Origin of the sequence: Gordonia sp. GONU, assembly GCF_024733855.1 — a bacterium.
Lineage (GTDB): Bacteria > Actinomycetota > Actinomycetes > Mycobacteriales > Mycobacteriaceae > Gordonia > Gordonia amicalis.
Genome location: NZ_JANRHB010000018.1, coordinates 1 through 84859, shown reverse-complemented (window position 1 = coordinate 84859; position 84859 = coordinate 1). Strand labels below are relative to the sequence as shown.

Annotated in this window: 71 protein-coding genes, 1 tRNA gene and 1 pseudogene; 49 read left to right on the top strand and 24 right to left on the bottom strand. The window is 68.1% G+C overall.

The features are described 5' to 3' along the window. The 4 genes from sigE to tatB all read left to right on the top strand — a co-directional run. Positions 1 to 615: RNA polymerase sigma factor SigE (gene sigE / locus NWF34_RS16450; RefSeq protein ID WP_375295679.1), on the top strand; the 615-nt coding region annotated here is incomplete at its 5' end. Between the two features lie 203 nt (positions 616 to 818). Beyond that, positions 819 to 1340 carry a hypothetical protein gene (locus NWF34_RS16445; protein ID WP_024497295.1) on the top strand — a complete coding sequence of 174 codons (522 nt, stop codon included), beginning with the start codon at positions 819 to 821 and terminating at the stop codon, positions 1338 to 1340. Then, a complete protein-coding gene (locus tag NWF34_RS16440) occupies positions 1337 to 2875 on the top strand; it encodes a trypsin-like peptidase domain-containing protein (RefSeq protein ID WP_035760072.1) in 1539 nt (512 codons plus the stop codon). Before NWF34_RS16445 ends, NWF34_RS16440 begins: the two co-directional genes overlap by 4 nt. A 16-nt stretch (positions 2876 to 2891) precedes the next feature. Beyond that, a complete protein-coding gene (tatB, locus tag NWF34_RS16435; RefSeq protein ID WP_006437243.1) occupies positions 2892 to 3356 on the top strand; it encodes a Sec-independent protein translocase protein TatB in 465 nt (154 codons plus the stop codon). Between the two features lie 10 nt (positions 3357 to 3366). Here the strand turns inward: tatB and NWF34_RS16430 are convergent, their stop codons facing one another. From NWF34_RS16430 to NWF34_RS16415, 4 genes are all read right to left on the bottom strand, one after another. After that, on the bottom strand, positions 3367 to 4512 hold the full coding sequence (locus tag NWF34_RS16430; RefSeq protein ID WP_024497298.1) for an Mrp/NBP35 family ATP-binding protein: 1146 nt from the start codon (positions 4510 to 4512) through the stop codon (positions 3367 to 3369). A 70-nt stretch (positions 4513 to 4582) separates the two neighbouring features. Continuing rightward, positions 4583 to 5692: a lytic transglycosylase domain-containing protein gene (locus NWF34_RS16425; protein ID WP_006437245.1), complete on the bottom strand. Its 1110-nt coding sequence runs from the start codon at positions 5690 to 5692 to the stop codon at positions 4583 to 4585. A gap of 368 nt (positions 5693 to 6060) precedes the next feature. Beyond that, entirely contained in the window at positions 6061 to 6582 is a 522-nt protein-coding gene (locus NWF34_RS16420; RefSeq protein ID WP_024497299.1) for a DUF1003 domain-containing protein, read from the bottom strand. Continuing rightward, the gene (locus NWF34_RS16415) at positions 6579 to 7892 is read right to left on the bottom strand and encodes a magnesium transporter MgtE N-terminal domain-containing protein (RefSeq protein WP_024497300.1); all 1314 of its coding nucleotides are present in this window, start codon (positions 7890 to 7892) and stop codon (positions 6579 to 6581) included. Before NWF34_RS16415 ends, NWF34_RS16420 begins: the two co-directional genes overlap by 4 nt. Positions 7893 to 7976: 84 nt before the next feature. On the opposite strand from NWF34_RS16415, the gene NWF34_RS16410 reads away from it, so the two are divergent. From NWF34_RS16410 to NWF34_RS16390, 5 genes are all read left to right on the top strand, one after another. Then, the gene (locus NWF34_RS16410) at positions 7977 to 8465 is read left to right on the top strand and encodes a general stress protein (RefSeq protein ID WP_024497301.1); all 489 of its coding nucleotides are present in this window, start codon (positions 7977 to 7979) and stop codon (positions 8463 to 8465) included. Between the two features lie 165 nt (positions 8466 to 8630). Continuing rightward, the gene (locus NWF34_RS16405) at positions 8631 to 10082 is read left to right on the top strand and encodes an extracellular solute-binding protein (protein ID WP_258325519.1); all 1452 of its coding nucleotides are present in this window, start codon (positions 8631 to 8633) and stop codon (positions 10080 to 10082) included. Next, positions 10079 to 11317, top strand: a complete 1239-nt coding sequence (locus NWF34_RS16400) for a sugar ABC transporter permease (RefSeq protein WP_081712364.1) — start codon at positions 10079 to 10081, stop codon at positions 11315 to 11317. The genes NWF34_RS16405 and NWF34_RS16400 overlap by 4 nt, the downstream gene beginning before the upstream one ends. A gap of 4 nt (positions 11318 to 11321) precedes the next feature. Then, positions 11322 to 12152 carry a carbohydrate ABC transporter permease gene (locus NWF34_RS16395; RefSeq protein ID WP_006437251.1) on the top strand — a complete coding sequence of 277 codons (831 nt, stop codon included), beginning with the start codon at positions 11322 to 11324 and terminating at the stop codon, positions 12150 to 12152. A 3-nt stretch (positions 12153 to 12155) separates the two neighbouring features. Further along, positions 12156 to 13337: an ABC transporter ATP-binding protein gene (locus tag NWF34_RS16390; protein WP_024497304.1), complete on the top strand. Its 1182-nt coding sequence runs from the start codon at positions 12156 to 12158 to the stop codon at positions 13335 to 13337. Positions 13338 to 13365: 28 nt separating this feature from the next. On the opposite strand, the gene NWF34_RS16385 is transcribed toward NWF34_RS16390, so the two are convergent. Both NWF34_RS16385 and NWF34_RS16380 read right to left on the bottom strand, forming a co-directional pair. Continuing rightward, entirely contained in the window at positions 13366 to 14223 is an 858-nt protein-coding gene (locus NWF34_RS16385) for a chromosome partitioning protein ParB (RefSeq protein WP_024497305.1), read from the bottom strand. Next, entirely contained in the window at positions 14213 to 14917 is a 705-nt protein-coding gene (locus NWF34_RS16380) for a metallophosphoesterase (protein WP_024497306.1), read from the bottom strand. Before NWF34_RS16380 ends, NWF34_RS16385 begins: the two co-directional genes overlap by 11 nt. A gap of 58 nt (positions 14918 to 14975) precedes the next feature. On the opposite strand from NWF34_RS16380, the gene NWF34_RS16375 reads away from it, so the two are divergent. From NWF34_RS16375 to NWF34_RS16365, 3 genes are read left to right on the top strand one after another with little or no spacing between them, the layout of a single operon-like run. After that, on the top strand, positions 14976 to 15566 hold the full coding sequence (locus NWF34_RS16375) for a suppressor of fused domain protein (RefSeq protein ID WP_024497307.1): 591 nt from the start codon (positions 14976 to 14978) through the stop codon (positions 15564 to 15566). 36 nt (positions 15567 to 15602) lie between these two features. Further along, entirely contained in the window at positions 15603 to 16361 is a 759-nt protein-coding gene (locus NWF34_RS16370; protein ID WP_024497308.1) for a HemK2/MTQ2 family protein methyltransferase, read from the top strand. Further along, the gene (locus NWF34_RS16365) at positions 16358 to 16600 is read left to right on the top strand and encodes a CDGSH iron-sulfur domain-containing protein (RefSeq protein WP_024497309.1); all 243 of its coding nucleotides are present in this window, start codon (positions 16358 to 16360) and stop codon (positions 16598 to 16600) included. The genes NWF34_RS16370 and NWF34_RS16365 overlap by 4 nt, the downstream gene beginning before the upstream one ends. 9 nt (positions 16601 to 16609) lie before the next feature. On the opposite strand, the gene NWF34_RS16360 is transcribed toward NWF34_RS16365, so the two are convergent. The 3 genes from NWF34_RS16360 to NWF34_RS16350 form a co-directional block, all read right to left on the bottom strand. Continuing rightward, positions 16610 to 17656 carry an iron-containing redox enzyme family protein gene (locus NWF34_RS16360; protein WP_258325518.1) on the bottom strand — a complete coding sequence of 349 codons (1047 nt, stop codon included), beginning with the start codon at positions 17654 to 17656 and terminating at the stop codon, positions 16610 to 16612. A gap of 117 nt (positions 17657 to 17773) precedes the next feature. Next, positions 17774 to 18418 (bottom strand): endonuclease, encoded by a 645-nt coding sequence (locus NWF34_RS16355; RefSeq protein WP_258325517.1) that lies wholly within the window; start codon positions 18416 to 18418, stop codon positions 17774 to 17776. A gap of 38 nt (positions 18419 to 18456) precedes the next feature. Further along, positions 18457 to 19545 (bottom strand): magnesium and cobalt transport protein CorA, encoded by a 1089-nt coding sequence (locus tag NWF34_RS16350; RefSeq protein ID WP_006437260.1) that lies wholly within the window; start codon positions 19543 to 19545, stop codon positions 18457 to 18459. Positions 19546 to 19652: 107 nt separating this feature from the next. Here NWF34_RS16350 and NWF34_RS16345 point away from each other — a divergent pair, with 107 nt between their 5' ends. Then, positions 19653 to 20627, top strand: a complete 975-nt coding sequence (locus NWF34_RS16345; RefSeq protein WP_258325516.1) for a glycine betaine ABC transporter substrate-binding protein — start codon at positions 19653 to 19655, stop codon at positions 20625 to 20627. A gap of 4 nt (positions 20628 to 20631) precedes the next feature. Here NWF34_RS16345 and NWF34_RS16340 read toward each other — a convergent pair whose 3' ends face one another. Then, positions 20632 to 21462 (bottom strand): SDR family oxidoreductase, encoded by an 831-nt coding sequence (locus tag NWF34_RS16340; protein ID WP_258325515.1) that lies wholly within the window; start codon positions 21460 to 21462, stop codon positions 20632 to 20634. Positions 21463 to 21508: 46 nt separating this feature from the next. After that, a complete protein-coding gene (locus NWF34_RS16335) occupies positions 21509 to 23065 on the bottom strand; it encodes an NAD(P)/FAD-dependent oxidoreductase (protein WP_006437263.1) in 1557 nt (518 codons plus the stop codon). Between the two features lie 75 nt (positions 23066 to 23140). Here NWF34_RS16335 and NWF34_RS16330 point away from each other — a divergent pair, with 75 nt between their 5' ends. Further along, the gene (locus NWF34_RS16330) at positions 23141 to 23797 is read left to right on the top strand and encodes a TetR/AcrR family transcriptional regulator (protein WP_040004858.1); all 657 of its coding nucleotides are present in this window, start codon (positions 23141 to 23143) and stop codon (positions 23795 to 23797) included. Positions 23798 to 23804: 7 nt separating this feature from the next. Here NWF34_RS16330 and NWF34_RS16325 read toward each other — a convergent pair whose 3' ends face one another. Next, positions 23805 to 24284 carry a DUF4383 domain-containing protein gene (locus tag NWF34_RS16325; RefSeq protein WP_006437265.1) on the bottom strand — a complete coding sequence of 160 codons (480 nt, stop codon included), beginning with the start codon at positions 24282 to 24284 and terminating at the stop codon, positions 23805 to 23807. A 308-nt stretch (positions 24285 to 24592) separates the two neighbouring features. Here NWF34_RS16325 and NWF34_RS16320 point away from each other — a divergent pair, with 308 nt between their 5' ends. Then, a complete protein-coding gene (locus NWF34_RS16320) occupies positions 24593 to 27328 on the top strand; it encodes a glycosyltransferase (RefSeq protein WP_258325514.1) in 2736 nt (911 codons plus the stop codon). Between the two features lie 76 nt (positions 27329 to 27404). On the opposite strand, the gene NWF34_RS16315 is transcribed toward NWF34_RS16320, so the two are convergent. From NWF34_RS16315 to NWF34_RS16300, 4 genes are all read right to left on the bottom strand, one after another. Continuing rightward, positions 27405 to 31169, bottom strand: coding sequence for a multifunctional oxoglutarate decarboxylase/oxoglutarate dehydrogenase thiamine pyrophosphate-binding subunit/dihydrolipoyllysine-residue succinyltransferase subunit (locus NWF34_RS16315; RefSeq protein ID WP_375295680.1), 3765 nt, complete (start codon positions 31167 to 31169; stop codon positions 27405 to 27407). 192 nt (positions 31170 to 31361) lie between these two features. Continuing rightward, positions 31362 to 35318: an ABC transporter ATP-binding protein gene (locus NWF34_RS16310; protein ID WP_024497319.1), complete on the bottom strand. Its 3957-nt coding sequence runs from the start codon at positions 35316 to 35318 to the stop codon at positions 31362 to 31364. Beyond that, on the bottom strand, positions 35315 to 36040 hold the full coding sequence (locus tag NWF34_RS16305) for a hypothetical protein (RefSeq protein WP_024497320.1): 726 nt from the start codon (positions 36038 to 36040) through the stop codon (positions 35315 to 35317). The genes NWF34_RS16310 and NWF34_RS16305 overlap by 4 nt, the downstream gene beginning before the upstream one ends. Then, positions 36037 to 37113: a glutathione S-transferase family protein gene (locus tag NWF34_RS16300; protein ID WP_024497321.1), complete on the bottom strand. Its 1077-nt coding sequence runs from the start codon at positions 37111 to 37113 to the stop codon at positions 36037 to 36039. Before NWF34_RS16300 ends, NWF34_RS16305 begins: the two co-directional genes overlap by 4 nt. A 121-nt stretch (positions 37114 to 37234) precedes the next feature. On the opposite strand from NWF34_RS16300, the gene NWF34_RS16295 reads away from it, so the two are divergent. The 5 genes from NWF34_RS16295 (at position 37235) to NWF34_RS16275 (ending at position 43818) form a co-directional block, all read left to right on the top strand. Further along, positions 37235 to 37900, top strand: a complete 666-nt coding sequence (locus NWF34_RS16295) for a PadR family transcriptional regulator (protein ID WP_159405461.1) — start codon at positions 37235 to 37237, stop codon at positions 37898 to 37900. Positions 37901 to 37902: 2 nt separating this feature from the next. Further along, complete coding sequence (locus tag NWF34_RS16290) at positions 37903 to 39450, top strand: DHA2 family efflux MFS transporter permease subunit (RefSeq protein ID WP_159405460.1); 1548 nt, start codon at positions 37903 to 37905, stop codon at positions 39448 to 39450. Positions 39451 to 39497: 47 nt separating this feature from the next. Further along, complete coding sequence (locus tag NWF34_RS16285) at positions 39498 to 40697, top strand: exonuclease SbcCD subunit D (RefSeq protein WP_159405459.1); 1200 nt, start codon at positions 39498 to 39500, stop codon at positions 40695 to 40697. A gap of 13 nt (positions 40698 to 40710) precedes the next feature. Next, the gene (locus tag NWF34_RS16280) at positions 40711 to 43686 is read left to right on the top strand and encodes an AAA family ATPase (protein ID WP_159405458.1); all 2976 of its coding nucleotides are present in this window, start codon (positions 40711 to 40713) and stop codon (positions 43684 to 43686) included. A 56-nt stretch (positions 43687 to 43742) separates the two neighbouring features. After that, positions 43743 to 43818, top strand: a tRNA-Arg gene (locus tag NWF34_RS16275). A gap of 95 nt (positions 43819 to 43913) precedes the next feature. On the opposite strand, the gene NWF34_RS16270 is transcribed toward NWF34_RS16275, so the two are convergent. The 3 genes from NWF34_RS16270 to NWF34_RS16260 form a co-directional block, all read right to left on the bottom strand. After that, on the bottom strand, positions 43914 to 44282 hold the full coding sequence (locus NWF34_RS16270) for a VOC family protein (RefSeq protein ID WP_024497326.1): 369 nt from the start codon (positions 44280 to 44282) through the stop codon (positions 43914 to 43916). A 169-nt stretch (positions 44283 to 44451) separates the two neighbouring features. Beyond that, on the bottom strand, positions 44452 to 45207 hold the full coding sequence (locus NWF34_RS16265) for a DUF305 domain-containing protein (RefSeq protein WP_024497327.1): 756 nt from the start codon (positions 45205 to 45207) through the stop codon (positions 44452 to 44454). A 17-nt stretch (positions 45208 to 45224) separates the two neighbouring features. Continuing rightward, positions 45225 to 46049 carry a DUF3105 domain-containing protein gene (locus NWF34_RS16260; RefSeq protein ID WP_024497328.1) on the bottom strand — a complete coding sequence of 275 codons (825 nt, stop codon included), beginning with the start codon at positions 46047 to 46049 and terminating at the stop codon, positions 45225 to 45227. A 155-nt stretch (positions 46050 to 46204) separates the two neighbouring features. Between NWF34_RS16260 and argS the strand changes: the two genes are divergently transcribed. From argS to rho, 6 genes are all read left to right on the top strand, one after another. Then, a complete protein-coding gene (gene argS / locus NWF34_RS16255) occupies positions 46205 to 47857 on the top strand; it encodes an arginine--tRNA ligase (protein WP_024497329.1) in 1653 nt (550 codons plus the stop codon). Further along, a complete protein-coding gene (gene lysA / locus NWF34_RS16250) occupies positions 47854 to 49275 on the top strand; it encodes a diaminopimelate decarboxylase (protein ID WP_024497330.1) in 1422 nt (473 codons plus the stop codon). Before argS ends, lysA begins: the two co-directional genes overlap by 4 nt. Beyond that, positions 49272 to 50615 (top strand): homoserine dehydrogenase, encoded by a 1344-nt coding sequence (locus NWF34_RS16245; protein WP_024497331.1) that lies wholly within the window; start codon positions 49272 to 49274, stop codon positions 50613 to 50615. The genes lysA and NWF34_RS16245 overlap by 4 nt, the downstream gene beginning before the upstream one ends. Further along, positions 50608 to 51693 carry a threonine synthase gene (gene thrC, locus NWF34_RS16240; protein WP_024497332.1) on the top strand — a complete coding sequence of 362 codons (1086 nt, stop codon included), beginning with the start codon at positions 50608 to 50610 and terminating at the stop codon, positions 51691 to 51693. Before NWF34_RS16245 ends, thrC begins: the two co-directional genes overlap by 8 nt. Then, on the top strand, positions 51674 to 52678 hold the full coding sequence (thrB, locus tag NWF34_RS16235; protein ID WP_024497333.1) for a homoserine kinase: 1005 nt from the start codon (positions 51674 to 51676) through the stop codon (positions 52676 to 52678). The genes thrC and thrB overlap by 20 nt, the downstream gene beginning before the upstream one ends. 446 nt (positions 52679 to 53124) lie before the next feature. Continuing rightward, on the top strand, positions 53125 to 55110 hold the full coding sequence (rho, locus tag NWF34_RS16230) for a transcription termination factor Rho (RefSeq protein ID WP_258325512.1): 1986 nt from the start codon (positions 53125 to 53127) through the stop codon (positions 55108 to 55110). A 242-nt stretch (positions 55111 to 55352) separates the two neighbouring features. Here the strand turns inward: rho and NWF34_RS16225 are convergent, their stop codons facing one another. The 3 genes from NWF34_RS16225 to NWF34_RS16215 all read right to left on the bottom strand — a co-directional run bounded on the left by NWF34_RS16225 (position 55353) and on the right by NWF34_RS16215 (position 59198). Then, entirely contained in the window at positions 55353 to 56741 is a 1389-nt protein-coding gene (locus tag NWF34_RS16225; RefSeq protein ID WP_159405352.1) for an IS1380 family transposase, read from the bottom strand. Between the two features lie 269 nt (positions 56742 to 57010). Next, positions 57011 to 57952 carry a heme transporter gene (locus NWF34_RS16220; RefSeq protein WP_258325511.1) on the bottom strand — a complete coding sequence of 314 codons (942 nt, stop codon included), beginning with the start codon at positions 57950 to 57952 and terminating at the stop codon, positions 57011 to 57013. A 22-nt stretch (positions 57953 to 57974) separates the two neighbouring features. Beyond that, positions 57975 to 59198, bottom strand: a complete 1224-nt coding sequence (locus NWF34_RS16215; protein WP_258325510.1) for a sulfite reductase flavoprotein subunit alpha — start codon at positions 59196 to 59198, stop codon at positions 57975 to 57977. 287 nt (positions 59199 to 59485) lie between these two features. Here NWF34_RS16215 and rpmE point away from each other — a divergent pair, with 287 nt between their 5' ends. The 16 genes from rpmE (at position 59486) to NWF34_RS16135 (ending at position 73952) form a co-directional block, all read left to right on the top strand. Then, on the top strand, positions 59486 to 59698 hold the full coding sequence (gene rpmE / locus NWF34_RS16210; RefSeq protein ID WP_006360515.1) for a 50S ribosomal protein L31: 213 nt from the start codon (positions 59486 to 59488) through the stop codon (positions 59696 to 59698). A 134-nt stretch (positions 59699 to 59832) separates the two neighbouring features. Then, positions 59833 to 60909, top strand: coding sequence for a peptide chain release factor 1 (gene prfA, locus NWF34_RS16205; RefSeq protein WP_024497337.1), 1077 nt, complete (start codon positions 59833 to 59835; stop codon positions 60907 to 60909). 5 nt (positions 60910 to 60914) lie between these two features. Further along, on the top strand, positions 60915 to 61829 hold the full coding sequence (prmC, locus tag NWF34_RS16200) for a peptide chain release factor N(5)-glutamine methyltransferase (RefSeq protein ID WP_258325509.1): 915 nt from the start codon (positions 60915 to 60917) through the stop codon (positions 61827 to 61829). Positions 61830 to 61841: 12 nt separating this feature from the next. Then, entirely contained in the window at positions 61842 to 62495 is a 654-nt protein-coding gene (locus tag NWF34_RS16195; protein WP_006437288.1) for an L-threonylcarbamoyladenylate synthase, read from the top strand. A 1-nt stretch (position 62496) separates the two neighbouring features. Next, positions 62497 to 63720: a serine hydroxymethyltransferase gene (glyA, locus tag NWF34_RS16190; RefSeq protein WP_024497339.1), complete on the top strand. Its 1224-nt coding sequence runs from the start codon at positions 62497 to 62499 to the stop codon at positions 63718 to 63720. A gap of 57 nt (positions 63721 to 63777) precedes the next feature. Beyond that, positions 63778 to 64977, top strand: coding sequence for an MraY family glycosyltransferase (locus NWF34_RS16185; RefSeq protein WP_006437290.1), 1200 nt, complete (start codon positions 63778 to 63780; stop codon positions 64975 to 64977). A gap of 319 nt (positions 64978 to 65296) precedes the next feature. Then, entirely contained in the window at positions 65297 to 65710 is a 414-nt protein-coding gene (locus tag NWF34_RS16180) for a hypothetical protein (protein WP_024497340.1), read from the top strand. Further along, positions 65707 to 66480 (top strand): F0F1 ATP synthase subunit A, encoded by a 774-nt coding sequence (gene atpB / locus NWF34_RS16175; protein WP_024497341.1) that lies wholly within the window; start codon positions 65707 to 65709, stop codon positions 66478 to 66480. The genes NWF34_RS16180 and atpB overlap by 4 nt, the downstream gene beginning before the upstream one ends. Before the next feature lie 83 nt (positions 66481 to 66563). Then, positions 66564 to 66821, top strand: coding sequence for a F0F1 ATP synthase subunit C (locus NWF34_RS16170; protein WP_006437293.1), 258 nt, complete (start codon positions 66564 to 66566; stop codon positions 66819 to 66821). 46 nt (positions 66822 to 66867) lie between these two features. Continuing rightward, positions 66868 to 67362 (top strand): F0F1 ATP synthase subunit B, encoded by a 495-nt coding sequence (locus tag NWF34_RS16165; protein WP_024497342.1) that lies wholly within the window; start codon positions 66868 to 66870, stop codon positions 67360 to 67362. Then, entirely contained in the window at positions 67363 to 68712 is a 1350-nt protein-coding gene (locus tag NWF34_RS16160) for a F0F1 ATP synthase subunit B/delta (RefSeq protein WP_024497343.1), read from the top strand. Between the two features lie 70 nt (positions 68713 to 68782). After that, positions 68783 to 70411, top strand: a complete 1629-nt coding sequence (atpA, locus tag NWF34_RS16155; RefSeq protein ID WP_006437296.1) for a F0F1 ATP synthase subunit alpha — start codon at positions 68783 to 68785, stop codon at positions 70409 to 70411. 45 nt (positions 70412 to 70456) lie between these two features. Beyond that, positions 70457 to 71380, top strand: coding sequence for a F0F1 ATP synthase subunit gamma (locus tag NWF34_RS16150; protein WP_006437297.1), 924 nt, complete (start codon positions 70457 to 70459; stop codon positions 71378 to 71380). A 68-nt stretch (positions 71381 to 71448) separates the two neighbouring features. Beyond that, positions 71449 to 72897: a F0F1 ATP synthase subunit beta gene (atpD, locus tag NWF34_RS16145; RefSeq protein ID WP_006437298.1), complete on the top strand. Its 1449-nt coding sequence runs from the start codon at positions 71449 to 71451 to the stop codon at positions 72895 to 72897. Between the two features lie 9 nt (positions 72898 to 72906). After that, a complete protein-coding gene (locus NWF34_RS16140) occupies positions 72907 to 73287 on the top strand; it encodes a F0F1 ATP synthase subunit epsilon (RefSeq protein WP_024497344.1) in 381 nt (126 codons plus the stop codon). A 206-nt stretch (positions 73288 to 73493) separates the two neighbouring features. After that, the gene (locus tag NWF34_RS16135; RefSeq protein ID WP_024497345.1) at positions 73494 to 73952 is read left to right on the top strand and encodes a DUF2550 domain-containing protein; all 459 of its coding nucleotides are present in this window, start codon (positions 73494 to 73496) and stop codon (positions 73950 to 73952) included. A gap of 37 nt (positions 73953 to 73989) precedes the next feature. Here NWF34_RS16135 and NWF34_RS16130 read toward each other — a convergent pair whose 3' ends face one another. Then, positions 73990 to 74604: a cob(I)yrinic acid a,c-diamide adenosyltransferase gene (locus NWF34_RS16130; RefSeq protein ID WP_024497346.1), complete on the bottom strand. Its 615-nt coding sequence runs from the start codon at positions 74602 to 74604 to the stop codon at positions 73990 to 73992. A 56-nt stretch (positions 74605 to 74660) separates the two neighbouring features. Here NWF34_RS16130 and murA point away from each other — a divergent pair, with 56 nt between their 5' ends. The 7 genes and pseudogenes from murA to NWF34_RS16095 all read left to right on the top strand — a co-directional run bounded on the left by murA (position 74661) and on the right by NWF34_RS16095 (position 83367). Next, the gene (murA, locus tag NWF34_RS16125) at positions 74661 to 75917 is read left to right on the top strand and encodes a UDP-N-acetylglucosamine 1-carboxyvinyltransferase (protein ID WP_006437302.1); all 1257 of its coding nucleotides are present in this window, start codon (positions 74661 to 74663) and stop codon (positions 75915 to 75917) included. 150 nt (positions 75918 to 76067) lie between these two features. Beyond that, a complete protein-coding gene (gene mdo / locus NWF34_RS16120; RefSeq protein WP_024497347.1) occupies positions 76068 to 77339 on the top strand; it encodes an NDMA-dependent methanol dehydrogenase in 1272 nt (423 codons plus the stop codon). Positions 77340 to 77438: 99 nt separating this feature from the next. Further along, on the top strand, positions 77439 to 78530 hold the full coding sequence (locus NWF34_RS16115; RefSeq protein ID WP_024497348.1) for a MoxR family ATPase: 1092 nt from the start codon (positions 77439 to 77441) through the stop codon (positions 78528 to 78530). Further along, on the top strand, positions 78527 to 80068 hold the full coding sequence (locus NWF34_RS16110) for a VWA domain-containing protein (RefSeq protein ID WP_024497349.1): 1542 nt from the start codon (positions 78527 to 78529) through the stop codon (positions 80066 to 80068). The genes NWF34_RS16115 and NWF34_RS16110 overlap by 4 nt, the downstream gene beginning before the upstream one ends. 166 nt (positions 80069 to 80234) lie before the next feature. Beyond that, a pseudogene (locus NWF34_RS16105) lies at positions 80235 to 81314 on the top strand (iron-containing alcohol dehydrogenase); the annotation flags it as partial. Further along, positions 81314 to 82699, top strand: coding sequence for a GAF domain-containing sensor histidine kinase (locus NWF34_RS16100; protein WP_024497351.1), 1386 nt, complete (start codon positions 81314 to 81316; stop codon positions 82697 to 82699). The pseudogene NWF34_RS16105 and the gene NWF34_RS16100, both read left to right, overlap by 1 nt. Then, entirely contained in the window at positions 82696 to 83367 is a 672-nt protein-coding gene (locus NWF34_RS16095; RefSeq protein ID WP_024497352.1) for a response regulator transcription factor, read from the top strand. The genes NWF34_RS16100 and NWF34_RS16095 overlap by 4 nt, the downstream gene beginning before the upstream one ends. Here NWF34_RS16095 and mftM read toward each other — a convergent pair. Further along, entirely contained in the window at positions 83360 to 84235 is an 876-nt protein-coding gene (gene mftM / locus NWF34_RS16090; protein WP_024497353.1) for a mycofactocin oligosaccharide methyltransferase MftM, read from the bottom strand. The genes NWF34_RS16095 and mftM overlap by 8 nt on opposite strands. Positions 84236 to 84859: the final 624 nt, after the last annotated feature.

Genomic DNA, 84859 nt, shown 5'->3' with positions numbered 1-84859 from the left:
GATTCCCGGGTTTCCACCGCCGAAGTGCCCGCCGTTCCGGCGGGCACCGCAGGTTTCGACGCCACCGGCGACGAACTGCTGATGCCGTCATGGGATGAACTGGTGCGCGAGCACGCCGACCGCGTCTACCGCCTGGCCTACCGCCTCTCGGGGAATCAGCACGACGCCGAGGATCTCACGCAGGAGACCTTCATCCGGGTGTTCCGATCGCTGTCGAACTACCGCCCCGGCACCTTCGAGGGCTGGTTGCACCGCATCACCACCAACCTGTTCCTCGACATGGTCCGCCGCCGCAGCAAGATCCGCATGGAGGCATTGCCCGAGGAGTACGACCGCGTGCCGGCCGACACCCCCGACCCTCAGCAGATCTTCGACGCCACCAACCTCGACCCGGATCTGCAGCGCGCCCTCGACTCGCTGGCGCCCGACTTCCGCGCCGCCGTCGTCCTGTGTGACATCGAGGGGCTGTCCTACGAGGAGATCGCCGCGACCCTGGGTGTCAAGCTCGGCACCGTCCGCAGTCGCATCCACCGTGGCCGCCAGAGCATCCGCGACGCGCTGGCCGCCCAGGGGCACACCAGCAGCCGTTCGGTCGCCATCGGCGCGCACAGCTGACGATCCCCGGCTCGTCGGGCTCGGGAACCACGAGTCGACGAGCGTCGTTGTCTGACTCGGATAAGCTGAGACGTTGCGTGCGGCCCCGGTCACACCCCGTGCGGCGGCACAGCCCGCCGACGGTGAGTACCGTGGCGAGCAGACTCGGCAGAGGCGATGACAACGGAGTACGGCGGACACGTCGTGGAGAGGGGTGACCGACGATGATGGACGGCGATCGCGGGCGTCCGACCCGGGGCGGCGGTGTCGAGCCCCCGACCCCCAATCTTCGTCGCCGGCGATCCTCCTGGGGGGCCGACTCGTGGACTCCGGCCCCGTCGTCCTTCCTGCCCAACCGCGGCTATCGCGCGCCGGGCACCGCCGGTGGACGCCGCTTCGCCCCGACCGAACATCTCGCCCCCGAGGCGGTGGCCGCTTTCGTCGACGGTGAGCTCGGTATGTCGGCGCATGCTCGCGCCACCCACCATCTGGCGCTCTGCCCGGAGTGTGTGGCGGCGGTCGAAGCCCAGTCCCTGGCTCGTACCCGCCTGCGCGAGTCCGGCCAGGTGTCGGTGCCCGCCTCGCTGCTCGGAGCGCTCTCCCAGATCCCGACCCGCGAGATCGACCTCGGCTCGGACACCCCGACCGACGGCATCCCAGGCGCCCGCGAGGCGATGCGCCCGCCCGTGAACCCGCTCATGCGCGACACCGGCCGCGGCCGTAACTTCCGCCGTCGGGGTAGGTGAACGTGACCGACGGAACCGGACCCCAGGGCGAGGACACCTCGACTCCCGGCGGTGACGCGGAGTTCGCGCGTCGCGAAGAACCCCCACACTCGCAACGTCTGACGCCCGGGCGGCCGCGGCACGCCCCCGTATCGCCGGCAACGGCGCAGGTCTTCGGCCGGCCCTCGGGAGTGCGCGGTTCGTTCGCCGCCGATGCCGGCAGCCATCCCGCGCCGCAACCGCACGTCGCCGACCCGGACCCCGTCCTCGCCGAGGCATTCGGGCGTCCGCCCGGCTCTGACGAGACCCTCCAGCGCGATCCGCTCGCCACCTACGGCCAGACCGAGGACGAGCCGCCGCGCAACGACCCCTGGCGTGATCCGGAGAGCCCCGCGCGGCTCGTCGATCCCGCCCTGACGGCCGGCGCCTCGACGCCGGCCACCGACCCGGGCCCCAAACTCGGCGTCCGGGATGTGTTGCTGGGCAACCGCATCAGCTGGAGCGCGCTCGCGGCGCTCGCGATCATCGCGCTGCTCATCGCCGTCGTCGGCGGTCTGATGGGGCGGTGGACCGCCGAGGTGGCGGCGCCGCTGACCACCGATTCCGTGGAGCTGTCCACCGACGACCCCGGAAACGGTTCGGAGCCGCGTTCGCCGATCGCCGAGGTGGCGCGGTCCGTCGAGAAATCCGTGGTCGCCATCGACGTCCGGGCGTCGGGGGCCTATTCGACCGGTTCGGGCTTCGTCATCGACAAGGCGGGGTACATCCTCACCAACAACCACGTGATCTCGATGGCCGCGAACGACAAGAGCGCCAAGCTCGAGGTCGTCTTCTTCGACCGTCAGCGTGTCCCGGCACGCATCGTCGGACGTGACCCCAAGACCGACCTCGCGGTGCTCAAGGTCGAGAACGTGAGGAATCCCACCGTGTCGGTCCTCGGTAGTTCCGCGGACCTGCAGATCGGCGAGGAGGTCGTCGCCTTCGGATCGCCGCTCGGGCTCAACCGGACGGTGACGAGCGGCATCGTCAGTGCCACGAACCGCGCGGTGGCGCTCACGCCCGACGCCGAATCCGACACCGACGCGGTCATCGACGCGATCCAGACGGACGCAGCGATCAACCCCGGCAACTCCGGCGGTCCGCTGGTGAACGGCGACGCCAAGGTCGTCGGCATCAACACCGCGGGTCGGCTCGGTGCCGGCGGCGGCTCGATCGGGCTCGGATTCGCCATCCCGATCGACGAGGCCAAGCCCATCGCCGAAGCCCTCATCCGCGACGGCAAGGTCAACCACCCCCAGATCGGCATCAACGCGAGCTCGGTCCGCAACGAGCGTGTCCTGGGCGCCCAGGTGCGCAATGTGGTGTCCGGCGGACCGGCCGAACGCGCCGGAGTTCGCGAGAACGACGTCATCACCTCGTTGAACAACCGGCCCATCGAGAGCGCCGACGAGTTGAATGTCGCGGTCCGGACCGCGAAGATCGGTGAAGAGATCCCGTTCCAGTACTGGCGGGACGGGCGTACGTTCAACGGCACCATCACGCCGGCGAGCGACTGACACCGGGACGAGGCAGATGTTCAGCAGTATCGGATGGGGCGAGATCGCGATCCTGGTCGTGGCCGCCCTGGTCATCCTCGGGCCCGAACGACTCCCGGGCGCGGTGTCCTGGTCGATGCAATCGCTCCGCAAGGTCCGCGACTATGCGACCGGTGCGACCAACCAGCTCAAGGACGAACTCGGTCCGGAGTTCGAGGATCTGCGCAAACCTCTCGCGGACCTGAACGAGCTGCGGGGGATGACGCCGCGTTCGATCGTCACCAAGCACCTTCTCGACGGCGACGACTCGCTGTTCCGCCTGGGCGAGGACGCCACCACCGTCGATCGCAGCACCACCCCGGCGCCACCGATCAAGCCGGTGTCGGCGCCGATGTCGCTCGACAAGAACACCGACACCCCGGCACAGCCGTCGCCCGACAGTGCACCAGCAGAGCGTCGTACAGGTGGCCGTCCCGCCGTCACCGACTGGGACGCGACCTGACCGGAACTCCTCAGGAGTGCCGGACGGTGTCGAGCCCGAGGCTCATCCCGGCCAGTCCGCGCTTGCGGACGGCGAGTTTCGCGGCGATCGACCGCAGCGCTGAGCCGGCGGGGGAGTCGGGTGCCGACAAGACCACCGGAACACCCGCGTCGCCGCCCTCGCGCAGTGCGGTCTCCAACGGGACCTGACCCAAGAGCTCCACGGGTGCGCCCACCGCACGGGTGAGGCGTTCGGCGACCTGCTCGCCACCACCCGAGCCGAACGGCTCCATGCGGGTGCCGTCGGGGAGCTCGAGCCAGGACATGTTCTCCACGACGCCCAGGATCTTCTGGCGGGTCTGGAGCGCGATCGCACCGGCGCGCTCGGCGACCTCGGCGGCGGCCTGCTGCGGTGTGGTGACCACGAGGATCTCCGCACCCGGGATCAGCTGCGCGATGGAGATCGCGACATCGCCGGTGCCCGGGGGCAGGTCGAGGAGCAGGACGTCGAGGTCGCCCCAGTAGACGTCGGCGAGGAACTGCTGCAGCGCGCGGTGCAGCATGGGTCCGCGCCAGGTGACCGGGGTGTTGCCTTCGGTGAACTGGCCGATGGAGATGAATCGCACGTTGTGGCTGATGGGCGGCATGATCATCCGCTCCACCTGGGTGGGCTTGGCGTCACTGCCCAGCATCCGGGGGACGGAATGGCCGTAGATGTCGGCGTCGAGGACACCCACGCTGAGTCCGCGCTCGGCCAGTGCGGCCGCGAGATTGACCGTGACGCTGGACTTTCCGACGCCACCCTTACCGGATGCGACGGCGTAGACGCGGGTCAGGGACCCGGGCTGGGCGAAAGGGATGACCGGTTCGGCCTTGTCCCCGCGCAGCTTCTTGCGCAACTCGGTGCGCTGCTCGTCGTCCATCACGTCGAGTTCGACGCGCACCGCACCGACACCGGCGACATCGGCGACGGCGGTCTCCACCCGCTGGACGATCTCGGTGCGCAGGGGACACCCCGACGTCGTCAGATACACCCCGACGTCGACGCTCGCATCGTCGTTGACGGTGACCGACTTGACCATCCCGATGTCGGTGATGGGCTTGCCGATCTCCGGATCCTTGACCTTGCCCAGGGCGGCGCGAACTGCCGATTCCGTGGGCGCGACTCCTGTTGTCATCTGGTCCAGCCTACCGGCGCCGCCGACGGACCACGGTGGTGGTCCCGGCAGGCGGTCGTGCGGTGCCGGATCAGCGAACGGGCACCGGTGTCGTCGCCGGTCCCGACCGGTTCTCCGGCGGGGCCTTCTTGGTCACCGGAGCCTGCTTCTTGGGCGGCGGCGGGGGCACCTGTCCGGGCAGGGTGATCGTCGGCAGGCACACGATGAAACAGTTCTGCGGCGGCGGTGCGGGCCTGCGTACCGACGGCGACGAGGACGACGGACCCGACGGCGGCGTGGAGGACGAGGAGGAACTCGACTTGCTCTTGCTCGACGAACTCGACGCCTTGCGTTTCGCCTCCGGGATCGGGTTGGTCGGCATGACGCCGGTGGCGTAGGCGCCGGCCCAGCCGAGTACGTTCGCGACGTACTCCATCGAGCGGTTGTACCGGAGCACCGCCGCGACGCGGGTGCCCTCGCTCATGATGTCGCTGACCCCGGCGCACAGGTAGCGTCCCGCAGAGTAGGTGGCGTCGAAGATGTTGTTGGGGTCGGACTTGCCGTCGCCGTTTGCATCGGAGCCCCAGGACGCCCAGGTACTGGGGATGAACTGCATCGGTCCCATGGCCCGGTCGTGCCCGGGGTCGCCGTCGATGCGTCCACCGTCGGTGTCCTTGATGACCGCGTTGCCGGCCAGGGAACCGTCGAGCACGGGCCCGGCGATCGGGTTGATGGTGGTGCCGTACTGGTCGACCGAACCGTTGCTCGCATGATTGGACTCGATGCGGCCGATGCCGGCGAGCAGGAACCAGGGCAGCTTGCACTGGGGACTCTCGGCGCCGACCCGGTTCGCGGCGAGCTTGTAGGCCTGCAGGACCACGCCGGGGATGCCGAGAGGACCGGAGGGGAGATCGTTCGCGAGTCGGAACTGCGGCGCGGGAAGCGCGGCGGCAGGCTTCTCCGGCGGCGGCGCGAAACCCAGGAGCGTCACGGGCGAACCCGGCACGACATCTGCGACGACGACCGGGGCCTCGGGTTCGGGGGTCGCTGCGGCGAGCACGCCGTGCGCACTCGATGACGCCGTGCCCAGCACCATCGTGCCGACGAGTGCGCCACCGACGACGATCGTCGCGGCTCGCCGCGGGAAGTGCAGGGGACGCTGCGGCCCACGACGGCGGCGCACCAGGTTCAGCGGGCTCATCGGCCACCGCCCCTGCGGTTCGCCAGCACCGATTTCTCGATCACATGTACTCCGTTGTCACAACACCACACGTCTGCCCCCCGAGGACGCAGTGATTGCCCGCTCCGGCCGCACGGCCTGGAGCCGAGAGCGGATGTGTCCGAACCGGGTCTGGCGTCGTGACCGACACCGGGATCCGGCCGAACTGTGACCCACCATACATATTGGGTCTGATGACCCAATGGCGAACTCCGCATTTACTCGTCGTCACTCACTTCGTCGCTGCGCCGCGAGAAGTTACGGCGGCAAACCCATGGGAGAGAAGTTACTGGAGTGACGTCACGGAGTGGTATCGGGCGGTGCCGGGACCTCCTGGAGACGTGGTCCGCTCAACGGGACTTCTCGACGCCGTCCGCGTCGTCCGAGGCTTCGTTGCGTGCACCGAACCGTTCGGTCAGCTCATCGAGTAGCTCGTCGAGTTCTTTGCGCAGGTAGTCGCGCGTCACCGTGTCGCCGACGGCCAGGCGGACGGCGGCCAGCTCACGCGCGAGGAACTCGGTGTCGGCCTTGGTCTGCGCCGACCGCATCCGATCCTCCTCGAGCGCCACGCGGTCCCGGTTCTCCTGACGATTCTGGGCCAGCAGGATCAGCGGCGCGGCGTAGGCCGCCTGCGTGGAGAACGCGAGGTTGAGCAGGATGAACGGATACGGGTCCCACCGGATCGTCACCGCGACCAGGTTCAGCGCGATCCACACCACGACGATGACGGTCTGGATCAGCAGGTACCGGCCCGTGCCCAGGAACCGGGCGACACGTTCGCTGTACATCCCGACGACGTCGGAATCGAGGTTGAACGAGATGGTGCGCCTGGTGCTGGGGATGTCGAGTTTGCGACCGCCCTGCTCGCTCATCGGATCCTCACCTGCGCGCCGGCGCCGGTCCGCTTGTCGACGTCCTCGGGTTCGGTCTCACGCCAGTCGCGCGGCAGGATCTCGTCGAGGAGGTCGTCGACGCTGACGGCGCCGAGCAGGTGGCCGGCCTCGTCGACCACCGGGCCGCAGACGAGGTTGTAGGTCGCGAAATAGCGCGTCATCGTCTCCAGCGAGTCTTCCGGGTGTAATTGCGCGAGGTCGGTGTCGAGGATTCCGCCGACCAGGTGGGCCGGCGGCTCGCGCAGCAGGGCCTGCAGGTGCACACAGCCGAGATACTTGCCCGTCGGCGTCGCGGTCGGGGGACGCACGACGAACACGATGCTCGCCGAAGCGGGGGTGAGGTCGGGGTTGCGGACGCGTGCGAGTGCCTCGGCGATCGTCGTCGACGCGGTGACGATGATCGGTTCGGAGGTCATCACACCACCGGCGGTGTCAGGGGAGTGCAGCAGCAGTCGACGGACCGGTTCGGATTCCTCCGGGTCCATCTCCTCGAGCAGCGCCTCGGCCTCGGTGTCGGGGAGCTCGCCGAGGAGGTCGGCCGCGTCGTCGGGGTCCATCTCCTCGAGAATGGTGACGGCCCGATCGCGACCCAGGGCGGTGAGCATCGCCGTCTGATCGTCGGGTGGCAGTTCCTGGAGCACGTCGGCGAGCCGCTCGTCCTCGAGCGCCGAGGCGATCTCACCACGTCGTTTGGCCGGCAGCTCCCGGAGCGCGTTGGCCACGTCGGCCGGGCGCATCCCCTCGAACTGCATCAGCGCCTGGGCGACGCCCTGGCCGGGCAGGTCGAGGGCGGACTGGGTGATGCCCTGGACGCTGGACCATTCCACGACGTGGGTCTCGTGACGCCGGCGCAGACCGCGTCGGCCCGCGCGGATGGCGACCCGCGACACGACCCAGTCCCGGGTGCGGGTGCGTTCGATGCCGAGATCGACCACCGTCACGTCGGCGTCGGCGAGTTCGGGCAGGTCCGGGTCGGTGACCCGGACCCGGGTGTCGAGGATCTGGCCGATCGCCAGGGCCTCGCCGGGGCGAAGATGCAGTTTCCGCAGGCTCACCGTGCCGGTGTTGAGGGTCACCGCCTGCGGTTCGATCCCGGTGACGCGCAGCATGGGAACGAAAATCCTTCGGCGGGTGGTCAATTCGACCGCGAGGCCGAGTGCGCGTGGTTGTTGACCCGACAATCGGATCGAGATCACCACGTCGCGGACCCGCCCGATGGATTCACCATCGGGACCAAGGACGGCCAACCCGACTAATCTGGCCACGAACACCTTGCTCACCGACGACATGGGAGTAAGGGTAGTGCCATCGGTTCGGCCAACGCCGTCGGCGAGCGCGGAACAGCAGACTCGACTTCACAGGGAGGTCCCGAAATGACGAATCCCATGCGCCCGGGTCGGGAGACGCCGGGACTGCCGACGCCGCCCAAGGGGTGGCCGATCGGCTCCTACAGCACCTACGCCGAGGCGCAGCGGGCGGTGGACTATCTGTCCGACGAGAACTTCTCCGTCGAGGACGTCACGATCGTGGGCGTCGACCTCATGCAGGTCGAGCGTGTCATCGGACGCCTGACGTGGGGCAAGGTGATCGGCGGAGGTCTGGTCTCGGGGGCCTGGCTCGGCCTCTTCTTCGGCATCCTGGTCTCACTCGTCTTCGCCGGTTCGCCCCTGGGGCCGATCCTGGTCGGTCTCGTCGGCGGCATGGTCTTCGGTGTGATCTCGGCGACGATTCCGTATGCTGCGACACGCGGCCAGCGCGACTTCGCGTCGACCATGCAGCTCGTCGCCGGCCGTTACGACGTCCTCTGCGATCCCAAAAGTGCAGAGAAAGCCCGCGACATGCTCGCGCGCCTGACGATGTGAGGTCTCGACCGTCGGCGGACACGGGGCGATCACAATCGGCGACGGAGTGGCACGCCCATGCCGAATGTGTTGCATGTCACGAATCGTGACGTATAGCGTTGCACCTCGGACGCTCACGGCGGAGCACCTCGGGTACTCCGCCGCGTACGACATCGAGGAGGCTGCGTGCGGAGCAGGGTCAGCAGGTATCGAACCACAAGTCGCGTAAGGCGAAAGGTCCTCGCGGCGGCGGTCGCCGCGGCCGCGGCGCTCCCCGTGCTGTCGGCGTGCGGCTCGGGATATGAAGCGGGCGTACTGAATTTCTATCCACCCGCCGACGGTGCCGACACCTTCGCCGCGATCGGCGACAAGTGTTCCGCCGAATCCAACGGTGAGTACAAGATCGTCACGACGCCCCTGCCGAAGGGTGCCGACGATCAGCGGCTGCAGTTGGCCCGCCGCCTCGCCGGCAACGATTCCGGGCTCGACCTCATGGGCATGGACGTGGTGTGGACCGCTGAGTTCGCCGACGCGGGCTGGATGGTCCCGGTGCCCGACGCGATGGCCGCGGAGGTGTCCGCGCGGACCCTCGGCGGTCCGCTCGACACCGCGGTGTGGAAGACGGATGAGGATGAGCGCGAACGCCTCTACGCCATCCCGTTCTCCACCAACACCCAGTTGCTCTGGTACCGCAAGGATGTGCTGCAGGACAAGGTCGACCGCCGTCGTCCCGCCTCGACATGGGACGGGATGCTCAAGGATGCACTGGTCAGCGGCCGCAACGGCGGACCGACCTACATCATGGTGCAGGGCAGGCAATATGAGGGCCTGATGGTCTGGTTCAACTCGGTACTCGTCAGTGCCGGCGGCCAGGTCGTCGACCCCGAGAACCCCGACAAGGTCACGCTCAACGACACTCCGGAGCATCGCGCGGCCACGGTCCGCGCCCTCCGGACACTCAAGGCGGTGGCCACCGCACCGGGCGCCGACCCGTCGCTGACCAACTCCGACGAGGGTGCCGCCCGCCTGGGCATGGAGAGCGGTGAGGCGCTCTATGAGGTCAACTGGCCCTTCGTGTTCCCCGGCATGCGCGAGAACGCCGTCGCGGGATCCGTCCCGTTCCTGGACCTTACGAAGTACGCCGACCTGTACGCCGACAGCGAGAATCCGCCGTCCGACCGGGATGTGCTCCCGCTCAACCGGGAGATGCAGAAGGTCTTCGACTTCGCCCCGTACCCGGGCTTCGAGGGCCTGCCCACCAAGACGACCCTCGGTGGGATCAACATCGCCGTCGCCAGCACCTCCGAGCAGCCGGACCTGGCCTTCCGTGCGGCCGAGTGCATCACGAGCGAGGCGTCGCAGAAGAACTTCTCGCTCAACGCGGGTCCGCCCCCGGTGATCGAATCCATCTACGACGACGCAGATTTCCGCCTCGCCTATCCGATGGCGCAGGAAATCAAGCGTCAGCTCGAACCCGACCATGCTGCGATTCGTCCGAAGTCTCCTGACTACCAGGCGATCTCGACGCTGCTGCAAGCAAAGCTGAGTCCGGTCGGGGCGTGGGATCCGGAAACACTGGTGGACGAACTCGCCGAGGCCGTCCAGAAGGCAATCGACGGGGAAGGGTTGGTTCCGTGACCGATCACAACACACCCGGCGGGAACACTCCGGGCGGGCGCGCACCGAACGAGGACGACTCCGCCGACGAGTCCGCGTTCCGCCCCGGCCGTCATGCGCTGCCCGACGATGCGCCCGCCCAGACCGGCCCGATCCCCATCGTGGGGGACAGCCCGCCCGTGCACTCCGACGAGTTGTGGAAGGCGCCACCGGGAGGACGCCACGAGGTTCCACCCGGTTCGGCCCGGGTCGGTTCGGCGCCCGCGAACCCGGTCGGGTCGAATCCCGGATCCGTCGGCGTGGCACGGTCATCGGCAGCCGCCACCGCGGTGGCCGAACGACGCCGCGATGAAGCGGCACCGAAGCCCCGCAAGCGCAGTGAGGGCAAGACGGCCGAGCGGCGGCTGGCCTTCTGGCTCGTCGCGCCCGCCGCGCTGATGATGCTGCTGGTGACCGGATATCCGATCATCTACGCGGTCTGGCTCTCGCTGAACAAGATGAGCCTGTCCGCGCCCGGAGAGCGGGAGTTCGTGTGGTTCTCGAACTACGCGACGGTGCTGACCGACAACTACTGGTGGACGGCCTTCGGCGTCACGGTGGGTATCACGGTCGTGTCGGTGCTCATCGAGCTCGTCCTCGGCATGGCCATCGCACTGGTGATGCACCGCACCATCTTCGGACGCGGCACGATCCGCACCGTCGTCCTGATCCCGTACGGCATCGTGACCGTGGCCGCGGCGTTCTCGTGGTACTACGCGTGGACGCCCGGCACCGGCTATCTGGCGAACCTGCTGCCCGACGGCAGTGCGCCGCTCACCGAACAGTGGCCGTCGCTGGCGATCATCGTCCTCGCCGAGGTCTGGAAGACCACCCCGTTCATGGCGCTGCTGTTGCTGGCGGGCCTGGCGCTGGTGCCCGACGACCTGCTGAAGGCCGCCCAGGTCGACGGTGCCGGTGCGTGGACGCGCCTGTGGCGCATCATCCTTCCGCTGATGAAGCCGGCCATCCTCGTCGCGCTGCTGTTCCGCACCCTCGACGCGTTCCGCGTGTTCGACAACATCTACGTTCTCACCAGCGGGTCCAACAACACCTACTCGGTGTCGATGCTGGGCTATGACAACCTGTTCGGCGCGTTCAACCTGGGCGTCGGATCGGCGATCTCGATCCTGATCTTCATCTGCGTGGCGATCATCGCGTTCGTGTTCATCAAGGGGTTCGGCACCGCCGCACCGGGTTCCGACGACGAGGGGAGGTAATCCGGTGAATTCGAGCGGAAAGTCCAAGGCGTGGTGGACGATCGCCAACATCCTGGTGATCCTGTACGCACTCATCCCGCTGCTGTGGATCATCAGCCTGTCGTTCAAGCCGGCGTCGAGCGTGACCGACGGGAAGTTCATCCCGGCCGAGTTCACCCTCGACAACTACAAGTCGATCTTCGAGACCAGTGCCTTCACCTCGGCGCTGATCAACTCGATCGGCGTCGGTCTGATCACCACCCTGATCGCGGTGATCCTGGGCACGATGGCCGCCTACGCCGTGGCGCGACTGGAGTTCCCCGGCAAGAAGGTCCTCATCGGGGCCGCGCTGCTGATCGCGATGTTCCCGCAGATCTCGCTGGTGACACCGCTGTTCAACATCGAGCGGCGTCTGGGTCTCTTCGACACCTGGCCGGGCCTGATCCTGCCGTACATCACCTTCGCGTTGCCGCTGGCGATCTACACACTGTCGGCCTTCTTCCGCGAGATCCCCTGGGAACTCGAGAAGGCGGCCAAGATGGACGGCGCCACCCCGTGGCAGGCCTTCCGCAAGGTGATCGCGCCGCTGGCCGCGCCGGGTGTGGTGACCGCGGCGATCCTGGTGTTCATCTTCGCCTGGAACGACCTGCTTCTCGCCCTGTCGCTGACCTCGACCGAACGGGCGATCACCGCACCGGTGGCCATCGCGAACTTCACCGGCAGCTCTCAGTTCGAGGAGCCGACCGGTTCGATCTCGGCCGCCGCGGTCGTCATCACCATCCCCATCATCATCTTCGTGCTGTTCTTCCAACGTCGAATCGTGGCCGGTCTGACTTCCGGCGCCGTGAAGGGATAACCCATGGCAGACATCGTTCTGGACAAGGTCACCAAGAAGTACCCGGACGGCTCCACCGCGGTCGACGGGGTCGACATCGAGATCGCCGACGGCGAGTTCGTGATCCTCGTCGGCCCGTCGGGCTGCGGAAAGTCGACGACGCTGAACATGATCGCGGGCCTCGAGGACATCACCTCGGGCGAGCTGCGGATCGGCGGGGAGCGCGTCAACGAGCGCGCCCCCAAGGACCGTGACATCGCGATGGTGTTCCAGAGCTACGCGCTCTACCCGCACATGTCGGTGCGCGACAACATCGCCTTCCCGCTGACCCTGCAGAAACTGCCGAAGGATCAGATCGCCGCCAAGGTCGACGAGGCCGCGCGCATCCTCGATCTCGGTCAGTACCTCGACCGCAAGCCGGCCAACCTGTCCGGTGGCCAGCGCCAGCGCGTCGCGATGGGCCGCGCGATCGTGCGCTCGCCCAAGGCATTCCTCATGGACGAGCCGCTGTCGAACCTCGACGCCAAGCTGCGCGTGCAGATGCGGACCGAGATCGCCCAGCTGCAGCAGCGCCTGGGGACCACCACCGTCTACGTGACGCACGACCAGACCGAGGCCATGACCCTCGGCGATCGTGTGGTCGTCCTGCGCGGCGGGCACGTCCAGCAGATCGGTACGCCCCAGGAGCTCTACAACAACCCGACCAACGTGTTCGTCGCCGGGTTCATCGGTTCGCCGGCCATGAACTTCCTGTCCGGCCGCCTCGGCACGGACGGCATCGAGACCGCGATCGGCACGATCGCCCTCGACGATCACCGCGCCGTGGTGTCGCGTGCAGGCGACGTCGGAAGCAGCGGTGAGGTTCTCATCGGCATCCGCCCCGAGCACCTCGAGGACGCGTCACTGGTCGACGACACCACGCGTCGGCAGGGTGCGACGTTCACCGCGAACATCGAAGTCCTGGAATCGATGGGCTCGGACATCTACGCCTACTTCGGCATCGGCGACGGATCGAGCCGGGCGTCGAGCGACGCGCTCGCCGAGCTGTCCGCCGACTCCGGCGCCGACCTCGGGGGCAGTCAGCTCATCGCCCGCCTGTCGCCGGATTCGATGGTCCGCCGTGGTTCGACCGCCGAGCTGTTCTACGACGCCTCGAAGGTGGCGGTGTTCGATCAGAGCTCGGGAGAGTCGCTGCGCCGCCGTTGAACCCGGTTATCGACTCGCTGCGCGACCACTACCGCCGTCTCTGGTGGGAGTGGTCGCGCAGTTCGTCGAACACCTTCTCGTCCCAGATGTGCCTGCGTACCAGCCGATAACGTTCGCAGGCCACCCACATGTACAGTTCGGCGTCGCTGGTCAGATCGTCGCGGATGCCGGCCCGGCGGGCCATGCGGACGACGGGCAGGAACTCCTCGCCGAACCAGCGCCGGGCGACCTCGGTGCGACTCAGGAACTCAGCGATCTCCTGAGACAGCCGAAAACCCCACGCCTCCACGTTCTCCGCGAGTTCGGCGTAGTCGAACGGGTCGGTCAGGGTGATGGCCTCGGCCTGCGCACCCTCGAGCGGCACCCGCGACAGGAACAGCCGGCGGTGATCCTTGAGGATCAGGTCCGACGGTGCGTTGATGCCCTCCGGTGAGATTCGTGTGTGGATCTCGGTCACATAGGCGTCGATGGTGGTCAGGTTGCGGGCGATGGCGATCGACACACGGTGATGGCCGTCGATGACGAAGTGCATCGAGCCGACCCGGTAGAGCTGAACCGGCGGCACCGACTCACCGCGGCGTTGCGCGGCGGCGATCCGCTGCCACCGTTCCCGCAGCCGCGACGAGGTGGGGCGGAAGTAGCGGTCGAAATCCTTGGTGCGGTCGACGCTTCCGACGATCGAGGACACCTCGACGACCTGGAGTCCGAGTACGGTCTTGCCCGTCGCCCCGAGCGCCGCGACGACCTCGTCGAACGGCAGGATGGTGTTGACGTCCGCCGGCTGACGCATGAACCACTGTGCGAGACGGGCACGTTCGGCCTGGCGGCGCAGCCGGGCGAAGTCGTTGCCGGCGTCGGCGTCGGGGAATCCGGTGTCACGCGCCATGTCTGCGTCTCACGATCTCGACGTTCCGGCTCGCCGGATCGATGTCGAACTGGCAGAAGCCCACGACGTTCATCGACGTCGTCGTCTCGCCGATCGGCAGATCGCGCGACTTGCTGCCGTAGGGATGGACGTGCCCGTGCACCAGTAGCGTCGGGCGCAACGCATGCACGAGCGGGTGGAAACAGTCGAAACCCTGATGCGGGGTGTCGTCGCCATCGCCGACCCCGCGCGCCGGGCTGTGGGTGAGCAGGATGTCGGTGCCGCCCCGACCCGGACCGACGGGCCTCGACAGAACGTTTCCGCAGCGCAGACGCATCGACCGGAGTCGTTGCTGGGTGTCGGTGTACTGGTTTGTGCCGCCGTTGTATCGCCGGCTTCCGCCGAGACCGCTGATCCGCAGTCCGGCGACCGTCACCGTCCGACCGTCGGCGTTGATCCCGCCGCGCGGACCGGGATCCACGGTGGGTAGGCCCGCACGGGTCCACCCGGTGCGTCCGCGGTGGTAGCCGCGGAGTTCACGGTCGTGGTTGCCGGGGACGTAGACACAGGGTGCGTCGCACAGCGAGGCGAGGATCTCGAGATAGTCGAACGGGAGGTCGCCCGCGCCGAGGATGAGGTCGGGACGCCCCTCGATCCCGATGCCGAAGGTGAGAGAGTCCACCACCTCGTCGGCGACCGCCAGAACCCGGACCATTGCTCCAGGCTAGACGAGGGCTCAAATCGGTCACAGTCTTCTCGGTAGCCTGACGGACGTGACTGAAGCGGTGACCGAACTCGTCGGGCGACATGTCAGGGAACGGCTGGGCGCCGAACCACAACGAGCGTCGGTGACGTTCCTCGGTGTGGAGCCGATCGACGTCCTGCGGTTCGTGCTCGGCGACTCCGCCCCCGGTGAGCTGGTGTACGTCACGTCGGGGTGTGCACGCCACCCGATGACCGATCCGACCGACCTCCACGCCGACCCGGTGCGGGGGCCGCGGGCCGAACTGGTGGTACGCATGCGGGCGGGTTCGCCGCTCCCCGGTCTGCACAGGCGCTTGGCGACGCTGGCGGCCGCACCCGCCGTCGAGGGGCTGATCCTCGACGCCGACGCCCTCGTCGACCTGGGCGAACCGCTCTGGGACGGCGCCACCTGCACCGCGGTGTTGCTGTCCGACGACGAACTCGGCGAGGTCGAGTTGCCCGACCCCATGGATTCCGTCCGTCTGTTGCGGGCGGTGCCGATCACGGCGAACGAGGCGGCCTGGGTACGACTGAAGGGGGCTGAGGCGTTGCGCGACGCCTGGCAGGAGGCCGGCATCGATGTCGCCGAACCAAATCGCGCCTCGGCCACACCCGGCTGAGGTTTCGTGCGGCTCCCCGGCGGGAACGATGCACTGGTGACGCTGACATCCGCATCGCCCGCATCGCCGCGAGCCACGGTCGCCGCCTCCGCGGTCGGCGAGGTCTATCTGCCCCAGCAGGACACCGAGCTGCTCATCGACCTGGTGCACTCCCTGGGAGTGGACGGCAAACGCGTCCTCGACCTGTGTACCGGCAGCGGTGCGATCGCCATCGCAGCCGCTGGTCGGGGCGCCGCCGAGGTCACCGCCGTCGACGCCTCCGCCGACGCGGTCGCGTATGCGCGCCGGTCCGCGAGATCGGCGGGGGTGTCCATCACCGTCGAACACGGAGATCTGACCCGTCACGTCGGGCAGTACGACGTCGTGACCTGCAACCCTCCCTACGTACCGACCCCCCCGGTCGACGATCCCCGTTATCACCCGGCGGGACCGTCGCATGCCTGGGATGCGGGCCTCGACGGTCGGGCGGTGTTGGACCTCCTGTGTGCACACGTCCCGACGCTGCTGCGTCCCGGCGGAGCGTTCCTGCTGGTGCATTCCGAGTTCGCCGACGAGGAGGCGTCGCTGCGGGCTCTTCATGCCGCCGGTCTGCACGCCGAGGTCGTCTCGGAGCGGTTCATCCCGTTCGGTCCCGTCATGACCGCCCGGGCCGAGTGGCTCGAGGAACGCGGACTGCTCGAGCGCGGATGCCGCGTCGAGCGACTGGTCGGCATCGCAGCCGTCGCACCGGGCGACCGGAAGGTCGACGGGGAGCCGGCAGAGGGTCACACTACTGACACGGAGCATTCGGCATGACCCTGGAGGACGTCACCGTGGCGCGAACCGAGAACGGCGCGGGCACCGAGCGCACCGCGGTGCGGGTCGTCCGCGGAGGACCGGTGCTCGTCGAAGGGCCGGTCGACATCGAACTACCGGATGGCTGCCGTGTGCAGTCCGACCGCTTCATGGTCGCCATCTGCGCGTGCGGTCGCAGCAAGAACTATCCGCTGTGCGACACGAGTCATCGCAAGCGACGTCGGCGCTCGGCTGACTAGTTCGTTCTTCTAGATCCCGGGGAAAGCGCTCTCGCCGCGTTCCCAAGCACCCATCACGTGTGCTTCGAGTGCGTCCTCCACGAACAAGAAGGCGCGGATCCCGAAGATGACGTCGGCCTCGGCGCTCGGATCCGTTCGGACGAGGTCGCCGACCACGTCGGTGCGCAGAATCTGCTCGTGGACCGCGTCGGCCTCGACGTGTTCGCGGTAGAAGTGCCGGCAGGCCTCGGGTGCGTCGAGCCGTTCGAGTCCGGCGAGGAGTCGCTGGGACCCGGGCGGTGAGGTGATCTCGGTGGCCGCGAGGTGTCCGACGGCCGCACCGCGGTAGCGGCGGTGAAGACCGAAGAGCGACATCAGGTTCACCGGCGTCAGGGCGGCGGCGGGGACGGAGTCGAGGTAGCCGAGATAGTCGGCGGACAGCTCCGACGCGCGGAGCAGGTCGGCGAAGAGCTCCTGGTGCACGGCACGACCGCGACCCCCGCCGAACTCATCGAATTCGACTGCGACGAAAGACGCCTTGGCCTGCCCGCGTAGTCGCGGGATCGCCCAGGCGTGCGGATCGGCCTCCTTGAGGTGATACAGCGACCGCAGTGCGAACATCTGGCGGTATTGCTCCCAGGTCCCGTTGTCGCGGAGGAAGTACGACGCGCCGTCGCCGTCGAGGTTCTCGATGCAGAGTTCGTCCATCTCGACCTGCACGGACTCGTCCTCGGCGGCCGCGGGTACGTCGCGGTGGAGGGCCTCCAGGAACCGCCGCTCGAGTTCGGCGCGCAGCGACAGCAGCGCCGGCTGCCACTCCCACGTGACATCGGCGTCGGCGAATCCGACGTAGTGCATCTCGTAGCAGAGGTAGAGCGCGAGCTGCAGGTCGTCGCCGTAGGGGTCCGGGTCGTGCAGTGCTGCGGTGACGTCGACGGTCGGTGTCGTATCGGGATCGCTGCGCAGCAGGTCGATCACCGCCTGGGACAGGGGACCGCGTGCCTGTGGCAGCGTCGGGATGCGAAAGACCCCGACCGTGGTCGGATCCGCAGCGATCGCCTGAGCTGACACCAGCACTCCTCACTCCTCTGGTCCGCGACGCCGGGCGCGGACGCGGATCGTTCCCCGGGTATCCGGGGGCGGCCTGGCCCAAACCTGCCATGCCGGTGACCGTCATCCCAGAATAGGCCGCCGCTACCCGGATCTGACCGCGCTGAGCAGGGCGTCGTCGAGTGAAGCGCGCACCAGGGCGGCGGCGAGGACCTCGGGCCTGCCGCCGGCGAGGTCGGCGAGCCGCCCGGGGTCGTCGGGAAGACCGAGGTCCTTGGCGGCGTCGAGGGCCCGTCGGTCGAAACGCGGTGCGACCCAGCCCCACACGGACTGCACCTCGCGCAGGAAGATCTCGGCGCCGACCGGACCTATGCCGGTGAACTCCTGCAGCAGTTTCGCGGCCTTGTCCGGGTCGGAGTCGGCCTTCTCGGCGAGTTCGCGGAGATCGCCGTGATAGTCGTCGAGCACCTTCCGGCCGGCCTCCCCGAGCCGGGTGGCGGTGCTCTCGTCGTAGCGCTTGTAGTGTCCCCGGCCCAGGGCGTCGACGAGGCTCTGCCACGACGCCCGGGCCATCTTCTCCGGGGTCCGGTACCCCGACGAGAACAGTTCGCGAGCTGCGGCGACCGCGATCTCGGCGGAGATCCGCGTGCTCAGCAGGAGGGACAGGACGAGCAGCTCGAACAGTGGCGACGGGGTGTCCTTCAGCGTGATCCCCGCGTCGTCGGCGTAGGTGCGGCCGGCTCGCTCGAGCAGGGCCTTCACGGTGTCGTCGGTGTTGTCATCGCTCATGGTCGCCGACTACCCGAGGTGGCGATCGGGCAATCACCTCACAGCCAGTGGCTGCGCCGGAAGACCACGAACAGCAAACCGCACACCGCCACCAACACGCCGAGGACGAGCGGATAACCCCACGGCTGATGCAGTTCGGGCATGTGGTCGAAGTTCATGCCGTAGATCCCGGCGACCATCGTCGGAACCGCGGCGATCGCAACCCAAGCGGAGATCTTGCGCATGTCGGTGGTCTGCTGGATGCCCACCTTCGCGGCGCCGGCCTGCAGCAGGGAGTTCAGCAGATCGTCGTATTCCAGCACCCGGTCGATGACGGTGGTGAGATGGTCGTCGACGTCGCGGAGGTGCCGGCGAACCTCCTTGGGCACCAGCGGGTTTCCGCCGGCGGTCAACATCCGCAATGGTTCGGACAGCGGGGTGACGGCGCGTCGGAGTTCGAGGACCTCGCGCCGCAGCAGATAGACCGGGTCGATGTCGAGCCAGCGATTCTGCCGGCTGAACACCGACTCCTCGATCGCCACGATGTCGACGTCCATGCGTTCGGTCACGGCGAGATAGCTGTCGACGACCTTGTCGGCCACGGCGTGCAGCACGGCGGTCGGGCCGAGTGCGAGCCGTTCGGGGCGGCTCTCGAGATTCCGCCGCATCCCCGACAGTTCGGTGTGCTCGCCGTGCCGCACCGTGAGGACGAAGTCGGGTCCGGCGAAGACCATGATCTCGCCGGTCTCCACGACCTCGCTGGCCTTCGCCATCGACTCGTGTTCGACGTACTGCACGGTCCGCAGCACCAGGAACTGCGTGTCGTCGTAGACCTCGAGTTTCGGCCGCTGGTGCGCGTGCACGGCGTCCTCGACGACGAGCTCGTGCAGACCGAAGGTCGTGCCCACATCGGCCATCTGGGAGTCGTCGGGGGAATGCAACCCGACCCACACGAAGCCCTCACCCGATTCACGAACCTGAGCCAGTGCGTCGCGGTAACCGATGCGACCCGGCCGGCGGTGGCCGTCGACATAGACCGCGCAGTCGACGACCGCGCGTGCCGCGGGTACCGGGATCTTCCTCGGCGAGGCGTGTGCGTCCCGACGCGGCGGGAGGCCACGCGGACCGGATTTGGGGATCGTCGCCACGTCTGCCGATGGTACGCGCGGGGATTGCCTCGTTCCCGCCTATCGGATCTCGGCCGTGCCGCCGAGGGCGTCTGAACCGGGAGGCGCACAGCAGATACGGTGGCACCGTGCGTAAACGTCTCGTCCGCAAGCGTCTCGTGGTGGTCACCGGGCTGATCGTGGCACTGGCCGTCGTCCTCGCCGGGTGCGGGGACGACGCCGCGTCGCCACCGCGGGGCATCGTGATCGGCTCGTCGGACGACGCGGCCATGCGGGTGATGGCCGAGGTGTACGCGGGTGCACTGCGCAACGCGGGTTCCGTCGTGTCCGCCGACCGGCTTCGCGGTGACGACGCGACGCTGCTCGACGAGATGGATCGCGCCGACCTGGACCTCTTCCCGGCCTTCACCGGGGACCTGCTGACGATGCTCGCCCCGTCGTCGACCGCGGTCGGCGCCGAGGACGTCTACGTGGAGCTGAACCGATCACTGCCGCAAGGTGTTTCGGTGGGCGACGAGACGCCGGTCTCCGGCGCACCGCAGATCTTCGTGTCGACGGCCCTCGCCGGCAGCGTGGGCGCCACCGGCCTCGACGACTGCGCACTGCTACCGGCCGGACTCCCGGTCGTCGCCACCTCCGACCCCGATCCGGCGACGCTCAACGCGTTCACCTCGGCCGGGTGCCGACTCGGACCCGTGGAAACGGTCGACACCACCGATCAGGTCCTGCGGCGCGCAGCCGACGGCAACGCGGTCGGTCTCCTCACGCCTCTCGACATCGCCGGGGAGGACGCCGAGGGCGCATCGTCCGACGTCCAGGCACTACGCAACTCGGAAGGCGGCGACGACACCCCCGACAACGCGCCGGACGGGGGCGAGGCGAGTACCGAGCGCGAGCCCGTCGCCGAACAGACCGGACCGCGCGCCGAGGTGCTCGTGCCCGTGTTCCGGGCGGCCGCACTCAACCGCGATCAGGTCAAGACCATGAACAAGGTCGCCGGCGAGATCACCACCGCCGACCTCGCCACGATGTCGGGCGAGGTCGAGACCGGCAGCGATCCGCGGGACGTCGCGCTCGAGTGGCTGGCCGAACACGGCCTGTAGCTGCTCAGTCCGCCTTCGAGAGCGCCCAGCCGGTGACCTTCGCCGAGACCCACTGGTACTTCGATGCGACGATGCGCACCGCGAGATCGAGGATCTTCGCATCGGCTCCGACGAGGATGCGCGCCTTGTTCTTCCGCACGCCCTCGATGATCACGTCGGCGGCGTCCGCACTCGACATGCGCGCGAGGTAACGGTCGAAGAAGGCGGCGGTCGCCTTCTGGTCGTGGTCGCCGGACACGGTGGCGTTGCGGGCGATCGCGGTCTTGATTCCGCCCGGGTGCACACAGGTCACCTGGACCGGGTGCTTGGCGATGATCATCTCCTGGCGCAGGGCCTCGGTGAAGCCGCGGACGGCGAACTTCGCCGAGTTGTACGCGGCCTGACCGGGTTCGGCGAGGAGGCCGAACAGCGACGAGGTGTTGACGATGTGGCCGTCGCCGGAGGCGATGAGGTACGGCAGGAACGCCTTGGTGCCGTTGACGACTCCCCAGTAGTCGACATCCATGACGCGCTCGATGTCCTTGAACTCGGTGCGTTCGATCTCGCCGTGATGTGCGATGCCGGCGTTGTTGAAGACCACGTTGACCACGCCGAAACGGTCCTTGACGGTGTCGGCGTAGGTCAGCACGGCCTCCCGCTCGGCGACGTTGAGCAGCTGCGAATGCACTTCTGCTCCGGCCGCTTTCACGAGACGCTCGGTTTCGGCCAGGCCGTCGGGCGTGACGTCGGAGATGGCGAGGCGTGCACCCTGCCGGGCGAGTTTGACCGCGATGTCGCGGCCCATGCCCGAACCGGCGCCGGTGATGACCACGACCTTGTCGCGAAAGTCCTTCATGAGTTGTCTCCTCGAGATGGTGTCGAAGTGGCGGGGGGTCGAACGCTCAGGCGTTGACGGCCGCCGGCTGGTCGGTCTTCGACTCGTCGCCGTGGTCCGGGGTGGAGGTCGCCGGGCGTCGTGCGCCGCGGGTGACATCGTATGCGGCGATGTCGAACCGGCGGGTCGTGTTGCGGAAGGCGAAGGTGAATCCGGGCCACAGCGTGGTGATGTTGCCGTTGGCGTCCTTGTACCAGGAGGCGCAGCCGCCGTTGACCCACACGCTGTTGCGCAGCTTGTGCTGGATGCCCGCGTTGAACTCCTGCTGTGCGGACAGCTTCACCTCGGTGCGGGTGATCCCCTGCGACCGAACGGTTTTGAGGTAGTCGACGAGGTAATTCAGCTGCGACTCGATCATGTACACCATCGAGGTGTGGCCGAGGCCGGTCGACGGCCCGACCATCAGCATCATGTTCGGGAAACCGTGGACGAACGAGCCCTTGTAGCCCTGCATGCCGATCTCGGCCCAGACGTCGGCCAGGCTGCGCTGGTCCTTGCCGACGATCTTGTCGAAGACGGGGGAGTCGGTGACGTGGAATCCGGTGGCGACGACGATGACGTCGACCTCGCGGGTCGTCCCGTCCTTGGCGACGACCCCGGTGGGGGTGATGCGCTCGATCCCGTCGGTGATGAGGTCGACGTTGGGGCGGGCGAGGGCGGGATACCAGTCGTTGGACCGCAGGATGCGCTTGCATCCCACCTGGAAGGTGGGGGTGGCCTTACGGCGCAGCTCGGCGTCGCGACCGATGCCCCGCGCGATGTTGGCGCGGCAGAGCAGTTCGACGGGCTTGAGCGCGGTGGGGGAGTAGGTCAGGCCGAAGGCGATGACCTCGTTGGCGGCATAGATCCCGCCGCGGACGGCCGACTGGTAGCCCGGGACGTTCTTGTACGCCCAGTGCTCGAGCTTGGTGTACGCGCGTTCGGTACGGGGGACGATCCACGGTGCGGTGCGCTGGTAGACGTCGAGGCGCGAGGTCACCTTGGCCAGCTCCGGGACCAGCTGGATGGCCGAGGCGCCGGTGCCGATGACCGCGACGCGCTGTCCGGTGAAGTCGTGGTCGTTGTCCCAGCGGGCCGAGTGGACGATCTTGCCCTCGAAGGATTCGATGCCCTCGATGTCGGGGAGGTTCGGCTCGCAGAGCGGTCCGACGCCGCCGATGAGGACGCGGGCGCGGACCTGTTCGGTGGTGCCGTCGCGCTCGGTGTCGATGATCCAGCGTCCCTCGTCCTCGTTCCACGCGGCGTTGGTGACCTCGGTGCCGAAGCGTGACCGGGCCGCGATGTCGTGACGAGCCGCGACATCGTTGATGTACGCATGGATCTCCGGCTGGTGCGAGTACGACCGCGACCAGGTCGGGTTCTTCGCGAACGAGTAGGAGTACAGCTGCGACGGCACGTCGCAAGCGGCGCCGGGGTAGGTGTTGTCGCGCCAGGTGCCGCCGAAGTCGCGGCCTCGATCGAGGAGCACGAAGTCGTCGAATCCGTGCTGCCTCATCCGGATGGCGGCACCCAGCCCCGAGAAGCCGGCCCCGATGATGGCGATCTCTACATCGTTCGTTGTCATGGTGCCACCATAGGGGTGATACTGAACACGTGTCAATAGTTATTGAACAAGCCTCAATAGGGGTAGTCTGACCGGGTGACCAGTAGAGGAACGGCTGCCACGCCGGTGATCGAGGACAAGCCGACCGCGTCCAAGCGCACCCGGATGAGTCCCGAGGCCCGTCGCGATCAGCTCCTCGAGTTCGGTCTGGAGATGGTCCGGGATCGACCCCTCGACGAGATCACCATCGACGCCATCGCCGACGCGGCCGGGGTGTCGCGGGCGCTGCTGTTCCACTATTTCGCGTCCAAGCAGGACTATCACGTCGCGATCGCCCAGGCGCAGGCCGACCGGATGCTGGCCTGCACCGAACCGGACGAATCCCTCGGCGACCCGATCGCCATCCTGACCGCATCCATGGCGGCCTTCGTGGACTTCGTCAGCGAGAACCGTTCGGCGTACACAGCTCTCATCCGCGGGGCGTCGAGCTCGGACCCCGCGATGCGCGACGTCTTCGACCGCACCCGGGAGGTCATGGTCGGCCGCGTTCTCGATCACGCGCCGGCTTTCGGTGTGGAGGTCACCCCGACGGTGGTGCTGAGCGTCCACGGCTGGGTCGCCTTCGTCGAGGAGACGACGATCCGCTGGCTGACCTCGCCCACGGTCACCCGTGAGCAGCTCCTCGGCCTGATCACCGCGGCGCTGCCGGCGCTCGCCGCTGCGGGCGAACAAGCCACCGGGGCCACCGGGTAGCAACGTGTCAGGCGGCCGGGCCGCCGGCCGGGTTGACGGTTCCCGTCGCGGGCCGCACATCGCGGTTGCGTAGGAGGAGGCCGACCGCGATCATCCCGACCCCGAGAACGAAGTGCAGCCAGTTGTCGGCGGTGTTCACCGGGACGAAGTTGGCGCCGCTGTCCTGGTCGATGACCAGACCGTAGACCCAGAGCACGAGGTAGATGGCACCGCCGGCAACCAGATAGAGGAACGCGGTGGCCACCGTGCGGGCCAGGAGTATCCCCGCCACGCCGAACAACAGGTGGACGATGTTGTGCAGGATCGACACCTGGAAGATGCCGAGCAGAGCGGCCTCGGAATGATGACCCGCGAACGTCAGCGTGTCGTAGTCCGTGGTGATACCCGGGATGAAGCCCAGGATTCCGACGAGCAGGAAGACCGCGCCGACGACGAGCGCCGCGGTCCGGATGGGTGAACGAGTGACCCGGGCATTCGTGGATGACATGAGAATCGACCTCCGAGGATTTCTGCGGATGCCGCGGCACGGTCTCGACCACGCTCTGATCTGTGTAGCCGGTAATAACCCTCACGATCGGTTCCAAACCTGCGGTTGTGCACACGCCCGGATACTGTCGGTCCCGGGATTGTTCACCGTTGTGAACGGTCGCCTGCCGACCCCCGATGTCGGGAGGTGGCCCATCCACGACGATGAGCTGCCGTGACGTTGCTGTCCACCACCTGACACGGTCGGGACGAAAGGTCTTGCTATATGCCAATGCCGGAGAACGCCGAGGTTCGACGCGGGGTGCCAGGATGAAAGTCGCCATAGTCATCATCGGGACCCGGGGTGACGCACAACCCGGACTGGTCCTGGCACATGCGCTCGTCGAACGAGGACACGACGTCCGCATCGGGTTGCCGCCGAATACGATCAACGACGTCATGCGGCAATCGCTCGACGTCCGGCCCCTCGGGGTCGATTCGCGCGCCCATATGGAGAAAGTGCGGCGCATCCGCCGGGAGACGGAAGGGAAACCCATCCGTCGCATGCGCGACCTCGGTGCCGCGCACGTCTTCGGCTGGGATCAGCTCGTCGATGACATGGCGACGGTGGTCGACGGTGCCGATGTGATCGTCACCGGGTACAACACCGAGGTCCAGGCGCTCGCCTACGCCGAAGCTGCCGGTGTCCCGCTGGTGTCGATCCACCACGCGCCCGTCCGACGAAACCGTCGGGTGGCTCCGTTCATCGGGCGCCTGCCGGCCCGCAACAGCGCCGCGGTCCTCGCCAACTGGTTGTTGTTCGATGCGGTCACCTCGCTGCTCGGCCGACGCCGGGAGAACCGACTGCGCGCCCAGCTGGGTCTGCCCAAGGTGTCGCGGCAGTTCGCCACACGGATGAAGGACATACCCGGGGTCGAACTACAGGCCTACGATCCGATGTTCGCGATCCGCGACGACCCGACGTGGGACGGCGACAGCCGGATCCGCCGGCGTCCGGCAGTCGGATTCATCGAGTTGCCGGCTGATCTCCGCCCATTCCTCGACCCCCAGCCCGACGAACCGGAGCCCGGCGACGACCTGATGACGTGGCTGGACGCAGGTGATGACCCGCTGTACGTCGGCTTCGGCAGCATGCCGATGCGAGGGGAGAAGGCCACCCTCGACGCCTTTCTCACGGTCGCTCGTCGTCTCGGGCGCCGGCTGCTGATCTGTGCGGGCTGGACCGACCTGAGCGCCGAGATACGCGCGGCAGCCGAGTCCGACGACGTGCGCATCGAAAGCCACGTCGATCACGCCACCGTGTTCCCACGGTGCGCGGTCGTCGTCCACCACGGCGGCGCAGGCACGACCGCGGTCGCGCTCCGGTCGGCCACGCCGTCGTTGATCTGCTGGTACATGGTCGACCAACCGTTCTGGGGAGAAGAGCTCGAACGGCTCGGCATCGGGGCCTCCATGCCGATGACGAGCGACGGCGTCCTCGACCCCGACCGGATCGAGGAGGCGATCATCTCGCTGCTCGACCCGGGGGTAGCCGAGCGGGCGCGACGGGTCAGCGAGAAACTCACCCGCGCCGGCGACACCGTGACGTACGCGGTCGACGAGATCGAACGCCAGGTCGGTGACGCGGCTGCGCGCGGTGCCGGTGGCGCGAGTGCGGGATCGTCGGTCACGCGACTCGAACGTCTCGCGACCGACGATGCGCTCTACTGGATCATGACGCCGGCACTGGGATGGTCAGTGGTGCTGCAGATCGTCTGGGTCCTCGACGACGAGATCTCACCGGAGGCGCTGACCGCCATGAACACCGCCCTCTCCCGGGGACCACTGCACCGGATTCTGAAGACGACCGATGTGTACGGAGCCCGGCCGCGATGGGAACGGGCTCCGGACGCGCCGCCGCCGGCCATCGACGCCTTGCCGGTCGCGGAGTCCGACATCGACACCTGGGCTGCCGACGAGATGGCCACGGTTCCACTCGATGTCGAGAACGGTCGATGCTGGCGGCTTCGTGCGGCGCGCACCGAGTCGGGCGGCACGGTGGTGTCCCTGTGCGCGCTCCACGTGGCCACCGACGGTCGGGGAATGCTCGCCGCGGCAGCCGAGGCGGCGGCTGCTTCCGGCGCTCCGCTCGACCCGGCGACGGGCGGTGTCACACCGCGCCCCGGCAACGTCCCGGATGCCGCCACCGCCGCCTCGCGCAGCCGCCGGCGACTCGCCGATGTGGCGGACGCCTGCGTGCAAGTCGGTGAAGTCGCGCGAGGTCTCGTACGAGCGGTCGTCGAACAGCGAAGGAGCGTCGACGTCGAACCGGATCCGCGGCCGGACCGGCCGCCGTTGTTCGAGCGATCACCCAACGCCCGGTTCACTTATGCGACCGCGACCGTCCCGACGGACGTGTGGGAGCGGGTCGCGGCCGAACACGGCGGGACGTCGAACACGATGTTCATCGCCGCGGTCAGCGGGCTGCTGAGGTCCAGCGGTTTCGCGCCCCGCGGAGTGCCGATCAAGGTGGGGGTGCCGGTCGACCAGCGTGAGGGCGACGATGAGCGACGCAACGCGATCGCCGGGGTCTCGGTGTATCTGGCCGATGAGCCGGTTGCAGGCGGAGACCTCGGCGGCATTCGCGGCGCCTGCAAGGCAGCTTTTGTGCGACTGTCCGAAGGCAGGCGCGCGCCGCACATCCACCTGAACCCGCTGATCTGGTTCCTGCCGACCTCTCTGCTGTTGAAGGTGGCCGGTGCCGGCGCAGCCGGCCGGACACCCGACGCGATGGTCTCCAACCTCGGCGATGTCCCGGCCGAGGCGATGGAGATCGGTGGCCGGCCTGTGCGTCGCATCGCACTCCGCGGGATGGCGCAGGGAGTCGACCCGACCACGGAACTGAGGTTCGGCGACGGTGTCCAGTCGTGGCTGCTCCGGAGCCCGGAGCAGGTCACCTTCTCCGTCCTCGGCTGCGACGAGTCCCACTTCCCGGACGACGGGACGCTGCGCGACCTGCTCGACCGCGAACTCGATTCCTGGGACATCCCGCACCATATCTGGTGAGTCTGAACGCAGCGCGGCCCCTGCCGGATGATTCCGGCAGGGGCCGAGCTGCTGTTGGTGATCGGGCGGCGTCGACCTACTCGCCGAACGCCTCGTCGAGGATCTCCTGCTGCTCGACCGCGTGCACCTTGCTCGAACCCGAGGACGGGGCCGACATCGGGCGACGCGACACGCGGCGCAGGCCACCGAGGACGTCCGGGAGGACCTCGGGCAGCCACAGGCCGAGGAACGGCCACGGACCCTGGTTGGCCGGCTCCTCCTGGACCCAGCGGAACTCGCTGGCGTTGCCGTACTGCTCCAGTGTGTTGCGCAGGCGCCGGTGCGGCACCGGGTAGAGCTGCTCGATACGCACGATCGCGATGTCGTCGCGATCCTCCTTGTCGCGGCGGGCGGCGAGCTCGTAGTAGAGCTTGCCGCTCACCAGCAGGACGCGCTTGACCTTGTTGCGGTCGGCGTCGCCCTTGGCGAACTTCGGATCGTCGATGACCGACCGGAACTTGTCGTCGGTGAAGTCCGACACCGGGCTGACGGCGGCCTTGTTGCGCAGCATCGACTTCGGGGTGAAGACGATGAGCGGACGGCTGATGCCGTCGAGCACGTGACGGCGCAGCAGATGGAAGTAACTCGCCGGGGTCGACGGCAGTGCCACCGTCATCGAGCCCTCGGCGCACAGCTGCAGGAAACGCTCGATGCGGCCGGAGGTGTGGTCGGGACCCTGACCCTCGTGACCGTGCGGCAGGAGCAGCACGACATCGGAGAGCTGACCCCACTTGGCCTCACCGGAGGAGATGAACTCGTCGATGATCGACTGGGCGCCGTTGACGAAGTCGCCGAACTGCGCCTCCCACAGCACGAGTGCGTCCGGGTTGCCCACGGAGTAGCCGTACTCGAAGCCGACGACCCCGAACTCCGACAGCGGCGAGTCGTAGACCATGAACCGGCCGCCGTTGTTCTCTTCGTCGGCGGGCTGCAGGTGGTTCAGCGGGGTGTACTCCGAACCGTTCTGACGGTCGATGAGCACCGAGTGACGCTGCGTGAACGTGCCGCGGCGCGAATCCTGACCGGACAGACGGACGGTGCGACCCTCCATCACCAGCGAACCGAAGGCGAGGAGTTCGGCGAACGCCCAGTCGATGTTGCCGTTACGGGCGGCCTCGGCGCGACGCTCCAGAACCGGCTTGACGCGCGGATGCGGATTGAATCCCTCCGGGACGTTGACGAAGGCGTCGCCGATCGTCTGCAGGACCTCCTTGTCGACGGCGGTCACCAGCTTGGTCGGCAGGGTCTGGTCGGACTGGATCGACGGCGACGGCTCGGCGTGGTACTTCTCGAGTTCCTTGACCTCGTTGAAGACTCTCTCGAGCTGTCCCTGGTAGTCGCGCAGAGCGTCCTCGGCCTCCTTGGTCGAGATGTCACCACGACCGATCAGGGCCTCGGTGTAGCTCTTGCGGACGCCGCGCTTGGTGTCGATGACCTCGTACATCGCCGGCTGCGTCATCGAGGGGTCGTCGCCCTCGTTGTGGCCGCGGCGGCGGAAGCACACCAGGTCGATGACGACGTCCTTGTTGAACGCCTGGCGGTAGTCGACGGCGAGCTTGGCGACCCACACGGATGCCTCGGGGTCGTCGCCGTTCACGTGGAAGATCGGCGCACCGATCATCTTCGCGACATCGGTGCAGTACTCGGTGGAACGCGAGTGCTCCGGTGCGGTGGTGAAACCGACCTGGTTGTTGACCACGATGTGTACGGTGCCGCCGGTCCGGTAACCGGGCAGCATCGCCATGTTCAGCGTCTCGGCGACCACACCCTGTCCGGCGAACGCCGCGTCACCGTGCAGCATGAGCGGCAGGATCGGGAAGCGATCGTCCTCGTCGAGGAGATCCTGCTTGGCGCGCACCAGACCTTCGAGGACCGGGTCGACGGCCTCGAGATGGCTGGGGTTGGCGGTCAGCGACACGTTGATCTCGTTGTCGCCGAACATCTGGTAGTACTTGCCCTCGGCTCCGAGGTGGTACTTCACGTCACCCGAACCGTGGGCCTGCGACGGGTTCAGGTTGCCCTCGAACTCGCTGAAGATCTTCGAGTACGGCTTGCCGACGATGTTGGCGAGCACGTTCAGGCGGCCGCGGTGCGGCATGCCGATGACGACCTCGGTGAGGCTGTGCTCGGCGCTCTGGTCGATGACCGCGTCCATCATCGGGATGACCGACTCGGCACCCTCGAGCGAGAAGCGCTTCTGACCGACGTACTTGGTCTGCAGGAAGGTCTCGAAGGCCTCGGCCGCGTTCAGCTTGCTCAGGATGTACTTCTGCTCGCCGACCGGGGGCTTGACGTGCTTGACCTCCACACGTTCCTGCAGCCACTTCTGCTGTTCCGGTTCCAGGATGTGGGTGTACTCCACACCGACGTGCCGGCAATACGCGTCGCGCAGGATCGACAGCACATCGCGCAGCTTCATCTTCTCCTGGCCGTGGAAACCGCCGACCTTGAAGGAGCGGTCGAGATCCCAGAGGGTCAGGCCGTAGGTCGCGATGTCCAGATCCGGATGGCTGCTGCGCGCATCACTGTCCATCATCAGCGGATCGATGTCGGCCATCAGGTGACCGCGGCTGCGATAGGCCGCGATGAGTTCGAGCACGCGGGTGCTCTTGTCGACCAGACCGGCCGGGATGTCCCGACGCCAGCGGACCGGCTCGTAGGGCACATGGAACGCGGTGAAGATCTCGTCGTAGAACGCGTCGTCGATCAGCAGCTGGTGGATGGTGCGCAGGAAGTCGCCCGACTCCGCGCCCTGGATGATGCGGTGATCGTAGGTCGAGGTCAGCGTCATCAACTTGCCGACGCCGAGTTCGGCGATCTGCTCGTCGCTGGCACCCTGGAACTCGGCCGGGTACTCCATCGCACCGGCGCCGATGATCGCGCCCTGCCCCTTCATCAGGCGGGGCACGGAGTGCACGGTGCCGATGGTGCCGGGGTTGGTCAGCGAGATGGTGACGCCGGAGAAGTCGTCGGCGCCGAGCTTGCCGTCACGCGCGCGTCGGACGATGTCCTGGTATGCGGTGTAGAACTCGGCGAACCCCATCGTCTCGCACTCTTTGATCGCGGCGACGACGAGTGTGCGGTTGCCATCTTTGCCGACCAGATCGATGGCCAGACCGAGGTTGGTGTGCGCGGGGGTGACGACGTTGGGTTTGCCGTCGATCTCCGCGTAGTGCCGGTTCATGTTCGGGAAGGCCTTGATGGCCTGGACGATCGCGTAACCCAGGATGTGGGTGAAGCTGATCTTGCCGCCGCGGGTACGGGCGAGGTGGTTGTTGACGACGATGCGGTTGTCGATCATCGCCTTGGCGGGAACCGCGCGAACACTGGTGGCCGTCGGGATCTCCAACGACAGGGCCATGTTCTTCGCGATGGCGGCGGCGGGACCGCGCAGGACCTTGTTGGCGTCTGCGTTGTCCTTGGCGTCCGACGGGGCGGACTTGGCGGCGCCGACCGTGGCAGCAGGCTTCGGCTGGGAACGGGCGGAGCCGTCGCGGCTCGCGAGGCTGTGGCCGGATGCGGCCTTCGTCGCGGTCGACTCCTTGGCAGGGGAGGGCTTGCGAGCTGCGGCGGTCCGCGTCGGTGTCTGGTCGAGGGTGACCTGCTTACGCGGTGTGGTCTCGCCGGCGGGTGTCGCCGGGGCGCTGCCACGGCCGGAGCCGGAGGCGCTGCCGTTGGCGGACGGGGTGGAGGCCGGTTCGGTGGACACTGGGCCACCGTTGTCTCCGGGCTTGTAACTCTTCAAGAGCTCGTGCCAACTCGGGTCCACCGAGCTCGGGTCCTCTTTGAACTGCTGGTACATTTCCTCGACCAGCCAGGTGTTCTGTCCGAAGTCAGAAATCGAACTGCTGCTCACAGCGGTATCTCGCCTCAATTCCCTTAAGGTGCCGGGTTCTCTGCCACGCTGTCGTCCCTTGTGGAGACTATCGGTGAACCAAGTGCCGATGCTACGCGTCGTCGGCTGCGTCACACCCACCGACCTGCTACTACGGAGTCAGATCGTCATCTCGGGTGATCCGGCGCGGATGGTTCGGTTGTCGGTGTGCGATGCGCCTCGTTGCGCGTCCTGTCCCGAGCCCGTGAGGTCGGCACCCACCGCATTCTTCCTCACGGCGTGCACCGTCGCGTCGGGCTCCGTCACCGCGGCCTCGTCGGGGTCCACACCGGCTTCCCAGAAGCCGCGATACAGAGTGTCCAACGCCAGTAGTTCGTCATGTGTTCCGAGTTCGACGATCCGGCCGCCGTCGACCACCGCGATGAGGTCGGCACGGGCAGCGGTGGCCAGCCGGTGGGCGACGATGACCGAGGTCCGGCGCCGCGTCATCTCGCGGCCGGCCACCAGGACCTGCGCCTCGGTCGCCTGGTCGAGCGTGGCGGTGGCCTCGTCGAGCAGGAGCAGATCGGGGTCGACGAGTTCGGCCCGGGCCAGCGCGATCAGCTGACGCTGGCCGGAGCTGAGACCCTGACCGCGTTCGCCGATGGGGTGATTCATGCGCCCGGGCAGAGCCGCGATCATCGGAAGAGCACCCACCGCGGCAGCGGCCTCGACGATCGTCGCCCGGTCGGCATCCGGCCGCCCGTAGGCGATGTTGTCCGCGACGGTCCCGGTGAACAGGTGCGGTTCCTGCGGGACCAGACCCAGGCGGCGACGATATCCGGAGAGGACGAGATCGCCGATGTCGGTGCCGTCCACGAGGACGCGTCCGGTCGTCGGGTCGTAGAAGCGGGCGAGCAGTTTGACGATCGTCGACTTGCCCGCGCCGGTCCGGCCGACGAGTGCGAGCGAGGTTCCGGCCGGGATGTGCAGGTCGACGTCGTGCAGCGCGTCGGACTCCGCACCCTGATAGCGGAAGCCGACCCGGTCGAACTCGACCTCGCCGTCGAAGCCGGTCGCCGGCGGTGCCGCGGCGTCCGGGTTGACCCGCAGCGAACTCGGGGTCCGCAGCAGGTCGCCGATCCGGCGCAGGCCGACCGCCGCCTGCTGGTAACCGTCGAAGACCTGCGACAGTTGCTGGACGGGACCGAACAGCATCGTGAGATAGAGGACGAATGCGACCAGGGTGCCCGCGGACAGCGACCCGGCCGCCACCTGGCCGGCGCCGACGCCGAGCGCGATCGCGGTGGCGATGTCCGACATCAGCATGATGAGCGGGAAGTACGACGCGATCGCTCGCTGCGACACCATCCGCGCCTCGACCCACGCCGCGGACCGCTGCGCGAATCGTTCCTGTGCACCCGCGGTGCGGAGGTAGCTCTGAGTGGTCTTGATCCCGGCGATGTTCTCCTGGAAGTCGGCGTTCACGGTGCTGATCAGTTCGCGGGACCGCGTGTAGGCGGCGCTCGCGACCCGACGGAAGACGATCGTGGCGGCGACGAGGAGCGGGAAGACCGGAAGGACCAGCAGTGCGAGCAACGGGCCGGTGACCAGCAACGCGATCGTGACCCCGACCAGGGTCAGGAGCGCGACGATCGCCGAGGTGAGCCCGGTCTGCAGGAAGGTCGACAATGCGTCGATGTCGGTCGTCATCCGCGTCATGATGCGACCCGACAGTTCGCGTTCGTAATAGTCCAGCCCGAGCCGCTGGATGTGGGCGTAGCTGCGGATGCGCAGCCCGAACAGCACACGTTCGCCGGCGCGTGTGGAGGTCAGCGTCAACAACGACGCGGCGACCCACCCGACCCCGACGAGCACCACACCGCCGACCGCCGCCCACCACAGGGTGCGCTGGTCGTGGTCTCCGGCGGCGTCGATGACGGCGCGGGCGATGCTGGGGAACACCAGGCCGATGAGGGTGTCGACGGCGATGGCCGCCAACGCGAAGGCGAGTAGCCATCGGACCGGTCTCAGCAGTCCGCGGAGCGTGAAGTGCGGGTTCTCGCGCCGGACGTCGGCGACGTCCACCTCGGGGTCCTCGACGGCCGGCGGCAGTGCGTCGACCCTCGCCTGGAGTTCGGGCGTCGCGGGCATCGAACCCAGGGCGCCGGCGACACCGCCGCCGCCGCGACGCCCGGCCCGTGGTCCGGCGCCGACCGCTGTGCCGGGCCGGGCAGGTGGCTGCCCGGCCGGGAGATCAGTTGTGGGCCAGAGGTTCTCGATGTCGTCTGCGGAGACGTTCGGCGGCGCGGGTGTCGACGGGCCATCGAGGTCTCCCACGGCGTCGGTCATCAGCTCGCGGAACCTCGCCGACCCGGCCTCGAGTTCGGCCAGTGTGCCGATCGCGGTGATCCGGCCGTCGTCGAGCACGGCCACCCGATCGGCGAGCACGAGCGTCGACCGCCGATGGGCCAGGACCAGCATGGTGCGGTTCTCATCGCGCAGGCGGCCGAGGATCCGGGCCTCGGTGGTCGCGTCGACCGCCGACGTCGCGTCGTCGAGCACCAGGACGCGCGGATCGGCGAAGAGGGCGCGCGCCAGGGCGACCCGCTGGCGCTGTCCGCCCGAGAGGGTCAGGCCGCGCTCGCCGACGACGGTCTCATAGCCGTCGGGCAGTGCCTCGATGAACTCCGCCGCATCGGCCGCCGCGGCGGCTGCCGCGACCCGGTCGGCGAGGGAGTCGGGATCGACGGCGGCGGCGGGCCCCATCGCGATGTTCGCGGTGATCGTGTCGGAGAACAGGAAGGGCTCGTCGAAGACGACGGCCACGGCGCCGTGCAGCGCGCCGGGCGTCAGCGAGTCCACCGGGTGCGGCCCGTCGGAGCCGATGAGGGAGATGGTGCCCGCGTCGGGCCGCTCGAAGCGGCTGACCAGATCGGCGACGGTGGACTTCCCGGAGCCGGGCGGGCCGACGATCGCCACGCATTCACCCGGTTCGATCCGCAGGTCGATGCCGGTGAGCACGGCAGGCGGGTCATCCGCCTCATGGGTGTGATGGGCGAAGGAGACATGGTCCAGTTCGACGCCGAGCTGCCCGTCGGGCAGCGTGCCGGTGGCGGTTTCGCCGGGGTCGCGCGGGTGATCGATGACGTCGTAGACGCGTTCGACCGCGGCGCGGGCCAGCTGGGCGTTGACGATGAGGTTGGTGAGGAGGCGGGCGATGCCCGTCATCGCGGTGACGTAGGTGGTGAAGGCGAGGAACGTGCCGGCGGTGATCGCGTCCGTCATCGTCAGGTAGCCGCCGACGACGATCACCCCGACCATTCCCAGCTGGGGGATGGCGCCCAGGGTCGGGCCGAACCGGGCGTTGATCCGCGCCGCGCGCAGACGCCGGGCGAACAGCGTGCGGCAGCGCGTCACCAGTCCGTCGACGGCGCGGTCCTCCTGGCCGAAGCCCTTGACGACGCGTACGCCGGTGACCGTCTCTTCCACGTGCTGGGCGACGTCGGCCGCGGATTGCTGGGCGGACCACGTCGCGGCGAACAGCTTCCGGCGGGTACGGAAGACCTCGAGGGCGATGAGTGGCGCGATCACCAGCGCGACGGCGGTGAGCATCGGCGAGAGATAGGCCATGATCCCGAGGGCCACGACCATCTGGACCGCGGCGCCCATCGACAGCGGAGCCATCGCGAGCAGTCCCTGGACCACCTGGATGTCGGAGATGGAGCGGGAGACGATCTGCCCCGTCCGGATCTGGTGCTGACTGCGGCCGTCGAGATGGAGCAGGGTGTCCAGCAGGCGTCGGCGCAGGTTGTTCTGCACGTTGATCGCGAGTCGGCCCGCGAACACGCGCCGCCCGAAATGGCAGACGTAGCGCACGAGAGCCAGGACGACCAGCCCGGTGATGATGGTGGACAGGGCGAGATCGTCGTCGATCACGCCGGTGGCCCGGTCCACCGCCCCTTTGGCCAGCAGGGGCATCACGACGTCGACGGCCACCGCGATCATCGTGACGGTCAGGGTCACGACGACGATGCGACGGTAACGCCACGTCTCTCCGACCAGCTTCCGGATCCAGCCCGGTGAGGTGGTCGGGGTGCTCCCGGTGGCGGGAGGCGCGAAGGGTCCCGGGATCACCGCGAGCCGGGCGGCAACGGGCTCGTCTCGCCCACCACCTCGGCGTCGAGTACCCAGAAGACAGGCGCGGGACCGAACGCCTCACGCGCGTTGTGCACGATCTTGCGACCGAGTGCGCGGCTTCCCGCGCCACCGATCACCGCACCGATGCCGGCCGGCATCAGCTTGCCGAAGATCAACGGTGCGCGCCGGATCGCGTACTTGCGCACGAGTTTGTTGACGAGGGTCTTGTTCAATCTGGTGATGGCGCCCGACGGTAGGGCCGCACCGCCGAGTCGGCGAAGGGGGCCGCCTCGCGTACCGACGACCCGGCCGAGCGCGAGCACGCCCTCCTCGCCGAGTGCGACCGCCAGGACCAGTGCCTTGCGTCGTTCGGTCTCGTGGACGCCGATGCCGTGAACCTCGGCGACGGACAGGGCGAGCAACGCCGAGGCCTCGAGGAAGAAGGCGGTGTCGCCGGTCATCGCGCCGAAGGCTGTCATGGTTCCCACACCGGGCACGGCCGCGGCCGCACCGACGGCCCCACCCGAGCCGGTGACGGCGTTCAGGTAGCGCTTCTCGAGCCGCTCGATGATCTGCGCGGGGGAGTCGTCGGGGTATTTGCGGCGCAATGAGGCGACGTACTTCTTCACCGCGGGGCCTTGGAGCCTCTGCGCGCGGTCGAGGATTCCGCCGGTGACCTCGACGGCTTTGCCGGGCTGGTTGCGAGCGGTGTCGGTCATGACTTCGGTACCCAATTCTCTTCGGGGACGACCTCGGCGGGTCGTGGGGGGCCGGGTGGTGTGCCGTCGCCGAAGGGGCGTCCGCCGAGTTCCTCACGATGGTGGGGGGTGAGCCATCCCCGCAGGTCGGGGCCTTTCGGCACGATCTGGGTGGGGTTCACGTCGGTGTGCACGATGTAGTAGTGCTGCTTGATCTGGGTGAAATCGGTGGTGTCGCCGAAGCCCGGGGTCTGGAACAGGTCACGCGCGTACGCCCACAGCACCGGCATCTCGCTGAGCTTGCTGCGATTGCACTTGAAATGGCCGTGGTAGACGGGGTCGAAGCGGGCCAGGGTGGTGAACAGGCGGACGTCGGCCTCGGTGATGGTGTCGCCGACCAGGTATCGCTGCGTCGACAGCCGCGCGGAGAGCTCGTCGAGCTTGGTGAACAGGCGGTCGTAGGCGGCGTCGTAGGACTCCTGACTGCCGGCGAACCCGCATCGGTAGACGCCGTTGTTGACCTCGGTGTAGACGCCTCGACTCACCTCGTCGATCTCGTCGCGCAGGTGCTCGGGGTAGAGCTCGGGTGCGCCGTCGCGGTGGAACGCCGTCCACTCGAGCGAGAAGTCGATGGTGATCTGGGGGAAATCGTTGGTCACGACCTCGCCGGTGGGGACGTCGACGATCGCGGGCACGGTGATTCCCTTGGGATAGCGGGGGAACCGCTTCTCGTAGGCGTCCTTGAGTCGTGGGATCTGCAGGACGGGGTCGAGGCCGCCCGGGTCGAGATCGAAGGTCCACGAGTTCTTGTCGTGGGTGGGCCCGCAGAGTCCGAGAGAGATGGCGTCTTCGAGCCCGAGGAGCCGACGGACGATCAGCGTCCGGTTGGCCCAGGGGCAGGCGCGCGCGGCGACGAGACGATAACGACCCGCCTCGACGGGGTAACCGTCGCGACCGTCTGCGGTGATGCGGGTTTCGATGTACTTGGTGTCCCGCACGAATTCCTGGCCGGACATCACATAACTGCCCTGTTCGCCGGAATCGCTTGTCGCGGTGTGGTCGCTGGCGGTGGAATCCTCGGGCGCACGAGTCATGCTCACCACAGTAGTGATGGCCGGTGACAGTTGGCAGGGTCCGGACATGTGCGTATATTCCGACTGGAATATTCGACGCCGATCACACGACCTCGGGGTCGTCGGACCAGGAGGTTCGCGCATGGCGTGTTCCACCCCGCTCGGACCGGTGGCGATCCTGGTGCTCGGCCTCCTCCACGAACGTCCGATGCACCCCTACGAGATGGTGCAGACGACTGTCGCGCGCCGCGAGGACCGCCTGGCGAAGTTCCGGGCCGGCACGCTGTACCACGCGGTGGACCGGCTCTTCGAGAACGGACTGATCGAGGTCCACGAGGTCCGTCGCGAGGGCAACCGTCCCGAACGGACCGTGTACGCGATCACCGAGCAGGGTCGGGGAGCGCTCACCGACAATCTCGAACGCATCCTCGAGACGAGACCCGAGGAATACCCCGAGCTGTACCTCGCGCTGTCCGAGGCGCACGGGCTGCCCCGGAACCGGGTCGTCGAACTCCTCGACCGGAGGATCGCGACCATGCGGGCCGACCTCGCCGACGTCGAGGTCGCCGTTGCGGAGATCCGGTCCCGCGGCAAACCGGAGATGTTCTTCCTGGACGAGGGTTGCCGGATCGCGACACTCACCGCCCAGATCGCATGGCTCGACGACCTCGTCGACCGCCTCCGCACGTACCGCATCGCATGGCTCGACGACCCGGATTCGCCGTATCGCGTTCCCGCCGGGCCGAATACCTCTCCGGCTCCGAACACCTCCCCCGACACCGAACGCCTGACACAGAAGGTCGAGTAGAGATGACCCGTTCCACCCCCGCCGCCGGGGTCGCCGGCTCCGAGGTGACGACGAGGCCCTGGGCTGCGCTGATGGCGCTGTGCGTGGGCTTCTTCATGATCCTCGTCGACATGACGATCGTGGCGGTCGCCCAGCCGCGTATCCAGGCCGATCTCGACACCGATGTCAACGGCGTCGTCTGGGTCACCAGTGCCTATCTCCTGACGTATGCGGTGCCGCTGCTCATCACCGGCCGTCTCGGGGACAAGTACGGCCCGAAGACGATGTATCAGCTCGGCCTGATCGTCTTCACCCTCGCGAGCGTGTGGTGCGGCCTGTCGTCGTCGATCGGTGAGCTCATCGCCGCACGCGGCCTGCAGGGCATCGGCGCCGCGCTCATCACCCCGCAGACGATGTCGCTGATCACGCGTATCTTCCCGCCGGAGAAACGCGGTGCGGCCATGGGTGTCTGGGGCACGGTCGCCGGTGTGGCCACTCTGGTGGGCCCGCTGCTCGGCGGCATTCTGACCGACGCTCTCGGCTGGGAATGGATCTTCTTCATCAACCTGCCGGTCGGCATCGCAGGACTGGTGCTCGCCGCGACCCTCGTTCCGAAGGTCGAGACAAAGGACCACCAGTTCGACTGGATCGGCGTGGTCCTGTCGGCGATCGGTCTGTCCGCGCTCGTGTTCGGCATCCAGGAGGGCGAGAGCTTCGACTGGGCGGCGTGGATCTGGGCGCTGATCGTCGGCGGTCTGGTGTTCTTGGCGGTCTTCGTCTGGTGGCAGTCGCGCATCCGCACCGAGCCGCTGCTCCCGCTCTCGCTGTTCCGCGACCGCAATTTCTCGCTGGCCACCGTCGGTATCTCCTCGATGGGTTTCGCGGTGTCGGCCATGATGATCCCGCTGACCTTCTTCCTGCAGCTCGTGGGCGGTATGACACCCACCCGATCGGCGGTCGTGCTGGTCCCGATGGCGATCCTGACCGGTGTCCTCGCGCCGATCGTCGGGCGCATCGTCGACCGCGTGCACCCACGCGCCATCGTCTCCATCGCGTTGCTGCTCAACGCCATCGCGATCGGCTGGCTGGGCGTGGTCGCGCGCCCGGAGACGCCGGTCTGGATGATCATCCTGCCGCTCTGTCTGATGGGTATCGCGTCCGCCGGGATCTGGGCACCGCTGGCGGCCACCGCCACGCGCAACCTGCCGTGGCATCAGGCGGGTGCGGGTGCGGGTGTCTACAACACGCTGCGCGTGATCGGCTCGGTGCTGGGTTCGGCGATGATCGGGGCCCTTCTGCAGTCCCGCCTCGCGGCCGAGTTGCCCGGGATCGACGCCGCCGCGGCGCAGGACAGCACCGGCGCGAACCAGTTGCCGGAGTTTCTCCGTGAGGGCTTCGCCACCGCGATGGGCCAGTCGCTCTACCTGCCGGCGGCCGCGTTGCTGGTCGGTGTCGTGGCGACGTTCTTCTTCGTCCGGCCGGCGCACCAGTTGCCGTCGCGCGCGCCCGCCGGCCCGGCGGATGCCGCGACGGGTAGCGCGACTCACACCGTCCCCGTGACCGGGGCCTGAGCGCGCGTCCCCCGATCTGTCGGGGCCCGACCGTATGGTTTGTCATCATGCGGATCGTGCACACCTCCGACTGGCACCTGGGCCGGACGTTCCACGGTGTCGACCTGCTCGCCGACCAGCGTCGCGCGCTGAGCCACCTCGCCGCGTTGGTGGCGGCCGAATCGGCCGACGTAGTCATCGTCGCCGGTGACGTCTACGACCGCTCGGTGCCCTCGGCAGACGCGGTCCGTGTCTACGACGACGGTCTGGCCGAGATCGCGGCCGCGGGGGCGCAGATCGTCGTGACGTCGGGCAACCACGACTCGGCCACGCGCCTGGGTGCGGGTTCGTCGTTCGCCGCTGCGGGCGGGTTGCACCTGCGGACCTCGATCGACGCGATCGCCGATCCGGTCGTCCTGTCCGACGCGCACGGCGAGGTCGCGGTGTACGGCATCCCATACCTCGAACCCGACACCGCCCGACGCCACCTCGGCGTCGACGAGGTGTGCGGCCACACCGCGGTGCTCGACGCCGCGATGAGCCGCATCCGGGCCGACCTCGAAACCCGACAGTCGCGATCGGTCGTCGTCGCCCATGCCTTCGTCAGCGGCGCGGCGGCCTCCGGATCGGAGCGTTCGATCAGTGTCGGGGGAGTGGAAACCGTTCCCGCCGAGACCTTCTCCGGCGTCGACTACGTCGCCCTCGGTCACCTTCACTCTCCGCAGCGCGTCACCGACACGGTGCGCTACAGCGGCTCGCTGCTGCCGTACTCCTTCGGCGAGCGCACCCACCGCAAGGCGGTCTGGATCATCGAACTCGACGCCGACGGCGTCACCGAGATCCGCCGCAACGAACTACCCGTCGTGCGCCAATTGAGTTCACTGCGTGGAACTCTCGACGAATTGCTGACCGCGGAACAGTTCCTCGCCGTCGAGGACCACTACGTCGAGGCGACGCTGACCGATACGGTGCGTCCGCTCGACGCGATGCGCCGCCTGCGGGAGCGATTCCCGTTCGCGGTGCACGTGCAGTGGGATCGTCCGCACACCGGTTCCGGGGTCGACTATCGCTCGCGGGTCCGCGGCCGGAGCGATGCCGAGATCATCAACTCCTTCGTCGAGGACGTCCGCGACACCCCGACCAAGGGGGAGCGGGTACTCATCGAACGCGCGCTGCGCGCCGTCGTCGGCGAACCCGGGGCGGACGCCGGCGCCAACGGCGAGCTGGCGCTGTTCGCCCTCGACGCGTTCCGGGCGGAGACCGCATGAGCACGGAAACCGTATGAGACTGCACCGGATTCGGATTCGTGCGTTCGGCCCCTTCGCCGACGAGGTCACCGTCGACTTCGACGAGCTCGGCGCGGACGGCCTGTTCCTCCTGCACGGACAGACGGGCGCGGGCAAGACCACGGTCCTCGACGCGGTGGCGTTCGCGTTGTTCGGACGGGTCCCCGGCGCGCGGGACACCAATCGTCGCCTGCACTCGGATCATGCTGCCCCCGAGACGGTTCCGGAGGTCGAACTCGAGGCCACCATCGGTTCCCGCCGGATGCGCATCACCCGCTCGCCCGAACACGAACGCCCCAAGAAGCGCGGCGACGGGAAGCGGAAGATCAATGCCTGCGCGTCGCTGGTCTGGGTGGACGGTTCGGGTCCGGACCTCACCCGTATCCCCGAGATCGGCGAAGCGGTCGTTCGTCTGCTCGGCATGAGTGCCGAGCAGTTCTTCCAGGTCGTGCTGCTGCCGCAGGGCGACTTCGCCCGATTCCTCCGGGCACACTCCGACGAACGGGAGGAGTTGCTGGAGCGGCTCTTCGACACCGAGCGCTTCGGCGACCTCGAGGAGTGGCTCCGCGACCGGGCCCGTGAGAGCGCGGCCACACTGGCCGAGCACGCCGGCACCCTCGACCGCATCGCCGGGCAGATCGTCGCGATCAGCGGCACCCAGGCGCCCGCGGAACCCGACTTCGACTGGGCCCAGGGGTGTCTCGACTCGGCCCGGCAGGCCGCGGAACACGCACTGGCGGAATCGACCGCCGCGCAGGCGGCGGTCGAGCAGGCGGAAGCCGCCCACGAGCACGGCCGGCGCGTCGACGAGTTGCGTCGTCGTGGGCTGCAGGCGCGTGAACGACTCGCCCGGCTCGCCGACGGAGAGACGACGCTGACGGCCGCCGAGCAGTCGCGTCGGCTCGCCCTGCGCGCCGCACCCATCGCGCCGCTCGCCGACGACCACGAGCGCTCTGACGCCGAGGTCGCCGCCGCGTCCGCCGCGGCCGATGGCGCACGCGCGGCCCTCGCCGAACTCGCCGAGGGCCGGGCCCTGTGCGAAACCGACTGTGACGATTCGGCGCTCGTCGCGGCCGTGGACCGCTGGACCGAGGAATCGGGCCGCTGGGAGCCACTCGCGAAACGCGTCGCGGAGCGTCCCCGGCTCGTCGCCGACGTCGACGGACTCGAGAAGACGATCGCGGCCGCGGAAGAGCAGGCCGCGGAGACACGTACACGGCTCGAGTCCGCGCCCGCTCGCCGCGACGAGGCGGTCGCCGCGCTTCGGTCCGCCGACGAGTTGCGTGTCCAGGCGCCGAAGCTGCGTGCCGAACGCGACCACGCCTGGCGGGTCCTCCAGGCCTTCACCGATCGCGACGAGGTGCTCGCGCAACTGGCCGACGCCGAGCAGGACCTCCTCGACGCGCGGGAGAAGCATTCTGCCGCAAGAGAACACCAGCTCGACATCCGCGAACGACGCCTCACCGGGATGGCCGTCGAACTGGCCGGCGCCCTCGTGGACGGGGAGCCGTGTGTCGTCTGCGGCTCGGTGGGGCATCCCGCGCCGGCTGCCGGCGACGCCGACGCCTCCGTGGGAGAGGCCGAAGAGAAGGAAGCTGCGGCCGCCGAGGAACGTGCGAGTGCGATCAAGGCCATCGCGCAGTCCGCGGTAGCCGCACTGCGGGAACGGCAGGCCAATCTCGACGCCGTCATCGCCGGCGCCGAGCGCGCCGCGACCGAGGCCGGTCACGCCCGGCTGGTCGCCGACCTCGCGTCCGCCGAGCGAGCGGCCGCGCGCACGCCCGCTCTGCAGGACGCCGTCGAACGGATCGACGCCGAGATCGCCGACCGGCGCCGGACTCTGGCCGACCACGAGACCGCGCAAGCGGGGCGTCGTGAACGTCTGACGGCTCTGCGCGAGAACCTGAAGGCCCTCGACGCCGAGGTCCAGGAGGCGACCGGCGGGCGGATGGGGATCGCCCAGCGCCGTCGCGAGCTCGCCGAACTCTGTCGCCGCACAAGGACTCTGCGGGAGGCCCGGCGCGAACTCGACCGGGCGCGTGGCCGTCGCACCGAGATCGCCGAGCGGCTCGCCGCCGCCTGTGCGGACGCCGGATTCGTCGGCGCGGACGAGGTGCGGGCTGCCGCCGCGTCGCACACTCAGATCCGTCACTGGGAGAAGCTGCTCGAAGAGGCGGCGGCGATACGCGCCGGCGCCGAGGAGACCCTCGCCGATCCCGACGTATGCGCAGCGCTGGAGGCACCGGAGGTCGACGTCGCCCGTCTCACCGCGGATCTGGTGACCGCACGGGCCCGTCGCGACGATGCCGCCCGCGTGAATGCGGTGGCGGCACAACGCCGTACCGACCTCGAAGAGTATGTGGCGGGATTCTGGGCGGCTCTCGATGCGCTGGCGCCGCTCAAGGCGCGGCATGACGAGTTGCAGGGTCTCGCCGAGCTCGTGAGCGGACGCGGACAGAACTCTCGTCGTATGTCGCTGCGGTCCTATGTGCTGGCCGCGCGGCTCGACGAGGTGCTGGTCGCGGCATCGGGCCGCCTGCGCGAGATGTCTTCAGGGCGATACGAATTCGTCCATTCCGACGCCGCCGGCGTGCGTGGCCGGCGCGGCGGTCTGGGGATCGAGGTACGCGACGAGTACACCGGCGTGCTGCGTGCCACCACCACGCTGTCGGGTGGGGAGACCTTCTTCGCGTCGCTGGCCCTCGCGCTGGGCCTCGCCGACGTCGTGTCGGCCGAATCCGGGGGTCGCGTCCTCGACACGATCTTCATCGACGAGGGTTTCGGCACCCTCGACCCGGAGGCCCTCGACCTCGTCATGGGCGTCCTCGACGACCTCCGCTCCGGCGGGCGGGTCGTCGGCGTCGTCAGCCACGTCGACGAGCTGCGGGCCCGAATCCCGGCCCAACTGCACGTCCTGCGGGGCGAACACGGCTCGACGCTACGGGTGCAGAGTCCACTCGGCGTGTCGTGAGCTGCCCGATTGTGATGTGCCGGTGAGCGTGCGCTAGTCTGGGTTCCGCCCGATGAGCCCCCGTAGCTCAGGGGATAGAGCGTCTGCCTCCGGAGCAGAAGGCCGCAGGTTCGAATCCTGCCGGGGGCACCACAACCGCAAACCCACCACTTTTGGAGAAACCCACCACCCTTCGGGGCGGTGGGTTTCTCCATTCGTGGTGGTTTTGCGATCGGTGGTTTTGCGGATCACACGTACGGCTCGGTGAGCATCTCCAACAGCTGACCCGACGGGTCCTTGAAGTACACGCGGCGTCCCTCCTCGATGGAGATCGCGTCCGGGCGCCGCATCTGCGGATCCGCCCAGTGTTCGACGCCGCGGCGTCGTAGGGCGGCATACCCGCGATCGAACTCGTCGTCGTTCATCAGGAACGCGAGATGGATCGGCTCGTTCACGGGAGCCGGCGCGAACTGCAACAGCGTGTCGTCGTCGAGCAGGATGTTGACGAACGGGCCCCAGTTGGTCGTCGGCCGGGCGCCGAGGACCTCGACATAGAACTGCGCGGAGACGGTCGGTTCGTGGGCACCGATGATGATGTGGTTGAAACTGACTGGCATGGGCGAGACTTTCGCTCCGGCGCCTCCATGCCTGACGCGGTCCGCCACCGGCACGCGACGCTGTGCCAGAAGCTACCACCAAACGAGAATCGCCACCTCCGCTACAGAATCGCCGGCTACAGCTGGCGATTCCGGGCGGAGGTGGCGATTCTCGTCCGGTAGGGGGAGGTCAGTTCATCGGCAGCGGCTGCGCGTTGCGCTCGGCCAGCATGGCCTCGATGATGCCGATCTCTTTGTCCTGCGTGCGCTGCATCGCCGACGCGAGGTCGCGGACGTAGGGCTGCGAGACGTTGGCCGGGTTCGCGGCGTACTCCATCATGTGGAGCCCGCCCTCGTGGTGGCGGAGCATCAGCTGCAGGAAGGTCGTGTCGACCTCGGGCCCGCGCATCGCGCGGAACCGCTCCATCTCCGCCGACGTCGCCATGCCCGGCATGGCCGGCTGCTCGGCGCCGGCGGCCGGGGTGGACTCGTGATCGCCATGGTCCATGTCGCCGTGATCGTCACCGGACGTCTCCGTCGACGATCCGTGGCCCATCCAGCCCATCGCCTCGCCGGGGTTGGTGACGGGTTGACCCCAGCGGGTCAGCCAGGACTGCATCTGCCCGATCTCGTTGCTCTGGGCGGTGAGGATGTCGAAGGCCATGCTCCGCACCTGGGGATCGGTGCCGTGCTCGAGTTCGATCGCGGCCATCTCGACGCCCTGCTCGTGGTGACGCGTCATGTCCTGCGCGAAACCGACCGCGGCCGAGTTCGCCGCGGGGGAGTCCTCGCCGGAGGAGTCGTCGGCCAGGCTCGCCTGGATCAGCAGCCCGAGGCCGACGCCGACGAGCAGCACCGCGACCGCGGCGAGCGCGAGGATGGCCGGACGTCGACGTGACGGGGCGCTGCCGGTGGTCGGCTCGGTGCCCTCAGGTGTCTCGCTCATGTTCGTTTCCCGTCCGATCAGCCCGCGGGCATCGGGTTGTTGCCGCCGCCGTCCATGGGCACGGCGCCGGCGCCGGGCGCGCCCTCGTCGGCCGGCGGGGGATTCGACGGATCGAAGCCCGGGATGGCGGTGCAGGTGGCCTGCGTCTCCGGGTATGCCGCGGTCTGCGGGTTCTCCTGGTAGACGCCGGGCATCATGTTGCGGCGCAGCGAGGTGATGAACTGATCGAGCCGCGGGTCGCTCGCCGAGTCCAGCTTCAGCTGATGCCCCCAGCTCTGCACCGAGACCGGCTTGTCCTGCCCGGGGTAGGGCGACAAGAACAGGTACTGTTCACCGCGCACGAGCCGCTTGAGGTAGTCGACGTCCTCAGGCGAGGCCGTGTCGGGGTTGTAGGTGATCCAGACGGCGCCGTGCTCGAGTGCATGGACGGCGTTCTCCGAGCGCAGCGGGTTCGGGTAGACGACGCCGGTACAGGTGGCCCAGATCTCGTCATGCGGTCCGCCGAAGGGCGGCGACTGGTCGTAGGCGACGCGCTGGGACGCGTTCACGTGCTTGCCGGCCTGGTAGTAGATCTTCGTCACGCCGTCGATGTCCTTCGACGGGTCGGGGTTCTGCGGTGACGGGACGAACTCGGAGACCGACTGGACCGCCACGTCGTCCTTCTCATTGGCGCGCTTGTCGTTGAACTTGGGCACGAGGTAGATCGCGAGCCCCGCGAGGAGGCCGATGACCACGACGACCGCGCCGATCAGCATCCAGTCGACCTGCCGGCCGGTCGCCGTGGGTACGGACCCGGACTTCTTACGAGCCTTGGGGACGTTCGCCCCTGGTTTGCGCGCCATTGACTTCTTTCCTCGTACGACGGGGGTCGCCATGCGCGCGGGCGGTCGTACCCCCCGGCGCGCGCTCGGCGCACACGAGTCTACTGATGGACGGCACCGGCCCCGGGAGGGTGCGATTATCGATGAGCGGCCCTCGGCCAATAGGATGGTGTCCCGTGACTCCCGCCGACCTGGCCGCGCTGCTGCGCGCCGTGACCCTGACCGTGGTCCGTGACCGCGGACTGGACGAGAACCTGGTGCCCGACTTGATCGTCGTCGAGCGCCCCCGTCACGCTGACCACGGCGATTACTCCACCAATGTCGCCCTGCAGCTCGGCAAACGACTCGGTGTGGCGCCCCGTGAGCTGGCCGGATGGCTCGCCGATGCCTTCGCCGGCGCCGAGGGCATCGCCAAGACCGAGGTCGCGGGTCCCGGCTTCGTCAACATCTGGCTCGGTGCAGCCGCCCAGAACACCGTCGTCGCGACCGTGATGGAGCGGGGCGAGAGCTACGGCCGCGGCAAGGAGCTGGCCGGCTCGATCATCAACCTGGAGTTCGTCTCGGCGAACCCGACCGGACCGATCCACCTGGGCGGCACCCGCTGGGCCGCCGTCGGTGACGCACTCGGTCGTGTCCTGGCGGCTCGGGGCGCCGACGTGACGCGCGAGTACTACTTCAACGACCACGGCGCCCAGATCGATCGCTTCGCGCGTTCGCTCGAGGCCGCGGCGCTGGGCGAACCGACCCCGGAGGACGGCTACGCCGGCGACTACATCGCCGACATCGCGGCCAAGGTCACCGAGAAGGTGCCCGACGTGCTGTCGAAGCCCGAGGCCGACCGGGTCGAGACCTTCCGCGCCGTCGGCGTGGACCTGATGTTCGACCACATCAAGCAGAGCCTGCACGACTTCGGCACGGACTTCGACGTCTACACGCACGAGGACAAGATGTTCGCGACGGGTCTCGTCGACGAGTGCATCGAGGAGCTCAAGGGCAACGGCAACCTGTACGAGAGCGACGGCGCCTGGTGGCTGAAGTCCACCGATTTCGGTGACGACAAGGACCGTGTCGTCATCAAGAGCGACGGCAACGCCGCCTACATCGCCGGCGACATCGCCTACTACCGCGACAAGCGCAACCGCGGCTTCAACCTGTGCATCTACATGCTCGGTGCCGACCACCACGGATACATCAGCCGCCTCAAGGCCGCCGCGGCCGCGCTCGGCGACGACCCGGCCACCGTCGAGGTCCTCATCGGCCAGATGGTCAACCTCGTCCGCGACGGCAAGCCGGTGCGCATGTCCAAGCGTGCGGGCACCGTCATCACGCTCGACGACCTCGTCGACGCGGTCGGTGTCGACGGCGCGCGGTACTCGCTGATCCGTTCGTCGGTGGACGTGAACATCGACATCGACCTGGACCTGCTGACCAAACAGTCCAACGACAACCCGGTGTACTACGTGCAGTACGCGCACGCCCGGATGTCGGCGCTGGCGCGCAACGCCGCCGACCTGGGCGTGGTGTCCTCGCTCGACCACCTCGACCTGCTCGACGACCCGGCCGAGGGTGAATTGATCCGTACCATCGGCGATTTCGACGAAGTGGTCGCCACCGCGGCCGCCCTGCGCGAACCGCACCGCGTGTGCCGTTACCTCGAGGTCCTCGCCGGCACCTACCACCGCTTCTACGCCAAGTGCCGCGTCCTGCCCCAGGGCGACGAGGAGGTGGCCGACATCCACCGCGCCCGGCTCGCCCTGTGTGAGGCCACCCGTCAGGTCCTGGCCAACGGTCTCGGGCTCGTCGGCGTCAGTGCTCCGGAGCAGATGTGAGCGCGCACCCGGCCGGACCCCGGCACGCCGAACTGCTGGCCGCGCCGCATCTCGCGCAGCGGCCGAACGATCCGGCCGTCCTCGCCGCCATCCCGCCCCAGGTGTGGCCTCGCAACGCCGCCCGCGACGACTCGGGTGAGCTGCGCATCGCCGGCGTGCCGGTGAGCGAGCTGGCCGCCGAGTTCGGGACGCCGGCGTTCATCGTCGACGAGGCGGACTTCCGGTCCCGGTGCCGCGACATGATGGCGGCGTTCGGCCCCTACGGCCGGGTGCACTACGCGTCGAAGGCCTTCCTGTGCAGCGAGGTGGCCCGTTGGGTCGCCGACGAGGGGTTGTCGCTGGACGTGTGCACCGGCGGCGAACTCGCCATCGCGCTGCGCGCCGGTTTCCCCGCCGAACGAATCGCGTTGCACGGCAACAACAAGAGCCCCGAGGAGCTGGCCGCTGCGGTCGACGCCGGTGTCGGCCACGTGGTGCTCGACTCGATGATCGAGATCGACCGGCTCGATGCCATCTCGGGTGAGCGGGGCACCGTCACCGACGTGCTCGTCCGCGTCACCGTCGGTGTCGAGGCGCACACCCACGAGTTCATCTCGACCGCCCACGAGGACCAGAAGTTCGGCTTCTCCCTCGCCGGCGGCGTCGCGATGGAGGCGATCCGCCGGGTCTTCGCCGCCGACAACCTGCGCCTCGTCGGTCTGCACAGCCACATCGGCTCGCAGATCTTCGACATGGACGGCTTCGAGCTCGCCGCCCATCGCGTCCTCGGGCTGCTGCACGATGTCGTCGACGAGTTCGGCGTCGAGAAGACCTCGCAGATCTCGATCGTGGATCTCGGTGGGGGACTCGGTATCTCGTACCTCGAGGAGGAGCGTCCGCTGCCGGTTCAGGAGGTTGCGGAGACCCTTGCCGACATCGTCCGCCGCGAGTCCGCCGCCGTGGGTCTGCCGATGCCGGTCATCGCCGTCGAACCCGGCCGGGCGATCGCCGGGCCGGGCACCATCACGCTGTATCGGGTGGGCACGGTCAAGGACGTGGAGATCGGCGGCGGCGCGGTGCGCCGCTACATCTCCGTCGACGGCGGCATGAGCGACAACATCCGCACGGTGCTCTACGACGCCGAATACGACGTCCGTCTGGTCTCGCGGGTCTCCGACGCGCGCGCGGTGGTCTGTCGCGTCGTCGGAAAGCACTGTGAGAGTGGCGATATCGTGATCAAGGATTGCTGGCTGCCGGAGGATCTGGGCCCCGGTGACCTCATCGCGGTCGCCGCCACCGGTGCCTACTGTTACTCGATGTCGAGCCGCTACAACATGACCATGCGGCCGCCGGTCGTGGCCGTGTCCGATGGAAAGGCCCGCCTGATGCTGCGGCGCGAGACCATCGAAGACTTCCTCAGCCTGGAGGTGGGCTCGTGACCGGATCTGTCCAGAACGCAAGTGACACAAGCGAGGTGAATGCGGTGCGGCCCATCGGGGTGGCGGTACTCGGAATGGGCAATGTCGGTGCCGAGGTGGTGCGGATCATCACCGAGAACGCCGACGACCTGCGATCGCGCGTGGGCGCGCCCGTGGAGATCCGCGGCGTCGCGGTGCGAGATCTCAACCGGCCGCGCAAGATCGGGCAGGAGTTGCTGACCGACGATCCCGCGGCGCTCGTCGCGCGCGACGACGTCGACATCGTCGTCGAACTCATGGGTGGCATCGACCCGGCCCGCGAGCTGATCCGTTCCGCGCTCCAGAGCGGCAAGTCGGTCGTGACCGCCAACAAGGCGCTGCTCGCCGAGTACACCGGCGAGCTCGCGACCGCGGCCGCCGAGGCGAAGGTCGACCTGTACTTCGAGGCGGCGGTCGCCGGTGCCATCCCGGTCGTCCGCCCGCTCATGCAGTCGCTGGCCGGCGACACGGTGGAGCGCGTCGCCGGGATCGTCAACGGCACCACCAACTTCATCCTCTCGGCGATGGACGAGACCGGCGCCGACTACGCCGATGCGCTCGCCGAGGCCGGTCGTCTCGGATACGCCGAGGCCGATCCGACGGCCGACGTCGAGGGTTACGACGCGGCGGCCAAGGCCGCGATCCTCGCGTCGATCGCCTTCCACACCCGGGTCACCGCTGCCGACGTGCACCGTCAGGGCATCTCCTCGGTCACCGCGGCCGACCTGCTCGCCGCCAAGAAGTTCGACTGCACGATCAAGCTGCTCTCGATCTGCGAGCGCGTCCGCGACATCGATGGCTCGCAGCGGATCTCGGCGCGTGTGTACCCGGCGCTGATCCCGCTGACCCATCCGCTGGCCACTGTCAACGGGGCCTTCAACGCGGTCGTGGTCGAGGCGGAGAACGCCGGCCGGCTGATGTTCTACGGTCAGGGCGCCGGTGGTTCGCCCACCGCCTCGGCCGTGCTCGGTGACATGGTGATGGCGGCGCGCAACCGCGTCCACGGCGGTCGTGGCCCCCTCGAATCGACCTATGCGTCGTTGCCGATCGCACCGATCGACGACGTGTTCACCCGCTACTACATCTCGATGCGCGTGTCCGACCGTCCGGGCGTGCTCGCCCAGGTCGCCGGTGAGTTCACGAAGCGGTCGGTGAGCATTGCCGCCGTGCGCCAGGAAGGCGCAGGTGACGATGCCCGCCTGATCGTGGTGACCCATCGGGCCCCCGACCGCGCGCAGTCGGATTGCGTTGCGGCGCTAGAAGACATGGACGCCGTCATCAAGGTGTCGAGTGTGTTGCGATTGGAAGGTACCGATGACTGAAGCGACTTCTGCGCCCGTGCACCGCGCGTGGCCCGGCCTGATCGAGGCATACCGTTCGCGGCTGCCCGTCGCCGACGACTGGAAGGTCGTCACCCTGCTCGAGGGTGGCACCCCGCTGATCAGCGCCCCGCATCTGTCGTCGCTGACCGGTTGTGAGGTCTATCTCAAGGTCGAGGGTCTCAACCCGACCGGTTCGTTCAAGGACCGCGGCATGACGATGGCCGTGAGCAACGCGGTCAACAACGGCAAGACCGCGGTGCTGTGCGCCTCGACGGGCAACACCTCCGCCTCGGCGGCGGCTTATGCGACCCGCGCCGGGATCACCTGCGCCGTCCTGATCCCGCAGGGCAAGATCGCGATGGGCAAGCTCGCGCAGGCGGTCATGCACGGCGCCAAGATCATCCAGGTGCAGGGCAACTTCGACGACTGCCTCGAGCTCGCGCGCAAGGCCACCGCGGAGTTCGACGAGATCGAGCTCGTGAACTCGGTCAACCCGGCCCGCATCGAGGGGCAGAAGACGGCCGCCTTCGAGATCGTCGACGTCCTCGGTCGCGCACCCGACGTGCACGCGTTGCCGGTCGGCAACGCCGGCAACATCACGGCCTACTGGAAGGGCTACACCGAGTACCACGCCGACGGCGTGTCGTCCTCGCTGCCCCGCATGCTCGGTGTGCAGGCCGCCGGGGCGGCTCCGCTGGTGAACGGCGCTCCCGTCAAGGAGCCGGAGACCATCGCGACCGCGATCCGCATCGGGTCGCCCGCGAGCTGGAACCAGGCCGTCGCGGCCAAGGAGGAGTCGAACGGGCAGTTCCGCGCGGCCACCGACGAGAAGCTGCTCGAGGCCTACCGCCTGATCGCGGGCAAGGAAGGCGTCTTCGTGGAGCCGGCGTCCGCAGCGAGCGTGGCCGGGCTCCTCGCAGCACGCGCCGACGGCTGGATCGAGGCCGGCTCGACCGTGGTGTGCACCGTGACGGGCAACGGCCTCAAGGACCCGGACACGGCTCTGGCCGGCATCCCCGAGGTCGAGGCGATCCCGGTCGATCCGGTGGCAGTGGCGAATGCCCTCGGTGTCGGCTGAGACCGCCGGGGTCGAGGAGATGACGCAGAACGGCGAGATGACCGATCCCGGGGTGGCGACGCGACAGCTACCCGTGGGTCTCTCGACGCGCGTCCGGGTACCGGCGTCGAGTGCCAACCTCGGACCGGGATTCGACTGTCTGGGCATCGCTTTGGGCATCTACGACGAAGTGATCGTGGAAACCGTCGAGGCCGGGGTCGTTCTCGACGTCGAGGGGGAGGGCTCCGCCGACGTCCCCCGCGACGAGTCCCATCTCGTGGTGCGTGCCCTCAATCACGGTCTCGCGCATGCCGGAGTGTCCGCCCCGGGCCTGAAGTTGCGCTGCATCAACCAGATCCCGCATTCGCGGGGCCTCGGTTCCTCGGCCGCGGCCGCGGTCTCCGGCCTCGCCGCCGCGTCCGGCCTGATCTCCGCCGCGGGATTCGGCGTGGGCCTGTCCGCCGACGAACTGGTTCAGTTGTCCAGTGAGTTCGAGGGACACCCCGACAACGCCGCCGCGAGCGTCCTCGGTTCGGCCGTCGTCACCTGGACGGACACCGCCGACGAGGTGAACTCGTATCACGCCCACCGGCTGTCGGTGCACCCCGATGTGTGCGCGACCGTCTTCGTCCCCGACACCGAGTCGTCGACGTCATTCACCCGTGGACTTCTGCCGGACGCGGTGCCGCGCGCCGACGCGGTCTTCAACCTGAGCCGCGCCGCGCTCGCCGTCGTGGCCCTGACCTCGGACCCGCGCAATCTCATGGCCGCCTCCGCCGACCGGTTGCACCAGCCCTATCGTGCGTCGGCGATGGTGCCGACCAGCGACCTCGTCGCCGAACTGCGCGCACGCGGCCACGCCGCGACGGTCTCCGGCGCCGGTCCCACGGTCCTGGTGCTGGGTACGGCGCCGATCCCGGCCGACATCCGGGTACTCGCGCAGGGACTCGGCTTCACCACCCACTCGGTGGCCATCGCCGGCGGCGTGGACATCAGCGCGGGCTGAGGTCGCGGCGCTCATCACACGCCGACGCGTTTCATTCCGGGGACCGAGGGGAATACCTGACGGGCAACGCGCGTTGGGAACGAGGTGTTCAGCGGTGTCTCGCCGAGGACCACAGCCTCCGATTCGGAGCCTCATTTGGCGCTTTCGGCGTGTTGCCCCTATCATGCGAACGGGGTTAACATATTCTGGTCTAGCCGCGCGGGCTTGTCCTGCCGTGCTTCTCATCCATCACCGATCGGTGACGCCGATCGTATCCGGCCGGGGTCGTGGGTCTCTGTCGACGGTGCCGAAGCGCGGGTGGCTCCCGAGCACGCTCGCAGCGGGACCGAACATCTCTCTGACCGTTCACCCTCCACCGTCCAACGCGGACGGACTCCCTCGCGTAGACAGCAGGGAAACGTAGACCTCACGCAGCTTCCGTCTGCGGGAGGAACGAAAGGACTTCCGTGACAGATACGGACCTGATCACCGCACCTGCCGAGCAGGAATCCGCGGGTTCGGCCGGCCCTGACTCGGGGCAACCGGCCAAGACACGCGCTCGCGCAGCCCGTACCGGCCTGTCCGGCATGGTGCTCAGCGAACTGCGGACCGTAGCCGGTGAACTCGGCATCAAGGGCACGTCCGGCATGCGCAAGGGCGACTTGATCGCCGCCATCAAGGAGCGCCAGTCCGGTGCCGCCGGCAAGAGTGCAGGCGCCAAGGCCGAGGCCAAGAGCCCCGAAGTCAAGAACGTCGACGCCAAGGCGGCCGACGTCAAGGCAGCCGACGCCAAGGCGGAAACCAAAGCCACCGAGACCAGGCGCCGCAGCGCCAAGGTCTCGTCCGAGGACGGGCAGCTGTCGATCGCCGAGTCCGCCGGTGACGGCGATTCCGGTCGGGCACCCCGCTCCGCGGGCAAGAAGACCACGGCTCCGGAGGCGGGTGAGCAGAACGCCGAACAGCCCAAGGGCGGCGAGCAGAAGGCCGACGCCACGGGTGAATCAGCCAAGGCCGGCGACTCGGAAGGCGGTGAGCAGCGCAACCGCCGCAACCGGAACCAGAACCGGGACAACCAGAACCGCGAAGGTGGCCAGAACCGCGAAGGTGGCCTGACCCGCGAAGGTGGCCAGAACCGCGACAACCAGAATCGCGATGGCGGCCAGAACCGCGGCGGCGGTCCGAACCGTGACGATCGCGATGACGACGGCGAAGGCGGCGGTCGACGCCGCGGACGCCGTTTCCGCGAGCGTCGTCGTGGGCGCGACCGCGACACCCAGAACGAACCGCAGGTCTCCGAAGACGACGTGTTGCAGCCCGTCGCCGGCATCCTCGACGTGCTCGACAACTACGCGTTCGTCCGGACCTCGGGTTACCTCGCCGGCTCCAACGACGTCTATGTGTCGATGAACCTGGTGCGCAAGAACGGACTTCGACGCGGCGACGCCATCACCGGTGCGGTCAAGGTGCCGCGGGAGGGTGACCAGCAGAACCAGCGCCAGAAGTTCAATCCGCTCGTGCGCCTCGACACCGTCAACGGCGGTGACGTCGAGACCGCCAAGCGCCGTCCGGAGTTCAACAAGCTGACCCCGCTGTACCCCAACCAGCGACTGCGCCTCGAGACGACCCCGGATCGGCTGTCGACGCGTGTGATCGATCTGATAATGCCGATCGGCAAGGGCCAGCGCGCACTGATCGTCTCGCCGCCCAAGGCCGGTAAGACGACGATCCTCCAGGACATCGCCAACGCGATCACGGTGAACAATCCGGAATGTCACCTCATGGTGGTCCTCGTCGACGAGCGTCCCGAAGAGGTCACCGACATGCAGCGCTCGGTCAAGGGTGAGGTCATCGCCTCGACCTTCGATCGTCCGCCGTCAGACCACACCTCGGTCGCCGAGCTCGCCATCGAGCGCGCCAAGCGTCTCGTCGAGAGCGGCAAAGACGTTGTGGTTCTTCTGGACTCGATCACCCGTTTGGGTCGCGCGTACAACAATGCGTCGCCGGCGTCGGGTCGAATCCTCTCCGGTGGTGTCGATTCGACCGCCCTGTATCCCCCGAAGCGGTTCCTCGGTGCGGCGCGCAACATCGAGAACGGCGGGTCGCTGACCATCATCGCCACCGCGATGGTCGAGACCGGTTCGACCGGTGACACGGTCATCTTCGAGGAGTTCAAGGGCACCGGCAATGCCGAGCTCAAGCTCGATCGCAAGATCTCCGAGCGTCGTGTGTTCCCCGCGGTCGACGTCAATCCGTCGGGTACCCGCAAGGACGAACTCCTGCTCTCGCCGGATGAGTTCGCGATCGTGCACAAGCTGCGTCGTCTACTGTCCGGGCTCGATTCGCAGCAGGCGATCGACCTTCTGATAAGTCAGCTCAAGAAGACCAAGACGAACATCGAGTTCCTGATGTCGGTCCAGAAGACCGCGCCGGGAGCCGGTGGCAACGACGACTGACGACGAGCAGTCGGCGAACAGCAACCGACCGACGGGCCCCGTCTCGCATCACGCGGGACGGGGCCCGTCTGGTTTGTGTGTGCTTGCTCCCTGAGCCTGGATCCGTGGAGGGGTTGCTTGGAGTTGTAGTCGGGGGCGGGTGAGTAGTTGATCGTGTTGTGGGCGTGGGGTATTCGCTGATCTTGGGTCAGCTTCTTCACTGGGGTTCCTGGTCGTGGGTGGACGGGTTGGGGGTGCTGGGCTCAGGTGGTGTTCACCGCGGTCCACAGGGTGGTGAATGCGTGTTGTGATGGCCAGTGTCGGGGTAGGTGCAGGATGGGTGTTCGTGCTGGTCGGGCCAGTCGGGCGGGCACGGCGATGAGGGTGCGTCGTAGTGTTGCCCCGCGCGCGGCCCGCAATCGGGGGGCGGCGCTGAGCGCGGCAAGGGTGCGCATGAGGTTGTGGCTGATGGCGGTCAGGGCCAGCCAGGCGGCGTTGGCACCGAACACGCCGGAGGGTAGATGTGCCAGTGGTCCGTCGATGAGGTCGGCGAACACGGTCTCGATGACGGCGTGGGCGCGGTGATTGATGTCGGCGGTGATGGTGTCGTCGGTGGTGTTGGTGAAAAACGAGTGATATCGCCATGCCGGCATCAGGGTGTCGGTGTCGGCGGGGTGGTGTGCTTTGACTCGCCGCACGATGAGTCGGGCGGTGATCGGTTGTGGCGAGAGTGGTTTGACCGTGTAGGTGGTTTCGGCGACTTCGGCATCAGAGATCAACGCGCCGGTGTCGGGGTCGGTGAGAGCCCCGGGATAGTGCACCGGGGCCCAGGCATCGTCGTCGATGGCTGAGATCGCGCGGGTGATCGCGGTGTTGGTCCGCAGGACCAGCGAGAACGTGGCTCCCGCACGTTGGCAGGTAGCCATCACTTCGGCCGATCCGTAGGCCGCATCAGCGCGCACGGTGATCTCACCGGCGGCTCCGCAACGCCGGGCGGTGGCGATGGTTTGCGCGATCATCGTTGCTGCCCCGGCGCCGGAGGCGGCGCGGCCGGCGCGCAGCCAGGCGTTGGCGATCACCGGTGGGTGCTCGGGTGCGCTGAGGGTGGCGATCAGCGGCGACAGACCCCGACGAAGCAGTTCACGTCCGGCGATCTTGGCGTGTCCGTAGGAGGCGCCGGTCTTCTGGTAGCCATAGACAGGACGCAGCAGGGAATCGATATCGACAAACACTCGGGCACCGTTAGTAGGCAACAACCCTGCCCGGGAGCACATCGCCGGCAGTGAGCGGGTCATCACGGCGTTGAGTTGTCGGGCATGTCCGGGGGTGAACTCACGCAGGGTTTGTCCGATCGTGGCCGGGGCGTACACGCGGTCGAACAGGCGGGTGTGCCCACCGGCCCGGACGATGCCGAGGTCATCGATACTGTCTGCGCCGCAACACAACCCGGCGATCACGGTCAGCAGTTTCGCCTCCAGGTTGGCTCCGGCTGAGGCGACCCGGGTGGTGCCCAGATCGACCCGCTCGGCCAGCAGCGCGGCCACCCCGGTCGAGCGCGCCAATTCCATCACCGGCACCAGCCCGGCATGCGACACGAGATTGTCGTCGTCAAAGAGTGCGGACGTGGCCGAGAAGCTGTGTGATACTTTCACTGAAAGTGCCTTCTGAGCTGGGATGTTTTGTGTCTCAACACCACCAATCATCCCAGCTCAGAGGGCATTTTTATGTCACCGACACCCCACGCGCCTCCACGGATCCAGGCTGAGTGGCGAGCGTGCGAGCGTGTGCTTGTTCCCTGAGTGGCGAGCGTGCGAGCGTGTGCTTGTTCCCTGAGTGGCGAGCTTGCGAGCGTGTGCTTGTTCCCTGAGTAGCGAGCGTGCGAGCGTGTGCTTGCTCCCTGAGTAGCGAGCGTATCGAAGGGTCAGGAGGCCAGGTCGCCGGTCAGGTGATCCCATGATTCCGACGCTGCGCGGGGAACGGCTCCCGTGTGCGTGACGACCAGGCAGCAGTGTGCGCGCCGGTCGTAGATCTCGACTGCCGCGGTCGGGCCGCAGGCGCCCTGCGACCAGGTGACCCAGCACTGCTCGACGTGGTTGAAGTCGACCATCACCCGAGACCTGCCGGACGCGAGCACCATCTGCCCGCGGTGTTCGCGAGCGCCGTCGAGCCGGTCCTGGCGCATCTGCATGCATCCCGGAGCCGCGGCCGCGACGGTGACCGTCATCCCGAGCAGGGCGGCGTGTTCCAGCGCGCCGATGACGCGGCGGGTGTCGACACGGATGCCGTGCGCGCCGTGTCCCTGCGTCAGCGAACGAAGCCGGGTGGTGCCGCCGTCGAGCAGAATCGAGTCGAAGAGCCCGATCTGGTCGTCGTGGCGGTCGGGCAGGGCGGCCGGGATGTACTCCGGCCCCACGAACGCCGGCGCGGCAGCGGGTTCCGGGCGGTGGCCGGCCGATACCGATGTGGACAGGGACAACGACTCGAAGGCGAGACGGTCGGAGTTCTCGGTCAGGTACGTCGCGTGCGCGGTGTTGCCGAGCGAGTCGAACAGTCGCAGCGTGGGCGGCACAAGCGCAGACGGGTCGGTCCGAAGGGTCGAGGACAACCGGGAAGGGTTGAGTCGCAAGGAGATCTGCTCGTCACCGACGTGGAGTGGCCCGCCCGGCGACGTCGGGACCCCGTGCACCCCGATCGCGTTCATGATCACCGGTCCGGCGACCGTGACACCGACGACCTCGGCGAGCGAAGGGAGTCGGCCGGCGATCCCGTCGATGTCTGAACTGATCGAGGAATCGCCGAAACCAGGTGTGCCGAGCAGGGTTTCGAGGTCGCTCGGTCGTGTCGGGTCGGTGGGGTCGAGCACTGTGCGTCGATCTCGCGTCGGCTCAGTAGACGTCGCGAGCGTAGCGACCCGCGGCGCGGAGCGCGTCGACGTAGTCCCGAGCGCCGTCGGAGTCGACACCGCCGTGTTGGGCGACGATCTCGTGCAGCGCGGCGTCGACGTCGCCGGCCATCGTGGCGGCATCACCGCACACGTACACGTGGGCGCCCTTCTCGAGCCAGGCGAACAGATCCGCACCGTTCTGGCGCATCCGGTCGTGCACGTAGACCTTGTGGTCCTGGTCCCGGGAGAAGGCCAGGTCCAGGCGGTCCAGCAGACCGTCGGTGACGAACCGATCGATCTCGTCAGCGTAGAGGTAGTCGGTGTCGCGGTGCTGGTCACCGAAGAAGAGCCAGTTCTGGCCGGTCGAACCACTGGCCGCACGGTGGTGGAGGAAGCCACGGAACGGCGCGATGCCGGTCCCCGGGCCGATCATGATCGCCGGCGCCTCGTCCTCGGGGAGGCGGAAGGTCTTGTTGGGGGTGATGAAGACGTTCACCGTGTCGCCGGGGGCGCAGCGGTCGGCGAGGTGCGTCGAGCACACGCCGCCGCGCTCGCGATCGTCGGCGACGTAGCGCACGGTGGCCATCGTGATGTGCACGGTTCCCGCATGGACCGTCGGGCTGGAGGAGATCGAGTACTCGCGGTGGGCGAGGGGGCTGAGCTCCTCGAGGAGTTCCTCGGGTGCGAACGTCAGAGTGGGATCGATGTTCAGCAGGTCGAGGACGTCGCGGCCGCGGAGCCACGTGTCGAGCGCCTGTGCGTCACCTCCCTCGATCAGACGGGTCAGCTCCTCATGGCCAGTGCGTTCGGCCACCGACTTGGCGAGATACTTCGACGGGCAGCCGATCTCGTAGCGCGTGGCGAGGGACTCACGCAGGCTGTAGGTGCCCTTGCGATCGGCGATGATCTCGTCGCCGGCCGCGCCGAGGCGCTCGAGGAGGAGATCCACCAGGGCGGGGTAGTTGACCGGGGTGATGCCGATGCCGTCGCCCGGCTCGTAGGTGATCCCGCTGTCGCCGAGGGAGATCTCGAGGTGCCGCACCTCCTTGGCCGATCCCGGACCCGACAGCACGGTGTTGGTCAGGATCGTCGCGGGGTACGGGTTCCGGCGGTTCCACGGCGACCGGGCCGGCTTGCGCCGTGCGGGCGCGGTCCGCGACGTCGACGACTCATCCGGTGTGGTGCGCAGTGGCGTGCCGGTACCGGCCGGAGCGGCGTCGTACATCGAGGATCCTTCGTGGTCGCAGAGGGGTGGGGCGCAGAGGGGTGGGGCGCAGAGGGCTGGCCGTCGGCCACCGTACTATCTTCAGGGCACCCTCACGACCCCCTCGGGATGTGATATTCGCCCGGGAATCAATCGGGTGGCCATGCCGTTGACCAACCTGCGGCCGCTGCGTCCACGATTTCCGTCGTGAACGGCGCACATGGCATACTGAGCGGTCGAGTCCGGTTCCGGTTCACACCGTCGACAGGCGACGGTGACCCGGCGACCACAGAAAGGGACAGCCAGACATGAAGCAGGGAATCCACCCCGAGTACGCGGCGACCACCGTCGTCTGCGGCTGCGGCAACACATTCGAGACCCGCAGCACCGCTGCCAACGGTCGTATCAACGTCGAAGTCTGCTCGCAGTGCCACCCGTTCTACACGGGCAAGCAGAAGATCCTCGACACCGGCGGCCGTGTCGCCCGGTTCGAGAAGCGCTACGGCAAGCGCGCCAAGTAGACCACGCTGCGACGCCCGCCCGACGCCCAGTCGGGACGGGCGTCGTTTGTGTTTGGTCGTCATCGCCCGATTTCCAGGTCTCGGGCCGAAGCAGTCTTCGGCGGTGAGTTCCGTCTCTACAAGTGAGGTTCGCAGTGAGTACGCAGAGTCCGTCGGCCATCGATGACATCCTGGCCGAGCACTCCGGTCTCGAGCGTCAGCTGTCCGACCCCTCGCTTCACGACGACCCGGCCGCCGCTCGCCGTGTCGGGAAGCGATTCGCCGAGCTCGCCCCGGTGATGGCGACCTACAACAAGCTCAAGGCGGCCCGCGAGGACCTCGAGGCGGCGCGTGAACTCGCCGCGGATGATGCGTCGTTCGCCGCCGAGGTCCCCGCCCTCGAGGCGACCGTCGAGGAGCTCGACGCGACGCTCACCGATCTCCTCGCCCCCCGGGATCCGCACGACAGCGACGACGTGGTGCTCGAGATCAAGTCCGGCGCCGGCGGCGAGGAATCGGCGCTGTTCGCCTCCGACCTCGCACGCATGTACCTCAAGTACTGCGAGCGGCACGGCTGGAAGGTGCAGATCCTCGGCGTCACCGAATCCGACCTGGGCGGCTACAAAGAGGCGACCCTGTCGATCAAGTCCAAGGAGACGGTCCGGGACGGCGTGTGGTCGCGGCTCAAGTTCGAGGGCGGCGTGCACCGCGTGCAGCGAGTGCCCGTGACCGAGTCCCAGGGACGTATCCACACCTCGGCGGCGGGGGTGCTCATCTATCCCGAGCCCGAAGAGGTGGCCGAGGTCGCGATCGACGAATCCGACCTGCGCATCGACGTCTACCGATCGTCGGGCAAGGGCGGTCAGGGCGTCAACACCACCGACTCGGCGGTGCGTATCACCCACCTGCCCACCGGCATAGTCGTGACCTGTCAGAACGAGCGGTCGCAGCTCCAGAACAAGGCCCGCGCGATGCAGGTCCTCGCCGCCCGTCTCCAGTCGGCGGCGGAGGAGGAGGCCGAGGCCGCGGCCGCCGAGGGGCGCGCCGCGCAGATCCGCACCGTCGACCGTTCCGAGCGCATCCGTACCTACAACTTTCCCGAGAACCGCATCACCGATCACCGCATCGGATACAAGGCGAACAATCTCGATGCCGTACTCGCCGGGGACATGGACAACCTACTCGACGCGCTCGTCACCGCCGAGCGCCAGGCCCGCATGGAAGCCGAATAACCCCGATGTCGCCCGCGCCGGTCCGGGTGGCCGACGAAATCCGCGGCGCCACCGCACAACTGGCGGCCGCCGGGATCGACTCGGCGCGGCGGGACGCCGAATGGCTGATGGCGCACGTCCTCGCGTGTGACCCGGGGCGGCTGATCGTCATCGACACGATCGACGACGCGCACGTGCGCGAGTTCCGGGCGGCAATCGATCAGCGGGCGCGGCGAATCCCGTTGCAGCACATCGTCGGTACCGCGGCCTTCGGTCCGGTCGAGCTCGCCGTCGGGCCGGGTGTGTTCATCCCGCGGCCGGAGACCGAGTTCCTGCTCGAATGGGCGGTGTCGGCCGCCGCGACAATGGCGGCTCCGCTGCGGATCGTCGATCTGTGCAGCGGTAGCGGTGCCCTGGCCATCGCCGTGGCGACGATGGTCGGGTCCGCGCGAGTGGCGGCCGTCGAGATATCTGATGACGCCCTGAAGTGGCTGCGGCGCAACGTGTCCGATGCGCCGGAGGCGGTCCGGGAGCGGATCGACGTGTTCGCCGCCGACGTCACCGACGCAGCGCAGATCGGCCGGGTCATACCGGCGGGGAGTGTCTCGGTCGTCGTGACCAATCCGCCCTACGTGCCGCGGCGGTCGGCGGTCGGTCCCGAGGTGGACCACGATCCGGAGCGCGCCGTCTTCGCCGGCGACGACGGCATGAGCGTGATCATCCCGATGGTGCCGGTCATCGCGACCATGCTCACCGCGGGTGGTGTCGTCGGGATCGAACACGACGACACGACCTCCGACGCCGTCGTCGACTGTCTGCGCGCCCATGGCGCATTCGACGAGGTGACCGCCCACACCGATCTGGCGGGCCGTCCTCGCTTCGTGACCGCGCGCCGGATCCGCGCAGGCGCGTCTCGCGGGGGAACCCGACCGTCGGCATGACAGGATGGTCGGGTGAGCATTGTTTTCGACTGCAACGATCCGCAGAGCCGTTCGGCGGGCATTCGCGCGGCCGTCGGAGCGGCGAAGGCGGGACGCCTGGTGGTGGTCCCCACCGACACCCTGTACGGAGTCGGTTGCGACGCCTTCGATTCCGACGCCGTCGGCTCGCTGCTCGCGGCCAAACACCGTGGCCGGGACATGCCCGTGCCGGTCCTCGTGGGTTCCTGGCACTCGATCGACGGGCTCGTGCTGTCCGTCCCGCAGGCCGCCCGCGACCTGATCGAGGCGTTCTGGCCGGGCGGTCTGAGTCTCGTTGTCCGACAAGCTCCTTCGCTGGCCTGGGATCTCGGTGACACCGATGGCACAGTGATGCTGCGCATGCCGCTGCATCCGGTCGCGATCGAGCTGTTGCGCGAGGTCGGGCCGATGGCGGTCTCGAGCGCGAACGTGTCGGGCCGTCCGCCCGCCACCACCGTCGACGAGGCCCGTGAACAACTCGGCGACGAGATCTCGGTCTACCTCGACGGCGGACCCGCGCCGGTCGCACAGGCGTCGACGATCGTCGACGTCTCGGGTGCACAGCCGCGCATCCTGCGCGAAGGTGCCATCACGGCCGAGGCCGTGGCCGAGGTCCTCGACGTCGATCCCGCCTCGCTGCGTGGGTGAGATGCCGCCGGGCACCGGATCGACGGGTGACCCGCAGGTCGACGCGCTGATCGACCGGGAGTCGACGCGCCGGCGCTCGTGGCTGCAGTTGCTCGCGAGCGAGACCGAGCCCACGCCGGGCGTACGTGCCGCGATGGCCTCGGCCTTCGACGCCAAGTACGCCGAGGGACGGCCCGGCTCGCGCTATCACGGCGGATGCGAGGTCGCCGACGAACTCGAGGAACTCGCGATCGGCCGGGCGCGGGACCTGTTCGGGGCCGGTCACGTCGATGTCCAGCCGCTGTCGGGGAGTGCGGCGAATCTCGCCGTCTACGCCGCGTTCGCCCAGCCCGGCGATCCGGTGCTCGCCCTCCGGCTCGAGCACGGCGGTCATCAGACCCACGGTTCGCGCGCCAACTTCTCCGGACGATGGTTCTCGCCGCTGCACTACGAGGTCCGCCGCGAGGACGAGTACATCGACTACGACCAGGTCAGGGAACTCGCCCTGGTGCACCGCCCGCGGATCCTCGTCGCGGGCGCCACGTCGTATTCGCGGTCCTTCGACTACCCGCTCCTGCGGGCGATCGCCGACGAGGCCGAGTGCATCCTGCTGGTCGACGCGGCGCATCTCGCCGGTCACGTGGCCGCCGGTCTCCTCCCGTCGCCGGTTCCGTACGCCGACGTCGTCACCTTCTCCACCAACAAGGTGTTCCGCGGACCGCGCGGCGGCGTCATCCTGGGCCGCGCCGAGCACTCCGACGCGCTGCTCAAGGCCGTTCACCCGTTCGTCCAGGGCGGTCCGTCCATGCACGCGATCGCCGCCAAGGCGGTCACCTTCCACGACGCGGGCACCGCGGACTTCGCGTCCTACGTGAGGGCGACCGCCGACAACGCGCGCAGGCTCGCCGACGCCCTGACGGAACGAGGGCTGCGCGTCGTCTCCGGGGGCACCGACACCCATCTTGCGGTGGTCGACGTGTCCGCGCTCGGCATCTCGGGGTCGGCGGCGCAGGATCGGCTCAACAGGTCCGGGATCGTGGTCGACAAAGCGGTCCTGCCGTTCGACGAACGTTCCGTCTCAGAGGGATCGGGCATCCGGATCGGGACCCCCGCGGCCACCTCCCGGGGCCTGACGGCGGACATGATCCCGGCCGTCGCCGACGCGATGCTGGCAGCGTTGTCGACCGAGGACCTCTCGACGCACGATCGGATCCACCGTGAGATCAGCGACCTCGCATGCGGGTAGCGTTGTCCGCGTGTCCGAGACGTCCCGAGCGACCTCCACAGACCGGGTGGTGAGCCGATGATCGAGGCCGCCCCGGTGGTGCTCGCGGCCGCGACCGACGGGGGAGGGGCCGGTGTCCCGCTGCGCGAGTTGCTGCTCGTCGGTCTCACCGCCGCCGCGATGACGTATCTGCTGACCTCGGCAGTGCGGGTGTTCGCGATCAAGGCCGGTGCGGTCGCCGTGCCGCGTGTGCGCGACGTCCATGTCATCCCGACCCCGCGACTCGGAGGCCTCGGCATGTTCGGCGGGGTGGTGGCCGGTATCGCGCTCGCCGCCAACCTGCCCGCACTCAATCGGGGCTTCGCCTACACCACGGACCTGACCGCGGTCATCACCGCGGGGACCGTGATCGTCCTCGTCGGTGTCGTCGACGACCGGTGGGGTCTGGACGCCCTGACGAAGTTCGTCGGACAGCTGACCGCCGCCGGGGTCCTGGTGCTCCTCGGCATCTCCTGGATCCAGGTGCCGGTGCCGTTCGCCGACATCGGGACCCTCGTGCTGGATCCACTGCAGGCTGGCCTGCTCACGGTCGCCGTCACGGTGGCGACGATCAACGCGATCAACTTCGTCGACGGCCTGGATGGTCTGGCTGCCGGGCTGGGACTCATCGCCGCGTCGGCGATCTGCATGTTCTCCCTCGGTCTGCTCCGCGACCAGGGCGGTGACGTCAGTTACTATCCGCCGGCGCTCATCGCCGTCGCCCTCGCCGGCGCCTGCCTCGGATTCCTGCCGCACAACTTCTCGCCCGCCCGCATCTTCATGGGCGACTCGGGTGCGATGCTGATCGGGCTGATGCTGGCCGCCGCGTCGACGAGCGCGTCGGGTCGCATCGCGGTGAACGCCTACGGACCGGCGGACATCTTCACCCTGCTGTCACCGCTGATCCTGGTGGCGGCCGTGGTTTTCATCCCGATGCTCGACATGCTCCTCGCGGTGATCCGACGGACGCGGGCGGGCGTCGGTTTCTACACCCCCGACAAGATGCACCTGCACCACCGGCTGCTCGAGCTCGGACACTCCCAGCGGCGCGTCGCGCTGATCATCTATCTCTGGGTGGGCGTCCTGGCGTTCTCCGCCGCGGCGAGCACGCTGTTCCCCCTCTCGGTGGTCGCGCCGATGTTCGGGGCGGGTCTGGTGGTGGCGCTGCTGGTGACCATGGCGCCTCGTCTGCATCGCCGGTTCGCGGAGCTGCGCACCGCGACGAAAGCCTTCCGCTGACGTGCGCGTATGCCGCTGTGCGCGAGGCGCATCCAGCACTGACAGCCCCTTGGTAAGGGGACAGTAAAACTCGTGTACTATCTCGTGTAGTAGGTCGACGTCGGTCTGGCGGGTGGCACTTCGGAGCTCCGGAGGGCGAACGCCGTGACGCCGTCGGCGCTCCACCTCCCCGGCGAGGTGCACACCCCCTGGGCTGCGCGTCATCCGGTGTTGGTAGTGTCACAGAAAACCGCGAGCTTACGTTCGGCCATACCAGCTGATCGCACGCGCGTTGCCCTGTGCCTGCGGGTTAGAGGATCCCCTAGTTGAGGAGAGGCGAATGAGCACCACCGTCCCCGACTCGACGTCGTACTATCCCGCTGCCCCGACCGGTCTCGTCCGGCCCGGGATCATCGCGGCGGTTGCGACCGTCGTGGTGGGTGTGCTCGCCGTCGTTCTGGGCCACCCCTGGTTCGCCGTGTTCTTCCTCGCCGGTGTCGTGCTGGTGTTCGTCAACACCAAGCTGGTCATCCGCGCGGTCGACAACGTGGCGACCGCAGAGAACCCCCGTAAAAAACTGCTCGCTCTCAATTCGGCATACCGCCTCGGGGCTATCACGCTCCTCGCATTGGTGGCGGCCTTCCTGGTCCGGCCCGACGGGCTGGGCGCGATGTTCGGACTCGCCATCGGCCAGGTCATCCTGGTGCTGAGCACGGTGATTCCGGTGATGAAAGGACTTCGTAAGCAGCTATGACCGTCTTGTCTTACCTGGCCGAGTCGGCAGAGGAGTCGTCAGAGTCGGCGATCGAGGTCGGCCACCACATCGAGGTCGAGTGGTTCGGGATGACCGTCAACCTCGACACGGTCATCGGCAGTGCCGTTGCGGCGGTCATCGTCATCGCCCTCGCTTTCTTCGTGCGCTTCAAGATGACCTCGAACAAGCCGAACTCTGTTCAGCTGTACTTCGAGGTCATCACTGTCCAGATGCGCAACCAGATCGAGAGCGCGATCGGCATGAAGATCGCGGGCTTCGTCCTGCCGCTGGCCGTCACGCTGTTCACCTACATCCTGGTCGCCAACTGGCTGTCGATCATCCCGTCGCAGTACGGGACCGAGCACGGCACCAGTGAATGGCTCAAGCCGCCGGCCAGCGATGCGAACTTCGTCTACGCGCTCGCACTCTTCGTCTTCGTCTGGTACCACGCGGCAGGCGTCAAGCGACGCGGTCTCATCGGTCACCCGGTGAAGCTGGTGAAGGGACACTCGGTCGCCATCGCCCCGGTGAACATCATCGAGGAGATCGCCAAGCCCGTCTCGCTCTCCCTCCGTCTTTTCGGCAACATGTTCGCCGGCGGCATCATGGTTGCGCTCATCGCGCTGATGCCCGCCTACATCATGTGGGCGCCGAATGCACTCTGGAAGTCCTTCGACCTGTTCGTCGGCCTGATCCAGGCGTTCATCTTCTCGCTGCTGACGGTCCTGTACTTCAGTCAGGCCATGGAGCTGGACGAAGACCACCACTAGTACGAACCCGGCCGGTGTCTGCCGCGCCGGGAGCAAAGACCTGACACGTGCAGTGTCAGTTTCACCCGAAAGGAAAGTTCTCAATGGATCCCAATCTGATTGGTCTGGGTGCGTTGATCGGTGGCGGCCTCATCATGGGTGGCGGCGCGATCGGTGCCGGTATCGGTGACGGCCTCGCCGGCGCTCAGTTGATCGCGGGCATCGCACGTCAGCCCGAGGCACAGGGCCGCCTGTTCACCCCGTTCTTCATCACTGTGGGTCTGGTCGAGGCTGCGTACTTCATCAACCTGGCGTTCATGGCGCTCTTCGTCTTCGCCACCCCGATCACCGGCCAGTCTTAATCCCGGTCGCTGACCGGGTCCCAAGGATCAAGGGAACATCCGCACAATGAATCTCGCCGCAGGAAACTTCCTCATCCCCAATGGCACGTTCTTCGTGTGCCTGGCCATCTTCGTCATCGTCTTCCTCGTGATTCGGACGATGGTCGTGCCGCCGATCCTCAAGGTGCTCGAGGACCGTGAGGCCCTGGTCGCGAAGACCGCCGAGGACAACCGGGCCGCTGCGGCGAGCTACGAGGATGCCGACACCGGATACCGGGCCGCTCTCAAGGAGGCGCGGGCGGACGCCACCGGTATTCGGGATCAGGCACGTGCCGAGGGCAACGAGCAGTTGTCCGAGGCAAGGAAGCGTGCCACGGCAGAAGCCGACGCTGCGATCGCCAAGACCGCCGAGCAGTTGAAGGCGGAAGGAGAGCGGGCCGCGGAGACCGCTCGTCGCGACGTCGACTCGTTGTCGGCCGTGCTCGCGAGCCGTGTGCTCGGTACCAATGTGTCGCCGTCCTCGCAGTCGGCGGCGTACGAGTCGACAGGAACGGTGAAGTAAGTGGACATCGTCATTGGAAACCTGATCGGGCTCGCGATCATCGTCTTCCTCTTCTGGAAGTTCGTGCGACCCGTGCTCTCGAAGGCGGTGACCGCGCAGAAGGAAGCCATCGCTGAGCAGGTCACCGAGAGCGAGGCAGCCAAGGCCCGGGTCGCCGATGCACAGGCCGCTCATGAGCGAGCGCTGGCAGAGGCCAAGGCCGAGGCCGAGGAGCTGCACAAGGGCGCGGTCCGGGACGCCGAGAACATCAAGCAGGATCTCGTCGCCCAGATCGATTCCGAGGTGAAGCGGATCACCGAGCACGGTCGTTCGCAGACCGAGCTCAACCGCGCCTCGCTGGTGCGGTCGCTGCGCAACGATCTCGGTCTGACCGCGATCGACGGGGCGTCCAAGCTCGTCCGGTCCCACCTCGCGGACTCGAAGGCACAGTCGGAGAGCATCGACCGGGTCATCGAGGAACTGGAGTCCATGTCGGCCGGCGGGCCCTCGGACCTGGTCACCCGCCGCGTGGACCTGATCGGCCTGCACTCGATGCGCGCCACGAGCCGGGAGGCCGCTCTCGCCGTCTCGTCGGCGTTCGACTCCTCGGCGTCGTCGCTCGACAGCGACGCCCTGGTGAAGGCCAGCGACGAGCTGACCGAGGTCATCCGCCTGCTCGACACCAACCCGGTGCTGCGCAAGCGACTCACCGAGGACGAGGACAACACCACCGGCCAGGTCAAGCTGGTCGAGAACCTCTTCGGCGGCAAGGTCTCGCCGATCGTGGTCGAGGTCCTGAGTGCCGCGGTGAAACAGCGTTGGTCGTCGTCGGCCGACTTCTCCGCCGCTCTGCGTCGTCAGAACGCACTGATCGTGCTGGCCGCCGCCGAGCGTGACGGAGTCATCGAGCAGACCGAGAACGAACTGTTCTCCGTTGCTCGACTGATCGACCAGAACCCGCAGTTGGCCTCGCTGCTCTCCGACCACAGCCATGATGGTGGAAAGCGCGCGGAGCTGCTGCGCTCGCTGGTGGGGGAGAAGGTCGGGAAACTGTCCTGGATCCTGCTGGCCCACTCCGTCGAACTGCTACAGGGCCAGCCGGCCGATGTGGCTTTCGATCAGCTCGCCGAGCTGGCGGCGGCACGCCGTGGCGAGTCCGTGGCCCACGTGGTCTCGGCAGCCCCGGTGTCGGAGTCCCAGACCACGCGTCTGGCCTCCGTGCTCGGCACCATCTACGGACGCACCATCTCGGTGCAGACCGAGATCGATCCCGACATCCTCGGCGGCCTCCGGATCGCCGTCGGCGACGAGGTGATCGAGGCCGATGTGGCCACACGCCTGGCGAAGGCGGCCGAGAGCCTGCCCAGCTAGACCCTGCCCGACCACATCCAGCGAATACCCCCCAAACACCAGCCGGACTGAGCAAGAAAGACGAGTACCAATGGCGGAGTTGACGATCTCACCAGACGAGATTAAGGGAGCGATCGAGCAGTATGTCTCATCGTTCGATGCCGATGCCTCCCGCGAGGAGGTGGGCATCGTCACCGACACATCGGACGGTATCGCGCACGTCAGCGGACTGCCCGGCGCGATGGCCAACGAGCTGCTGCAGTTCGAGGGCGGCGTGCTCGGCGTGGCCCTGAACCTCGACGAGGACGAGATCGGCGCCGTCATCCTCGGTGACTACGAGTCGCTGGAAGAGGGCCAGCAGGTCAGCCGTACCGGCGACGTGCTCTCGGTCCCCGTCGGCGACAAGTTCCTGGGCCGCGTCGTCGACCCGCTGGGTGCGCCGATCGACGGCCTCGGTGACATCGAGGCCGAGGAGCAGCGCGTCCTCGAGCTCCAGGCCGCCTCGGTGCTCGAGCGCCAGCCGGTCGAGGAGTCCCTCGCCACCGGTATCAAGGCCATCGACGCGATGACCGCCATCGGCCGCGGCCAGCGCCAGCTGGTCATCGGCGACCGCAAGACCGGAAAGACCGCGGTCTGCATCGACGCCATCCTGAACCAGAAGGCCAACTGGGAGACCGGCGACCCGAGCAAGCAGGTTCGCTGCATCTACGTCGCGATCGGTCAGAAGGGCTCGACCATCGCCGGCGTCAAGACCGCTCTCGAAGAGGCCGGCGCGATGGAGTACACCACCATCGTCGCGGCCCCGGCCTCTGACTCGGCCGGCTTCAAGTGGCTGGCTCCGTACACCGGTTCGGCCATCGGCCAGCACTGGATGTACCAGGGCAAGCACGTCCTCATCGTGTTCGACGACCTGACCAAGCAGGCCGAGGCCTACCGCGCCATCTCGCTGCTGCTGCGTCGTCCGCCGGGTCGTGAGGCATACCCCGGTGACGTCTTCTACTTGCACTCGCGTCTGCTGGAGCGTTGCGCCAAGCTCTCCGAGGAGATGGGCGGCGGTTCGATGACCGGTCTGCCGATCATCGAGACCAAGGCCAACGACGTCTCGGCGTTCATCCCGACCAACGTCATCTCGATCACCGACGGTCAGGTCTTCCTCGAGTCGGACCTCTTCAACAAGGGTGTCCGTCCCGCCATCAACGTCGGTACCTCGGTGTCGCGTGTCGGTGGTGCCGCTCAGACCAAGGGCCTGAAGAAGGTCTCGGGTTCGCTGCGTCTGGAGCTCGCACAGTTCCGTGAGCTGGAAGCCTTCTCGGCCTTCGCCTCCGACCTCGACGATGCGTCCAAGGCTCAGCTCGAGCGCGGCGCCCGCTGGGTCGAGATGCTCAAGCAGGACCAGTACAGCCCCTTCTCCGTCGAGGACGAGATCGTCTCGATCTACCTCTGCGGTGAGGGTCACTACGACTCGGTCCCGGTCGACGACGTCCGCAACTTCGAGACGCAGCTGCTCAGCCACCTGCATCACGCAGCCAAGGGTGTCTACGACTCGATCGCCGGCGGCAAGGTGCTGTCCGACGACCAGGCGGAGTCCCTCGTCGCCGAGACCAACAAGTTCAAGAACAGCTACCTCACCCACGACGGCAAGCGCGTGGTCAACGAGGCCGAGGCCGAGGCAATGGATGCCGAGGACGTCGAGAACGAAGAGATCAAGATCCGCAAGTGATCTCAGACGTCAACGGACATTGCGCTAAGGAAGGGGTGAGGGCTCGTGGCCAGCATTCGTGAGCTGCGCTCACGCATCCGGTCGGTCCAGTCGACCAAGAAGATCACCAAGGCTCAGGAACTGATCGCGACCTCGCGCATCACCAAGGCCCAGGGTCGTGTCGCCGCGGCCAAGCCGTACTCGGAAGAGATGACCACGGTCCTCTCCGAGTTGGCGAGTCACGCGGGGACACTGGACAACCCGCTGCTGACCGAGCGTGAAAACCCCAAGCGTGCGGCGATCCTGGTGGTCACCAGCGACCGCGGCATGTGCGGTGGTTACAACGCGAACGTCCTCAAGGCGACGCGGGAACTCATCTCGCTGCTGCGCGACGAGGGCAAAGAAGCCGTCCTGTTCGTGATGGGCCGAAAGGGCGTCGGATTCTTCAACTTCCGCGGCCTCACCGTCGAGGATTCCTGGACCGGCTTCTCCGAGTCGCCGAAGTACTCCGACGCCTCCACCGCGACCGGGTTCCTCGTGGACCTGTTCGTGGCGGGTTCGGGTGTCGAGGTCGAGCGTCCCGGTGGGGACGGCAGCCTCGAGGGTGTCGACGAACTGCACCTGGTGTACACCCGGTTCCAGTCGATGCTGTCGCAGGTGCCGGAGGTTCGTCGCGTGGCGCCTCTGGTCGTCTCGGAGGACACCGATTCCTCCGACGACAAGCCGTCGCGCAACTACACCTTCGAGCCGGGCGCCGAGACCCTTCTCGACGCTCTGCTGCCGAAGTATGTGACCACGCGGGTCTACGCGGCGCTGCTGGATTCGGCCGCGTCGGAGTCTGCGGCTCGCCGTACCGCCATGAAGGCGGCCACCGACAACGCCGAGGAATTGGCCAAGACGCTGTCGCGTGAGGCCAACCAGCTCCGCCAGGCTCAGATCACCCAGGAAATCAGCGAGATCGTCGGCGGTTCGAGCGCCCTGGCGAACTAGCCGGATGCGCCGACCAAGCACGACGACGAGACCCAATACTTCGATCAAGAGGAAGTGACCCAAGCACCATGACCGCAGCAGTAGAAACCCCCTCCGCGCAGTCGGCGGGTTCCGCCGATGGGCGGGTTGTCCGCATCATCGGCCCCGTGGTCGACGTGGAGTTCCCGCGGGGCTCGATCCCCGAACTGTTCAACGCCCTGCACGCCGAGGTCACTCTCTCCTCGGTCGCCAAGACCCTGACCCTCGAGGTCGCTCAGCACCTCGGTGACAACCTGGTGCGCACCATCTCGATGCAGCCCACCGACGGCCTGGTCCGCGGCGCGTCCGTCTCCGACACCGGCAAGTCGATCGTCGTGCCGGTCGGCGACGTCGTGAAGGGCCACGTCTTCAACGCCCTCGGCGACTGCCTCGACAGCCCCGGCCTGGGTCGCGACGGCGAGCAGTGGAGCATCCACCGCAAGCCGCCGGCCTTCGACGAGCTCGAGGGCAAGACCGAGATCCTCGAGACCGGCATCAAGGTCATCGACCTGCTGACCCCGTACGTGAAGGGCGGCAAGATCGGTCTGTTCGGTGGTGCGGGCGTCGGCAAGACCGTCCTCATCCAGGAGATGATCACGCGTATCGCGCGTGAGTTCTCCGGCACCTCGGTGTTCGCCGGCGTCGGTGAGCGCACCCGTGAGGGCACCGACCTCCACCTCGAGATGGAGGAGATGGGCGTTCTCCAGGACACCGCCTTGGTGTTCGGCCAGATGGACGAGCCGCCGGGCACGCGTATGCGCGTGGCTCTGTCGGCGCTGACCATGGCGGAGTACTTCCGCGATGTGAAGCACCAGGACGTGCTGCTGTTCATCGACAACATCTTCCGCTTCACGCAGGCGGGCTCGGAGGTCTCGACCCTCCTCGGCCGTATGCCGTCCGCGGTGGGTTACCAGCCGACCCTGGCCGACGAGATGGGCGAGCTCCAGGAGCGCATCACCTCGACCAAGGGCCGCTCGATCACCTCGCTGCAGGCGATCTACGTCCCCGCCGACGACTACACCGACCCGGCTCCGGCGACCACCTTCGCGCACCTCGATGCGACCACCGAGCTCTCGCGTCCGATCTCGCAGCTGGGTATCTACCCCGCTGTGGACCCGCTGACGTCGACCTCGCGCATCCTCGAGGCCTCGATCGTGGGCGACGAGCACTTCCGCGTCGCCAACGAGGTGAAGCGAATCCTGCAGAAGTACAAGGAGCTGCAGGACATCATCGCCATCCTCGGTATGGACGAGCTCTCCGAAGAGGACAAGGTCACGGTGCAGCGTGCTCGCCGTATCCAGAAGTTCCTCGGCCAGAACTTCCTGGTCGCCGAGAAGTTCACCGGTCAGAAGGGCTCGGTCGTCCCGCTCGCGGACACCATCGAGGCATTCGACCGTGTCGCCAAGGGCGAGTTCGACCACCTGCCCGAGCAGGCGTTCAACAGCTGCGGTGGACTCGACGACGTGGAGGCCGCCGCCGCCAAGATCGCCGGAAAGTAGCGGTAATCCATGGCTGAGAAGTCCTTCCACGTGGAGGTTGTCTCCGCGGATTCGAGCCTGTACTCGGGCGAGGCCACGTTCCTGATCGCGCAGACGACCGTCGGCGAGCTGGGAGTCCTGGCCAATCACGAGCCGCTGCTGGGCCAACTGGTCCCGGGTGGCTACGTGGTGATCGTCGAAGAGAACGGCAATCGCCGCGCGGCGGCGGTCGAGGGCGGATTCCTGTCCGTCACCGGCGAGACCGTCACGGTGCTGGCGGAGTCGGCCGACTGGGCCGACGACGTCGACATCAATGCGGAGAAGACCGCGCTCGAGCGGGCTGAGGCGGATTCGCCGGAGTACCACCGTGCTCACGCGCGTCTGACTGCGGCACAGCAGCTTTCGAAGTAACACCCCGCATTCGCGGCGGTCATCTCGGCCGGTCATCGGATTTCCATCCGGTGGCCGGCCGAGGTCGTTTCGCGTCGGGTGTGGGCGATCTGGCATGCTGTGTTCCACAGCCCCTGTCTCGCAAGTCGTGTCACGGCGTCGGTCCTCCTCGTTGGAAATCCGACGGTCGTCCGGACATACGCGGAGACTGCACGAAGGAGTAGGTGATGTCGCTGCCGGTCGTCTTGCTCAGTGTGCTGCTGGCGGTCGCCGTCATCGTGTGCGTGTTGCTCGCGGTCCGCCTGGCGCAGCTCAGGCGCGTCGGCACCCCCATCCTGTTGCGCACCATCCCGGCGGAGGTCGACCACGGCTGGCGTCACGGGACGGCGCATTACAGCGATGACTCGCTGCGCTACTACCGCCTGGCGTCCCTGCGTCCCGGACCGAACGTCACCCTTGTCCGGCAGGGCATCGAGATCACCGGCCGACGCCGCCCGGAGGGGACGGAGACCGAGATCCTCGAGGGCATGCTGATTCTGCAGGTGAAGCCCTCCGGCAAGAACCCGATCACCGGTAAGGGCAAGGACGGCTACGAGCTCGCGATGGGCCCGGGTGCGGTCACCGCGTTCCAGTCGTGGCTGGAGTCTCGGCAGTCCGCGCGTTCAGAACGGCGCAAGAGCGCCTGATCCCGCCGGTCGGAGCGGGATTTCCCGTTCCGGGCTATCAGTTCTCCGGAGTGGCTGGTCGTGCTCGGTTGCCGCCCGGAACCCACTTCACGTCGCCGAGTGTGCCGTCGGGTGCCCGATTGGCCACCCGCGACAGGATGAACAGCAGGTCGGACAGCCGGTTGAGGTATCTCGCCGGCAGGACGCTCGTGTCGTCGGGGTGGGCGGTCACCGCGGCCCACGCCGAACGCTCCGCGCGGCGGGTCACCGTCCGCGCCTGGTGGAGCAGGGCCGCCAGCGGTGTTCCGCCGGGCAGGATGAACGAGTCCAGGGGCGGTAGGTCGGCGCCGAAGTCGTCACACCAGCCCTCGAGGGCGTCGATGTACTCCTGGGCGATGCGCAGCGGCGGGTATTCGGGGTCGTCGACGATCGGGGTGGACAGGTCGGCACCGGCGTCGAACAGGTCGTTCTGCACCGTGGCCAGCACGGCGGCGATGTCCTCGGGTACGTCGCCGCCGAGGGCCAGTGCCATGCCGATCGCGGCGTTGGCCTCGTCGCAGTCGGCGTAGGCGACCACGCGCGGATCGGTCTTGGGGACGCGCGAGAAGTCACTCAGACCGGTCGAACCGTCGTCGCCGGTGCGGGTGTAGATCCTCGTCAGATGAACGGCCATGCGTTGAATGTACTGCGTGCGATGAGCGCCGGGGGGCGGCGGATAAGGTGGCAGGCGTGAGCGATCGGTTTCTGGTGTCGGGCGGGGCACGTTTGTCCGGTGAGGTGTCTGTCGGTGGCGCCAAGAACAGCGTGCTGAAGCTGATGGCGGCAGCGTTGCTGGCCGAGGGCACGACGGTGCTGACCAACGCGCCGGAGATCGCAGACGTCCCGCTGATGGCCGATGTCGTACGTGGTCTGGGTGCCGTCGTGGAGATGGACGGCGACACCGTGACGATCACGGCCCCCGCCGAACCGAAGTTCCATGCGGACTTCGCCGCCGTCCGTCAGTTCCGCGCCTCGGTGTGTGTTCTCGGACCGCTGATGGCCCGGTGTCATCGAGCGGTGGTGGCGTTGCCGGGTGGTGACGCGATCGGTTCGCGACCCCTGGACATGCATCAGGCGGGCCTGCGTGCTCTCGGAGCGACGAGCTCGATCGAGCACGGCTGCGTGGTGGCCGAAGCCGACGCCCTCGTCGGTGCTCCCATCGCGCTCGAGTTCCCCTCCGTCGGGGCCACCGAGAACATCCTGATGGCTGCCGTCCTGGCCGAGGGCCAGACGACGATCGACAACGCGGCCCGCGAACCGGAGATCGTCGACCTCTGCGTGATGCTGCAGCAGATGGGTGCCCAGATCGAGGGCGCCGGCACGTCGACGCTGACGGTGAACGGCGTCGACCGGCTGCATCCGACGACCCACCGGGTGGTGGGGGACCGCATCGTCGGTGCGACCTGGGGTATCGCTGCCGCGATGACGCGCGGTGACGTCACGGTTCGCGGTGTGCAGCCCGAACACCTGCAGCTGGTCCTCAACAAGCTGGTCGACACCGGTGCCCGCGTGGACACCTTCAGCGACGGCTTCCGGGTGCGCCACGACAGCCGGCCGGTCGCGGTGAACGTCTCGACGCTGCCGTTCCCCGGTTTCCCGACCGATCTGCAGCCGATGGCGATCGGACTCGCCGCCATCTCCGAGGGCATGTCCGTCATCACCGAGAACGTCTTCGAGGCCCGTTTCCGCTTCGTCGAGGAGATGGTGCGCCTGGGCGCGGACGCCCGCACCGACGGCCACCACGCCGTCATCCGCGGTATCGAGCGACTCTCGAGCGCACCGGTCTGGTGTTCGGACATCCGTGCCGGCGCCGGCCTCGTGCTCGCCGGCCTCGTCGCCGACGGCGTCACCGAGGTGCACGACGTCGAACACATCGATCGCGGCTACCCGCATTTCGTCGAGATCCTCCGCAGCCTCGGCGGCGAGATCGAGCGCGTCACCGACTGACATGTCGGCCCCACCTGTCCGATCGGACAGGTGGTACCCCCGTCCTGATGGACCGACCCTGCCCGCCGAGGGTCAGGACCCCTTGTGGGCGTTGTGATCTGAGCGACATTCTCGTTGTGACAGACCCAACCGTCACAAGGAGTTCACCCCATGGCCATTGAGCTGAACCAGATCTGGGATTTCCCGATCAAGGAGTTCCACCCGTTCCCGAAGGCGAAGCTGGGTGTCGGTGCGCACGACATGCTCGGTGTCGAGGCCAAGGAACTGGGCATCACGCGTGCCCTGCTGATGACCACCGGCCTCCGCGGTTCGGGCATCATCGAGGAATTGATCGGCAAGATCGAGTACCAGGGCGTCGACGTGGTGCTCTACGACCAGGTGGAGTCCAATCCCAAGGACTACAACGTCATGGATGCCGCGGCGCTGTACCAGTCGGAGAAGTGCGACGGCATCATCTCGGTGGGCGGCGGGTCGAGCCACGACGCCGCCAAGGGCGCCCGGATGGTGATCGCCCACGACGGCCGCAACATCAACGAGTTCGAGGGCTTCTCCAAGGCCACCAACAAGGAGAACCCGAAGCACATCGCGGTCTCCACCACCGCGGGCACCGGCTCGGAGACCTCCTGGGCCTACGTCATCACCGACACCTCGGACATGAACAATCCGCACAAGTGGGTGGCGTTCGACGACACCTGTCTTGTGGACCTCGCGATGGACGATCCGCTGCTCTACTACTCGTGCCCCGAGCACTTCACCGCCTTCTGCGGCTTCGACGTGCTCGCCCACGCCAGCGAGCCGTACGTCTCGCGCCTGGACTTCGCCCCGTCGCTCGGCAACGCCAAGTACTCGATCGAGCTCATCCGCGATCACCTCCGCACCGCGGTCTACGACCCGCGTAACCTCGCGGCCCGTACCGGCATGATGTACGCCCAGTACATCTCCGCGCAGGCATTCAACTCGGGTGGTCTCGGGCTGGTGCACAGCCTGTCCCATGCGGTGAGCGCCTTCTACGACAGCCACCACGGACTCAACAACGCCATCGCGCTGCCGCGCGTGTGGGAGTACAACCTGCCGTCCCGCTTCGAGCGCTACGCGGAGATCGCCGCGTTGCTCGGCGTCGACACCTCCACGATGACCACCGTCCAGGCCGCCGACGCCGCGGTCGAGGAGGCCATCCGCCTCTCGAAGGACCTCGGCATCCCGGACAACTTCGGACAGCTGTCGACCAACAGCTACGAGAAGAACCGGATGAACACCGGTAAGTACGAGGGGCGCGGCGAGAGCATCGACACCTCCGAGAAGCAGATCCGCGCCATCGCCGAGCACATGATGGGCGACTGGTGCACCCCGGGCAACCCCCGGGAGAGCACCGTGGAATCGCTGATCCCCATGGTGACGCACGCCTTCACCGGCAGCTACTGATCACCCGGCCGGAACCCCGTGCCCGGGAGGGGAATCCCTCCCGGACGCGCGGGTTCCGCCCCAGTCCACCGCCCCGTCGACGGAAGGTCTGACGATCCGATGACGCACACCTCCACCGCCCTCGCCCGCCTCACGGATGCCGACGAGACCGCCCGCTTCGCCTCCGCAGAGGAACTGACCGCTGCGCTCGGGGAGCAGGGATACCTCATCGGACCGGAACTGGCGATCGTCGTGCACCTCGCCACGCTGCTGGACCGGCCGCTGCTTCTCGAGGGGCCGGCGGGTGTCGGCAAGACCGAACTGGCCAAGGCGCTGGCCGCGGCGTCGGGGCGTGAGCTCATCCGCCTGCAGTGTTACGAGGGGCTCGACGACTCGCGTGCCCTCTACGAGTGGGACTACGCCCGCCAACTGCTCCACGTGCAGATGCTGCGAGACCGCATCAGTATCGAATTGGCCTCGGAGGCAAGTCTTTCGGAGGCATCGGCGGCCCTGGCGCGTACCGAGGTGGGCGTGTACACCGAGGACTTCCTGGTGGCCCGGCCGCTGCTGGCCGCGATCACTTCGACCACCCCCACCGTGCTCCTCGTCGACGAGATCGACCGTACGGACGAGGCGATGGAGGCGGTCATGCTCGAGGTGCTCGCCGAACGCCAGGTGTCGGTACCCGAACTCGGGACGTTCACCGCACGGTCGTCGCCGTGGGTGATCCTGACCTCCAACGACACCCGTGAGCTCTCGCCGGCCCTCAAGCGCAGGTGCCTGCACTTCCAGGTCGGCTACCCCGACCCGGACACCGAGCGCGCCATCGTCGCGGTGCGGGCTCCCGACATCGAGGACGAGGTCATCGGCGAGGTCGTCGACCTCGCCCGGCGACTCCGCGATCTGCCGCTGCGCAAGAGTCCCTCGATCGCGGAGGTCATCGACGCTGCTCGTGCGGCGTCGTATCTCAGGACCACCGAACCGGCACGGAACGCCCGTCCCGGATCCGGTCCGGCCGACGCCGCGTTGCTCTCCGTGCTGGTCAAGTTCGGCACCGACCTCGACCTCGCCCGTCATGCGCTGTCGACGCCCCCCGCAGACACCGCCGCCGCGGAGGTCGGTGTCGACGGGTCGACGCCGTCAGGGTCGGTCACGGCCCGGGCGTTCGGGGCCGGGCGGGCCCGCAGTGCCGGGGTACGCGCGGGCCGATGACCGTGCGCACGCCGCCGACGGGGGCCGTCCGCGACGAGATCCTCGACCTGGTCGCGGTTCTGTTCGGGCAGGTCCTGCGCGGTGCAGGGATCGCCGCGTCGCCCGCGGAGGTGATCGAGGTGCGGCGGACACTGGCGATCGTCGGGGCCGCCGACCTCGCGGTGCTGCGGGCCGCGCTGCGCAGTGTCTCCGTCAAATACGGTTACGAGACAGCAGGTTTCGAGCACGCCTTCGACGTCTTCTTCCTGGGTGCCGACACGGGGCCCGACCGCGAGGAGGACCTGCCCCGCCCGCGGGGTGCCGCCGCGGACCTGCCCGACGACGTCGTCTGGGACGACGAGTTCGACGGGGCGGCCCGCCGAATCGGCGCCGACGAGCACACCGACGAGATCGGCGATCGGATGGCACCCAACCCCGATGCCGGCGAGCGACACGGGGAGAGCGCCCATCGCGAAGAGAACGACTTCACCGTGTCGGCCGGCGCCGAACAGCTCGGCGTCGACCCGGACAGCGGATCGGTCAGCGGCGGAGTGACGTACACGGTCGAGATCGACTCCGCCGATTCGGCGTCGGTCGGCGAGCTGACCGGCGCCGCCGCCCGGGTGGAGAGCACACCCCTGGGGGTGACCGGCGCCGCCGCGATCCTGGCGGCTCTCGACGCCTACGACCCCCGGGGAGCGTACGGAACGGAGGGGAACGCCGACCTCGACGACGCGCGTCGCATCGAGCTCGAACGTGCCCTGGCCGCGTTCGTCGACGTGTTCACCGCGCGCCTCGAGGCGGCCGGGCTCACCGAGGGCGACGCACCCGGTCGATCGGCCCCGGTGCGGACCGAACAAGCCGACATCGACCGTGCCTGCCACCGGCTCGTCCAGCGCATGCGCGGAGCACCGCGACGGGTGATCGGCCGCGGAGATCGCGGGACCCTCGACATCCGCGCCACGATGCGCGCGGCGGTCGCCACCGACGGGGTGCCGGCCGAACTGTGGCGTCGACGTCCGCGGCCCGGCCCCGTGCGGTTGCTGGTCCTGGTCGACGTCTCGTTGTCGGTCCGGCCGGTCACCGGGTTCATCCTGCGGCTCGCGCAGACGCTGCACCGTTTCGGCGACCGGTGCGAGGTCGTCGCCTTCGTCGACCGGCCGGTGCGCGTCACCGCCGCGCTCCGGGCGGCGTCCGCCGACGCCGCGCTGGCCGCTGTGCTCGCCGCCGACGGCCTCGACCTGGCCGCGACGAGCGACTACGGACGGATGTTCGCCGGACTACTCGGCGAGTTCGGCGACCTCGTCACTCCGCGTACCTCGGTGCTCGTCGTCGGCGACGCGCGCAGCAACGGATTCGACGCACGCACCGACCTGGTCGCCGAGATCGGCCGGCGCGCACACCGCCTCGCCTGGGTGACCCCCGAACCGTCGCGCTACTGGTCGCAGACGGGGTGCGCGATGGCCGACTACGCCGAACACTGCAGCGGTGTCGTCAGCGTCCGGGACGGGGCCGAGATGCTTGCGCGCTGTGATGAACTGGGTGCAGCGCTCAGGTGAGGTGGGTAGCGTCGAAAATGCCGGTGGCGCACGACGACATCATCGGCCCGCGGTGATCGGAGGTCAACGGATGCAGGGTGGCACGCGCCGACGCAGCCCCGGTCATGTCGCCAAGTTCCACGCCCCCGAGATCGTGCTCGGCCCGGGCGCATTCGGCGAGGTGCCGCTCGCCACGTCGGGCCTCGGGATGCGCCGCCCGCTGGTGGTGAGCGATCGCGGTCTCGAGGGCACCCGCTGGTACGCGCAGCTGATGTCGGGTCTGGCCGCGGCGGGGCTGGACGCCACCTCGTTCGTGGACGTGTCGCCCAACCCGCGTGCCGGCGAGGTCACCGCGGCGTTCCTGGCCTACAAGGCGCACGATGCGGACGGGCTCGTGGCGCTCGGCGGGGGATCGGTCATCGACGCGGCGAAGGGGGTCGCGGTGCTCGCCGCCAACGGCGGTCACATCCTGGAATACGAGGGAATCGATCGTGCCCGCCGGCCGTTGCCGCCGCTCGTCGCCGTGCCGACCACCGCCGGGAGCGGTGCCGACGTCTCGCAGTTCTGCATCATCAACGACGGCCAGCGCCGCACCAAGGTCACCATCATCGGCCGGTCGCTGGTGCCGGACCTGTCGGTGAGCGATCCGGAACTGCTCACCACGGTGCCGGCCGAGGTCACCGCACAGGTCGGGATGGACGTGCTGACCCACTGCGTCGAGGCCTACGTCTCGCTCGCGCACGGCCGGATGACGGATTCGCTTGCACTGGAATCGATCAGCGGTGTCTGGACGCATCTCGAGCGACTGGTCGACGACCCGCTCGACAAGGTCGCGGCGGAGGAGATGTCGCTGGCGTCGCTGCGGGCCGGGATGGCGTTCACCAACGCGATCCTCGGCGCGACCCATGCGATGAGCCACCCGGTCGGCGGGCATTGCGACGCCCCCCACGGTGCGATCAACGCGGTGCTGCTGCCGCATGTCATCCGCTACAACGCGGAGGTGTGCGCCGACGGATTCGTCGACCTGGCCGGGGCGATCGGCCTGTCCACCGACGGGAATGCGCGCATGGTCGCCGACCGTCTGGCCGATGCCGTGGCGGGCCTGGGTGCACGGGTCGGGATGCCGGAGTCCCTGGAGCCGTTGGGCGTTCGCCTCGGCGATCTCGATCGTCTCACCACGCACGCTCTCGCGGACTCGTGCATGACCACGAATCCGCGCCGTCCGCAGGCGGCGGGGATTCGTGACCTGTACGCGGCGGCACTGTGATGGTCGGCGCCGCGCGGGGGCCCGACCCCGAACGGGAGCCCGACCGGTCCGATCTCGACAGCCTCGTCGGTCTGCGCAGCGTCAAGGGCAGTCATTACGCGCAGTACCGCGGGGTAGAGGCCCGGCTGAGCCGGGTGGTCGGCGCTCTCGAACGGATCTCGCGGGCGCTGGTCCGCACCGCCGAAGGGCCCGAGGCGCTGGTCATCTCGGTGGTCGAGGCCGCGCGTGACCATCTGGGTGCGGAGTGGGTGGTGTTCGGGCTCGCCGACGGACGCCTGGAGCGATCCGCCCCGCGTCACCTGATCAGCTCCGGCAGCGGCAGGTTGTACGCCTTCGAGGGGTCGTCGACCGCCTCTCCGCCCGACGGGCTGCCCGACCAGGTGCTGAACCGGCTCAACGACATCCTGCGCGGCCACGAGCCGCTGTTGCACCGCCCGATCCTGTCCACCGACCACGTCCATGTCCCGGTCGAACTCGACGGCAGCGTCGTCGGCGGCCTGTCGGCGTGGACCCCGTCCGAGCGCGTCGTCGACCCGACGGACGTCGTGGTCCTGCGGATCCTGGCCAGCCAGGCGATCGTCGCCCTGCTCAACGCCGAGCTGTTCTCCGAAACACATCGGCACGCCGCGGAATTGGCCGAACGAAACGATGAGCTCGAGCGTGCCCAGCGTGAGTTGTCCGCCGCGATGCGCACCACCGTCCTCAACGAGGAGCGGTCGCGGATCGCGCGCGAGTTGCACGATTCGGTCACCCAGTCGGTGCTCTCGGCGGGCGTGCAGATCGAGCTGTGTCGCGACCTCGTCGACGGTGCGGCACTCGAACGGCTGCAGATGGCCGGCCGTCTCACGAAAGAAGCGGTCGAGCAGCTGCGGGCGTTCATCTACACGCTCAACAACGCCGCGAGCGTCCCGTCGCCGAGTGTCCGGGAGGTCTTGACCGAATTGTGCTCCCTACACATGCCGCCCGACCTGACCACCGCGGTCCGCATCCGGGGACGCTCCCGCGACCTGACCGGCGACGTCCAGCACGCGCTGCTCCGGATCGCGGGGGAAGCACTGTTCAACGCCGCGATCCATGCGCGGGCCGACGAGGTCACGGTGACCCTCACCTATGCGCCGGAGCAGGTGTCGCTGTCGGTCGACGACGACGGGGTCGGCGACCCCGAACATCTGCGGCGCGTCCTGCGGACCGCGTCGCTCGGCGACCTCGCCGCCGGCCGCCACCGCGGCCTGGCGAACATGGCCTCGCGGGCCGCCGAGCTCGACGGCGAGATCCGAATCCGCCGGTCACGGGCGGGTGGCATCCGAGTGACCGCGACCCTGCCGACGGGTGCGGGATCGCCATCCGCGTCCGATTCCGGAGCCACGACCAGGGAGTTGCCGTGAGCACCGACAAGACGAGCACCGGTAAGCAGGCCAGGCCCATCCGCACACTGCTGGTCGACGACCACGCCCTGCTCCGGGAGGGGATGCGCTCGCTCCTCGAACGCGAGGACGTCGTCGAGGTGGTCGGCGAAGCCGACTCGCACGACGCCGCGCTCGCGGAGGTCAATGCGTGCCGACCGGATGTGGTGGTCGTCGATCTCAAACTGTCCGCGGGTACCGAATACGAGGGACTGCGCGTGATCAAGGACATCGCACAGCGTCACCCGGAGGTCGCGGCGCTGGTGCTCACCACATTCCTCGACGACGACCTGGTGGTGCGGGCTGTTCGCGCCGGCGCGCGGGGATACGTCGTCAAGGATGTCGACACCACCGAACTGGTGCGCGCGATCCAGGCCGTCTCGACGGGTGGCAGTGCCTTCGATCCGCGCAGCGCGGCGGTGGTGTTGCGGACCGTCTCCGGGGAGGCCGAGACCACCGAAACCCTCAGCGACCGAGAACGTGAGGTCTTGCGACTGCTCGCCGATGGCATGTCCAACAAGCGGATCGGGGAAACGCTGTACATCTCCGAGTCGACGGTGAAGTTCCACATCCGCAACATCATCCGCAAGCTCGGGGTCACCAAGCGCACCGATGCGGTCTACACGGCGAGCAAACGGGGGCTCATCTGACCGGCGGGTCCGAGGGGGTGAGGACCAGCCAGCCGCCGTGGTCGACGAACACCTCGGCCCCGGAGTGGGCGACGCTGTTCGCCCAGCTGTGCAGATCTTTCTCGGTCAGCCGGAGACGGTGACCGAAGTGGGGGCTGGGCTCCTCTTCGAAGGGCACCGCGACGACCACCCGGCGCCTCGCCACCCGCAGCGCCTCGGACAGCGCTGCCTCCACACCGCGGGCGTCGAGATGCTCGAGCAGGTGGATGAGCGAGACCATGTCCACGGAATCGTCGTCAAAGGGGAGCGCGGTCGCGTCGCCGACCACGGCGTCGACGGGTACACCGAGTCGCCGCGACGCGCACGCGAGCAGCGACACCGCGCCCGGTGAGATGTCGCAGGCCGACACGTCGTACCCGTCCATCGCGCAGGCCAGCGCGAAGAATCCGAAGCAGGAGCCCACCTCGAGGATCGACGAACCGGTGGCGAGTGAGCGTGCGCGCCGGTGCACGGGAGCGAAGGCCGAAGCCCCGCAACGAAGTTCGCGGATCGAGTTGTCGTAGAACGCCGACCACGCGTCCGCCGAGGTGGCTGCGGAGGTCCGGATGATGCCCACCGCCGCGGATTCGAAGTTCTCCTGACCCGACAACACGCCGGCCTCCACCAGCGAGACCAGCCCGTCGACGACCACCGAGTCGGAGATCGTCTCCTCGTCGAAGGGATGAGCGATCTGGAGGACGCCGGCCACTCGACGCCACGACAGGAGCCCGCAGCGGGCGAACCCCCTGGGGACGAGCCCGGATCGGAGTACCCGAGGCACACGCCCGCGTACGGGTGATGGGTCGAGAAGCGCAGCCGGGAAGGTCGTCGACTGATCGATGGTCGTCATGGACCGACCGTAGAAACATCCTGACCTGCGCATAACTGTCCGAGCGGGGGTGAGTACCTGTCCGAACGGACGGTTTGCGGCGCACGTCACAGTGACCGGCCCGGCGAGAATCTGCACGCGACAGAGCGTTTCGGTGTCGCCCGGCAACCCGTGACCTGCGGCGATGTCCGACTCGGGGAAGCGTGACCAGGCGATTTGACCCTGACGATTCGGTTGCGTAACTTTCTTCAAGTCAGCGCGCCACGGCGCCGCCCCGGAAGACCTGAGAGGGTCCGGCCGGGGAGTGGAGACCGGGCTTTGCGCAGACCGCCCCCGAACTTCGAGTTCGAGACTTCGTGTCTTGGACGAGGTGTGCGGGGTTGCCAGATCCCCTGAGTTCGAAAAACTTCGGATTTGCGGACTGAGGATCGGGTCTGGTAGGCTGGAAGAGTTGCCCCGGAGACGGGGTTGACGCGGAAAGTCAGGACAAAGTCTGCTGGTGAAAGCCCTTGTGGGGGTGAGTATCTGGTGGGTGTGTGTTCTTTGAGAACTCGATAGTGTGATGATGAATTGTCTGATGCCATTTTGGCATCGTGCATTCTTTATGGATGTAGATGTTTATTGTGTGTGGCGCTCGGCCCCGTC

Bases quoted from the DNA above. Each gene is read 5' to 3' on its own strand.
- NWF34_RS16180 (WP_024497340.1), top strand. From the start codon at position 65,297: ATGAGCACCACCGTCCCCGACTCGACGTCGTACTATCCCGCTGCCCCG.
- NWF34_RS16165 (WP_024497342.1), top strand. From the start codon at position 66,868: ATGAATCTCGCCGCAGGAAACTTCCTCATCCCCAATGGCACGTTCTTC.
- NWF34_RS16430 (WP_024497298.1), bottom strand. From the start codon at position 4,512: ATGACAACAGGAGTCGCGCCCACGGAATCGGCAGTTCGCGCCGCCCTG.
- NWF34_RS16260 (WP_024497328.1), bottom strand. From the start codon at position 46,049: ATGGCGCGCAAACCAGGGGCGAACGTCCCCAAGGCTCGTAAGAAGTCC.
- mftM (WP_024497353.1), bottom strand. From the start codon at position 84,235: ATGACGACCATCGATCAGTCGACGACCTTCCCGGCTGCGCTTCTCGAC.
- NWF34_RS16100 (WP_024497351.1), top strand. From the start codon at position 81,314: ATGGTCGGCGCCGCGCGGGGGCCCGACCCCGAACGGGAGCCCGACCGG.
- tatB (WP_006437243.1), top strand. From the start codon at position 2,892: ATGTTCAGCAGTATCGGATGGGGCGAGATCGCGATCCTGGTCGTGGCC.
- NWF34_RS16385 (WP_024497305.1), bottom strand. From the start codon at position 14,223: ATGGCGCGTGACACCGGATTCCCCGACGCCGACGCCGGCAACGACTTC.
- NWF34_RS16315 (WP_375295680.1), bottom strand. From the start codon at position 31,169: ATGTACCAGCAGTTCAAAGAGGACCCGAGCTCGGTGGACCCGAGTTGG.
- NWF34_RS16445 (WP_024497295.1), top strand. From the start codon at position 819: ATGATGGACGGCGATCGCGGGCGTCCGACCCGGGGCGGCGGTGTCGAG.
- prmC (WP_258325509.1), top strand. From the start codon at position 60,915: ATGTCGCCCGCGCCGGTCCGGGTGGCCGACGAAATCCGCGGCGCCACC.
- NWF34_RS16185 (WP_006437290.1), top strand. From the start codon at position 63,778: ATGATCGAGGCCGCCCCGGTGGTGCTCGCGGCCGCGACCGACGGGGGA.
- NWF34_RS16325 (WP_006437265.1), bottom strand. From the start codon at position 24,284: ATGTCATCCACGAATGCCCGGGTCACTCGTTCACCCATCCGGACCGCG.
- thrB (WP_024497333.1), top strand. From the start codon at position 51,674: ATGCCCTCGGTGTCGGCTGAGACCGCCGGGGTCGAGGAGATGACGCAG.
- NWF34_RS16300 (WP_024497321.1), bottom strand. From the start codon at position 37,113: ATGACTCGTGCGCCCGAGGATTCCACCGCCAGCGACCACACCGCGACA.
- NWF34_RS16420 (WP_024497299.1), bottom strand. From the start codon at position 6,582: ATGAGCGAGCAGGGCGGTCGCAAACTCGACATCCCCAGCACCAGGCGC.
- NWF34_RS16110 (WP_024497349.1), top strand. From the start codon at position 78,527: ATGACCGTGCGCACGCCGCCGACGGGGGCCGTCCGCGACGAGATCCTC.
- NWF34_RS16390 (WP_024497304.1), top strand. From the start codon at position 12,156: ATGGCAGACATCGTTCTGGACAAGGTCACCAAGAAGTACCCGGACGGC.
- NWF34_RS16340 (WP_258325515.1), bottom strand. From the start codon at position 21,462: ATGAAGGACTTTCGCGACAAGGTCGTGGTCATCACCGGCGCCGGTTCG.
- NWF34_RS16335 (WP_006437263.1), bottom strand. From the start codon at position 23,065: ATGACAACGAACGATGTAGAGATCGCCATCATCGGGGCCGGCTTCTCG.
- glyA (WP_024497339.1), top strand. From the start codon at position 62,497: ATGCCGCCGGGCACCGGATCGACGGGTGACCCGCAGGTCGACGCGCTG.
- mdo (WP_024497347.1), top strand. From the start codon at position 76,068: ATGGCCATTGAGCTGAACCAGATCTGGGATTTCCCGATCAAGGAGTTC.
- atpD (WP_006437298.1), top strand. From the start codon at position 71,449: ATGACCGCAGCAGTAGAAACCCCCTCCGCGCAGTCGGCGGGTTCCGCC.
- NWF34_RS16295 (WP_159405461.1), top strand. From the start codon at position 37,235: ATGGCGTGTTCCACCCCGCTCGGACCGGTGGCGATCCTGGTGCTCGGC.
- NWF34_RS16410 (WP_024497301.1), top strand. From the start codon at position 7,977: ATGACGAATCCCATGCGCCCGGGTCGGGAGACGCCGGGACTGCCGACG.
- NWF34_RS16215 (WP_258325510.1), bottom strand. From the start codon at position 59,198: ATGTACGACGCCGCTCCGGCCGGTACCGGCACGCCACTGCGCACCACA.
- NWF34_RS16270 (WP_024497326.1), bottom strand. From the start codon at position 44,282: ATGCCAGTCAGTTTCAACCACATCATCATCGGTGCCCACGAACCGACC.
- atpA (WP_006437296.1), top strand. From the start codon at position 68,783: ATGGCGGAGTTGACGATCTCACCAGACGAGATTAAGGGAGCGATCGAG.
- thrC (WP_024497332.1), top strand. From the start codon at position 50,608: ATGACTGAAGCGACTTCTGCGCCCGTGCACCGCGCGTGGCCCGGCCTG.
- NWF34_RS16305 (WP_024497320.1), bottom strand. From the start codon at position 36,040: ATGACCGACACCGCTCGCAACCAGCCCGGCAAAGCCGTCGAGGTCACC.
- NWF34_RS16265 (WP_024497327.1), bottom strand. From the start codon at position 45,207: ATGAGCGAGACACCTGAGGGCACCGAGCCGACCACCGGCAGCGCCCCG.
- NWF34_RS16425 (WP_006437245.1), bottom strand. From the start codon at position 5,692: ATGAGCCCGCTGAACCTGGTGCGCCGCCGTCGTGGGCCGCAGCGTCCC.
- NWF34_RS16365 (WP_024497309.1), top strand. From the start codon at position 16,358: ATGACCCTGGAGGACGTCACCGTGGCGCGAACCGAGAACGGCGCGGGC.
- NWF34_RS16115 (WP_024497348.1), top strand. From the start codon at position 77,439: ATGACGCACACCTCCACCGCCCTCGCCCGCCTCACGGATGCCGACGAG.
- atpB (WP_024497341.1), top strand. From the start codon at position 65,707: ATGACCGTCTTGTCTTACCTGGCCGAGTCGGCAGAGGAGTCGTCAGAG.
- NWF34_RS16170 (WP_006437293.1), top strand. From the start codon at position 66,564: ATGGATCCCAATCTGATTGGTCTGGGTGCGTTGATCGGTGGCGGCCTC.
- NWF34_RS16290 (WP_159405460.1), top strand. From the start codon at position 37,903: ATGACCCGTTCCACCCCCGCCGCCGGGGTCGCCGGCTCCGAGGTGACG.
- NWF34_RS16135 (WP_024497345.1), top strand. From the start codon at position 73,494: ATGTCGCTGCCGGTCGTCTTGCTCAGTGTGCTGCTGGCGGTCGCCGTC.
- NWF34_RS16380 (WP_024497306.1), bottom strand. From the start codon at position 14,917: ATGGTCCGGGTTCTGGCGGTCGCCGACGAGGTGGTGGACTCTCTCACC.
- NWF34_RS16320 (WP_258325514.1), top strand. From the start codon at position 24,593: ATGAAAGTCGCCATAGTCATCATCGGGACCCGGGGTGACGCACAACCC.
- rpmE (WP_006360515.1), top strand. From the start codon at position 59,486: ATGAAGCAGGGAATCCACCCCGAGTACGCGGCGACCACCGTCGTCTGC.
- NWF34_RS16140 (WP_024497344.1), top strand. From the start codon at position 72,907: ATGGCTGAGAAGTCCTTCCACGTGGAGGTTGTCTCCGCGGATTCGAGC.
- NWF34_RS16285 (WP_159405459.1), top strand. From the start codon at position 39,498: ATGCGGATCGTGCACACCTCCGACTGGCACCTGGGCCGGACGTTCCAC.
- NWF34_RS16280 (WP_159405458.1), top strand. From the start codon at position 40,711: ATGAGACTGCACCGGATTCGGATTCGTGCGTTCGGCCCCTTCGCCGAC.
- NWF34_RS16130 (WP_024497346.1), bottom strand. From the start codon at position 74,604: ATGGCCGTTCATCTGACGAGGATCTACACCCGCACCGGCGACGACGGT.
- NWF34_RS16355 (WP_258325517.1), bottom strand. From the start codon at position 18,418: ATGAGCGATGACAACACCGACGACACCGTGAAGGCCCTGCTCGAGCGA.
- NWF34_RS16415 (WP_024497300.1), bottom strand. From the start codon at position 7,892: ATGTCGTCGGTGAGCAAGGTGTTCGTGGCCAGATTAGTCGGGTTGGCC.